This is a genomic window from Sphingobacterium psychroaquaticum (assembly GCF_004421025.1).
GTDB lineage: Bacteria > Bacteroidota > Bacteroidia > Sphingobacteriales > Sphingobacteriaceae > Sphingobacterium > Sphingobacterium psychroaquaticum.
Genome location: NZ_CP038029.1, coordinates 1268771 through 1384113 on the forward strand (window position 1 = coordinate 1268771; position 115343 = coordinate 1384113).

A 115343-nucleotide genomic window follows, 5' to 3' on the forward strand; every position below is an offset into this window, starting at 1 on the left:
TCAATCAATTCCGTATACGTCCGGCCGAAGGAGATGAAGAGTTTTCAGAAGAAAATAGATTGAGCAGGGAGTTCTTTTATATGCCATACGACGATGAACAGGAACCCTATCGCGTTTTACGGACAGGTTTTTACGGACGAGACCATAAACCTTACCATTTGGAGATTCGTACCTCAACGGTCGAAGAAGATGATCTGATCTATGATCTGACAACCGCGCTCATGGTATTGTATGCTGTGCTTGTTCTTAGTTTATACCTTATCAATACATTCGTTCTGGGGCGAGCGTGGCGTCCGTTCAAGATTATTCTGGATAACTTGAATCACTACCGTTTTGGGACCAAAGATAAATTACGTCCTATTGATACGAATGTGCTCGAGTTTAATCAGCTCCATACCGAGCTCGATCGCATGTGGCGACGCAATGAAGAACTATTCGACGAGCAGAAACGATTTATTGAAAACGCCGCACACGAATTGCAAACCCCGCTCGCGATCACTATTAATAAATTGGATTTATTGATGGAGGATGAAACGCTGAATGAAAGCCAGTTGACGCAGATTGCCGAGTCAAAATCGTCTCTATTACGTTTGGTCAATCTCAATAAATCGCTATTGATGCTGTCTCGCATTGAGAATAAGCAATATAAAAACGTGGAACGCGTGAGTTTTAATGACATCAGTCGAGAGTTGGTGGATGAATTTCAAGATTTACTCGATTTTAAGCATATCGAACTTTTGTTGCACGAAGAGTCTACGTTCGAAATAGAAATGGACCGATATTTAGCCACTGTTTTAATTTCAAATCTATTGCGTAACGCAATTAAGTATACGCCTGAGGGCGGACAAATAAATGTGTTCCACGTACAGGATAGATTTTCTGTAACTAATACAGCGATAGGACCAGCACTGGATCCTGATATTGTATTTAATCGCTTTCATAAGGGCGAACAGGATAAAGGGTCGACAGGGCTAGGGCTGGCCATCGTAAAATCTATTGTGGATAGCTATCCTATTCTTTCTGTGGGATATACATACGCCAATGAAAAACACATGTTTTTTATTAAAAAATAATTTTTTCCCAACTTTTTCCTAATTCGGGTGTCATATTTGTTGTATAAGTTAAAACAACAGGTTTAGTATATTATGAAAAAGTTATCTCAAATTCTTACAGCTGTACTGATAGTCTTTACAGTTGCTGTCGCAAGTGCACATAGTTACGATCGTGGGAAAGTTATTCCTTTTTCGCAACTACCTGCAAAAGCCCAAACGTTTTTCAAAGCTCATTTTTCGCAGACGGATATTTCCAGTGTCATGCTTTTTACGGAATATGTAGTGAAGAAGGAATACAGTATTTATCTAAAAGATGGAAGTAAGGTGGAATTTGATGGGAATGGTGAGTGGGATGCGGTTAAGATGAAAGGAAAGTCTGTGCCCAACAAGATTATTCCGGCAAATATCGTACAGCATGTCCATAAAAGCTTTCCTAATACCTATATCAAGGAAATTAAAAAATCTCGAAATAAGTATGAGCTTGAAATATCCAATGGATTGGAACTCGAGTTTAACTTGAAAGGCGAGTTCCTGCGTATTGATGACTAAGGTATAAGAGAGGAGGGACTGTTATACGCAGCTTGTCGAAGTGCGGTGAAATTGTTTTTAAACGGTACGTCATCCTGCCTGCGGAAGAATCTCGCCACTGATTAACGGGAACAAGATGATCCTAACATGTTAGATAGCCATACAGAGTCTTGGTAAACAAAAGAAGAAACAAAACAAATTATATAATAAGATGAGAAAAGCAATTTTAGGACTTTCTGCGCTATTGATTGGTGCTGTGGTTTTCATGTCATGTGATGACGATGAGGTTATCTCCGAAGCAGATTTACCGGCATTATCGAAAACTTTTCTATCCACACATTTTAGTGGTGTAAATGTTAATCGCATCGAGAAAGAACGTGATAATTATTCCGTACACCTGGCGAACAGAATTGAAGTCGATTTTAATAAAGAAGGAGAATGGATAGAAGTGGATGGTGAAGATGGAGTAGTGATTCCAACGGGGTTTATCCTACCTAAGATCGTAGCCTATGTAGACGATCAATACAAGGATAACGATTTTAATGGAATTGAAAAAAAGCCCCACGGTTTTGACGTCGATCTCGTACGTGGTGATATTGATCTTGTTTTTGATAAAGACGGCAATTTCCTGCGTATTGATCCATAACAAATTTATAAAGAAGGGCGGCAGTAAGAGCCGCCCTTTTAGTTGGAGTATTGGCTTGTAGTTTGTCGTGTACTGTAGGGGCTGGCCTTGTCTCTACTTACAGAAAAAATACTTATCTTTCCGGTAAACAATCTAAACCATGCAAAGAAATCAATTTATTAAATCGCTTGCGTTAGCAAGTTTAGCAGCTCCTCTTGCAAGTGCTTGCACAAGCCAAAATGAAACAAGTAAACATGAATCAGAAGGACTGCATCCTGCTGGAACCATTGTTCACGCTGTATATTTTTGGTTAAAGGAAGATCTAACGGATGATGACAAAAAAGATTTCCTTAATTTTTTTGAAGCCCTCCGTAAGGTTCCTGGCATTCGTAGTTTTCAATACGGCAAGCCTGCGTCCACAACGCCTCGGCCCGTGGTCGACAACTCCTTTAGCTACAACCTGGTAGTCACCTTTAAAAGCATGGACGATATCAACACCTACGAGAAACATCCCGACCATTTGGCCGCTGCCGATAAATACAGCAAGTATTGGAGTAAAGTTCTTGTGATGGATACCGTCCTAGAGGCGTAGTCTATTTCATTTCTATTATTTCGCTGGCCACCTGTCCATTCCACAGATATTTGGTGCGTTTTTTCTTGATCTTGTATTCCAGTTCTTCGGCATCGATATCGATCACTTCACCTTCTTCGATGTCTTTAATGATTAATGTTGGATCGAGATTATGTTCGGAAGGGAATAGCAGCTTTTCATTATAGTAGAAAACACCGGCATCGCTTACGCTGCTCTTTCCAGGCAGTCGCACAAAGTCGCTTCCCGTCCAGCCTATATAATAATATTCGGTGGAGATGCCACAGGCTTCACCGTGGAATCCTACGCGGTGAATGGCCCGAATTCCTTCTAATCCCATGTTGCCGAATACTTTTGCATCGGTATAGGTCTGCCCACCCATAGTTACCAGGTAGGAGGTCTTAGCAATCAAATTAGTGTTTTTGTCTAATAGTTTAACCTCGCAGAGATTCACTGTCGATTCATCATTGGAGCGGTTCGTGTATTTATTGAAACCATACAACCAGATATTCCCTTCGTTATCCTTGTTGATATTGAAAGCAAGCAAACCTAACCAAATAAAACCTTCCTTTTTGCTGGAACCAACGAGGTATTCTATTTTATGCCAAGGGGCGTAAAAATCCTTGATCATCATAGTGTTGTATCCTTCACTGCGAATGATTACCGGTGCCCCCACTTGTAAGGAATCAATTACCTTACCATAGAGTCCCGGATTGTCGCGGATGTAGGCAACATCCGCAAAGACATATGCCATATCTCCTTTGTTTTTGTTCCAAAGGTTAAACTCTTCATTCACTGCATACGCGGCAGGTTCATCCTGTTGAGCATGTCCCGACAGGGAACATACACATATTAATATAGCTATAAGGCTTCTTATCATGAGAGCGAAATAACAGAAAAATGGATAAAAAGAAAAGTTTTACTTTGAAAATGGCTGAAAACAGGGAGTTTTCGAGGAGACGAATTTCTCTAGAGGTATGCGGCTACCGCCCGGTAGTTAGCGGTAGCCAATCATGAAATAAGGTCTATAGCAGACGACTTATGCGTGTACTCTTTTAATAGCCGCTCTGTACTGCGCGAAATCGTTTTTCGTTTTTCGCATCCAGGTGAGAAGCTACGGCCCATATCGCTGCCGGCAACCATCCGATCAAGGTGATCTGCAAAATCAAGCAGATAAATCCTAACAAAAATCGACCGCGCAAGAAAAAGGAAAACCAAGGGAAAAGTACCGCTATAAGTATCATGTTCGTTTTGTTTTAATGTTTTTGTATAAAAAATTACTTGTGTCCAATAACCTTAATACCCGACTCATTATCTTTCACCTCACGCTCCACCGCAATCTTAATGAAAGAAGTTAATGTAAGAATCACTGCGACTATAATAGCAACCGGGAAGATGATACCAATAACGATCGCAAATAGTAACGGTAAACTAATGTATTCCTTACCACTTTTAGCGGTGATTCTTACTGTTGATTGTTGGATTGCATCGAATGCTTTCTGAAAGCCATTTGTTAAATTTTCGCTGTCCATGTTGAATGTTTTCTTTGTGCTCATGATGTTTAATTTTTAGTGTTTTAAATGTTTGTTTCTGTTTGTATACTCCAAAGATAGGGTGAATGCTGACGCTGGCCTACGTGCATTAGGCGAGCTCAAGCAACAATTCGGTGAATACGGTAGTTTTTTCGGTGAATGTAGTCGGAAATTATCCAGTTAACTACAAAAGATGATACGGAGCTGCTTCGAGACAGCTGAAGAGCAACCGGAAAGGCGGATAAACATTTCCACAAGGTACTGCTGTACATAAGTTAGCGTACTAGCAAGCATGAAGACCACTAGAAAACGGATTCCCCAGTTTTCAATAGGAAGTATCAAGAGCAATAGGATATGCCACAGGTATATCCATATGGTGGATGAACCAATAAAGGTGATAAGCCTGTTGTTGAATGGAGCAAGCCAAGGTCTCAGATGAAATAAAAAGAGACAAATGGCTACGGCATAATACATGTAGAAAAGCCGTGGTGGATATTTAAATGATCCGATATTGAAAGCTACGTTTTCGTACAGGTAGAAGTACAACCCGCCCAGTGCAGTGAGCGCTATGGTGACAGTGAATAATATTGTTTTGGCGCTCTTTGTAAGGGATGTATACGTACTTCCTAGTAGGAAAAAAACTAAAAATCCTGCCGTATAGAGCAATATCTCGTTGAATTGCTTTCCGATACCATCCCCCAAGTAGGGTTGGACTAGGAGATAAACGACTTCATAGCTGATATAGTAGTATAAGATAGAAATCGGTTTCTTAAAATAGACCATGCTTAATGGCCCTAAGATTGCCATCATCAGGAAAACACGGATAATCCATACATAACCGAAGCCTTCTAACAGCAGGTAGCTGGAGCGCATAACATCTGGAAACAGGGTGTAGTTGATTGGAAAAACGGATGGGAAGCAATATTGAATAAGATAAAATAACGACAAGAAGATCCAAACAGGAACAACCAATCGAACAAAACGCTTCCCTAAATAGTCTAAAAGCGATGTAAAGCTCTGAATCTGATTTGCTCGACCAGCATAGAGATAACCCGATATGAAAACCATTAATGGTACATCGAAATTACGAATTTGAAAAAGCCAGTTGGGAGGTACCACATGGGCTAAGACAATGCAAAGGAGACCAATGCTCCGGAGAACATCAATCGAGCCATCACGTGTCTTTTTTCCGTTGTCCATTGTTTTGCGGATGCAAACATAGTTAAAAATGTTTAACTTAAATTGATTCTGTGGAGGTTGACGCTTCATCTAGCTTTTGTTATATTGCGCTATCTTCCTTAACGACTGTGTATAACATATAGACGAGGGACAAAATAACCAGATAAGACCAATGGAAATAAAAGAACATATAATACAGGGCGTTCGAATTGCAGAATTACACAGTGATAATATGTTGCTAGGCAGTGTCGAAGAAGCTGTAGACCTGCTTGGAAATATGTATTACAATCAAGCGGATGCTATGGTTCTTTACGCGGAACATATCGCTGATGCTTTCTTTGATCTAAAGACAAAGGTAGCCGGTGAGATATTGCAAAAATTTTCTAATTACAGGATGAAACTCGCTATTGTAGGGGATTTTAAACAGGTCTCTTCAAAGAGTCTACAAGACTTTATTCGAGAGAGTAATAAAGGTCGGTTGATCTATTTCGCGGAAACGCTCGAAGAAGCATTAGCGCAGCTCGTGCGGTAACATACGCTGTTGAATTTAAAATACAGCTGAAAGAAAAGGAACCAATTGTTAGTATGATTTTGAATGATGTTTTTTAAGAGCGTATACCTATATGTGATTTTACACATACAGTCTTTTGTGTGGAGAACCGCAGTTGTCACCTGCCTTTGTTGCTATGTAATATCTCCGGTCATAGCACAGGATTCTGCGATGGAAGGTGATACTTCAACGCAAGTATCGATTTTCAAACCAGGGCGATTTGTACATAGTTTAGGCGCTGAGTTTCGGTATAGTAGGGTGATTCCGAATTTACCTTTCTTTGATGGTGATAATGCTATGAGTAAACCCATTCGTAACGCTTTTACAGGTCATCTTAAATACGCCGTAAGGCTACCGGAGGGATCCCTTGGGCGGCAGGTGTATGGGGATAGTTATCAGGGGATCGGCGTGGCACGTTTTCATTTCGGGAATAAAGAAGAATTAGGGAACCCCGTTGCGGTTTATCTCTTTCAAGGGGCACCCATTGCAAAATTGGCTCCACGTTTGTCCTTGGGGTACGAATGGAATTTTGGATTGTCTACCGGATGGAAGCCTTACGATCAGTATGAAAATCCTTATAATATTGTTATTGGTTCCCGTTTAAATGCTTATATCAACGTGGGCCTTTTGCTCAATTGGAAGGCAAGTCGGTCTGTCGAAATACAAGCCGGAGCAGATATCTCTCACTTCTCAAACGGCAACACTGCATTCCCGAACGCAGGGCTCAACATGTTTGGTACTAAGGTGGGGATGGTATATCATGTGAATAATAGTGATGAACAGTTGCGAAAGCAAAGACAGTCCTTGTTAGCCTTGCGCCCATTTCCTAAACACATCAGTTATGATATGGTCTTTTTCGGTGCGTGGCGGCGCAAAGGAGTTGATTTTTTTGGACAGCCTGTTGCTTCTCCGCATGCTTATCCAGTTGTGGGTGCATATTTTGCGCCGATGTATAACTTCGGTTATCGATTCCGTGCCGGTGTTTCTATCGATGGGATATATGATGGTAGTGCCAATGTGTATACAGAAGATTATATTGTGGGAACGGAACAAGAGTTTTTTAAACCTGCGCTTAACCGCCAGATGGCGATAGGCTTCTCTGGGCGCGCTGAATATGTCATGCCGCTATTTTCGATTGGGGTCGGAATTGGTGCAAACGCTATACATAAAGGAGGCGATCTTACGGGAACATACCAGACTTTTGCACTGAAGATTGGGGTTACCAAAAGCTCGTTTCTACATATCGGATATAATCTAAAGGATTTTCATGAACCAAATTTTTTGATGATCGGACTAGGGTTCCGGTTTAACAATCAACGTCCTTCTTTGTTACATTAAGACCTTCGTGTTCCTATCCATTATTAACAAGCTTAGCGTACTATTTAGGGCGTTACCATGAAAATAAAAGCTGTGAAAGTAGTTTTTTGCCATTTTTTGCTTTGCTGATATTTTCTTTTATATTTGATTTGTTACCTTGATGACCGATAAGCACTAATTACATGTCCCCCGATACCGCAACCTTGCCCTTTGATTCCGAAGAGAAGTATCTTCTATCGCTTTTGAAAGAGGGGGACTATGCTGCATTTGAATCGATTTATCACAACTATAGTCTTCGAATTTTAGGTCGCATAATTCGATTGGTACGATCCAAACATATTGCCGAAGAGGTGCTGCAAGAACTATTTTTAAAAGTTTGGGAAAAACGTGAACAGATTGATCTTAACCGATCATTTCGTTCTTTTCTTTTTTCTATTGCGCAGAATATTGTATATGACCATTTCCGTAGGGTTTCGTTGGATGATAAATTTAGATCCATGTTTATCCAAAATTATCATGAAGACTACGCGCATATTGAAGAGGAACTCGTTTTTAAGCAAAGTCAAGAACAATTGATGCAGGCTATCGCTAAACTCCCTCCCCAATGTCAACGTGTATTCATTCTTTTTAAACTAGAAGGAAAAAGCTATGCCGAGATAGCAGAGATGCTGCGAATTTCTAAATCCACTATAAATAACCATATTACAAAGGCGAATGGTCTTCTTAAGGAAGAATTACCCTTTTATCAATCTCACCTCGTTATCGTAAGTTTATTGTTGTTTAAGTTTTTTTAATTTTTTTTTCGTTTGGAGTAGGTAGTATTTAGCTATTGTCCGTAATAGCTTATAAAACCTGAAAAAATTTTGATGCCAAGCGAACTTATAAACAATATTTTTAAGCAATACCTTAATGGCTCCGCTACCCAAGAAGATTTAGCCGTATTAGTCAAGCTATTTCAAGAAGAAGACGGAAGTTTATTAAAAGCATGTATTCTCGAAGAGCTGCAACAGGATGTTGCGGAGGCCTCCAGTCCGTATCAAGATATTTCGAATCGAGTACTCCATAAATTGTCGGAAATTCGTCATAAAGAATTGCTGAGGAAATATGCGAATGAAACCATCACCGAAAAAGAGCTTAAAGAGCTTCAGAGTCGCATGGGACAGAAGTCTCCCTCAGGCGTAAATGGTACCATACAACCGCCACCTAAACCATATCATCTTACGTTCAAAAAGTGGATCGCTATAGCCGCTTCATTGCTCCTGTTTGGAGGGCTAGCTACCATCTGTTATAAGTTCTATAAACAAGATTCTCAGGAAGTTTACGGTTATGTCGATGATGTGAAATTACCAAATCATAGTCAAGCGGTTATCACCTTTGACGATGGTAAGTCTTATGTGTTGCTTCAAACCGATGAAAAAGTACTTGCCGCACGCGGTATACATATTATGCGGACAGCCAAGGGGGAATACTTATTTAAGATATCGGATGTTAATGCGATGCGACCTACATACCAGACTTTTCATTCCCCCAAAGGAACATTGTCACGACTTATGCTTCCCGACGGGACAATGGTCTGGCTAAATTCAGATGCTAAATTACGCTATCCCTTACATTTCGCTAAAAATAAGCGGGCAGTAGAGCTGGATGGTGAAGCCTATTTTGAGGTCACACATAATGCCCATCATCCTTTTACCGTTTCGATGAAAAATACCCATATCAACGTTTTGGGGACCGCATTTAATGTAGCAGCCAATTTAAGGAAAAACGCAATCTTAACAACACTAGTCGAGGGATCGGTCGAAGTGGAAACCTCCCAGCAGAGAACACGCATTACGCCGGGTATGCAGGCGGTATCCGATCAGACTACAGGCGAAATTAACGCGCGATTGGTAAATACAAACGATGTATTGGCCTGGAAGGATGGATATTTCCGATTTAGAGAAGACGATATATATGCGGTAATGGAAAAAATAAAGAGCTGGTACGATATTGAGGAATATCAAGTTGAAGCACATTCCACGGATCGGTTTACGGGGCTTGTTCTGCGGACACATAAGTTGTCGGATCTGCTCGATCAGTTGGAAAAAATATCTGTTTACAAATTTAAAATTAAAGATAGGAGGGTATATGTTATGAGATAGTCAGGAAAGATAAAAGCAAATCGGAAGTGCTCGCAACACTCCCGATCAAATTGTTTAGTGATACAATTTAAGCTGATGTTAACAAAATAAACTTTGATCAACCAAACAACTACAAATGTATAAATTCTATTTTTATTATCGTGCGACCGTACGAAAGACCCTAAATCAATGCTTCGTGGTAATGAAGATATTAACGTTTTTTTTAGTCGCTACGCTGGTACAAGCGCATGCGGCTTCCTATGGGCAACATGTTTCGCTGAATTTCAAAAATGCACCGCTAGCCGATGTCTTGGATGATATTCAAAAACAAACGGGATATGAACTCCTATATAACAGTCGGGTTATTGGAGAAAGCAAAAAGACTGTTTCCATAAATGTGAAAAAAGTACACTTTATTCAGGCGCTTAAAACAATCCTAGCAGACCGTAGGCTCGATTTTGAGGTGAATAAGAACGCTGTCCTGATCAGGGAAATTAATGGTGTATCCAAAAACCAACATCAACCTTCCGGAAGTTCTAGTACGGCTAAGCGGGAACAGCAACGTACCATTACGGGGAAGGTCGTAGATGCCAATAATAACCCGATCTCTGGAGTCACGGTCCTGGTTAAAGGAACCACAGTGGGAACCTCCACAGATAACGAAGGTTCTTTTTCGCTGAATGTTCCGCAGAACGGGAGCACGCTTGTCTTTTCGGTAGTCGGGCATAAAGAACAAGAGGTATTAATCGGTGACCAACGCGTATTAAATGTTGTCCTCGAATCGAATATCGATAACCTCGATGAGGTCGTCGTGGTGGGCTATTCTTCTCAAAAAATGAGGTATCTATCGAGTTCGATCAGTAATATCTCGGCAGAAAAATTAAAAGATGTGACCGCGAATGATCTGTCGACTATGCTTCAGGGTAAAGCACCAGGTGTTGTTGTCTCTACGGCGTCTGGAGATCCCTCTAGTGAGCCCCGAGTTTTGATTCGTGGAGCTGGAACAATCTCGGCTAGTACCGCGCCGCTAGTCGTGGTTGATGGCAATATTGGCGGTTCTTATAATCCGGCTGATATTGAGTCTGTGTCCATCTTGAAAGATGTAGCTGCTACAGGGCTTTATGGTTCTAGAGCGGCCAATGGCGTTATTATTGTCAACACCAAGATGGGAAGACCGGGGAAGACCAAAGTAGAGTTCAATAATTCCTTTGGTTTTGCAAACCCAACGACCGGAAATTTCAGGATGATGAATTCGCAGGAACTCTACGACTTTCAAAAAACGTTCTACAATAGAGATCCTTCCGTTGTGGATAACAATACCAATTGGTGGGATCTTGCCTTTGGTACCGGATATGTAAACAACCACAACCTATCTGTTTCGGGGGGTTCCGAAAAGGTACAGTATTATACTTCTGGTGTGTTTTATCGCGAAGAGGGTACCCTAAAAGGAACAGGACATACCGGGTACAATTTTCGAAATAATTTAATAGCGAATATCACAGATCGACTCAAAGCCTCTGTTTTCATTAACGGTAAGGTGAATAAGAATACCGTAGAAAACAGTAATACCATGTATGATGCATACATCAACCTTCCATTTGATCCAGCTTTTGATGCGAATGGGGAACCTATCGACGCACGATTTCATCCGAACTGGCTCGGCCGCGAAAAGGAAAACTTTCTACATTCATTGCTGTACAACTACAACAGAAACAATAATTGGCAGGTTAGTGGTGATTTGAACTTGGATTATAAACTGAGTAGTAAGGTATTGTTATCTAGTTACAACCGTACGCAGCTGCAGAATGGTAAATCGGCTAGATATTTCGATCGACGGACGAAGCAGGGAGGGGCAAACATCGGAGAACTTTATAATGATGCCAATAACTCGAGCCGATTTTTAACGTCTAATCGAATCCGATATGCGGAAGATTTTGGTCGCAATAGCTTGGTGTTACTCGGTGTCGCGGAGGTCGAAACAACCATCTCCGAATCGTCTGAAGTGTCGGGGAAAGGTTTGCCTGCGGGTAGAGATGTAATGTCTGTTGCGACGGATATCCTGCAAAGCCCAAAAGGAGCTAGGGAGCAGGTCGGCTTTCGCAAGTATTTGGCGCAAGCGGATTATAGTTTTGATAACCGATATTTCTTAATAGGATCCTTTGTTAATGAATTCTCGTCTAAATTTGGACGTAATAATTCAACGGCTAATTTCTACCAGTTGGGCGCTTCATGGATCTTGACTAATGAAGGTTTCCTTAAAGAAAGCCAGGCACTTTCCTTTGCTAAATTGAGAGCCAGTTACGGTACCGTAGGAAATGCGGATGGGATTTCAAATTTTGCATCCTTAGGCCTGTATAGTATCACCCAGGAAGCGAGCTACACCGGGCTGCCTGGTGCGGCACCCTACCAAAAGGGAAATCCGAATTTAAGTTGGGAGAAAATAAAATCAGCCAATATTGGTGCCGATGTAACCTTATGGAATAAGGTGGCCATTAGCGTGGATGTTTACGAGAAGAAAGCGAGCGAACTATTGTATAGAAAGCCTTTGGCGGCGACGACAGGATATAGCTATGTCTGGGTAAATGCCGGGTCGGTGCGCAACCGAGGAATAGAGTTCAATATCACATCGCAAAATATTACCAAGGAGAACTTCTCGTGGGAAACAGGTTTTAATATGGCATTTAACAGAAACAAGGTGCTAGAATTAAGTGACGGATCGGCTGTTTTCAACGCCGGAGCCAGACAACCGATCGCGGTTGGTTATGATATGGATGCTTTTAGTTTTCCAATCTGGGTCGGTGTAGATCCGGCCAACGGTGATCCATTGTGGGAAAAAGTGACGGTGGATGCGGAAGGCAATAAAACGATTACAACGACCAATAAATACAGTGAAGCGGCTTCTTCTACGTCACGCCAATTTACGGGAACTTCGGCCGCGCCTAAGTTTACAGGAGGGTTAAGCAATACGCTTAAATATAAAGACTTCTCGTTGTCCGCATTTTTCAATTTTGTATATGGTAATGAGGTGTATAACGAGACGCGCGTTTCTTTTGACAACGACGGTTTGTATGAAGCATTCAACTCAATGGTCTTGAAGGAAGGATGGACACGCTGGGAGAAAGCGGGAGATATTGCCACCCATCCGAAACCTATCGTAGGTGGAAATAAGGAATCGAATCAGTCTTCGTCACGATATCTGGAGGATGGAAGTTACATCCGCTTGCGCAATCTCCGTTTAGGATACAATTTACCACAACATCTATTGACCCGAATGGGAATTGCAAGGGTCCATCTCTTTGTGAGCGCCGATAATCTGTGGACGGCGACAAAATTCTCCGGACCGGACCCGGAGGTTTCTTTGAGTCAGGTGGATCAAGTTTCTGGTGTTTCGAACTTTAAATACCCTATTAGCAAAAAGATCCTTTTCGGTTTAAATCTAACCCTTTAATACAACAGTAGATATGAAATTATCATCTTTATATACCTTATTAACATCTGTTGCGTTTGTTTTAATACAGGTTTCTTGTCAGAAGTATTATGAACCTACAGAGTTTATTGACGAAGAATCAGCATTAAAGAATGAAGCGGATGTGGGTACGGCTACCATAGGTACCTATGCCGTACTCAAGAATGCTGCGTATGTTCGTAGCGGACATTTCTTGATGGAATACCCCGGTGATGCCGTGAGTCAGGGGCAATCTTCAGGCGATGACTTAACGCGTGCCTATCGCTACAACCATATCAATACTTCGGATCACTGTACGAACTTTTGGTCGCAAGCCTATAAAGTGATAGCCGCCGCCAATAAGATTATCGAATTTGTGCCAGATAATGCTGCGCAAGGGCTTCTTCAGTTGAAAGGCGAAAATCTATACCTGCGGGCGATGATGCACTTTAACCTTGTCCGTATTTTTGGTCGTCCATATCCGCAAAATGGAGGAAGCAACCCCGGTATTCCTATTCTAAAAGAAGGACTGACCGATGAGGAGGCCACCTCATTGTTGCGCAGTTCTGTTAAGGATGTTTACTCCTTTATTATCGCAGATTTACTCAAAGCGGCCGACTTGATGACAACGGAGAAAAGTAATGCTTTTGCTTCCAAAGAGGTAGCCTATGCCTTGCTGGCACGGGTGTATTTGTATCAGGAAGATAATGATAATGCGATTAAGTATGCCAATTTAGTGATTAATTCAAATCGGTATTCCTTGTTGCAAGGCAGTGAATATACGGGGTATTTCAGGACGCTCCCCGAGAGCAACCGAGAGACCATCTTCTGTATTCGCCATACAAAAGTAGAAGATCGAAATATGTCGTCCATAGGGTCGATGTATTTCAGTGGAGACCTTTCCGGAAACCCGATGGGGCAAGGTGTTAGTGGATGGGCTGAAATTTATGCGTCAAAAAAATACTATGATTTTATCAAACAAAATCCGCAGGACCTTCGAAGTAATTTCTTAACGCCTTATCTCGTAGATGGTACGTTGCAGTATAATCAAAAACTGACACCCGTTACGCCGATGTACTATGTGAACAAATATTCGCTTCAGGAAGGGCAAATCAATCTCAGTTCGCCCGTTTATTTAAGGCTGGGGGAGATATACTTAATTCGTGCGGAAGCTGAAGCGAAAAAAGGAAATACAGCGGATGCCCTGGCAGATGTGAATACTTTGAGGGCACGAGCTGGTTTAGTAGGTGAAGCGCTGTATACCCCAAGTAAATTGCAAGAGTTGAACAAATCGGCCTTAGACATCGTTTTGGAGGAGCGTTTCTTGGAATTAGCTTTTGAAGGCCATAGAGCGTACGATTTGTATCGTAATAATCGCGCGATGGAACGGGATTATCCCGGCACGCATTCCTTGAATAACACGCCGACGACAAACCTACATCAAAAAGTAAATCCTACTGATAATCGGGTTGTATTCTATATTCCACAAGCAGAAATTAACAGAAATCCTAAACTAACACAAAACCCTTAATATGAGCCTTTCAAGAAGAAATTTTATAAAAAATGCCGGATTAACTACGCTTGCGGGCGTGATCGCAAGTAACCATGCTTTTGCATCGGATGCTTTATGGATAAATAATACAAATACTTTGAAAGTAGGCTTGATCGGCTGTGGTGGACGCGGTTCTGCTGCGGCCGTGGAAGCGATAAATGCGGATCCTAATGTTGTTCTTTATGCAATGGCGGATGCCTTTGAGGATCATATGGAGCAATCTTACGCTTCCTTAAAAGAGAAGTTGGGGGCGAAGATGCAAGTCACCAGGGAGCATCGTTTCGTCGGACTGGATGCTTATCAGAAGCTTATCGATTTAGATGTTGATGTGGTCTTGCTCGCTGCTCCACCAGCGTTTCGACCGGCGCATCTGGAGGCTGCGGTAAAGGCGGGCAAGCATATCTTCTGCGAAAAACCATTCGCAGTGGATGGTCCCGGACTAAGGCGAGTAATAGCCGCTTCAAAAGAGGCAAAAAGTAAAAACTTAGCCTTGGTAGCTGGTTTTTGCTGGCGCTATCACGTACCGAAAAGAGAAGCCTTTGGTCGGGTGTTAAATGGTCAGATTGGCGAGGTACTGAATGCGAGTTGTAGTTATAATACAGGGGAACTCTGGTATAAAGAGAGACAGCCTGGGTGGACTGATTTTGAGTATCAATTGAGAAATTGGTTGTATTATAATTGGCTTTCCGGAGATCATATTATCGAACAAGCGATCCATAGTATCGATATGATGCAATGGGCAATGGGGGATCAATTGCCGCTACGAGTAACGGGATCTGGGGGGCGCCAGAAACGCGTAGACAAAAAATTTGGGAATGTATATGATCATTTTTCCGTAGTTTACGAGTATCAAAACGGGGTAAAAGGTTATTTCTCTTCCCGGCAGCAGAATAACACGGCGCCATCTTACGACGTGGAGCTGATCGGTGATGCAGGTCGGTGTATTGTCGACTGTCGTACCGGAGGCCATGATATTGTTGGCAAGAACCCGTGGAAGTATGCGGATGAAACTAAATTTACGGATGAGAATGCCTATAAGAAAACAAATGCGCGCAGCATGTATCAGCAGGAGCACGATGAGCTTTTTGCATCGATCAGAAGTAACAAGCCAAAGAATGATGGCGAGTGGATGGTTAAATCTAATTTAGTCGCATTGGCAGGACGCATGGCGGCCTATAGTGGACAGACCGTATCTTTGGAGGCCGCTCTTGCTTCGAACCAGGTTTTGTTTCCAGGAGCGGTGTCTTGGGATACGAAATATGATTTACCGATTGCTATACCAGGAATTGACGTAACGATTTAGAAACAATGAATAGAAAAACATTTATACGGACAGCATCTATAATGGCTGGCGCAGCCGCGGCCTCTCCCTTAATGGGGCAGGTGGGAAGTACGCCTGTTTTGGCGGGTGCAGCTCGACTAAAAAAAGGAATAGGCTTTGATATGATCAAAGAAGATCTGTCGTTGCTGGATAAGTTTAAACTGGTGAAAGATTTGGGATATGATGGTATTGAATTTAATAGTCCGGTTTCCATCTCCGTTCAGGAGCTCCTGAAAGCTAAGGCGGCTACAGGTATCGCTATTCCGAGTTTGGTCAATAAAGACCACTGGTCGAAGCCACTCTCTGATCCCGATCCTTCGGTTCGACAATTTACGATCGACTCCGTCGGGAAATCTTTGCAGGAAGTGAAGGGGCTAGGTGGCGATACCGTGTTGGTCGTACCTGGTGTCGTCAATGAAAAGGTATCGTATGGTGTGGCGTACAAGAATGCGCTGGATTCAGTCCGGAAACTTATTCCGCATGTCGAAAAAACGGGCATGAAGGTAGGACTTGAAAATGTATGGAATAACTTTATTTTAAGTCCGGTGGAAGCCAAGAATTTTATCGATGAGATTGACCATCCTTTGATTGGCTGGTATTTTGATGTCGGAAATATCCTTCGCTACGGATGGCCTGAACATTGGATTGAGGTGTTAGGCGACCGTATAGTAAAGTTACATGCCAAAGAGTTTAGTCGGAAGATCATGAACGATGAAGGCTTGCGGAAAGGGTTTGGAGTCGAGTTGCTTAAGGGTGATATCGACTGGCGGACGGTGATGAAGACGGTGCGGCAGGTCGGGTACAAGGGAGGCTGGCTAACGGTTGAACTCGGTGCCGGAGATCGCACATACCTCCAGAATATTTCGAAGCAGATGGATGAAATCCTAAGCTTTTAATCTCATCCCCACAGTAGTTTTGGTACTGTGGGGATTTTTTATTCCAACAACGGTTTTCAAACCGCGGTATTCTCCCATTCTCCTCTTCCCCAAAAGTGTAAACGACCAACCACGATTAATCATCATCTAGCAACTAGAACTACAAGCCAGTAGAGTTGCACATTGGTAAAGTTACACGCTGGCGCGAGCCTGCCTGCGGTAGACAGGCCTTTGACTCGTGTCCTCTTGCATTGTAATTATAAATCCAAATTGTATAGTTTATAGATCTCTCCTCGTACCTCGTTCGAGATGACGAAGAGGTACGAGTACTCTATTATTCCCCTTCACTTCTAACCCTCTCAACCTCTTAACTTTCCAATTCTCTAACTCGTGGACTTTTTCTACTAACTACCATTCTCAAGAAATTAGCCACAAAATTTAACTACACCGAGCCCTTCGGGGTTTGTGGCTCTATAATCTACTCTCTTGGACGCAAGATCTTGCGTCCCTACAACGAACTACCAACCACGAACCACGAACTACGAACTACCAACCACCTAAAATCCTCAGAAAATATTCGTATATTTAACAAAAAGCGGATGAGATTCAGCACTTTCGCTGAACGCCTATCTTTAATTATGATACCAATATATCGGTTGCAGATTCGTAGCAACGGATGTGTTGTGTGCTTTTAAATCTCCAATTATATGATACAGTCTCCAGGTCTTCTCTTTCGAGAAGCAATCAAAAATGAAAAGCCTTTGCAGGTTGTAGGGGCAATAAATGCCAACCATGCGCTCTTGGCACAGCAGGCGGGTTTTAAAGCAATTTACCTCTCTGGCGGTGGTGTTGCGGCTGGATCCTTAGGCGTTCCCGATCTCGGGATCACGGGTCTTCAAGACGTATTGATCGATGTAGAGCGGATAACGAATATTTGCCCATTACCTTTATTGGTCGATATTGATACCGGATTTGGTCCTTCGGCCTTTAATGTTGCCCGAACGATCCAGTCTCTGATCAAGGCAGGGGCCGCTGCCGTACATATGGAAGACCAGGTCGGTGCAAAACGCTGCGGGCATCGCCCCGGAAAAGAACTGGTATCCAGCGCGGAAATGGTCGATCGTATAAAAGCCGCCGTTGATGCGCGGACTGATGCTCATTTCGTTATCGGTGCCCGTACCGATGCGATTGCAACGGAAGGGATCGACCGTGCTGTGGAACGTGCTGTGGCCTATAAAGAAGCCGGTGCCGATTTTATTTTCTCCGAAGCGGTTACCAAGTTGGAAGATTATCAGTGGTTTAGTGCAGCCACAGGTCTACCGGTGCTCGCTAATATCACAGAATTTGGACAGACGCCACTTTTTACCGTGGAGGAACTTGAAAAAGCAGACGTCTCTATTGTATTATATCCACTATCGGCTTTCCGTGCAGCAAATAAAGCTGCGGCCAATGTGTATAGCCATATCCGGAAGGACGGTAGCCAAGCCGCTGTCATCGATACCATGCAGACCCGGGAGGAATTGTACCAAAGTATCGACTATTATCAATACGAAAACCGATTAGATCAATTATTCAATACCAACAAGCATGATGAAGGAAACGAATGAAGGAGGTTTTAAACCTAAGAAAAGCGTAGCACTTTCCGGTGTTGCGGCAGGGAATACGGCGCTCAGCACCGTTGGAAAAACAGGAAATGATCTGCACTACCGTGGATACGATATTTTGGAACTGGCCGAAAAGGCTTCCTTTGAGGAAGTCGCCTACCTATTGATATACGGAAGCTTACCCACACAGGCGCAACTTAGCAGTTACCAAAACCAGCTTTTAAGCCAACGCGGATTACCTATTGCCATTCAGCATGTGCTCAAACAACTGCCCACGACCGCCCATGCCATGGATGTGTTGCGGACCTATGTTTCCGTGTTTGGTAGTCTACAGCCTGAAAAAGAAAGTCACCCGCTTGCCGGGGCACGCGATATCGCTAACCGCCTGATGTCCTCTATGGGATCGGCGCTCCTCTATTGGCACCACTTTAGTCAAAATGGACGCGAGATTGCCGTGGAAACCGATGACAGTACACTTGGCGCACATTTTCTGCATTTGTTGCACGGCACGCCACCGCCACCATCTTGGGTTCGGGCGATGCAGGTTTCCTTAAATCTATACGCCGAGCATGAGTTCAATGCATCCACCTTTACCGCACGTGTTATCGCCGGTACAGGGTCGGATATATACTCTTGTGTTGCCGGCGCAATAGGAGCCCTACGTGGGCCTAAACATGGAGGAGCCAATGAGGTTGCTTTTGAAATACAAAGTCGTTATGCCAATGCCGATGAGGCAGAAGCGGATATCCGGCAACGTCTCGCCAATAAAGAAGTCATCATAGGCTTTGGGCACCCCGTTTATACGATTGCAGATCCGCGGAATCAAGTCATCAAAGGCATTGCACGGCAGTTATCGGAGGAAGCCGGGGATATGACCTTGTACGATATTGCGGAGCGCTTAGAAACGGTTATGTGGGAGGAGAAACGTATGTTCCCGAACCTGGACTGGTATTCGGCAGTTGCCTATCACCGGATGGGGATTCCCACGGAAATGTTTACGCCGCTCTTTGTACTTTCCCGCATCACGGGATGGTCGGCACATGTCTTTGAACAACGGCAAGATGGTAAGATTATTCGCCCGAGTGCCAACTATATCGGTCCGGAGAATAGACCGTATGTCCCTGTGGGAGAACGCTAGAGAATTGGATTTTTAATTATTTAAGCTTATAAAAAATGTCTTCACATATTTTAAACGAAAGACCACAGCCCGATCAGGTGCTGACCGATATTGTAGATTACGTGTTAAATTATAAAGTAGAAAGCAAGACGGCACTACGAACTGCATTTTACTGTTTTTTGGATACCCTGGGTTGTGGATTTGAAGCACTCACCTATCCAGCATGTACCAAGCTGTTAGGGCCTATTGTTCCTGGTACGGTTGTTCCCAATGGGGCAAAAGTTCCCGGAACGAATTATCAGTTAGATCCTGTACAGGGGGCTTTTAATATCGGAGCGATTATCCGGTGGCTTGATTTTAATGACACTTGGCTGGCCGCAGAATGGGGACACCCATCAGATAACCTGGGCGGAATTTTAGCGACAGCCGATTGGTTGAGCCGAAGCCGTGTTGCTGCAGGTGGCGAGCCTATTAAGGCGTTAACAGTGTTGGAAGCGATGGTGCTTGCCCATGAAATTCAAGGCGTCTTGGCGCTCGAAAACTCGTTCAATAAAGTAGGATTAGACCACGTTATTCTGGTGAAAGTAGCTTCGACTGCCGTTGTCGGGAAGCTGATCGGATTGGACCGTGAGCAGCTGATCAATGCGGTGTCTTTAGCTTTTGTAGATGGACAAGCGTTACGTACATACCGACATGCACCCAATACGGGAAGTCGGAAGTCATGGGCCGCGGGGGATGCTACCTCACGTGCAGTACGTTTGGCGTTGATCGCCCAGACAGGAGAGATGGGCTATCCATCGGTACTTAGCGCACCAGTATGGGGATTCTACGATGTGTCTTTTAAAGGGCAAGCCTTTAAGTTCCAACGCCCATATGGATCCTATGTGATGGAGAATATCTTGTTTAAGATTTCTTTTCCGGCAGAGTTTCATGCGCAAACCGCGGTGGAAGCAGCGATGACCTTACACCACCAGTTGGCGCAAATCGGTAAAACGAGCGATGATATTGCGAAAGTAAGCATCCGCACGCACGAAGCAGCGATTCGAATTATAGATAAAAAAGGGCCGTTGCACAATCCCGCTGATCGCGATCATTGCATTCAGTACATGGTGGCTGTACCTTTGATTCTAGGCCGCTTAACGGCTGCCGATTATGAGGATGAAGTAGCCGCAGATGTGCGGATCGATGCACTGCGCGATAAGATAACCTGCTATGAAAATGCGCAGTTTACGACAGATTACCACGACCCCGAGAAGCGCGCTATTGCCAATGCCCTAACTGTGGAACTGAAAGATGGAACGGTGCTGCAAGAAGTCGTGGTGGAGTACCCGATAGGTCACCCACGTCGCCGCGATGAAGGTATTCCTAAACTCATAGAAAAATATAAGCTCAATGTATCGCGTATATTCGACGATGCACAGCAGAAAAAAATTCTTGAGACAACACTGGATTACGATACGTTTGTCGCAGCCGATATTAACCATCTGGTAGATATCATGGTTCGATAAAGCTTTGCGCATAGAAGTGTCGAATAAGGCAAGAAGGACACGAGCCTAAGGTCTGCCTACTGCGGGCAGGCTCGCGCCAGCGAATAGTTTCCGTAATGCTGGCGCGAGCCTTCAAACCTCCATTGGCAAAAGCAATGAACCTTCGCCAATATGCCTCCCTGCTGGCGCGAGTTTTCAACTTGTGTCCTTACCTTTAACTTGTCGTCGTCTTGATAACCCCTATCTTTTTATAAAGGTCTTTTCCTCCTACAGATTATCATGCACAGAAGAAACGAAAGACATAACCAAAGCAACAACCTCGTCTAATTCGCTTCAAACCCCGAATAAAAGGAGCGGTCCCGATCCATACGCACAATCAGCGAGGTTGGGATTTCCCATTGCTCACCATGTGCGCGGAAAGCGGTACATTCCCGCAGAAATCTACGAAGTCCTACCTGATCGATATGCCCGAATACTCCCCCCGTATGCGCCGGATATCCGATTCCAAGAACTGAACCGATATCGCCATCGATAGCCCGATTTAATATACCTTCATCCAAACAACGATAGCTGTCCAGAGCCACCACATGAAGTAGTCTTTGACGGATCACTTCGCGTGCAGGCATAGATTCCGCTGGTTTTATGCGAGGATCCTGCCATATCGTTTTCTTTCCGGTATTTGGATTATAATCATAAAAACCTTTTCCGCTTTTCCGACCTGCCCGACCTGCCTCGATCAGCGCGTGCAAGTAGTCATAGCAGCGTTGCTGCGAAGAGTGGAGCACCGGTAGCTGATCATATACATGCGTCATCAGGGGTAAGGATATTTCATCGAGCACCGCTAGTGGGCTTGCCCCGAACCCAGCCGCATATGCTTCTTCCTCAATCCAGGCGGCGGGAATCCCCTCCAGTACCATGGTAATTGCCTCCAATAGATAATGAAAGAAGATTCGTGACGTGAAGAAAGCAGGGCCGTCGTTTACCACGATCGGAATCTTACCGAGTAAGTGTATGATCTTTAATGTTTTTTGTAACGTTTTTTCATCCGTCTTTTCGCCCCGGATTACTTCTACCAAAGCCATGCGGTCCACAGGAGAAAAGAAATGCATTCCGATAAAGGACTCCGGATCTGGAGACACAGCCGCTAGTTCGGTAATCGGTAAAGAAGTTGTGTTGGAGGCATAGACTCCATTTTGTTGTAAGTAAGGCAAGCTCTCCCTCGTGACCTTCGCCTTTAGCTCCTTATCTTCAAATACCGCCTCAATAATCAGATCAGAACCCGCAAGATCTTCGATCTCTTCACTAGGAAGAATGCGAGATAGCAATTGTTCCCGTTTATCCGCCGATAAGCGACCTTGCTCGACCAATTTTCCACTTATTTGCTCGGCATGCCCCTTGCCCCGTATGGCCTGCGCTATATCCACATCCTTCAAGACCACTTCTAATCCGGCACGTGCCGCTTCAAAAGCAATACCTGAGCCCATCATACCTGCACCTAAAACACCTATTTTTTGCGGATTATACGCGAGCGAATTATCTGTTTCGTTCGGCTTTTTTGCTGCGCGCACCCCATAATATTGGGTGCGAAGCATCGGAACAACGATAGGAGATTGCCAGGCCTTGAGATAATGTTGTGCCTCTAATTGTAAAGCAGTTGAAATGGGGAGCAATTGCGTTTGACGAATGATATCCAAACATAAATTGATGCCCGTATTTAATCCGCGCGTTTTTTTTGTTACCGCTGCGGCAGCCGTTTCTAGTGCCTGTTCATCAAAATGCGTCGGCTGTCGGCCGGCTAAACTTTTGGCCCCTTGATTTATAATTTCCGTAGCCCGTAACGCGGCAGCATCTGGAGATGCTGCGATGGCATCAACCAAGCCGATTTCTAAAGCAGCACCCTCGCCAATGGCACGTCCTTGCGTTAGCAGTGGAATCGCTTTATCACTGCCGATGATTGTCGACGTAAACACGGTCGTCCCAAAGCCAGGGAATAAGCCATAGTTTGCTTCCGGAAAAGAAAGAGACGTTCCCTTCAGGGCAATGCGATGAGTCGCCCAAAGCATAGCAGCCAATGCCGTCCCCGAACAGGAGCCTTTCAGCAACCCGATCACGGGCTTCCCTTGACGCTTGATTGCTAGGGCACGTTCCAATAGTCCGGCCAATCGCCCTTCAAAATCTGTTGTACCTGTTACCTCCGTGAAAAGTGTCCGGTAATCGGACTCATTGCTTAAAAAGGGACTGTGGTACAGGATACCGCTACAATCGACCTCTTTCAGCGTGCTTTCGAGTTGATGCACGAGTGATTCCAAGGTGAGGAGGATATCCCCTTCGGTAGACTGTGTTGCCGCTGGCCGGGGGGCAATGGTTACCAATCCCGTCCCATTACGAATTGTATCGAAGTGTTGTTCCTGCTTGTCTCTAAAATTTTCCATACCCTTACACTTGGCTTTTTGTTTTATTCTGCTCCTTATAATTAATTTGGTCAATCGCAGTCTTAGCTATTATTTCGAGCATAATCTCCGATGTTCCGCCGATAATCGTACCTACGCGGACATCGCGGTAAAGGCGTGCAATCTTATAATCTTCGGTAAACCCATAACCGCCAAACAGTTGCAAGCACTGGCCCACAACTTTAACAGCAAGCTCACTCGCTTGTAATTTCGCAATCGAGCATTCCTGTACCGCATATTCCCCACGCTCCTGCAGGTCACAACAATGCTGGATAAAAGCTTTCGTCGTCGCTAATTCCGCTACCATCTGCGCAATTTTATGGCGTAATACCTGAAAGCTTTGTAGTTTCTTGCCAAAAGCCTCCCGCGTTCCCATATAATCTAAGGTATACTCCAGGGCCGATTCGGCTGTCGTTAGGCTGTGGATTGCTGCAGTGAGGCGCTCCAGCTGAAGTCCCCCCATGAGGTAACTAAAGCCTTCATTTTCCAAGCCTATTAGATTGTCTACAGGAACCGCAACATTATCGAAAGCGAGTTCTGCCGTATCCGAAGCGTGCCAACCCATTTTATCGATCTTGTTAGCGCTCACCCCAGGTGTATTCCGGTCGATAAGTAGCAGGCTGATGCCCCGTGCTCTCTGCGTAGGATCGGTCTTTACCGCTGTGATAAAGAAATCGCCGTAATACCCATTGGTAATAAAGGTTTTGGAACCGTTGACGATATAATGATCTCCTTGCCGAATGGCTGTGGTCTGGATTTGTTGTACATCCGAACCCGTACCTGGTTCCGTAATGGCGACCGCGCTGACCAGATCTCCATCAATTACTCCCCGGAGGTATCTTTGTTTCAGGGATTCTGAACCATGCTTGAGCAGATAGGGGGCTGACATGTATTGAATAACGAGCGCTGCGATAGAGAATCCACCCGAATAGCAGTAGGAAATCTCCTCACAGAAAATCATGGAGTAGTAGAAATCCAGATTTAAACCACCATATTCTTCCGGGTAGTTGAGCCCCATAAAGCCCATATCGCCCATCTTTTTCCAAATGGATCGGTCTATTTTGCCCTCTTTCTCCCATTGATCAATATAGGGGAGGATTTCCTTACGAATAAAGGTGCGAAGCGTTTCTCGAAATGTTTGGTGCTCTGCCGTCAATTGTGTTGCCTGCATATGCATTATAGTTTTATTGGTTATTGCTTTTTCCGCTTATGAACCGGTTCGATTTTCCGGTCGGATTTAGCCCAAAATAGGTAAAAATCACTTGTTTTCCTTGTAAAAATCAGAATATTTTTTCTTCATTTTTCGGTTTGATGAAATTTCTTTTATGTTTAGTGTCAAAAGAATTTATTAGTTTTATCGAAACTAACTGATTGACGACTTTTAATCCCGGTGAAAACGTTACAGAAATATAAGGAACTTCCAGACGAGGTACTTGTCGAGCATTTGCGCATGGACGATAAGCGCGCTTTTACGGCACTGTACGAGCGGTATTGGGAGCGTCTTTTTCATGTGGCCGCACAGACGTTGGATAGTGCCGAGGAAGCAGAGGAGTGCGTGCAAGATATATTTTATAGTTTATGGTCCCGTCGGGAAGCTTTACAGCTAAAACATAGTATACACACCTACCTCAGTGTTGCAGTTAAATATAAGGTAATCGATCGGCTCAATAAGAAGCATAAAAATAAACAGATGCTTGCCGAGGCGATCCAGTTTATGGTAACCGATGCACCTTGTGCGGAAAGCTATTTGTTAGAAAAGGAGCTTTTGGTTAAACTGGAACGAACCATCGCCCTGCTGCCAGAAAAGTGTCGTATCGTATACCAACTGAGTAGAGAAAAAGGAAGATCCCATAAACAAATTGCCGAAGAGCTCCAGATTTCCGAGAAAACAGTCAATAACCACTTAGTACGTGCGCTGCGCGATATAAAAGACAGTATTACTTCGGTGATTCCGATGCTTTAATTTTTATTCTCCTACAGATTCTTTCAACTTTTTTTAAAAAAAATCACAACAGACTAGGTATACCCTATCGGTCTTGAGACTATAGTGTATATACCTAATCTTATGATGGACGCAAACCAAGAAAAAGCATACCTAGCAGAGCTGGCACACAAGATCAAAAAAGGAACCATTACTCCCGAAGAGATGGCCTATTTTGATGCGTGGTATGAACAGCAGCGCCAAGGCGTGCTGCATATCGACTCGACCTTTGCCAAAAACCGTACGGTGCTCAAAAAGCGTATGCTGAAAGGTATTGAAAAACAGATTGCCAAAGAGCAACCACGTACACCAATACAGCGTCTTTGGAAACCAATAGCTGCGGTTGCCGCTTTAATTTTAGCCACACTACTTTTTACCCATATTTTTCAACAGTTCCGTCAGCGTCAAGAGGCCGCTGATATCGCCGCAATACAGCCGGGAAGCAATAGTGCAACACTGACGCTGGCCGACGGAACACAGATCAACCTATCCGAAAGTGCCGATGGTACCGTTGCGCAAGCAAATGGTGTGCGGATATTAAAAACGGCGGACGGACAACTAATCTATGAGGCCGATGGTGCTGCAACAGGAAGTCGGAATGAGTATCATACCGTGGAGGCACCGGTCGGAGGCAAGTGGCTGGTTATTCTGCCGGATAAATCTAAAGCATGGTTAAATGCATCATCCCGCATAAGCTACCCAACGGCATTCAGTGGCGGGCAGCGAGAGGTTAAAATTGAAGGAGAGGTCTTTTTTGACGTGACTCCCGACAAGCATGCGCCATTTATTGTCCAAAGCAAGGGGCAACAGATTCGAGTACTAGGCACTCAGTTCAACGTAGAGGCTTACCCCGAAGAGCGCGATGTAAAGACAACCCTGATCGAGGGATCGGTCGCTATCCAGGCAGGCAAAAAGCCAATGTTGCTTGTCCCGGGCGAGCAAGCGGTCGTAAATGAACAGGGCATCACTAAATCTGTAGTCGATACCGAAGCAGCGATCGCATGGAAGGACGGTTACTTTAAATTCAATGAAAATATCGAAAGTATACTCACCAAAATTGCACGGTGGTATGATGTGGATATTGTCTATACCGCGAAGCCTGATGTGCAGAGTACATTCTCTGGAAAAATATCACGTAGTCGCGATATCGGAAGTCTCCTGAAGATGCTGGAGTATGATTCTAATTTACATTTCAAAATTGAAGGAAGGAGGATTATCGTTTCAAAATAAGAATCAAACACGTGGAAACCGAATAAAAGGACTAAAGGTACAACCAATTTCTTTAGCCCTTACATCGGAAAACGTTCGCTATAGCCGTAAAAAAACAACTATAACAGCCTTATAAACAAAGTTATGAATACACATTTACTTTCTCTGTGGTTTAAACAAGGAAAACAACGCTTATTCTCACGAATTAGCCTCCCCAAGATGAAGTTAACGATTGTCCTGTTAGCCTTGGCCATCGTACAAGCGCACGCTAGTTCGTACGCACAAAAGATTACCCTAAACCGAACCAATACTTCGCTGGTGGAGATCATCAATGAAATCCGCCAGCAAAGTGGTTATGATTTTTTATACAGCAATGTATTGCTGCGTGATATCAAACCGATTTCCGTTAAAATCAACAATGCAACGATCGAGGAAGCGCTTACTATTTGTTTGAAGGGACAGCCGATCTCGTTTAAGATCGAAGAAAAGGCTGTACTTCTCAAAAAGAAAGAGGCTCCCGCGCCAAAGAAAACCAAAACACTAGAACCCATCATCGAAATTTTCCAGCAGCAGATCAGAGGAACTGTTATGGACGATGAACGTAAGCCATTGGAGAGTGTGACGGTTACCAATTTGATTTCCAAAAAGACGACAAGCACCGATGCGAAAGGAAACTATAGTTTAGAAGGAAATCCTGGAGACCAGATTCGTTTTTCGCTGATTGGGTATGCGCCCAAAGTATTAACACTTGCACCTGGACAGACGCAGTTGAGCGCCACGTTGAGTATTGCCGCTATGGAAATCGATGAGACTGTTGTTACGGCGCTCGGTATCCGTCGCGAAGAACGGGCACTAGGGTATGCCGTGTCGGAAGTGAGTGGAGAGGGACTTAAGAAAGCGCGTGAAACGAATGTGATCAACTCACTCGCCGGTAAAGTCCCGGGATTGATCATCAACAGTACGGCGGGTGGACCGGCCGGTTCGGCGCGGGTTATTATCCGCGGAAATACAACGGTTACCGGAAACAACCAACCGCTTTACGTGGTAGATGGGGTGCCTATCGATAACTCCAATTATGGAAGCACAGGGTCTGGACAATTTGCGGAGGGTTATGATATGGGGGATGCTATATCGGCGATTAATCCAGATGATATCGATAAAATATCGGTGCTAAAAGGACCTTCTGCTTCGGCGCTTTATGGTACCCGTGCCGCCAATGGGGTTATCCTCATCACCACAAAGAAGGGAACCAGAAACCAAGCGCTGGGCATTGAGTTTAATAGTACTTCTTCCTTTGAAACACAGCTAACAACCTATGATGGATATCAGCATTTATACGGCCAAGGAACAAAACAAAATATACCAAATTCCGTGGTGCAAGCTCGTACTACCTTGTTCCAAAATTTTGGAGCACGTTTGGATCCCGATGTGTTGGTCGACTCCTACGACGGTGTAAAGCGTCCATATGCTTACATCAAGGATAATATCGGCGGTTTTTTTCGTACAGGATCGACCTTTAGTAATAATTTGTCTTTTACAAATGGCAATGAAAATTCTTCATTCCGCTTTTCAGCGGCTGATCTTCGGGTGAATGATATTATTCCTTCGAGCGGACTTCGTCGCAATACATTTACCTTGAATGGTACCTCCAAATTTGGTTCTAAACTAACATTGGAAGCGCGTGCTATGTATTTAAATGAGCATGTTAAAAATCGCCCTGCATTGGCCGATAGCCCGAGTAACATCGGAAACTCCTTTATCGGTTTGGCAAGTAATGTGGATCAGTCGCTTTTTGCAAACACATTTAAAAATCCAGATGGATCCTACATTGAATGGGGCGGAGGCGCATATCGTTTAAACCCTTATTGGGTGCTTAATGAGATGTATAATAAAAGTGATAAAGACCGTCTAATGGGGTCGGCTCAACTTAATTATAATGCGACCTCTTGGTTGAATCTCCAGGGACGCGCTTCTACGGATATTACCTTTCTTGATTTTGAGCGATTTAATCCCCGGACGACCCCTGGTTTTGTAACAGGAGCGCTAGAGCAGATGGATCGTAAATTTGTGACCACCGAAGCGGATGTGTTGGTCACGGCACAAAAGAAGCTGACGCCTGATTTACACCTAACAGCACGTCTGGGCGGGAGTATTTCACGCGTAAATAACAAAGGTCAGCAAATGCTTTTCACGAGTATGACCGCGAGAGATGCCGTTACACCGACGAGCTTTACCGATAAAAGTATTGTGCCAAGTAGCTATGTGAGACACCTCAACTCGATGTACGGACTCCTCTCGTTAGGTTATAAATCTTTCTTGTATGTGGATGCCAGTATCCGTCGTGATGCATCTTCCACACTTCCGGTAGAAAACAATAGCTATGTGTACCCGTCTGTTTCCTCCAGCTTTGTGTTTAGCGATGCTTTTAAAATTGATAAGCGTATCCTTTCATTTGGTAAGCTTAGAGCATCGGCCGCAGAGGTTGGGGGAGATACGGAGGCTTACCTCTTGGATCTATATTATTCCATCAACCCACTTTCTTTTAAAGGGCAGGCTTTTGGGAGTGTTAATACGCAGAATCTGCCACCTAAAAATTTGCTCCCTACACGGACTCGCTCTTTTGAGGTTGGTACGGAGCTGAAGTTTTTGAATAACCGTATAGGGTTGGATGTAACGTATTATACCCAAAAATCAAGAGACCAGATTAATGCGGTACCTATCGCATTTTCTTCGGGATTTGATCGGGAGTTAATCAATGCCGGTGTTGTATCCAATAGAGGTGTGGAGATTATGTTGAATAGTTCGCCCATTCAAAAGGAAAACTTTCAATGGGACCTCAGTGTCAACTTTGCACGAAATAAGAATGTGGTTGAATCCCTTTCTGATCGGGTTCCATTCTTAACCTTGTCGGATGCCCGCTGGATGAGTGTGGCCGTGGTCGCTAAGCCAGATGCACCTTATGGATCGATTTTGGCATTCGATGAACAGCGTGATCCACAAGGTAACTTGATCTTGGACCCTATTACGCTGTTGCCTTTGCAATCCACGGAGCGTCAGTTGGTCGGGAAAGGGATTTTTGATTGGACAGGTGGTATAAACAGTTCGGTTCGTTATAAAGACTTTAGTCTTGGGTTTATTATTGATGTCAAATATGGCGCTGATATGTTTTCTATGACAAACCTCTTCGCCGCTAGCCGCGGTAGTTTGGAAACTACCTTGGAAGGACGTGATGAATGGATTAAATCAGAAGAAGATCGTCAAGCTGCCCATATGACGAGTGACGATTGGGCGAAGGCCGGTATGGTTCGTGGACTCGTCCCTAAAGGGGTAATCCGCACGATTGACGGAAATGGTAATGAAGTGTTTACCGAGAATGCACGAGCGGTAGATCCATCGGTATACTGGGCACAGATTGTTCAGGACGGTGGTGTGGCTCGCCCATATATATACGACGCATCGTATGTGAAAATGCGTGAGATTACTTTCGGCTATAGTATCCCAAGTACGCTGACCAAGCGCTGGGGCATTCAGGGGATGCAGGTCAGTGTCGTGAGTAGAAACCCGTTTATTTTGTTTAAGGATGTACCGAATATCGATCCAGATTCCAATTATAATAACGGTAACGGACAAGGTCTGGAGTATGGTTCTTTGCCAACACGTAAGAGCTGGGGGGTAAATTTAAATTTCAGGTTTTAGGTCTATGTATTGCGTCCGCACTTCTGCTTTTTCTGCATGAAATATCGGCGCTTAAATGTTATGAAAATGAAAGCAAAATCAATTATAACTGTTTTTATAGCGTGCTGTTTAACAACAGTATCCTGCAATAAATTTGGTGATACCAATATTGATCCGACACGCTCCAGTGATCTGGATCCATCCTTACAGTTGACTAATACGCAACTGCGCTTTTCCGGTGACTTGGAGTCAAATGAGAAAGTTCACCTTTGTCTTACCATGCCCATTGTTCAACATGTGGGGGGAATCTGGGCGAACCGTTGGGGACAGATGTATATCTATAATCGGCAGTATCTGTCGTCGTTATGGGATTTCGCCTACCGTAGTGGTGTGGTGAACATGGTTTCCGCGGTAGAAAGAACGGCCAATGATCCGGAACAAAGCAACCTGAATGCGGTATGCCGTATTATGAAGGTGTATGAGTTTGCGAGACTTACCGATATGTATGGTGATATTCCGTACTCGGAGGCAGGAAAGGCGTATATCGACCGGGTGACGCGTCCTAAATTTGATCGCCAAGAGGATATCTATAACGATTTCTTTACGGAGTTGAAGGCAGCAGCGGAGCAGTTAGATCCATCTAAAGATCAGGTGCGTGGTGATCTCTTCTATAAAGGAGATATCGAATCCTGGAAAAAATTTGCCAACTCTTTGCGTTTGCGCTATGCGATGCGCTTGGTGAAGATCAATCCCGAGAAAGCACGTCAAGAAGCTGCTGCTGCATTTGAGGCGGGTGTTTTTACAAGCAATGCAGACATCTGTTTGTTGCATCATGAAGATATCCAAAATACCTATGCCGATATGCGCGGAAATGGACTCTCCGCGGCCATCGGACAGTCGGAAGTATTGCCGCGCGTGAGCCGTACTTTAGTAGAGCAGCTCCAAAGTACAAACGACCCGCGCATGCCGCACTTCTTACGCTACTACATCGATATCATCAACCGCCCATTTGATCGTATTGATATTACCGAACAGGTAAAAGCTCAGATTGGATACTATGGCGTGAAGCCAACCGACTATATTTGGGATGATTGGTTAAACCCGATGAAGATTCAACTCCCGAATGGCAAAACGATTGAAATCGTAAACAACGACCAAAAAGTACAGTTAGCTAATTTCTTGATCCGTAATAATGCACCATTCCTGCATATGACCTATGCGGAGGTGTCATTTTTATTGGCGGAAGCAAGCGTACGTTGGGGAGGTAATTGGGGTGGGACCGCAGCCACACATTATGCCAACGGAATGCGGGCTTCCATCAAACACCTAAGTCTGTATCCAGGCGGACCGAATATTGAGGATCAGCAGATCAACACCTTCATTCAGGGCAATAGTCTGATCCCGGGGCGTGAAATAGAATTGATCAATAAGCAGTTGTGGATTACTTTTTTAATGAACGGTACAGAAGCGTTTGCAAACTGGCGCAGAACTGGGTTTCCAGCATTGACGCCTGGACTTACGGGAGAGTCTACGACAAATCAGATTCCGCGTCGTTTGGAATACCCGATCAATGAAACTGAACAGAATCGGGCGAATGTTGCTCCGGCAATTGAAGCGCTTGGACCAGGAGGAGATACATGGACAAATCGTGTTTGGTGGGATAAGCCATAAACCTAAAAGAAAGAAAAAATGAAAAGATATATCTTGCTTTTGATCAGTTGTTTGCATTTGCTTACGGCCTGTGGCAAAGAGCATACAACCACAGAGAACCCGCCGCGTAAGGCCTTTGTTGTTGGGTATTTATTCGCCAACACCGGATTGCTTGAAGCAGCGAAGAAATTAGATTTTACGAAAATTACACACCTTAATATTGCGTTTATCAATCCAGATGCAACAGGCACATTTCCGACTGTTCTAGGGTTGAGCGAGACCGTCAAGTTAGCGCATCAGCATGATGTCAAGGTATTTGCTTCTTTTGCTGGTGGAAGTCCGCCCGAACACCTTAAGGATTTATTGAAGCCGGCGAAGCAAAAAGCTTTGATTGTGAATTTCGGAAAATTAGTGGATACCTATAGTTTGGATGGTATTGATGTGGATTTGGAAGGAGACTTTATCGATGAGAACTATGAATCCTTTGTGGTGGGACTATCGGACCTCTTGCGGGCAAAGAAAAAGCTAATGACCGCAGCTGTAGCAACATGGACCTCGAACCGGATAACTGATAAGGCGTTGGCGCGTTATGATTTAGTGCATATCATGTCTTACGATTATACCGGACCATGGAATAAATCGAATGCAGGCCCACACGCGACCTATGCGCATATGGTAAAAGATTTTACGCATTGGCGCGATGTACGTCAGGTGGCACCTGAGAAATTAGTTATCGGACTACCATTTTATGGGTATGGCTTTGGTCCCAGTATCGCGGATGATATCACCTATAAAGCTTTGGTTGCGCAATATCCTGAGGCGGTTCATACCGATGAAATTGTAATTCCGCAGCAGGGTACTTTTTATTACAATGGAGCGGCAACCATAGCAAGCAAAGCGATCTACGCAAGGGAACAAGGGGCAGGTGGTGTAATGGTCTGGCATCTTCTGGGCGATGCGGATGCACCACATGCGTTGCTCCAGATTATTCAAGATAACCTATACCCCACGAACAAGTAGATGAGGACGATGGATTTTAAAATAAAAAAAATGAAAAAAATTGTAGCAACTGTGGCCTTGGTGATCTGTTTATTTCAGCTCGGCTGTTCCGATAAAGATAATACGTTTGAGGGTAATTTTTACCCCCGGATATTTGATAACGCCAATACTTTTACTTCCCCTAATCGAATATTGAAAGAAGGGGAGACGGTACATTTTGGAAAACTGGTGTTTTCGCCATCTCCAAGCAAAGGGATGGATATCAGTTGGAAAGTCAATGGGCAACATGTGTCGAGCGACACCTCCTTTACTTTTACCCCGCCAAATGGTGGGGGCGAGTTTAAGGTGACGTTGGAAGCATCGTTTCAAGGGAATACATCCACCCGTATCGTTAATGTGCTCGTTAGCCCTGGGAATTATACGCCGAAACCGTTCGATCAGGTCGCTTTATCTTATCTGACAGATAAGGGAAATGCTTCTTTTGTTGACTGGAACCAAGTAACGCATGTCGCCTTTAACGGTGCACGCGTCTTGCCTGAAGGTGGCGTTGATTTTTCGAAAGGTGACCTCAATCAGATCATGGATGAATTGGTCGCTCGCTCGCATATCAAAGGTATTCCAACTCTTTTGAGTGTGTCGGGACGCCTCTCAGGCGTGGATGGATGGGCATTATACAATAACAATGATTTCGGTAGTGTAATTTCCGATCCTGTTTTGATGCCAAAGTTGGTCAGCACGTTGGCAGCTTATGTCAATAGCAAAAATATAGATGGAATCGATATTTTAATGACCGACCTAAGTAATGATGATGCGGCTATTTCTGGTCGCAATGCAGCAGCCGTAGGGCCATTTATCAATGCTTTAAAGGCTGCGTTAAAACCTGGGTCTCTGGTGACAGCAACAGTAACGACCAATTATCTACACTGGAACTATACGGATCTTTCTAAAGCCGATTGGATACACGTTCGGAGTTATGACGACGGAGCACATGTTGGGCCTGGGGCACCTTTGGGACAGTCTTCATCGCTCGCTTTCCTAAAGACTGCGGCGGCAACATGGGTTAATAAGGGGTATGCGAAGAATAAGTTGGTACTTGGCATTCCGGCTTATGGTATTCGTTATGACGCATTGGATGCCAATGGAAACAACTTGGGATGGGGATCTTATTCGAGTGTTAGTTTTGCAGATATCTTGAGCGAGAGTAAGGACCCCGATGCGTATAAAAAAGAATATATAGCGAATATCGGAAAAGGGGTGTACTATAATGGCACAACCATCGTCAAAGAAAAGGCCGATTACATCAAAGCAGAAGGCTTTAAGGGGGCATACCTGTGGGCAGGCGATTACGATGTAAAGGATAGTCGCTCTTTGATGGCAACAATTAAAGCGAACCTCAAGTAAATAAATAAAATGGCGACAACTACAGTAAACCGGTTTCTAGCGATAGATGTGCTTCGAGCAACAACGATGTTCTTCATGATTTTTGTCAACGATATTTGGACCCTCTCCAATATTCCGAGTTGGATTGGGCATGTTGCAGCGGATGTGGATGGAATGGGGTTTTCGGATATAATCTTTCCGCTATTTCTGTATATTGTTGGGTTGTCTATTCCATACGCGATCGCGAATAAAATAGCTAAGGGAGCGTCTACATATGCTGTGTTAATGCATATTGCAACACGCACCATCGCGCTCTTGGTGATGGGGGTATTTCTGGTCAATGCAGAAAACTATAACGAAGGGGCGTACCTCCATAAATCGTGGTGGGTTTGTTTGTTGATCCTTAGTTTTTTTCTCCTATGGCGCGTCTATCCCAAGAATATGAAGCATATCTTCTGGTACCGTATTGCTGGCGTGGTCCTGTTACTTGGTTTAGCATTTATTTTTGAAAGAAACGACGGTGCACGTGGTATACCTGCAATGGGTGTCTACTGGTGGGGAATTTTAGGTCTTATTGGCTGGGGGTACCTCTGCGCGGGATTGGTTTATCTGTTTTTCTACCGTCATACTTGGGTATTGGTGGTATCGACATTACTTTTCTTCGGCTTTACAGTTGCTGGAGAATATGATTTTTGGGCGCAGTTTGGTGCACTGCGCCCGTATCTGTGGTTGGCCGAAAATAGCACGATGGCTGCCTTCTGTATGCTAGGTGTTCTTTCCACTGTTGCTTATAATAAGTTGAAGGATAAACCGCTTGCGTTCTATGCTGGCGGAACAGCGGTAGCTGTCGTGCTTTTGGTCGCAGGCATGTTAACGCGACCCATATGGGGGATCTCTAAGATTCACGCTACACCTTCCTGGCTGATGCTGTGTGGAGGGATAGGGATACTGTTGTTTCTTGTTACGGTTTATCTCACCAAAGGAAAGACTCACATAGGCTGGTATAACTCGATTCGCGCGGCGGCTTCCAGTACGCTTACCTGCTATCTGGTGCCGTATGTGTTCTATGCGCTGCTGGCCCCAGTGTATACACAGCTTCCAGCCTTTATGACGACAGGAGTGGTCGGAATCGTAAAGTCGTTATTGTTTGCGTGGCTCATCATACAAATAACCGCTCAGATGGAAAAGCGATCATGGAAATTGAAAATTTGATTTTAGTTGATAGATTGTAGTTTTTAGTTCGTAGAACCACAGGGGGTGTGGGGAGTTTGTGGTTTTTAGATTTTAGTTTGTCGAGGTCTAAGTACTATTCAAGATTAGTTTACCTATATAGTTGATAGATATCTCCTGTCGTCGATATGACGAGGAGGGCAAGACACTACCAACCACCAACTACCCACCACCAACTACGAACTAATTGAAAAGAATTTCTTTCGTTGAATGGCTCTTTTTTCTTTACCTTTAACCTGTATCGGTGTTGGCTACTGTGCTATTGTTTTGCACGAAGTCAAGTCGACTCCCTATTATAAACGAAAGAAATTAAGATGTCAAAAAAGGTTTTTATTGTTGCGGCACAGCGTACCGCTATCGGAAGTTTTGGAGGGGCACTTTCCAGCTTATCTGCTACAGAATTAGGTGGTCAGTGTGTTTCAGCGACGCTAGGTAGTGTCGGACTATCAGGAAATGAGGTGGACGAGTTGCTGATGGGCTGTGTGTTGCAAGCAAATTTAGGGCAAGCACCAGCGCGACAAGTATCGAAGTTTGCCGGGTTACCGGATAGTGTGATAGCCACGACCATCAATAAAGTATGCGCGAGTGGGATGAAAGCTGTGGCGCAGGGTGTTCAGGCGATTCGCCTCGGAGATGCCGAGGTCGTTGTTGCGGGGGGAATGGAAAGCATGAGCCAAGTACCTTACTATGTTACTTCCGCACGCTGGGGAGCGAAGTACGGTCACCAACCCTTGTTGGACGGTCTTCAAAAGGACGGATTGAGCGACGCCTATAGCCAAGATGCGATGGGCGCTTTTGGTGAACTGTGTGCGGATAAGTATGGAATAGACAGAGCCGCCCAAGATGCGTATGCTATTCGTTCCTATAAACGTAGTGCAAAGGCATGGGCAGATAGTAAGTTTTCCAATGAGGTCGTTCCGACTACGGTCGTGACGCGCAAAGGAGAACAGGTCGTCGCGCACGATGAGGAGTATACACTGGTTAATTTCGATAAGATAGCAAATTTGAAATCTTCGTTTAAAAAGGAAGGAACGATTACAGCAGCAAATGCTTCCACACTTAGCGACGGAGCGGCAGCGTTGATCCTGATGGGCGAAGAAAAAATGAATAGCCTCGGGCTAAAACCCCTTGCAGAGGTAGTGGCTTATGCCGATGCCGAGCAGGCGCCAGAATGGTTCACGACAACACCTAGTTTGGCGACAGAAAAGGTACTGGCAAAAGCTAGTCTTTCTATAAATGATATCGATTTTTTTGAATTCAACGAAGCATTTTCTGTGGTAGCGCTAGCGAATGCTAAAATCTTAAATATCCCCGAAGAAAAAGTAAATGTATATGGCGGTGCGGTATCTTTGGGGCATCCATTGGGGTGTTCGGGTGCCCGTATCGTAGTCACATTAGCGAGTATTCTCCAGCAAGAAGGCGGTACCTATGGCTTGGCAGCCATCTGTAATGGTGGAGGTGGTGCTTCAGCGATGATCCTAAGAAAGGCGTAAAAGACATAATATTATGGGGTTTTCTGTAAAGGAAGTCCCTACAAGAGACATCGGGCGAAAGCCAGGTGTCTCTTTTTTATTTCTATTTTTTCAAAGAAATAACTTCATGGTATAGGCGCTCATCCGCGCGATTGAACGCCATAAGCTTCCCTTTATTTTTTCTGATTTATTTCCTTTTGGAGTGGTCATATATACTGAAACCGAACAAGCTATAGTCAGCAATCTCCCCCTGATCAAATAAAACCGTCGTTTGCTTTGTCGAATTATCGATTTTTTTTTAGGAACCACAGTGTTTTCGTTGGTGGTAGGCACCACGTCTTCGTGCTGATTAATACATATCCCTTCTATATGGACCCAGTCACTACTTTTGTAGGGTCTGGGCTCCAAATTTATTAATACCGCAAGGAGTTTAATGGCCTTCTCAGCTGGCTGCTGTGTTTCTCCAATGATAAAATTTCGGAGTGGTCTGAATTTATCTGAATTAAAACGCATGATCACCCTTTCCAGGTCATCATCATGATGAGAATCATTAAAAAATAAATGAAATACCCGAATATCATCCTGCGATAAACCACGGGCATAGGTACGCAAACACCACTTCTTTAGCTCACCTGTCGAAGGCCATTCTCGACTAAAATCAAGCTTGTTGTTACTCTTTAAATCTAGGTATGCAGTACGTGCTGCTTCTTGGAATCGCTCAAACATTACCACAAAATTAAACCATCGCTATGGGTCGAAATTACGGGAAACCGTAAATCAAAATCACTTTAGCCATACCCTCATTTATATCATGTTTGGAATTTCATTGGAAATGTTGGAAAGAATATGGAATAAAAGGAATGATTGGAAATTGTTGATAGTAAGCATTTTATCTGATTTATGTTTGTTTCCGAAATCAGTTGATAAGAACAACGCGGATCTCCTAGGTGAGAGACGAGGATGATTTCAAAAGAGAATATATCGCGGTAGTCATTAGCCGGTTTGGGAAGCAGCTCCTGCCTCCCGCGATTGAAGCTCCCACTTCCCAAAAAATTCAGAAGGCCTTCTGAAAACGAATGTAGTAATCCCGTGCAAGGGGCACGCGGACCTACCTAGTTTTTGACTTTCAATTTTTTGAAATATGTGGTATTTTATTCTAGCTCTTCTTTTTGGTCAACCGGCACAGTCAAACACGAGCAGTGCAAAAGGTCCAATAGAAACTCCGACGGCTCCTCAGGATGGTGATGGAGGAGATAGTGGAGCCGTAGTTCCGCCGAAAAAACCGTAATATCAAAGATAAGGAGAAAAGGTAGCTAAAGGGCTATCTTTTCCTTTTTTGGAATCAGGTGTAAAGTCAATGTACTCTTTTTTTACTATTTTCGAGTAAAATTAACCTGGTTTGAATTATTGCTATCTTTTTGTCTTACTTTTTCTTTTTTTCGCCTGCTCGAATAAAAAGGAAACACCCTATGTGAAGACATTAAGCAATCCTTTCTTTGATCAAGCGTATATCTATTTGGAAGATGGGAAATCGGATAGCGCTTTTCTCTTTTTTGAGAAAGCAAAACAACTTTTTTTGGAACAAAAGGATAGTCTAGGGGTTGGTAACTGCTTGGTCAATATGGCTATCGTTCAACAAGAGCGAAATGATTATTTTGGGGCACAAGAGACAGCCTTAAGTGCGCTCAATTACCTGAAGGCACAAGATACGTCCCATCGTGTTTATCTCAGTTCAAATTATAATAATTTGGGGCGAGCGACTCGAGAGCTAAAGGAATATCCAAAGGCTATTCAATTCTTTAAACAGGCTATTCGCTTTGCGGACGATTCTGCTCATATTCGTATTTACACCAATAATATTGGACTGGTATACCACGATATGGAAGATTTTCCTTCCGCTATTGCTGCGTTTAAAGAGGCCTTAAAGGGCGAGGAAGTAGGTACCAATGCATATGCGCGCGTTTTGACGAATCTTTCGAAGGCCATGTGGCTTGATGATCCCGGATATAATGCGAGTAATGATTTACGAAGAGCCTTGACGATGCGAATAGAAAACAAAGACTTTTGGGGACAAAATTCAAGCTATGCTACGCTATCTGATTACTACAGTCAGACGAGGCCTGATTCCGCAAGCTACTACGCACAACTTCAGTATAATACGGCTAAGAAAAACAAGAGTGCTGACGATCAGGTGAAAGCGCTTCAGCGATTAATTCGGTTACAATCAGTCGATTCGACTAAGGTTCACTTTGAGACCTATCACAGACTTAGTGATAGCATGCAACAGGTTCGTGCGGCAGCAAAAAACCAATTTGCCCTTATTCGCTACGAAGTAGAAAAAAATATCACAGATAACCTGAGATTAGAGAAGGAAAATGCCGAGAAGGCGACGCGACTAATCCGTCAGCGTATAGTCAGTATGGGATTTGGTGTATTATTGGTACTCGTGGTGACCGGTGGAATCCTATATTACAAAAAGCGTAAGGAACGCCTAAAACAGGATGCACTAAATAATATTAAAGCCAATCAGCTTAAAACGTCGCGAAAAGTACATGATGTCGTCGCTAACGGGATTTATCGGGTAATGACGGAGATTGAGCATAAAGAAGAGCTCGATCGTGAGCGTATATTGGATAAGCTGGAAGATATGTACCATAAATCAAGAGACATATCATACGAAGCAGAGGGTGAAGATCTTAGTCAAAAACCATTTAACGAGCAGGTGACAGATTTACTTAAATCATTTGCATCAGGTAGTCACCGCGTCTTGATTGCAGGAAATGAGTCGACAGTTTGGCAAGCTGTGGCCTCCAATGTAAAAGAGGAGATCCGCCACGTGTTACAGGAGTTGATGGTCAATATGAAGAAACATAGCGAAGCGAATAGTGTAGTGGTACGTTTCCAAAGGACAGATGATTGCTTAAAGATCCATTACCAAGATACTGGTATAGGGTTACCAGACGATGTGGTCTATGGAAATGGGTTGACCAGTACGGGAAACCGTATTAAAAATATGCGGGGCGCTATTACTTTTGCTAGTGAAGGGGGAAAGGGACTCCGTGTAGAGGTTGCGATTCCGCTTCGTTAAAATGATTATAGATGTTCAAAAAAGTTCTCATTGCCGAAGATCACGAGATCGCAAATATCTCGGTTCAAAAGACTCTCCTAGAGTTAGGGATTCAAAATACGAAATATGTATATTACTGCGACCATGCCTATACTTGGCTTAAAAATGCACTTCGTGATGGAGAACCCTACGACTTATTGATTACGGATTTGATTTTTGAAGATGACAATACGCCGCAACAGTTGACCGGTGGTATCGAGCTGATTCGTGCGGTAAAAGAATTACAACCCGATCTTAAGGTTATTGTGCTGTCATCAGAAAGTAGGTCAGAAGTCGTGGATAGCTTGTTTAACAAGAAGTTGGTCAATGGATATGTCCGCAAGGCGCGGCGCGACGCACAACATTTAAGAGAGGCTTTGGATGCAGTTTATAGCCTGAAATCTTACCAATCTCCTGAGGTAAAAGAGTCAATCAATGAGAAAAACTCTCATGAGTTTACAAATCTGGATCTTAATATTATTGCCCTCCTTGCCCAAGGTATACAGCAAAAAAATATTCCGAGTTATCTCCAGCAGCGCGATATTAAACCTTCTGGTTTGAGCAGCGTAGAAAAACGACTCAACCTCATGCGTGAGGTGATGGAGTTTTCTAAAAACGAACAGCTGATTGCCTATTGCAAAGATGTAGGGCTGATCTAAATCAGCCTTTATATCCCCTAATCTCGATCCCGCAAGGCCTCTGCAATGTCGCGCAAAGCCTGGTTCTGCTCCTTACGAACTGCAATAATTCGACTAATCCAACCATCGATAATGCGGTACGTAACATAGATAATCAAAGCGATAACGGCCAAATACGCGAGGTAGATAAATGATGCCCAAAAAAACATAAGCGTGTTATTAAGTAAGTTTAAAAATCGGGTTATTTTATTTCAATTAAAGATAAAGAAAAACGAGGATACCCCATAGAAAGTTAGTAACTCATTATTTATCAAACGGTTTTATTTTTTGTATCTTACGGTCTAAAGGGAGGAAATTCTATGACTCGTTATACTACAATACCAGAAATAGATCGTGTGTATGCGCTGCAACAGCGCAGCAAGGCATTATTTAAACAAACGACTGCCAATGAGCGGATCGCAAAATTGAAAGCGCTTTCCGCCGTGATCGGCGAGCACGATTTTGCTATTAAAGAAGCCATCTACAAAGATTTTCGTAAAAGCCATACCGAGACCGAGGTGACCGAGATCATGGCGATTCAGATGGCGATTAAAGAAACCATCACCAAGCTGCCGAAGTGGATGCGCGATAAACCGGTTAAACGAGTATGGAAACTTTTCAATGTGAAACCTTATTTACACTACGAGCCGAAAGGAAACACCCTAATTATTACACCGTGGAACTATCCGTTTAACTTACCGATGGCGCACCTGATCAGCAGTGTGGCGGCAGGGAATACCGCTATAGTCAAACTGACCGAGCATACCCCACATATCAATCAGGTACTTCGTAAAATTATCGGTGCCGTATTTCCAGAAACGCAGGTATTCGTTGTGGAAGGTGAAGTCCCTGAAACGTCACATCTACTGGGCTTACGTTTCGATCATATCCACTTTACCGGATCGCCGGCGGTGGGGAAGATTGTTATGAAAGCCGCATCAGAGCATCTCGCTGATATTACGTTGGAGCTTGGCGGGAAGTCGCCCGCTATTATCGATAAAAATGTAAACCTTCAACAGGTCGTTCGGAACCTGATCTGGGGGAAATTTGTCAACGCGGGGCAAACCTGTATTGCACCCGATTATGCCCTAGTTGACGTCGCATTGAAGGACGATATCGAACGCGTCTTTCAGGAGGAGTTAAAGCATGCTTTTGGGGAAGACCCACAGCAGTCAACCGATTTCGCCCGTATTATTAATGCGGCACACTTCGAGCGGTTGACGGATGCTTTACGTCAGGCGCAGGTGTCTGGAGCTCGACTGATTGCTGGCGGACGGAGTGATGCGGCAGAAAATTATATCGAGCCGACGGTGCTCACGGACATTGCAGCAAGCGATAACCTGATGCAGGACGAGATATTTGGTCCCATTTTTCCACTAGTTTATTACCACGATATAGGCGATGCCTTGCAGCTTATCGAAGAAAAAGAAAAACCATTGGCCTTGTATATTTTTAGTAAAAGCGATGGCTTTATTGATTACGTTTTGGCCCATACAACAGCTGGAGGAACCTGTATCAACGATACGCTGATTCATTTGATGCATCCAGGCCTACCATTCGGGGGGGTGAATAATTCCGGTATTGGGCAGTCGCTCGGTAAATTTGGTTTTAAGGCCTTCTCCCACGAACGCGCTGTAGCCGATGTTACCATACAGCCCATGTCCAAACTTTTTTGGTTTCCATACGGTGAGAAAACCCAAAAAATTCTACGCTTTGTACGGAAACTGATGGGATAGTGACACCAAGGAAACATATCGTGACTCAAAATAAAAAAAACCTGAAGCAGGGCGCTCCAGGTTTTTACTACTAACCAATTATTAACTTAAATTATGAATTACCTATATAACGGTAGTTTGGGTTCAAATATTACATGTGGTAACACTTTTTTTAAATATTTCTTTCGTCCCCGAAAGGGTAAACCTTACAACACGATTATCTGAGATTTACTTTTTAAAAATAAACCATCATATCATAAGGTAAAGTCTGATTATGTATATTTACGGAATATTCGTAATTCTAACTAAACAGATGAAAAAAGAAAATTTCAGCAAAATTTTATTAACCGTTTTCCTCCTGCTTTTTCAGCTATCATTTAGCACAGCACAAGAGAAAGTTAAGGTTGTTTTACTAGGGACATACCATTTCAATAATCCGGGAAATGATATGGTTAAGCAAAAAGATAGAAATATCCTATCCCAGAAAAATCAAGAAGATTTAGATCATGTAACAAGTCTGATTAGTGCATCTGCATATAAGCCCGATCAGATTTTTGTCGAAAGTTACTTCAGTCAAAAGAATCAGCTAAACGCGCATTATCAATTGTACTTGAACAACAAATACAACCTGTTCACGGATACGGTAAAAAATGCACGGATGAAAAGATATTACAGCGAAGGTGAGACTTTTCAACTGGGGTTTCGATTGGCTAAGAAGGTAAAACACAAAGAATTGTATCCTATCGATAGTCTATTAGAAATGAGATTTGATATTCTACTAAAGGAAGTAAACGCCAATCCGGAACTAAAAAAGGAATTTGAACAAATAAACAAGAGTTTATCAGACAACTGTTTAGATGGAGACAATCTGAGCGACGTTTTTTTGTGCTTAAATGAAAAAGCGAAACTCGATAATAACCTGGGTTTTTATATCACTTTTGCGAACAAAATGATGCGAGGCAAAGAATATTTCGGGGCAAATCTTGTGACCGATTGGTACAAGCGGAATCTCATTATGTATGCCAATATTCAAAATCAATTAAAACCAGATACGAAGACCATCTTTGTTCTTGTTGGCACAGGGCACGCTGCTATATTCAGAACATTTTTTGAGATGGATAAAAAGTTTGAACTGGTTGATTTAACAGAAATATTTAATTAAAAGGCGAAGCCAAAAGAGATAAAAAGAGCGCGTACAACACAAATGTACGCGCTCTTTTTTTCACGCTTTGTCATTGTGTACAGGAGTTCGATACACATCATACGTAGGCCATTCCATCGTATAAAAAGACACGGAAATCTACGGGAATTATTTACTATCCATAAAAATAAACGTTAAGCCATTATTTTTAGAGGTGAACTGCAATAGGCCGTGTTCAAGCCTACCTCCAACACGATACCTAGTCGCGTCAAAGATACTACTGTTGTAGTTTCTGGATAAAATTTCCTCTTTGTAGCCGTTATCGGTGCCCAACTGTACCGTTAGACTGTCACCTTGCACATCAACCACTTTAATCCAGGCATACCCTGTCCGGATAGAGCCGTCTTCTGGCGTAATACCATAGCCGCCGAAATACAGGTCATTAGCTTGTGGGTTATGTGCTGCTTTATGCATCAGTACCTCCTTTTTATTGCTGTTAGCCGTACTGCGGTATTCGTTGTAGGAAAGGCCTAGGGCAGGAATAATGAATAGCGCGATCAATACCCAACCGTAGAGCAAGATCTGGGTCGATGTCGGTTTTTTGTTAACCTCCAGTTTTTGTTTCGTCAGAATCGCTTTCATCTCGGGTGTCCAGCGAGAGGACGGGATTTGATGGGTGTCTTCCCCGTGCCAAGTTCCACTCAGCCGATTGGTAACCCGATATATTACCCCACTATCTACCGCTTGTTGGTAGATCACAACGGTCATAAGCTCTTGTTTTCCTGTGAAAGGATGATGTAAAAAATGTTCGCTTTGGGCCAGCGGTTTATACGTTCTACGTACGGTGATTGTCATGCGCTTTCTTGTGTCTAAGTATGAATTTTAGTAAGCGCGAAGGTATGAGGAATGGCAGGAGTATCCAGCCCGTAAAAGCCAAGAAATAAGTCGGATAAGACTTATTTACTCTTCAAGATAGGCGCGTACAATAGGGATGTCGGCCGCTGCCCAATCGAATTGGAGGAGTTCCTCCGGTTCCGCCCAGCGAACCTGTGCATGTTCTGCTACCACTAAGGTGCCGCCGACCAACCGGCAACGAAAAGGGTACAGCAGGAGTGAAAATTCAGGGTAATGATGCTCCACCGGTGTCATAGGTTCACCTACCACAACCCGCAGTCCGAGTTCCTCTTCCACTTCCCGCATTAAGCAGGTTTCATAGCTTTCACCGGTTTCCACCTTTCCACCCGGAAATTCCCACTTCAACGGTAGCTTCATTTGAGCAGAGCGTTGACAGATCAAGATCTTTCCTTCGTGTTCGATAAGGGCACAGGTAACATGGAGCATAGGATAAAGATAACAAAAGTATACCCCTTTGTAATTTTTTTTATATGTTTGGAAAGAATTCCCTACAACAGGTGTCGATCGTTCGATACTTGCTTTCAAAAGCGTTAAGCTACAGTAAGGGAACGTAAACACTAAATTATACAATAGTAATAACCTTCATGCGGCGGCTTAAAAAAGCAGCTTGTTAGATAACCTCTTAATTCAGTAGCATATAGCTAAAATGCATAGCGATGAATAGGCAACCAACAGACAATCAGTACGAGCGAGAGCTTGTGTATCGATTGAAACAAGGGGATCATGATGCCTTTGAACAGATCTACCATATCTACAAAGATCGGCTGATCGGTAATTTGCTGCGTATCCTAAAATCGCGTGAGCTCGTGGAGGAGCAGGTACAAGATCTGTTCTTGAATATCTGGAAAGGACGTGATCAAATCGACTGCGAAAAACCGTTCAAAGCCTACCTCTTCGCTATTGCAGTCAATATGGCGAAGAATGTCATTCGTCGTGCGTATTACGATAAGCGGATGCGTGCCGCTTTGCAGCCTATTGAGCAGCGCATTTATATGCACGTCGAAGAGCATATCTGCTCGGCGGAGAACAAACAAATACTGAATAGCCTACTCGATAAATTACCCCCACAACGACGTACCGTATTTACGCTGTGTAAGTTAGAAGGGAAATCATATAAAGAAGTAAGCGAGCTGTTGCATATTTCGGAGAACACCGTAAACGACCATATTCGAAAAGCCAACCTTACATTACGGCAGCTTCATAATAGTGCTGATAGCATCGGATTCCTATTCGCCATCTATCTCGGTAATCAAATTTTTTAAAATTATTATGCTGATATAGAGGTTTTTGTGTTTTTTTTATTTCTGGAGCCGCTGCTTTTTTTCCTTCGTGTGTATAAGCCTAGAAAAAAGCAGTGGAAGATAAAGCGCACATTAACAATTTATTCAAAAAATATCTCGATGGGTCGGTGAGTGAAGCCGAGCTGGACGAGTTACTTCGCTATTTCCATCTGACGGATCATAGCGAAGTGTTGCACGAGCTTATCTTACAGGAGCTGGATCAGGAACCCGATGCGGATGCAACGGTCGTGGCTGCCATGGGCGATCAAATTGCAAAGAAGCTGTTTCAGCAGACAAAACCATCAAACAACTTCCAATTTAAGCGCTGGCTGGCCTATGCCGCTGCAGCACTCCTCTTTGGAGCGATCGGTTTTGGTACATATCGGTACTTGAATACAGAAGGAACGACTAGCTCGCCGCAGGTCGTTCATGAGAATATTATACAACCCGGTGGTAACCGCGCCACGATTACGCTGGACAATGGACAAGTCGTCGTGTTGCGCGAAGATCAAGAAGGGATCGTAAATAAGGGCGATGCCTTGTTTTATGCGGATGGTTCACCAGTCGAAGGGCTAGGGGGGGTACAACAGGTACGGCTAACGACACCACGGGCTGGACAATATACCGTGACATTACACGATGGTACCAAGGTATGGCTTAATGCCGCATCCGAGTTGATCTATCCCTTACATTTCGATAGCCGTGAACGCCATGTTCAGGTCGATGGAGAGGCTTACTTTGAAGTCGCGCACAATCCATTGCAACCCTTCGTTGTGAAAACCCAAAAGCAACAGATCCGTGTATTGGGCACCCGTTTCAATGTGCATGCCTACACCGATGAAGCGATGCAGCATACCACCTTGGAACAAGGTGCTGTAGAGATTCAAAGTCCGAATAATCCAACCAGTTTGCGACTTAAACCAGGACAACAAGCCTTCACGACGGGGACCGAAGCGTTAGCCCTGCGCACGGTCGATCCCCAAGAGTATATATCTTGGAAAGATGGGATCATTATGCTCAACAGCTACGACCTGCCTGAGATCTTGCGGCAGTTGGAGCGTTGGTATGATGTGGAGTTCAGTGATCTTCCTGCTGGTATCACATCCGATCGCGTGTTCGGCATGATTCAGCGTGATGTGCCGCTCAATGATGTACTACAAACCCTTAAGGACAATTATAATACAATTCAGTTCAAAATAAACGGAAGGAGGATTATGGTATCAAAACGTTAACAAAACAAAATGATAACCATTGTCTAGCATAAAAAAACCGGAGGTGCTGCGAACACGCCCGGTCGATGCTAGGTAATGCAAGAAGAGTTGTGTAACCACTTAATTTATAAACCTAACACTACAAAAGTATGAATAATATTGTTTATGCCATACCTATGCGCATGAGGAATTTACGTGTGCATTGGTTCGGCGGCCGACCAAATATAATGTGGCTAATTATGAAATTAACGTTTTTCCTCACGTTGGTGTTTACCTTTCAGCTAAGTGCAAATAGCTTAGCCCAAAAAGTAAACCTAGATCTCCGCGATGCTTCTTTCAAGAACATCATGGTGCAGATCCAACAACAAACCAATTACTCCTTCGTCGCAAAAGAAGATTTGCTGCGTAAGGCGCGACCTGTTTCGATTAAGCTCAAAGGAAAGGCTATCGTGGATGCTTTGCCTTTGCTTTTTGCGGGACAACCTTTTACCTATCAGGTGAACGGGAAGGTCATCACGCTACGTGAGATCAACGCCACTACAGCGGGGAGCAACGCGGCGTTGCGCGAAGAAGCAAAACAGCAGCAGCAGGTACGCGGGCGGGTAACCAACGCCAAAGGGGAGCAGCTGCCGGGCATCAGTATTGTCCTAAAGGGGACTGCGGTAGGTACCAGTACCGATCAGGATGGACGATACGCGCTTGAAGTACCGACCGAGAACAGCACCTTGGTGTTTAGTGCCCTCGGTTATTTATCTCAAGAAGTACCGACCCAAGGAAAAGCCGACATCTCCATTGTACTGCAAGAGCAGTTACGCGATTTGGAGGAAGTGGTCGTCGTGGGATACGGTACCCAATTGAAAAGAGATCTTACCGGAGCCGTTTCTAAAGTAGATGGCGACGCGATCAAAAATATGCCGATCCGCAATGCCGTAGAAGGGCTTCAGGGACAATCCGCAGGGGTGCAGGTAACCTCTACCGGAGGAAGTCCAGGGACACCTCCAGCGGTACGTATTCGCGGGATCGGAACAGTCAATGACAACAACCCGCTCTACGTGGTGGATGGATTGCCTCAAACCGATATCGGTTGGTTGAACCCCAACGATATTACGAGCATGGAAGTGCTGAAGGATGCTTCGGCAACAGCAATCTATGGTTCACGTGCGGCCAATGGGGTGATTATGGTCACTACCGCAAAAGGTGCACAGCGGAGCAATGAGCTAAGCAATCTAATCTCTTTCGATAGCTACGTAGGCTTCCAGAATCCCATAAAAACCTATGATATGATGAATGCCAAGGAGTTTATGGAATATAAAAATTTGGCGAATGTAAACGCCGGTTTGGATCCGTACTTCTCGGAGCAGAATAAAGCCGAAGTATTGAAATTCTTAAAAACCAACACGGGCTCCGAGGAAGGTACCAATTGGTGGAAAGAAATCAACAACAAAGATGCAGTAGTACAGAGCTATGATTTTGCGGTGTCCGGAGGGATCAAAGATTTGGCCTATAGAACGAGCTTCAACTATATGGATCAAGAGGGGATTATCAATGGTTCCGACTACGACCGTATGTCATGGCGTACCAACTTCAACCATAACCTACGCGAATGGATGACATTGTCCGGTAATTTCGGGTTGATCAGTGAAGGGCGTGGGAATGTGCTAGAAGGAAGCCCGGGTTTCAATACCGCATTTATTGCTTTCGTGGCCGATCCTATTTCACAGGTATATCGCCGCGATCTACAAGATATTCCTGGATTCCTGAAAGATGGATTCTTCCTGGATAAAATAGATCCTAACAATCCATGGTCTATGTATGGTCCTATCCTGATGACGAATAAGGAAAACCCCGTAGCACAGACCGATATCTATAAAAATAACCGTTGGAAAGGAATTGCAATCAAAGCTGGCGGTGCGTTGGATATCAAGATCATGCCGTGGTTAAAATACCGGAGTAGCTTGGGTCTCGATCTGGGACGAAGCGTATCCAACTATTTCCAACCTAAATATTACCTGAACGGAAATCAGTTTAACAATGATGCGACCGTCGGTGCATCCAACTCATTGACCAACTACTACGTTTGGGAAAATACATTGACTTTTGAAAAACAGATTCTGGACCATAAGTTCTCGTTGATGGCAGGAACCTCCGCCGAACAGTGGAAAGGTGAGTCTTCAGGTGCTTCGCGCCAGGGCTTAGTTTCAAATGATCCAAGCCAGTGGATTATCGATGCAGGATCGATCAACCCGCAAGCATCGGGTACGAAATGGGAAAATGCCCTGAACTCGTACTTTGGACGTGCTTTTTATTCCTACAAAAATAGATACATGGTGACAGCCAACTTACGTCACGATGGTTCTTCAAATTTTGGGAATGGCAAAAAATGGGGAACATTCCCTTCTGTTTCTGCCGGTTGGAACTTCGTTGAAGAGCCTTTTATGGCATCAATGCCATGGCTGGATGCTGGTAAACTACGCTTAAGCTGGGGGATGATCGGTAACCAAAATATCAGCCGTGGAGCATACCTAACCACCTATTCAGGCAATATGGGATATTACCTCTTTGGGCCGCGCAATCCGCAGTTGATCGGTGGTAGTAATTACATTGGTAATGCCGGTATACAGTGGGAGCAGACCGAGCAACTGGATGTGGGTCTGGAACTTGCTTTCTTGAAAAATAAGCTTCATTTCAATTTCGATTACTACAAAAAGACAACCGATGGAATGTTGCTTAATGTGCCATTGCCAGCATACCTGGGCTTCCCAAATAGTCCGTGGTCCAACGCCGGTGGTGTACAAAACTCCGGTTTAGAGTTTGATATCGCCTATAAAGATAAAGTCGGTGAATTTGGTTATACCATTGCGGCAAATGCGTCTACCGTGAAAAACAAAGTCCTAAGCTTAGGCGGCGGCGAGCCGATCACGGGTGGCGGTTGGATATCATATACCACCACCATGACCGAAGAAGGTAAGCCTATCGGTTACTATTACGGTTTCAAGACCGATGGTATCTTCCAGAGCCAAGCAGAGGTCGACGGTTACGTCCAAGAGGGCGCGCGTCCGGGAGATCTACGTTTTGTAGATATCAACAAAGACGGGAAGATCAATAACCTGGATCGGACGGATATTGGAGATCCATTTCCAGACCTGACCTATGGTTTCCGTTTAGGGGCCGATTACAAAGGGTTTGACCTTCAGATTTTGGGTCAGGGAACCTTGGGTAATGATATCATGAATATTGCGAAGATCGATATGAAATCGGGTGTGGGATGGTACAATGCACCAAAAGATCTGATGGCTGAAGCATGGTCTCCAACGAACCCGACGAACAGCCAGTTTAAGATCAGTGCAGCGAATCAGAACAACCTACAGATTTCGGATTGGTTGGTCGAGGATGGTTCGTACCTGCGTATCAAGAGTGTGCAGCTGGGCTATACCTTGCCCGACGCTTGGTTGCAAAAGGCACGTATACAGCGGTTACGCGTATGGGCAGGGGCATACAACCTGTTTACGTTTACCAAGTACACGGGGCTTGATCCGGAAATTGGTAGTGGATCGCCGCTCAGCATGGGCGTCGACCAAGGGTACTATCCGGTCGCAAAATCATACATGTTTGGTGTTAACTTAAGCTTTTAAGTAATGAAAAGAAGAATTCTAAAAGCCTGCGTGCTATCGGCTTTATTAATACCGATGGGATGTAAAAAGGACTATCTAAATAGGGATCCATACGGGATCTTGAATCAAAGTGAATTTTTTAAGACCGATGGGGCCGGCATGAAACTCCTGACAAGCTGTTACCAGCCCATGATGGATGGCTGGGGCTTTACGGTCAATAAAGTAGCGATCGGCGATGAGGTGGTCGATAATGCTGGAGCCGGTGGGTCCGATCCGGGGGATCGCCCGCAGACGACCGAAGTGGGGCGCGGTCGTCCCTTGGCTTCCAACGCCTTGTTGTTTGAAACCTGGGCCAATCGCTTTAAAGGAATCGGTAACTGTAATATTGCATTAGAAGGATTTGTGAAGGAAGGGGCCAACCTCATCCAGGACGGCAAGCCGGTATCAGCAGAAACGGTAAAACGTTATATCGCTGAGGTTAAGTTCTTACGTGCCTGGTATTATTTCGATCTGCTGGTCGTTTTCAAGGAAGTGCCTTTGGTTATCCAGGTGGAAGATCCATCCACGCGAAAAGCAAAAGCATCGTTGGCTGAACTCCGGGCGCAAGTATATAAAGACTTGGATGAGGCTATTGCGGAAAGCAACTTACCACGTAGTTCTGCTTTGACAAGTGCCGAAACAGGGCGCGTCACGAAAGATGCTGCCTTAGCCTTGAAGGCTAGAGCCGCGTTGTTTTTAGGCGGATTGATGGAGCAAGGGGTGCTCACGGGAGATGCAAAAGCCGAATATACCTTGGCTAAGGATGCGGCAGGGGATGTGGTTAAAAACGGGGGCTTAAACCTGTTGCCAGATTTCCAGGATCTGTTTCGTGGCGATTACCAGGTAGGCCCATTCTCGAAGGAATGTATTCTGGGCGTGATGCGCAAATTTGATCCGGCTTATGGTTTGGGAGGAGATGCTTTCGCGATCATGAATGTGGGGCGTAACAATGTTGGCGGATGGGGAGGTAACACCCCGACGCGCGATTTGGCCGCTTCGTTCGATCCAGCCGATCCACGTAAGATGTTCACCATCATCAGTCATAACGATATTTTTAAAACATCCACTGGTGGTCAGGAAGTGCATAACTACCGGGGCTATTTCAATGATTTCGATCTGCAACATAGCCGTAAAGCATTTGTACCACAGCAGTATCGCCAAAACAACGACCTGCAACGCAGCAACTGGCAACCGTATTGGATCCGCTATGCGGAAGTGTTGCTGGTCTATGCAGAAGCGATCGTGCGGTCGGGCGGAAGTGCGGCGGAAGCATTGCCTTATGTCAATGAAGTGCGCAAGCGTGCCTACGTGACGACCTCCATCGTCGATGGTCCAGCAATCTTTAGAGCATTTGGCGAAGGGCTGAAGGCTGTTTCGGAGAGTGAATTCAACACAACCTATGCGATTAAAGCATCCGATAATGTGCTGGAAGCGATCAAGGCGGAGCGTCGCCACGAGTTGGCTTTGGAAGGATTTAGACTTTATGATTTGGTGCGTTGGGGAACCTATGCAACGACCATGAAAGCCTTTTTCCAGAAATACGGCTTTGCCGATAAAGGACGAGATGCAAGCGATAAGAGCTGGCCTTTCCCGATTCCACAGATTGAAATTGACCGCTCCAACGGGGTATTAGTACAAAATGATAACTATTAACAATGGACAGAAGAAACTTTATTAAGAATAGCGCTACCGTTGCCGGTTTTACGATTGTATCGAGCAACGTATTGGGAAAAACATTAGGGCATGTGGCTCCCAGTGATAAATTGAATATAGCAGGCATCGGTGTCGGCGGCATGGGCCGTCGTAACCTGGCCAATATGAATACCGAGAATATTGTGGCTTTGTGTGATGTGGATTGGAAATATGCCAAAAAAACATTTAACGATTACCCGAAAGCCAAACAGTTTAAAGATTGGCGGGAGATGTTCGATCAGATGGGCAACTCGATTGATGCCGTGATGGTGGCGACACCAGACCATACACACGCTTTGGTGTCGGCACATGCCATGACATTGGGTAAGCACTGTTACACTCAAAAGCCCTTGACTCACTCGGTTTATGAGTCTCGTTTATTGACCAACCTGGCTAAAAAACATAAGGTAGCCACCCAGATGGGTAACCAAGGGAACTCTTTCGACTGGTGCCGCCAGATTGCGGAATGGATCCAGTCGGATGCTATTGGTGAGGTTTACGAAGTACATTGCTGGACCGATAGACCAATTTGGCCACAAGGGTTGATGAAGCCTAAAGATGCGATGCCGGTGCCTGATACATTGGCTTGGGATCTATTCTTAGGCCCAGCCGAGAATCGTCCGTACAACAGCGTTTACACACCATGGAACTGGCGTGGATGGTGGGATTTTGGAACAGGTGCCTTAGGGGATATGGCCTGCCATATTATGGATCCGATCTATTGGGCACTTGACCTTAAATACCCGACCAAAGTGAACGGTAGCTCTACTTTGAGCAACCTGTATTCACCTCCACACGCGCAGATGGTACAGTACACGTTCCCGGCTCGTCCGAAGAAAGGGAAAGTCAATATGCCGGAAGTGAAAGTACATTGGTATGATGGTGGCTTGGTGCCGGAGCGACCACAAGAGCTTGCACCGGGACAGATGATGGGCGATGAGAATGGCGGAATTATTTTCGTGGGTAAGAAAGGTAAGATCATGACGGGATGTTACGGGATGAATGCTACCTTGCTGCCTGTTACGGAGATGAACCATTTTGCGCAACCTAAGCCGTGGATCCCACGGGTGAAGGGTGGAAATGGGGATATCTGGAACACCAATGCGCATGAGCAGGATTGGATCCGTGCCGCCAAGGAGTCCCCAAGCAGCCGCAAAGAGGCGAGTTCTAACTTTGGGTTCTCGGGGCCATTCAATGAGATGGTGGTGATGGGCGTCTTGGCGGTGCGCCTACAAGCATTGCACCGCGACCTGCTGTGGGATGGGGAACGCATGGAGTTTACCAATATCAGTGCAGCAGATAAGCTGAAGATTGTTTCGGTGGATGAGTTCAGCGTAGTCGATGGTGACCCTCGGTTCAATAGACAATATGTGGAGCTGAATGCTAAAGATGCAGCCAGCGAGTGGATTAAGCACCGCTACCACAATGGTTTTAGTTTACCGGATATGCCTAAATTCTAATCGCATGAAACGAACAAACAGAAGAGCGTTTATACAACAACTGGGTATGGTAGGTGTCGGCACAGCCGCACTTACCCTGCCAACAATACCGGCCTTTGCGCAACAGACGTATAAGAAAATTGGGATTATCGGTCTGGATACCTCCCACAGTGAGATGTTTACCAAGGATATCAATGAGGGGAGCCTCAAAGACCGTGGTTATCGCGTGGTAGCGGCTTACCCGCACGGGAGTAAGGATATCCCGTCGGCCTTGGGCATGAAGCAAGGTATTATAGATGCCGTGCAAAAAATGGGCGTACAAATTGTAGATTCCATTGAGCAGCTGCTCAAGCAGGTGGATTACATCTTGTTGGAGTCGAACGACGGACGTGTGCATTTAGAGCAAGCAACGAAAGTTATCAAAGCGAAGAAACCGTTGTTTATCGATAAACCGATGGCTGAAAACTTGGATAAGGTGAAAGCGATCTTCGACTTGGCAAAGAAAAACAATGTGCCGGTGTTCTCGTCTTCGTCCCTCCGTTATGATAAGCTGGTACGCGAGGTGAAGGGCGGTAAGATTGGTAAGGTGATGGGGGCTGATGTGTATACACCCGCAGAAATCGAACCGAACCATATCGATCAAGCGTGGTACATGATCCACGGTATCGAAATGCTCTTTACGGTGATGGGGACGGGGTGTAAGGAGGTGTTCCGCGCATTCAGTCCTGACCAGGAGCAAATGGTAGGTATCTGGTCCGACGGCCGTATTGGAACGGTACGCGGTATCCGAAAAGGGGCGTCTAATATTGCGGGTATCGCTTTTGGGGAGACGGGCATATCCCAACTTGGGCCGTTTGCAGGCTATGGTCCGCTAGTGGCTGAGATATTGACTTTCTTTGATACCGGTAAAGTGCCGGTACCACCCGAGGAGACAATCGAGATATTTAAGTTTATGGAGGCCGGTCAACGGAGTAAGGCTACGGGCGGGAAAGTACAGTTGAGTGAAATAGGTTAAGGTTAGGTTATGGCCTCTATGCCGGCCGGGCATCTTCCTTTTGAAGCCAAAAGTAAGCAAAACCTTGTCGCTAGGAATATTTGCAGGGAATGGTCCATGCAAAGGCAAGTTTCTACAGAAGCAAATATTCCTCAGGCGACATTCTCGAAGATGGGAAGGGCGGTGCAAAATAATACTGGAAACATGGATTTGGCCCTAGTCGGGATGACGGTATAGTCTACACAGCAGTTCGTCATTGCGAGGAGCGTAGCGACGTGGCAATCTTATTTAGGATATGGTCCATAGGTTTTATGCGAAGGCCTCTATGCCGGCCGGGCATCTTCCTTTTTTTCTAAAAAAGGAAGCAAAAAATCGTCGCTAGGAATATTTGCAGGAAATGGTCCGTGCAAGGGCAAGTTTCTACAGAAGCAAAATATTCCTCAGGCGACATTTGCGAAGATGGGAGGGGCGGTGCAAAATAATACTGGAACCATGGATTTGGCCCTAGTCGGGATGACGGTATAGTTTACACAGCAGTTCGTCATTGTGAGGAGCGCAGCGACGTGGCAATCTATGTTATAAATAAGGATGGGCAACCCCTGCGGTCGCCCATCTTTTAATTCATATTACGTTTAAAATTAAAAACAAATAATGCTTACAGATAATCAGTATGATGCTATTGTGATTGGCTCCGGGATTTCGGGCGGTTGGGCTGCCAAGGAGTTCTGTGAACAGGGGTTCAAGACTTTGGTCTTGGAACGTGGGCGGGATGTAAAGCATCTGAAGGATTATCCGACAGCGTACCTCGATCCGTGGCAATTTCCGCACCGTAACCAACTGCCCAAGTCGGTTGCCGAGGAGAACCCAATAGCCGCACGTTGCTATGCCTTTCGGGAGGACGCGTTGCATTTTTTTACCAAGGATAAAGAGCAGCCCTATATTCAAGAAAAGCCGTTTGACTGGATCCGTGGCTATCAGGTGGGCGGAAAGTCTCTCACGTGGGCACGGCAGGTACAGCGTTGGTCTGATTTTGATTTCGAAGGACCGGCACGTGATGGCTTTGCTGTCGACTGGCCCATTCGTTACCGGGATATTGCGCCTTGGTACAGCCATGTGGAGCGTTTTATCGGGGTGTCGGGCAAGAAAGAAGGCAATGCGTTTATGCCAGACGGAGAGTTTTTACCTCCTTTTGAGCTAAATGCCGTCGAGCAGATGATTCAGCAAGAGGTGGCACGAAACTACACCGATAGGCAGGTCCTGCATGGTCGCTGTGCACATGTGACGAAGCCGCAAGCGGTTCATATTGCACAAGGGCGCACGTCATGTCAGGCTCGGTCGCTCTGTAGCCGCGGATGTCCGTTTGGTGGATACTTTAGCTCCAATGCGTCCACCTTGCCGTGGGCGGCGAAGACGGGAAATCTGACGCTCCGCCCCGGGTCTATCGTGGAATCTATCCTTTACGACGAAGGTAAAGGTCAGGCAATTGGTGTCCGTATAATCGATCAACAGACGCATGAACGCCAAGAGTTTTACGCTGCGGTTATCTTCGTCAATGCTTCCGCCTTGGCGACCAATCAGATCTTGCTCAATTCTAAATCCAAACGCTTTCCTAACGGATTAGGTAACGATAGCGGACTGCTGGGTAAGTATATCGCTTTTCACAACTATATGGGGCGCCTTTCTGGCGAGGTTGAAGGGTTTGAAGATAGTTACTATTATGGACGCAGGCCTACGCAACCGCTGATTCCCAATTTCCGGAATGTGGCAAAACAAGAGGCCGATTTCTTACGGGGGTATGCTTTGTTCTTTTCTGCCTATCGCACGCGTGGGCAGCAGGAGGGGGACGGACTGGGAGCGGCTTTCAAAGACGCACTACTGGTGCCGGGCCGCTGGCAGGTGTCCATGATGATGCAAGGAGAAACTATTCCTGTTGCAGAGAACCACGTCCGACTGAGCGAGACGGAGGTTGATCCATACGGTATGCCGCAACTGGTTACTTCGGTGGGGTACCAAGAAAATGATTTCAAAAGCATGGAAGATTTCTTGACGCAGGGAACCGCTATTTTGGAGAAGGCTGGGGTTAAAAATATCAAGCAGCATCGTAACCAGCAGAATCCGGGTCTGGATATCCATGAAATGGGCGGTGCTCGTATGGGGCATGATCCAAAGACATCGATTCTCAATGCGCACAATCAGATGCATGGATGTCCAAATGTTTATGTCACCGATGGTGCATGCATGACCTCCACTGGCACACAAAATCCATCCATAACCTATATGGCTTTAACTGCACGTGCCGTGCATCATGCCGTGAAGTTGTTTTTAGTTGGTAGAGAGTAGTTGGTGGTTTGTAGAGAGTAGTTGGTGGTTTGTAGAGTTTAGTTCGTAGTTGATATAGGAAAGTTAGTGGTTTGTAGAGTTTAGTTCGTAGTTGATATAGGAAAGTTAGTAGTGGTTTGTAGGGAGTAGGAAAGTAGTTCGTAGATACGTCATTGCGAACCTGAGGTACGAAGGTGCGGCAATCTTCTAACCTAGGTTGATTGTATCTCGGAATGATTTACAAACTATGACTGGCGAGGGCGATCACAAGGGTAGCCCCTACAGTAGAAAGAAAATCATGCGTAGGGGCTGGGCTTGCCCCCGCCCATTGTTGTTTAAAAGGTAAACCATATTGTGGAGGGATCTAGGGACTAGATAAGTAACAAACTTTTTTCCAAGATGATCCTAAATTAAATGAGACTCATTTTGAAAAATAAAATTAATATCGTAATATTGCGATGTTAATTGTGCAGCATGGGAACAACAAAGACAGAAATATACACGGAAGAGCAAAATAGATTAGCCTCCTTGCTGAAGGTATTGGCGCATCCGGCTCGTATTGCCATCCTCCAATATATTATCGACCAAAAGGCTTGTATCTGTAATGATCTTGTCGATGAACTTGGCTTGGCGCAGGCTACCATATCACAGCATCTTAAAGAATTAAAGAACAGCGGAATCATCCAGGGTTCAGTCGAAGGTAAATCGGTATGCTACTGTATCGATGAAAAGGTATGGAAACAATTCCAATTGCATTTTAATGGTTTTTTCAATCAAGATGTGAAAATAGATAGGTGCTGTTAAGCTTTTTTTTATCTATACGTATCGGTATATTACGATGATAGTATCTTCTATATGTACAAGAACTAATAAACAAATTCAATAATCGCTGCTTCGGCAGAATAAAAAAAGAACAAGATGACACTGACAGAAATCAAAGAAATCCTACCTACATTATCGAATGTAGCTTTTCAATTAGAGGACGGAACTTTTGTTCCCGAACACTTCCACGTTACGGAAGTCGGACAGATTACGAAACACTTTATCGACTGCGGTGGTGTTATTCGGAGGGAACAGGTGGTGAACTTCCAGCTATGGAATGCGGACGACTACGAGCACCGTTTAAAACCAGGGAAGCTGTTGCATATCATTAATCTATCCGAAGAAAAATTAGGGATGGTCGATGGTGAGATCGAAGTGGAATACCAAAGTACGACGATTGGCAAGTACGACCTGGCATTCAATGGATCAAATTTTGTCTTAAAAAACAAGACCACCGCATGTCTAGCGGAAGATGCGTGCGGTATCCCGGGCGCAAAAACAAAAGTAACGTTATCCCAGCTGCCAATCAGTAACGCTTCTTCGTGCACCCCAGGTTCAGGCTGTTGTTAATTTAGTTTAGTACCATGATGTATCCAGCCTTATCCCATACGATAGCGCACGTGCTGCAGGGGCACGAGGTAGGTCCGGAGCGCCGTGAACAGTTGCAGCCTCTTATTGATTATATCCAGGAGAAAGTCGGTCGCGCACAAGCGGTCGACCTCAACTTTATCTGTATGCACAACTCCCGCCGGAGCCACTTGGCGCAGGTATGGGCCGAAACGGCAGCAATATACTTTGGTGTTCCACGTGTGACCTGCTACTCGGGCGGTACCGAGGCTACGGCGCTGTTTCCTAAAATCCTCGATACACTCATCGCGCAGGGCTTTACAGCCAGTACTCTTGCTGAAGTTGCAAACCCAATTTATGGCATGAAGTGTCAGGATAATGCTCGGCCTATTATCGGGTTCTCGAAAGTATACGACAGCCCTTTTAATCCAGCAACCAACTTTGCGGCCGTGCTTACATGCACGCAGGCGGATGAAGGATGCCCTTTTATTGCGGGAGCCGAGAAGCGGATTTCTCTTCCTTTTGAAGATCCGAAGCAGTCGGATGGTACCGCTGAACAAAGCGCAGTCTATGCGGCACGCAGCCTTGAGATTGCTGCTGCCATGTTTTATGTTTTCTCAAAAATTAAACGATCATGATGCAGCCCCGACTAAAATTTTTGGACCGTTACCTCACCCTTTGGATTTTTATGGCGATGGCTTTTGGCGTGGGATTGGGTTTTTTCTTTCCGGAGATTGCCCAGCGGATGGATACCGTTTCGGTGGGCACCACAAATATTCCGTTGGCGATCGGATTGATCCTGATGATGTATCCACCCCTCGCTAAAGTCGACTATTCCTTGCTCCCGCACGCTTTTCGTGATAAGAAGGTCATCAGTATCTCTTTGCTCCTCAATTGGGTGGTCGGCCCCATCCTGATGTTTGCATTGGCCATTCTCTTTTTGCGCGATGAGCCCGATTATATGGTTGGCTTAATCCTGATCGGCTTGGCGCGATGTATTGCGATGGTCATTGTGTGGAATGACCTGGCTAAGGGAAACCGAGAATATGCCGCCCTGCTGATCGCATTAAACAGTATTTTCCAGGTCTTTACGTACAGCTTTTTTGTATGGCTGTTTATCAATGTGTTGCCGCGGACATTGGGTATAGCCGATTTTCAGGTGGAGGTCTCCATGCGTGATGTAACTGAAAGTGTACTTATCTATCTCGGAATTCCTTTTCTAGCGGGTTTCTTGAGCCGATTTATTCTGACCATAACCAAAGGGATTGCGTGGTACAACCATACGTTTATTCCACGTATTTCACCTATTACACTGTATGCCCTGCTCTTCACGATCGTGTTGATGTTCAGTTTGAAAGGCGACCGTATTGTCGCACTTCCTATGGATGTGGTCCGCGTAGCGATACCCTTGGTTATCTACTTTGTACTGATGTTCGTCTTGAGCTTCTTTATCAACAGATCGTTAGGCGTGCCATACGATAAGAATGCTGCGATCGCTTTTACTGCCACAGGCAATAACTTTGAATTGGCCATAGCTGTCTCCATTGCAGTGTTCGGTATTCACTCCCCACAAGCATTTGTCGGCGTTATCGGTCCACTGGTTGAAGTTCCAGTGCTGATCCTGTTAGTCCGTGCTAGCTTGTGGATGCGAGGGAAATAGTTGGTGGTTTGTAGTTCTAAATAATCGCCTTTATACGTGCATATTCCTTATCGGTAAGCTTTACACTTTGTGTGATCACGGGTAGTAAATCTTCGCGGCGGTCGGTTTGCAACAGCAGGTCGAAGAGCCCCAAAAAGGTACGTGTGAGCTCCGGTTTCATGCCGACAAAAACTTTTGGATCTGCTGTATAAATTTCCTTGATCAATGCAATCAACACGCCTTTGCGTTGCTGGTCGGCCGGTGCGGGACTGTAGTAGGGCAGGAGCAGCTTATCTTCTAACTCCTGGATCTTACCCTGCACGGCCTGCTCTAGCACATATTTCTTTTGCTTGCGATCCAAAAGATCACGTAGCTCAGCTTGTAGTCGCTTGAAGAGAACCTGTTGCTCTTTGTGGCTGAATAAGGTATTGTCATCCGCTAAGAACAGCTCTTCTTCCGAATTATCGAAGAAATTGGATTGGATGTACACACTGTGGTGAAAATCAATCGCATTGTTGTTAAAGCTGGTCAGGAGCTTGCTGACTTCTTTCTTCTCCGAATCTAGGAAATAGTAGTAATAGCGGTCACCAATACTTTCCTTCCATCGGATATATTGGATATTAAATTGAGCGGTACTCTGTTCATCTGGCGTGTAAAGTGTTACGGTCGTCTGGTCGCTCTCCGCAATCAGCTGGCTGTAGTCCAACAGTTCCCCATTGATACGGATTTCAAAGCCACGATCGCGGTTCAAGAACAAGAACCAACCAAATTCTTGCGCCAAGAAATGAATAAACTCAGGCGAGTGGAGGTAGTCGTCCTTTAAGCCGAATATTCCTTGTAGGACAGCCGTAGTGCCAGGAACAGCCGTTTTGCTTTCTTCTGGTGCGGATACCTCGTAGTTTTCCTTTTGTCCACGGTCGATCTCGATCTTGTACGTGTAGTTTTTGCCGTCTTCGCTGTACGTGGTGTACCAGCTGGCATGGGTCGCAAACAGCGAAAAGGAAAAACGACCTTTCCCTTTTTTACCACGGGTATAGGAGCTACGCTTTACGGCGTGGCGTTTGGTCGAATCCAAGAAGTTTCCGAAGGCCAGTGTCAGCTCCTCATGCGGCATCCCTTCACCATTGTCGGCAATCTCAAGCTTATGGATATAACCCAATTCATTGCTGTCGTAGTCTATCGCGATTTTGCTGGCGCGGGCATCAAAGCCGTTCCATATATATTCGGCAATAGCCTGTGCCGGGTCTTTTGGTAGTCCTGCCGACTCGATACTTGCATTGGTAAGCTTGGTGTTGTTTCTCATGATGGATGATCCTTTGGCTGTTTAATCAGCACAAATTAACAAAAGCAATGGGAAACTAAAAATTTCTTCACCAAGGGGATTTAAATCTATGCTCCTGGTTTTACCTTGAACCGTTTTTTCCAAACAACCAGTACAAGATAACACCGAGTCCATTAAGCACCAGAAGAACGATTATCCATACAATGCGTAGGTTGCCTGTGAGGTTCGGGTTCGTGATGGCGTGATAGAATGTGTAGATGTAAATGAGGGATAGAAGCAGAATGACAATAAGTTCCAATCCGCCCACGTTGAGGAATAGCATGTTCATATAATTGATTATTTAGTGTTGTGTAACGTAAAAGTAAACTATTATAAGAAAATAACAAAGGCTCTTATTTGTACTGTTTTCTGGTTTCTAAAAACAGTTCAATCTGGTTAATGACTTTGGGTAGACTTTTTCCTAAGAAGTGAAAAATAGTATTGATATGTAGATGGCGAAGCACCACGAACCCCGAAGAAGATTCCTCGTAAGGAAAGCAGATGATGCTTTAAAAGAAATGGAGCTGTATCCCGTATACAGCTCCATTTTTCTTTTAATACCCTTTATTTTGGGAAAGTTTGATATTGCGCAGCAGTTCCGTGCTATTGAACGGGAGGAACAACCGTGTAGCATCTTGACCTTTACTTTGCAGATATGGAATCGCTTTCCCAAAACGCTTCATATCTTGCCAGCGTCGGCCTTCGCCCACAAGTTCTCGACGGCGTTCCGCTTCGATCTCCGCCAAGAATGCCGTGGTATTGGCAAATGCAGTCGCCAGCTTCTGGCTGCTGCCGCGCGCCTTGCGGAGCTCGTTATAGCGGGTCACGACAACCTGTCCTTGACGGGCAGCGGCTTCCGCAGAAATAAGGTAAGCCTCACTGATACGTGCTATAGGATACACAATAAACGCATTGGAGGACGGCTGCAACGTATCGGTCGAGAATTTCAACAGGTAAGTCACCGCTTCCCCAATCGTGTTGTTATGCCTCTTTAGGAGTAAAGAAGCCCGGATGTCGCTTGGTTCGTAGGACTGCGCCAATGTCGGGTCTACCCAAGTTAACCCGATGCCAGCACCGCGGAAAGGAGGAGGGGGCGAATACATGGTATAGAGTCCACCGCGCTCGTATCCGGTAATGGGCTCGGAAAGTCGCCACAGCATTTCTGAGCTTTTGCTGGCATAGCGAAAGTTATCGCCAAAGTCGCCCTCGCTCAGCTTGTTTTTTCCACTTTTGATCACCTCTTCCGATAGGTCATAAGCTTCCTTGTTTTTTCCCAAGTGTAAGTACGTACGAGCAAGCAGCAGCTGGGCCGCCGGTTTGCTCACATTGTCGGCGCTCTTAAAATCACCCAACAGTGGAATGGCATCCGTTAAGTCTTTGGTGATATGTGCGTAAACTTCCTCCTCGGTGTTCTTATCACGGCGGATGACACTGATATCGGTCTCCAGGTCCAAGGTCAGGATAACGCCACCGTAGGCTTCTGCCAAGCGGTAATAGTTGTACGCACGGATGGTCAATGCTTCGCCCAAGATGCTGTTGTAGTCCGTCAGCCCTTTGGTACGGATATAGTTGATAATAAAGTTGGCATTACCAATCGCGGTATAGGCACTGTTGTATAATCGGCCGTTGCCAAAGCCATCCTGCACATTCGGGTTACAGTCGTCATAGGAACGTGGATTAAATTGTGCAGGCGAAGATCCTTGGATCGAAGTGATATCATCGCTATAGATATCCCACACCGGATACGGTTGGTAATAGATGCCCAACGGGCGATAGGCACCGCGCAGCAACAAGGGTAAGTCGCCTGGTTGTACCTTCTCCAATGGAATAGAGGTATCGGGCACCGGTTTATCCAAGGACTTGTCGCAGCTTAGCAGGCAGGCCACAAGCAAAAGAGAAGCGATGCTGTACTGTATTTTATATATGATTTTCATGATGCTCATTGGAATAGATTAAAAAGTGATATCGAAACCTAGGGAATAGACGCGCGGCATAGGCGCGATAGCCTGCTGCCATCCGCTGCCCATCGCTTGTTCGGGGTCGTTGGAATTCAGGTTTTTATCCTTTATGATAAAGAGATTCTGTCCCGCTACATACACACGGCACGATCCGATCCCTGCGTTTTTCAACTTTGTCGATGTCAGATCGTAAGCTAGGGTTAAGTTTTTCAAGCGTACATAGGACGCATTATATAGATATAGGGTTGATACACGCGTATTCCAGTCGGTCGTCATCCCGGCTCCATGTGGTCCCACCACAGCTCTTGGATAACGGCTGTCGGAACCCGGTGCAGTCCAACGGTCGAGCACCCACTCTGGTTTATTGACCATGACGCCCGTATAGTCGTCAAAGCCATATTGACGGGCTTCCTGCTCGCTGAAGTTATAGATTTTACTGCCCGCCGAGAATACAAATAAGCTGGATAGCGATAGTTTCTTGTAGGAGAGGCTCCCATGGAAGCCACCCGATATTTTCGGTTGCGCGGTCGAGATGTAGACCATATCCTCTTGGTTGATCAGACCATCCTGGTTAACATCCTCATAAATAGCATCCCCCGTTTGTTGATCGATACCGATCGCATTATACAGTTGCAGCAGCCCCACCGGTCTGCCGACCTGAATAAAGCCCATCGGTCCGCCCGCAGCATAGCCGCCATAAGCGATTCTGTTATCGCGCAGCTCGGTTACCTTATTGCGGTTGATGTTCAGGTCGGTACCCACGCGCCACTTCCACGGTCCCTGCTGTGCCGACGAGTTGCCGACCGATAGCGATAGGTCGAGACCACGGTTGCGCATACCGCCCAAGTTGGCGCGTTGCGACATAAAGCCCCCGCTGGACATCGGTATCTGGATGCTCGTAATGAGATCGTCGGTTTGTTTCACATAAAACTCGGCCGTCAGCTGGATCCGATCTTTCCAGAAGGTACCGTCCAACCCAATATCATACTGCTTGGTGCGTTCCCATTGCAGGTCTGGATTACCCAACGTGGTATTCAACTGGAGGGCCGGTTGGTTGAGGTAGGTTTGGATACCGGCTAAGCTGGATACATCGAAAAGACCCAATGGGCGGATGTTTCCGGTAATACCATAGCTTCCCCGTACTTTCAAGAAGTCGATCCACGGTTGCGACTGTACAAAAGATTCTTTGCTCAAGATATACCCGGCAGAGACGGCAGGAAACCACGCGTAGCGGAAGTTTTTCAGTTTACTCGAACCGTCACGGCGTAGGGATGCACTCAGCAGGTAACGACCATTCCAACTCAAGTTGGTGCGCAGGAAGTAAGACGAAGAATTTTCCTGGTAATCGCGATTGAGGTAGGTGTAGTTGTTGTTAAAGCGAGAGGCATTTCCCGGTGCCCATAGGCTCTCACTCACCGGGAAACCTTCCAGAACAGATCCTCGCGTGCCGTAGCTGTTGTCCATAAATTCTTGCCCCAACACCACATCGCCCTGCAGAAGGTCGTAGTTTACGTTGTAGGTCAGTAAGTTGTTGAAGGTATAGCGTATCCCTTTGTTCTGTACGGATTTGTAATGTCCGGCGCTAAATTGACCTTCGTAAGAAAACGGGGTGAAAAACTCCACGTCTTCGATCTGGCTTTGCGAGGCTGCAAGGCTTGTACGGAAGGAAAGATTTTCGGTAAGCTTCGCTTTGGCGGAGAAGTTACCGACATAGTTCCAGGTGGACGCTTTGGGGCGATAGCCATCCCGAGAGGCAAAAGGGTGGGGCTGTGCACCAAACCAGTAGCCATAGCTCCCGTCGCTGTTCGTCTTGATCTCTAGGGGCGTATCCGGGCGCGCTTGGAGGGCGCCGTACATATCGCTGTATATATTGTTGGATACGGAGTTGGAGATCTGGATGTTTGCTTGCAGGTCGAGCCACGGGTACAGCTGTTGAATTAAGGATAGCTTGCCACTGTTACGCCCAAAACGACCTTTCCCGATGGAATTGTCCTCTCCAAATTTACCAAAGGAAACGTAGTAACCACTTTTGGCGGTTCCACCGCTAATGCTGGCTTGTAGGTTGTAGGTGCCGGCATGGTTGGGCGCCAGCTGCTCGATCCAGTTCGTATCGCCATCGCCCATTTGGAGGCTGTTGATCTGTCCGTTCAATTGTCCTTTTTCGGTGTTCAGGTTGGCAATCTGTCCCGGCGTGAGGTTGCCTGCAAGAAGTTGGCGCTCGATATCGCTGATTCGGTATTGTCGGGCTTCATTGAACATCGATTGATATCCACCGCTGTTCAGGGGACGGTATCCAAATTCGGTCTTCGTAACCCCGTAATAACTGTTGAGGGCGATGGTAGGTTTGCTGTTTAGCTGCCCTTGTTTGGTCGTGATCAGGATTACACCTTGTGCACCACGAGCACCATAAATGGCAGAAGAGGCCGCATCTTTCAATACCTCAACCGAAGCGATATCTTGCGGGTTGAGGTTTGCCAAACTGTAGTTGGCATTGGTGGATGTCGGCGACATCGGTGTGCCGATCGCATCGATCACCAAACCGTCGACCACAATAAGTGGATTGGCACCCGTACCTCCAATTGCCCCCTGCGTGGTTTGTACGCCGCGAACCACAAAGTTCGGAATAGAACCCGGGCTGGAGCTGGTATTTTGTACCTGGAGACCGGCGATTCTTCCTTGGAGTGCCGAAATAGGGTTGCTTACCATATTCTCTTCCGCCTTTAACTCCGAGACACGACCTACCGAACCGGTCAACAAGCTCCGTTTGCGCGTTCCGTATCCGATGATAACGGTTTCGTCCATCAAGGTGACGAATTGCTGAAGGACATAGCGGTTGTTGCCTGCCGTGCTGGCGGAAACCTCGCGCAGCTGGAAACCGACCATGCTGATCAGTAGGGTGACGGTGCTCCTGTCGGAGGTAACCGTGAAGCGTCCCTGCGAATCGGTCCGCGTGATTAGTTCGGTTCCTTTGACCCGGATCGTGGCGCCCACCAAGGGAGCCCCCACGCTATCGGTAACACTACCCGTGATGCTATGTTGCACCTTTTCGATGGAGGGACGCTGTGGTAATTTTGTTAAAATAATCTCCTTGCCTTCCAAGACGAAGGTGATGCCCTGTGGCTCCAGTACTTGGGTGAGGGCAGCCGGTAACGCCTCGTTCTTGAGGTTGACCCGGAAAGGGGATGTGTTTTCGAGCAACGCCGAATTATACACGACGCGGTAGCCTGTCTGTTTTTGGACAGCCGTGAAAAACTGCTTGTAGTTGATGCGGTCTTTCTGTAGACTGACCTGCTGGCCAATGCTATGGGCACTGACTTGGCAGAGGAACACAGTGAGAAGTAAAGTGATTGTTTTCACGATCCTAAGAAAAATTAGTGTGCGCAAATTTTTATACATTTGTTAGGTGTTTTGATCTATAGTGCGACAACGATGTTTGGTAGACACAGTCGCCTATAAACCGGTAATACATTATGAATTAGGTTAATCAGAACATGTTGCCGGAGGTGTTGGTCGCACTTCCGGTTTTATGTTTTTCTTGGTTGGTACTATTTCGTCACGATGACCCTCCTTCCTTTGGTTATAAACGTAACATCGCCCGTCAGTTCTAAGCGGCGCAATACATCCGATAGGTTTTTATATTTTGATACCGAACCGCCAAAACGTATGTTGGGGTCAACATTCTTGAACTCGACATCGATATCGTACCACCGTTCGATTTTTTTCATGATGGTAACCAAGCTTTCGTCATTGAAGTAGATCAACCCATTTTTCCAGTCGAGCGCAGCGGCAGTATCGATGGCTGCAATATGGATGTCGCTGTTATGGATGCGGGCTTCCTGTCCGGGTAGCAACGGGTGGATAGCCCCTCCTTGTGGTAAACGCACTTGGACACGTCCATGAATGAGGGTGGTCTTGGCTTGCTTCTCGTCTTCATAGCTTTTTACATTGAACGCTGTTCCGGTGACTTCGATCTGATGTGATTTTGTCTTTACGATAAAGGGAATCTTTTTCCCGTTCTGGCGGCTGGCACGCACTTCGAAGAAGGCTTCACCATGGAGCTCAACGGTTCTTTCGTTGGCACTGAATTGGTTGGGATACCGCAGGGTGCTCGATGCATTCAGGGTCACCCGGGAGCCATCACTAAGTATAATGGTGTAGTTACCGCCTTTGGGGGTATGCAGGGCGTTGAGGGCTTGCTGGTTTATGGCCGTTTGGGGACTCCAAACAACGGTGCCATCGCCATACGATACCTTATCGCCCACATGAATTGTGTTTTGCGTGTCGTTGAGGTCGATCGCTTGGCCGTCGGCGGTTTGCAGGTAGGCTTTGTTGCCGCCCGGTGTGATAAGGGTGGATGCCGTTGCCGGCGACGGAGCGGATGCCGAAGGTGTTTGGGATTCTTGACGCATGAACACGAGGAAGGCAATACCCGTGCAGACAATCAGTAGCGCAGCGATGCGAAGCCAAGGAGATTGTAGCCAGCGAACGGGGGAAGCTGTGGTCACTTTTTTTGCCGTCTCTAATGCGATATGCTGCGCTAGATTTCGCTCAATCTTGGCCAGATGCTGGGCCATACGCGCTTCATCAGGAAGAAAATGTTCGTCTTCCTGTTCGATCAACATAAAGCTTTCTACCAACCACCGTTCGTGATCGGTCGCCGTACCGTTGTGGTACTTGCGTATTAGTGCTGCAGCATCATATTTCTGTTTCATACGATCAATAACTTGGCCTTCTACGTAACATGTAGGTTCAGCAGGTGATTATCCCAGAAAAAAAAATAAAAAAAATTAAAAAAGGAAGAGAAACCAGTAAAGCTTACCCAATTGTTTGCGTAGCTGCTGGTTGGCATTGTTGATTTGGTTCTGTACTGTTTTTTTGGATATCTGCAGTTGATCGGCAATCTCATCGGCGTTAAGATGGTCCTTGTAGTGCATTAAAAATACGATACGCATCTTTTGCGGCAGCTTGTCGATTTGATCATTTACGATCTGCATCACTTCGCGCTCGGCAATCGCATTGTCGGTTTGCCAGTGCGATTGATCCAGGAATGTCTGAAAGCGGTCGATGTAATCTTGTCGCACCTTTTGGCGGTCTATCCAATCGAAAAAGCGATAACGGATAGCGCTGAACAGGTAGGACTCCAGGGTGGAGTGCAGTGCTGTTGTTTCTCTCTTTTCCCACAGCCGTAGCATGATATCTTGCACCAAGTCGGCAGCAAGGTCTTCATTTTTGACCAGGTTGCAAGCAAAAAGATAGAGCGGTTCCCGGTAGCGATTATAGATCGCCATGAAGGCGGCCTTATCGGAGGTCTTCAGTAATTCGAAAAGTTGCTGGTCCGTATTGGAATCGTCTTGCTGCATGGGTAATCACGTGTCATGGGACATGATGGTACCTACAAATAAACAATAACATTATAAGATTACCATGCTTTTTTTGTAAAAAACCTTGTTTTTTTCGCGTCCGCTCCAAAATGATAATATCTTAAGCATTTTGGATAAAATGTTAAAGACCTCAAATAACCAACTCTTATAATTTAGTGATCAAGAAGGAATGACCAATTATAATACCGTAAGATGTCTCGAATGTCATCCTGTTACAGTATTAAACATATATCAAATAAATAAGCGAAATGAAAAAAAACAATCTACTCTTGATTCTCGTCACTGTTTTTATAATCGGCTGTAGTACAACCAAGCCCGAGGGTAATCGACAGGCTGTAACACATCCAGAAGCCGCATGGGGCTGGCACCTGGGAGCGCAGGCCTATACCTTTAATCGATTCACGTTTACGGAAGCATTGGAGAAGATAGATAGCGCTGGACTTCGTTATGTAGAGGCGTATCCACAGCAGGTTATAGGGGGCGGCATCGAAGAAAAAATGGATTATAATATGTCCGAGGACAGTAAAAAATACATCAAGCAAATGCTGAAGAAAAAAAATATAGTTTTGCAAGCCTATGGTGTGATCAAGACTAAGGAGGACAGCGATTGGGAAAAAGTGTTTGCCTTTGCTAAAAGTATGGGGGTCAAAACGATAACCTGTGAACCGGAAGCGCGTTTGTTGGATCATATTTCGGCCCTATGTGATCGCTATGATATACGGGCGGCGATCCATAATCATCCTGACCCTTCCTACTACTGGAGTCCAGAGATTGTTTTGGCCAGTATAAATGGACGGAGCAAACGGATGGGGGCTGCGGCCGATATTGGGCATTGGGTCCGTTCGGGATTAGATCCAGTCGCTTGTTTGAAAAAGCTGGAAGGCAGGATTTATCACCTACATTTTAAGGATTTAAATGAGAAAGGGAATAAGAAAGCGCATGATGTGCATTGGGGAACGGGGGTTAACAATGTTCCCGGTGTAATTGCGGAGTTAAAAAGACAGCATTTCAAAGGAATGATTGCTGCAGAATACGAGTACAATTGGGATAATAACATGGCGGATGTTAAGAAAAGTGTGGAGAATTTCAGATCGATCGTCAAAGGAAATTAAATGCGTCGTGTGCTTTAGAAAAATAATTTAGGTTAATCTCGTAAAAATATCTTTATTTGACGTTTCATTGCAAGACTAATTATACCCATGCCTAACGCTTTTGCTCCTATATCTTTGGAAGAACTTTATCTTTTGGTGCAAAGAGATGATCGAAGAGCTTTTGATGTCCTGTATGATCAAACGTGGAAAGATCTGTACACCAAAACCTGTGCACGTTTAGGGGATGAAAGCATGAGCCTTGATATTTTACAAGAGGTCTACATTGATATATGGAATAAAAGAAACATACGGGAGATCAGAAACGTACAAGCGTATCTGCATAACGCCATAAAGTATAAGGTAATAGACTTCTTTAGGGCGAACAAATATACCTTTGAGGTGATTGAAGATTTTGTAGAAATCATCGCAGGAAGTGAGTATGCGGATTCTTCATTTGCAGCAAACGAGTTACAGGCTATTATTGCCTGTTGGCTTGAACAGTTGCCCCATAAGAGGAAAGAGATATTTAAATTGAAATTAGAACAGGGTTTATCAACTGCTGAAATTAGTGAGATCCTTCATATCTCCCCTAAAACCGTTCAAAATCAACTGCTACACGCTAAAACGGAACTCAGAGGTCTCTTAAAAAAAATATTTACTCTTTTTTTGGGAGTTTAATACCTTTTCTTCGACATATAGATAGACACGTATAAACCTAATGTCTATTTTATGTCGAAGAATTCATCGTTAAAGAAAAAACTGCATGCTATTTTTTCCCGTTATATGCGTGGAAAGGCGACAGATTCCGAACAGGAGTTTGTAGATAAGTTCTATCATAATCTAAGCCATTATGAAAGTAAGGTCGATATAGATCCGGAGATGGGGCAGGTGCTCAAAAAGCAAATCAATAACCAACTGGATACTTCATCGACGTATAGCCCTCCTCGCTTTACTGTCTTTATCCGAACGGTAGCCGCTGTTTTTATCGCGATGCTCGTTTGTGGTGGTATCTATTTTTTAGGGGATCGTGATGACGCTGTTGTCCTGGTAAAAAAACAGGGGGAAGCATCTGCTGGTGTAACCGCACTGCATATTGTGAAAGATGGAGCTTCCTACAACTTGGCGGATGCACTTCCGGAGGGAATCTCGGTCGAACAAAGAGACGAACAAAAAGTCGTTGTCATTAATGCAGCAACGCTAACCGTAACCAATAAGCCCCTTCATCTTAAAAACCCGAACCGTGAGGCCTTGGCTATTCAATTATCTGATGGTACCCAATTGTGGCTAAACCAGTCTGCCGAGGTGGTGGTCGACCCTGATTTTGGTCAGGGGGATCGCATAGTGCAGGCAGAAGGAGAAGTTTATTTTAAGGTTAAATCCCTACGGAGGAATGGCAAAGCCGTTCCTTTTATGGTGCATACAACCTTGCAGCAAATACAGGTTTTAGGAACTTCTTTCTTGGTCGATGCGAAGCTAAATGACAAGCAGGAGGTTGTTTTACTCGAGGGTAAGGTGAAACTCCAGCATCAAAAATTTGCCAGCTCCACGGTACTCCAGCCGGGGCAAAGAGCGGCTGTTTCTAAAGGTGATTCCCATATTTCGGTTTCCGCGGCATCCCAATTGCATAAAATTGAAGCTTGGCGGAACGGACTTTTCTCTTTTGAAGAAGAGGGATTGGCGGATGTGATGGCGGAGCTAGCGCAATGGTACGGGGTATCCATTATTGTTTCCCCAGCGGTGCAAAGCCAAAAATACTCGGGGATTATTACCCGCTACAAAGATATTAACGAAGTATTTAGGCTCATTGAGTTGACCAATAATATAAGACTTGTTGAAAAAGGAGGAAAGACGTATGTAATGCCAGTTGATAAACCATAAACTTTTAAATAGATAGGGATGCTACGAACATCCCTATCCGATCGGTTAGGAATAACCCATTTAAATTCTTACCAATTTAAACACTACAAATGTATAAAACACGAATTAATTCTCCCACTAAAGGGAAGGAAAGAACACGCCTAAGAAAGCTCTTTCTCACCGGTATTTTTACACTATTTATTTCTATCGCCACGGTAGATGCCCAGCAAGCTATTCAAATGGAATTTCAAAATAAAAGCATCAAAGATGTTTTTAAGGAATTGCACCAGTCGGCAGGCATAAAATTCATGTACTCATCGACAGATTTTAATGCGAACAAGCTTGTTACCGCTAAATTTGAACGTGCTACTTTAGACCAAGTTCTTACCAAGGTGCTGAGCGGATTGCCGGTCAATTATGTGATCCAAGACAACACGGTGATTATCAAGAAAAAGGCAGCGAATCAGTCGGGTAAACCGGCTCGCACGCTAAAAGGAATCGTGACGGATGAAAAGGGAGCCGCCTTACCGAATGTAACGATTAGAACCTCTGCATCGGGTACCAGCATTGTTTCGGATGCACAAGGGAATTTTAATATCGGTGTGGGGGAGGACAGTTATCTGACTTTTAATATGTTGGGCTACGAGCCACAGCGCTTGGAAATCGATACGCGTGATTCCTATTCGGTGCGGATGATCCCTTCCTACCAGAAATTGGAAGAGGTTGTGGTCAATGTGGGGTATGGCACGGTGCACAAAAGCGATCTGACAGGCGCTGTTAGTCAAGTGAAGATGGAAGAGCTTAATCAAGCTCCGGTAGCGACTTTAGATCAGGCGTTAGCAGGACGGGTGGCTGGTGTGCAGGTTAATAGCTATGACGCACAGCCCGGAAGTTCCTCCGAAATTACCATCCGCGGTGGTAATTCATTGACACAGAGCAATGCCCCGCTGTATGTGGTGGATGGCTTTCCCATGGAAGATTTTTCGTTATCGTCTTTGAATCCTGCCGATGTTGAATCCATCAATATTCTAAAGGATGCTTCGGCTTCGGCCATTTATGGCTCGCGGGGTGCCAACGGTGTTATTATTATTGAAACGAAAAAAGGGAAGCTCGGCACGCCCGAGATTACCTATCAAGGTTATTACGGGATACAGTCTCCTATCCGACGGATGGAGATGATGAGCCCCTATACCTTTGTCAAATACCAATTGGAGTTAAGTCCAGAAGGAGCGAAAAGTTTATACCTGGATAAAGCGGGCATGACCGTAGAAGACTATAGATCTGCACCTGCAATTGATTGGCAGTCGCTCCTTTTTCGAGATGCGCCTATGCTCAACAACATGCTATCGGTACGCGGCGCAAGTACGCATACGAAATATGCCTTTTCGGCTTCTCACCTCAAGCAGGATGGTGTAATCTTGAACTCCGGTTTTGATCGGATGCAGTTTCGGGCCAATATGGAACAAAACATAAGCAGTAAAATAAAAACAAGCCTCCAGATTAATTACGCGAAGGATAAAAACTACGGGACATTGGCCTCCGAGATGAAATCCAGTAGTAACGCCTATGCTTCCTACTTAATATATCGGATGCTGGGATACAGACCGGTTGCCAATGACGTCGATCTGGTGAATGAGTTGATCGATCCTGAGGATGAGTTTGCTATTTTTCTGATGAACCCATTGATCTCCACAAAAAATGAAATAAGGGAGGAAAACAAGTCTGACCTTTTTGTCAGTGCTGCGCTGGATTACAATATTACTAAAGACTTGAATTTTAATGTGCGGGGAGGATATACACAGCGCTTTACGAAAAGTCAGGCCCTATACAATTCGCAAACCTATAAAGGGTTTACATCCAATTGGAATCCCAATGGGGCGAATGGCAGCTATGGCGATATAGAGTTGAACAGCTGGGTTAACGAAAACCGATTGACGTATAAAAAGAGGCTCAACCCACAGCATTATTTTGATGTAACGGGCGCTTTTACGCTGCAAGGGACCTCCCTAGAGAATTATGGATTTGAGACGGATCGAATCACGAATGAACATTTGGGGCTCCGGGCGCTGGATTATGGTATCCCAAAAAATGTAAAATCAATTCTCAGCTCCAATACCTTAGCTTCTTTTTTGGCGCGCGTTAATTACAATTACAAATCTAAATATCTTTTAACCGGTTCTATTCGGGCCGATGGGTCTTCGAAGTTTTCCAAAGCTAATCGTTGGGGCGTTTTCCCGTCTGCAGCGTTTGCCTGGCAGTTGGGTAAGGAAGACTTCCTGAAGGCTGTTTCTTGGATCAACGATGCTAAGTTGCGCGTAAGCTATGGGGTGACCGGTAACAATAGGATCAATGACTTTGTACGTTTCCAGACATTGGATATTACGGATTATTATTCTTTTGGAAATCAGCTGCCTTATTATGCTGCGGTTCTAAGTGGGATGGGCAATGCGGACTTAAGATGGGAAAGTACGGCGCAGTGGGATATTGGCTACGATATGACGCTGCTGAAAAATAGGATAGATCTTAATATAGACGTGTATCAAAAGAATACGACGGACCTCCTGCTCAATGCCAATATACCCTTGGCGACCGGTTTTGGCAATGTATACAAGAATGTCGGCGAAGTACGGAATAGGGGCGTGGAAGTTGCGATACGGTCAACCAACATTCGCAACAAGAACTTTTCGTGGGAAACGGCGTTCAATATAAGCTTCAATGAAAATACAATTATGAAGCTTTCTGATGGGCAATCTAATATTCTTTCTTGGGTCAACTTTACGGGAGACTATAACGGATCATTCTCTTATATCGGTAAGGTCGGTGGGCCGGCCTCCACGATCTATGGATATGTGTGGGACGGGAATTATCAAGTAGAGGATTTTGATAGAGTGGGATCCACCTATGTCCTGAAAGCGGGCGTTCCCAATAATGGAAATGCAAGCGTACAACCGGGGGATATCAAATATGTCGATTACAACAGAGATGGTACCGTCAATGAGAAAGATATGGTGGAGATCGGTCGTGCTCTGCCCAGACATATCGGCGGGCTTCAGAATAATTTTACCTACAAAGGAATCAGCCTGGGCGTATTGTTTCAGTGGAACTATGGAAATGACATTATTAACGCGAATAGGCTAGCTTTTGAAGGGAATATGGGAAATAGAATAGGGCTGAACCAGTTTGCTTCCTATGAAGATCGCTGGACACCGGAGAATCCGACAGATGAGAATTTCCGGGTGGGTGGTTTTGGTCCTAAGGGGCGGTATTCTACCAAGATTATCGAAGATGGTTCTTACCTACGGCTGAAGACAGTGCAGCTGTCTTATACTTTTCCTAAGCGCCTTAGAGGCAAGTTAAAAGGTTTGGAAGTGTATACCGCCGGGCAGAACCTGATCACTTGGACGAAATATAGTGGGTATGATCCCCAGGTCTCGGTTCGCCATTCCAACCTTACCCCGGGATTTGACTACTCGTCGTATCCGAGAAGTCTGACCGTCACAGCCGGAGTTAAAGCTAGTTTTTAAACGATTAAAACAAGGAACATGTTAAAGAAGATATTAGTACGCGGGCCCATTGTTGCCGCTTTGGTTATCCTGCAAAGTTTGAGCGCTTGCAATAACTTTCTCGAGGTAAAACCGGATAAATATGTAGTTTCTACGGAGAGTTATTATAAGACCGAAGAGCAGTTGGATATTGCGCTACGTGGGGTCTATGCTGTTTTGGCCGAAACATTTGTCTACGGCAACTCCCTATTGGGACGTATGGGGCTGGAAGCAGACGAAGGGTTTATGCATTTTCCGACCGACAATGGTACGATTGGCTATTATGTTGTCAATACCACCGACGATAAGCTGCTCAACCACTGGCGGGCATTGTATAGAGGGGTGAGTAGAGCCAATAGTCTCTTGAAGAATATGGATCAGGCGGGGCCACAGGTGAGTGAAGAAAAACGGAAAGAGATAAAGGGGCAGGCTCTTTTCTTGCGGGGGTATTACTATTTCCTCTTGGTAAGCCGATTTGGAGGTGTTCCTATGCCGTTGGATCCACCGGTATCCAGCGAAAATGAAGTTTTGCAACTGAAGAGAACGAATATTAAAGAAGTATATGTCCAGGTGTTATCCGATATGGAGCAAGCGGAAACGATGGTGAAGGATATAAACACCGTGGAGTCGGCCGGTCGGGTGAGCAAATCTGCCGTATGGGCTGTTTTAGCGCGGGTGAATTTGTATATGGCTGGTTATCCATTAGCAGAAAAGGAACGGTATGCAACGGCTGCCCAATGGGCAAAAAAAGTTATTGACTTAGGGTTTCACCGCTTGAATCCTTCGTATGAAGAGGTCTTTGTCAATTATGCACAAGACAAATACGACAGTAAGGAGAGCATTTGGGAGGTGGAGTTCTGGGGCAACGGTACGGGTGTTTATAATGTTACGGGAGGCAGTGTAGGCATCAACAACGGCATCGCCTACTCGGCTACAGGAACCTTGGGCTTTGGGTTTTCACAAGGGATGGTTCGGCCACATCCGTGGCTGTACAGGCTCTATGATGCCGACGACAAGCGACGTGATTGGGCTATTGCCCCGTATCGCTATGGTACGGCAGGCAAAGAGTCATTTCCACCGACCAGCTTGCTGATCGAACGGTTCTGCGGTAAATTCAGAAGAGAAAATGAACTGGTTCTACCGAAGACCAATACGCAGACGCCACAGAACTTTCCGTTGGTGCGGTATGCCGATGTCTTGTTGATGGCAGCAGAAGGGATTAATGAATCCGAAAATTCGGCCACCCATGCACTGCCTTACCTGAACAAAGTGCGGCGGCGTGCCAAAGGTATTGATGTGGAGGGCGGCAATGTTTCGGTGGATCTGACTGGGCTTTCCTCGGAACAGTTGCGCAGCGAGATCAAAAACGAAAGAGCACGGGAGTTGTGTTTTGAAGCCCTCCGTAAGAATGACCTGATCCGTTGGGGGGATTTCTATGAAAAGATGAAGAACCGCCTCTCCGAGGTTCCCACCGGAACCAATACGCTGTATACCTCGATGTACAATTATTATAATAATGCCAGAGAGCGCGATGTAATCTGGCCTATACCATCCTATGAAATGGGGGTTAACCCAAAGCTGGAGCAAAATCCCGGCTGGTAAATGCAGTTAAAATATGAAATATATAATATCGTTCATGATGAATACATATAGATACGTCCTTCTTTTTTTAGCCGTTCTGATGGGGGGCTCCTGTAGCAAGGAATTAAAGACGTTAGCGCCTGATTTTGATGTACAGGTGCTACAGTCTACCGCCAAGGTAGGCCAACCCATACAGTTTGATTTTGTTGGCGATGCCAATATCATTACTTTTTACTCGGGCGAATTTGGTAACGATTACCATTACGCAGATAAGGATAGCATTATAGCACTGGAAAAACTAAACCTTAGTTTTCAGAACCAGGTGCGCGGACAGGGCGGTACCGCCCCATTCTGTCAGGCCGACCAATTTCATGTATTGATCAGTAGTGATCTCGATCTTACTGGGGTGGCGGCGGAAGATCAGTTGGACAAAATAAAACAGGCCAAATGGGTCGATCTGACTACGAAGTATGCATGGAGCCCCTTGAATTGTAGCAGTACCAACCCCTATATTGCTGCCGGCGTACACAATATTGCGGAGCATATCACAAAGAATAAACGTAATTACATTGCCTTTCGGTATACCAACCGTCCCAATACAATGGAGAATGGAAAGTCGGCCATCTGGCGGTTTCAAGCATTGACCCTTAGCGCGGTTACACCTTTGGGAACGACCGTGTTGATGACGCAGGCCAATGCGGGTTGGAAACCGGTGTATGAAGGAGGCATTGCAGCATGGATGGCCAACGCATTCGACTTGTCCGCGAGTTCCTCCGCAGTTACGATGCGGGGGCCACTTACCACCACGGGGACTTATGAGATGTGGTGCGTGAGTAATCCATTTGTGATTACGGATACCAACCTCGGGCATAATCCTGGCGTAGCGGTCAAAGCGTATATCGATAAGCCAATTCGGTCCTATAGTTACATATACAAGAAGCCGGGTACTTATGAGGTCGTCTTTATAGCAACGAATGCCAATAAAGATGGTCGGAGCGAGATACTTCGTAAAGTACAGGTTACTGTTGAACCCTAATGTACGTTATGAAGAAAGCTCTAATTTATGCGCTGTGTCTGGTCGTTTTGATGCTGACCGACACATACGCACAACAGCAGGTAGCGCCACTGCGTTATCCGCAGGATACGGTTACAGATTTTGGATTCGGTTTGGATATCAAGCCCGTTGTATTAGGAAATGGGGATCTCTTGGTGCATATCGCTTTATTGGGCAATGGTTTCTATCGGAGCAAGTTTTTAGGAAGGGCCGAGGATGGATCCTTAATGTATGGACGGCCTGAGCGTGTGGATGAACTCAGTACAGCATATAGTTTGGCGCGGTCTATTGTTATCCAGAACAAGGTGTACTATTTCTTTATGGATATCGCTAAGAAGCAATGGTGGCAGGTGGAATTTGAAAATGAGGACAATTTGAACGTTAAAACGGCGAACCCGATCCTTATAGGTAGCGAGCCGTTGATAGGAGGTGATTTTACTATTGTAAGTAACCGTGAGGGTACATTTTTAGTGAAGTACTCGTATGTCAATGAAGATAAATCATACTGGCCCGGGAAAAGTAATCCCTGGGTATATCCGCCCAATCCATCGATAGGATTTGGGAAAGGCTTCGATGAAAAAGGAGCTTGGTTGGGGGATAAGAATAAGGCGCAGCTGAGCTATGCCGAGGCGATCCAACTTAAGAAATGGCATTTTGGAACCTATAAAAAGGTTCAACTGAACGGCGAACCTTTTACATTGGAGTTTTATCAGAGCCCTTCTAAAATCTATGAAGCCGAACTTTCTTCTGGCAAAGAGCAGCAATTGTTGCTGACTTGGGGGATTGATCGCATGAGTCTGTATGATACCGGTATTATTGATGGGGTATTGCATCTTTTCGAAAAAAAATTGCCCAAAGGGATTCCACCCATTACGCAGGAAATTTATAGTGGAGCCTATGCGACGTCTACTCGACCGCTCTATCCCGATCATAAAGGGCGGTATGGATTTATTCTGGGAGGCAATCCAGGCATACTGGTCGAGTATTACTACCACGCGGGTAAAAAGGAATGGGACATCCGTCCCGTGAAGATGAAGGGCGGTGACCTGCATATACAGACATTGGCTGCCGTGCAATGGGTGGATTGGGATGGAGATGGCGTAGCCGATATTATTGGAGGAGATTCCTCCGGCTTTATCTGGTTTTTCCGTAACAGTGGGACGGCCTCTTCACCCCTATGGGAACCGGCGGTAAAGTTGGAAGCGGACCATCGCATTATTCAACATCAAGCGGGAGAACAGGGGTCGATACAAGGACCTAATGAGCGTCGATGGGGATATGTACAACCTTTGGTCGTGGATTGGGATGGAGATGGCTTGTTGGATATAGTCTGTAATGATGTGACGGGCCAGTACCAATGGTATCAAAATATCGGTAGCGCCCGGGAGCCTAAGCTTGCGCCAATACAAGCCTTACGATATGGGGATCACTCTTTTAAAGGGGCATGGCGTAGTAAACCAGTAACGATCCCGTCTATGTATCTGCCTGCAAAAGAAAAATTAATGCCATTAATAGCGATTAATAGCCAAGGTCTATTGTGCCGCTACGGGCGTACGGGTGGGGATGTTGGCCGTTTGGTGGACGAAGAAATTTTGAGGTGGCAAGATGATGTTCCGATTAAGATCGTCGGTGAGGCTGGGCACGAGGGGCGGGCGACGTTGTCGATCTGCGATATTGATCAAGACGGTAATTGGGATATCTTATTTGGACAGGGGATACATCTCTCTCAGTCCAGAGCGGTGGCCGAAGCAAAGCCTTACGCGACAGCGTACGTGATGCGTAACGTGGGAACCAATGAGCGTCCCGTGTTTGATCGGCCGAAGGCACTGTGCCATGATGGCGATCGCGCCATAAACATGGACCGGCACGGCTGTTGGGTTAGTCCGATCGTGACCCAAGATGGCGCCTTAGAAGAGCTATTGGTAGGGGGCGAAGACGGACGGTTTTATCTGTTTAAAAATATTAAGGTATGTCCATAGGGACACCTTGACACGGATTTATATAATATTTAAAACGTATGAAGATCAAACTTTTTTTTAGCACTTTTCTGTTCGCCTTTCTTCTCCAATCCTGCGAGAGTTTGATGGTGGAGCGCGAGCAGCTCATGATGAAAGCGGATAGCCTAGAGGCTGATTCGTTATGGATTAGCGAAGTGAAATACCAAGCTGCCGAAACGGGAACTTTTCTGGGGAGCCCCAGTCTCCTGCGGTTAGCGAATGGCGATATTTTAGCGTCGCATGATTACAATGGACCGACCTCGAATACCACGGGTGTATACCGGTCTACCGATAATGGTCATAGCTGGACGCACATCACGGACATTGTGGGGTTATTTTGGGCCAATCTTTTTGAACAGGGGGGCAATATCTATTTTTTAGGGACCAATGCGGGGACAGGCGTTACTGCGCGTACCATTGTCCTTTGTCGGTCTACCGATTTGGGCGCGACATGGAGCGCACCGGTAACGTTGTTCGATACAGATATTCCCGGTCAGCCTGTACGCTACCACGGTGCACCAACACCTGTTGTTAAGCATAATGGTCGTTTGTATCGTGCATTTGAAGGACTGGATACCCGTTATAACTGGACGCGTGGATATCGCGCGTTTGTGATTTCGGCCGCCGAGAATGCGGATCTTATGACACCCGCAAACTGGAAGATGAGTACCAAGGTGACCTACAATGAAGGATGGGATCCGCCAGGGTCGGAAGAAACGACAGGCTGGATCGAAGGAAATGCCGTGGTCGATCCGAATGGTGACCTCGTCAATATCATTCGGGTCAACTCCGTACCTTTCATTGACAAGGCAGCTATCATACGGATTAATAGTACGGGCGATACGGCGACATTCACGCCGGATGACTTTATTACCTTTCCTGGTGGGCTACATAAGTTCGTGATACGCAAAGATATCACGACAGGGGTATACTTGGCTATGGTTAATAACAATACCAACGCCAGCTATCCACAGCAGCGCAATATTCTGTCGCTCTATATGTCGACCAATCTTCGGCAATGGCATCATGTTAAGACATTAATGGAAGACGACCAAGGGCTCTCATTTTCGGTGTCTGTTGCCAAGACTGGCTTTCAGTACCCCGATTGGCAGTTTGATGGCGATGATCTTATTTATTTGGTTCGTACTTCGTATGCCGGTGCATATAATTATCATAACGCCAACCGGATTACGTTCGGAAGGTTGAAAAATTTTAGGTCTTTCATCACTGCGCCTACCGATACCGCTCGATTTGGTCCGACCGAAATCGTGCCGGCTAGTTCATTGGGAAGCGTCGGGTATGTTCGCTCCGGGAATTACCCGACACAGGAGGTGTATACCACCGTCAGAGCGGGCGATGGCAACGTGTGGCTCCGCCAGAATCTGGGGGCAGATTGGATCGCTAGAAGTATCGCCGATGCCCAGAGTTTCGGAAACCTTTATCAGTGGGGGAGGCATACGGATGGGCATCAGCTGCGCACTTCAGTTCTAGCGACACCCCCAACTCCGAATAATCCCTCCGGACTTACATTGCTGCACCATGCTCCTTTTTATGGCGGAAGTACTGTCTGGTGGAATACGGGTACATCGACCGATCAGTGGACTGCTTCCACATCGGCTGGAATCGCTTCGAATAAGGGATGTGATCCCTGTCGACAGCTCGGGGCACAGTGGAGACTTCCGACGGCTATAGAATGGCAGCAGCTGATTGTATCGGAGCAGATCAGTAATTCAGCTACCGCATGGGCTTCCAGCTTGAAGATGCCCAAAGCCGGATATCGTTTAGGGAGCAATGGAACCTTATATTATTCCAATGGTCGTTACTGGAGTAGCACCCCGCACGCCACGGTGGTAGGGGCGGCCGTGGCCATCCATTTTACCGATACGGATATCAATACATCGCTTGCACTTTCTCGTTCGGGAGGCTTAAGCATCCGGTGTATTCGTAAACCGTAATAAAGAATCCCCGACACACCATCTCCCCGGTCGTGTGTCGGGGATTCTATCTAAATACAGCCGTTCTCCTAACGATGCTGCTATATGTCAAGATGTTAGAGTATTTTGATAATATTTTGTAGAAAAATACGTGATGTTTTAGGCATATTTGCGTACCAATAATAAACAAAGAGCTGGATACCGAGGGATACATACTGTAAATCTCAGGTAGCACATTGTTTATTAGATAGACCTTATACTTTTGGAACTTAATGTAACGGATATAGAACTTGTGAGACTATTGAGGAATGGTGACCACGATGCTTTGGAGCGTATCTATAAGCGGTATCACCACGTCCTTTATAGCCATGCCTACCGTAGACTGCCGGATCGGGAAGAGGTGCGGGATATCTTGCATGAAATATTCATTAGTCTTTGGCAAAATAGAGATACCTTTTTCATCACTTCGAGTCTCTCTGCCTATCTCTACGCTGCGGTGCGAAGTAGGGTGCTCAATGTGGTCCGTAACCAAAAGGTACGGGACAGCTATGCCCAATCCCTACAGGCTTTTATGGATGAGGGAGTGGAAGTCACAGAAACAAAGTTTCGGGAAAAGGAATTGATTCGCCTGGTAGAGCAGGAGGTACGTGCACTACCGACACAGATGCGTATTATTTTTGAGATGAGTAGGTTTCAGGAACGCTCACACAAAGAGGTTGCCGAGGAACTCAATATCAGCCCGCAGACTGTTCGCACGCAAGTTCGGAATGCACTCCGCATACTCCGCGTAAAATTAGGAGACAATATATTCACCTTGTTTTTCTAACACCTTACATTTTTTTATTTTTTTTCGCACCCATCTACCCCCTCCCCATAAGGTTGCGTGTCTTATCAATAAACGGGGAAACTAACCAATCATCAATGTACAGCCATCCTCGTATGATATCGGGTATTAAATGAGGTAGCATTTACTTTAAAACATTTTATATTAATGAAAAATGCAAAAGAAATTTTGGATAGATACAATGCTGGAACGGCGACAGCGGAAGAGATAGCTATTGTGGAGAGTTGGTATCTCAAGTACAAAACACCACCCTCGGATCTCCTTGTTTCGGATTTACTGGAGGAAGAAGAAATGGGCTTACAACGCTTACGAGCGGCCACCGCCAAGAAAAGACATATCCGCCTCTGGAAACCGATCGCTGCGGCAGCCATTTTGCTGCTTGGCGTAGGTTGGTGGGCGCTCCATAAATTTGATAGGGAACCTGCAGCGGCAACGGAGATGCTGGCGGGGGGCGAGTCGGCTATCTTGACATTGGCCGACGGAAAAAAGATCGCTTTATCGACCGAAAATATCGGGAAGTTGTTACAGGACGAATCCGTTCAGATTCAACAATCTGCGGAAGGGGAGTTAGTATACACGCTATCAGAAAAGGAGCAGGCACATAGTCCATCCAGCTTTAATACAATTGAAACACCGAAAGGCGTGCAATATAAAATCGTTTTGCCCGATAGAAGTGTGGTATACCTGAGTGCATTGTCGCGGTTGCGCTACCCCGTTGGTTTTTCAAAAGAGGAACGAAAAGTGGAGCTAACGGGACAGGCTCATTTTGAGGTGTCGACCATAGGTGCTGAGGGGCACAAGACACCGTTTGTGGTGCAGGCGGGGCAACAGGTTATTGAGGTGCTGGGAACGCAGTTTAATGTCTGCGCTTATGCGGGCGATGGGTTTATAGAGACAGCCCTACTTGAAGGGAAGGTGAAAGTTTCCGTAAAAGGAAGCAGAAAAGAGGTATTTCTAAAACCGGGACAGTTGGCGCGACAAGACATCGGTACCCAAAAACTAACGGTAGAGGAAGTCGACGTAAATGACTTACAGGCCTGGAAAGAAGGATATTTTATATTCAACAACGAGAATATAAAGGATATCATGCGCAAATTATCGAGATGGTATGGGTTTGAAGTTGAGTTCGTAGGCCCTATGAATGATATTTCCTTTCAAGGAAATTACCAACGTACTCGGGATGTGAGATATCTACTCAAGACGTTAGAACTTTCTAATAACGTTCATTTTGAATTTATTGAATCGAAGAATGAAAGGAGGGTTGTGGTAACGAGAAAGTAGCGGTGCAGATCGCTAAAAAAGAAGAGCAGGAGTGTTCGCACCACTTCTGCTCTCTTATCGACATGAGGCCGATAAAAAGATTAATTAACATAGTATCAAAACGTTAAAAAACTTCATTCAAATGTATAAAAAAATAACTGTATGGCAATATGGTATACCGCATTGCTTTTTAAAAATACTTATCATTATGAAGCTTAGCCTTTTTCTTTTGCTGGTTACGTTCTTTCAGGTCAGCGCGCTGACCTATGGACAGAAGGTAAGTGTACGGGTTACGAAGGTGCCATTGAAAACAGTTTTATATGAACTGTCTAAACAAACAAACTACAATTTCATCGCTGATGCGGATTTATCTGCTAAAGTGGGGCCTATTTCGATGAATGTAAAAAACATGGAGTGGAACCATGTTGTCGAAAAGTGCTTTACGGGAATACCGCTAAAAATAGTGTTGAACAAGGAGGATAAGATGGTCTTTATCCAAGCAGCACCGGTAGCTAAAGCAGCCTATAACGACAAGGAAAAATCTACGCAACAGCTTACCGTGGCAGGAAGGGTTAGTACGCCTGAGGGCATCGCTATGCCGGGGGTAAGCGTGGCTACGACAAATGCCACGAAGAAAGCTTTTACCGATAAACAAGGTAATTATAGCATCGCCGTCAGCCCGACGGATACCCTGGTGTATTCCTTTATCGGCTATGTGAGACAGATTCAGGTGGTACAGGGACGAACCAAGATTGATGTATCCCTGAAGATGGCGGAGGAAAAGATTGAAGATGTGGTCGTCATCGGTTACGGCGAGGTCAAAAAGGCGGATATCACGGGGGCAATCGGATCGGTGGATGTCAAAGCTATGCAGAAGGCGCCTGTCGCTACTTTCGATCAGGCATTGGCGGGGCGTGTAGCTGGGGTGCAGGTGTCTGGAAATGATGGACAGCCGGGATCTGTTAACAACATTGTGATTCGGGGTGCCAATTCCTTGACGCAGGATAACTCCCCGCTGTATGTGGTAGATGGTTTCCCTATTGAGGCCTTCAACGAAAGCCCGGTTAGCCCATCTGATATTGAGTCGATCCAAGTGCTGAAAGATGCTTCGGCAACTTCTATTTATGGATCTAGAGGGGCTAATGGGGTAATTATCATTACCACCAAGCAGGGCACAAAATCGACTCCGGTTATTGCCGTCAATTCGTACTACGGGATTCAAGCGGTCAATAAAAAACTGGACGTGTTGTCTCCCTACGAATTTGTGAAATACCAACAGGAACTCAACCCCACGACGACGGAACGTTTGTACCTGGATGGAAGAACATTGGAGGATTATAAGAACCTGCCTGGGGTTGATATGCAAGGGGCATTATTTCGGAGAGCTCCTATGTGGAATAATGATATTTCTTTTCGAGGTGGTAGTCAGAATACCCAGTATTCTGTTTTTGCCAATATCCTGAAATCAGACGGGGTGATCCTTAATTCGGGATTTAATCGGGCACAGGGTAAGTTTACCTTGAGCCAGCAGCTCAAAAAGAATATAAAGGCATATGTCAATGCTAGTTATACAAAGACCACAACATCGGGATCGATTGTATCGGATCCTACGGGGGGTATACCGAGCTTGAGTTTAATCTATAGCGCATTGGGTTATAGACCGATTTCTGGTTTTGACGATGTGGATTTGATGGATGAGTTCTTTGACCCAGCTGTCATTACGGAAACGCCGACAGATTACCGCGTGAACCCGATTATATCTGTGCAGAATGAGTTAAATGAACGTATTCTGGGAAGTACCATTATTAATGGATATCTGGATTTTAAACTGACGGAGCACTTACTCCTTAAATTGAGGGGAGGGATAGTTTCTAATAATCTTAATACGAGCACATTGTATAACTCGAAGACACAGATTGGATCACCGAATTATCCGACATCTAAGGGGACAACGGGAAGTGTGTTTGAGCGGAAGATGGATAATTGGCTTAATGAGAATACATTGACCTACAACAGGAAGATTGGAAAGCACAGGTTTGATGCGCTTGCTGGCTTTACCTTGCAGGAGAACCGATTAGGCTACTCCGGGTACACGGCAAGTTTCATACAAAACGAAGAGTTGGGGATCGATGGTATTGATTTAAGTACATCTATCGTGCCGGAGACCTATCACAAGGAGTGGAGCTTAGCCTCCTTTTTGGGAAGGGTAAATTATGATTATGCAAGCAAATACCTGTTTACTGCCAGCTTTAGATCGGATGGTTCGTCGAAATTTAAAGGAGCCAATAAGTGGGGATATTTTCCTTCGGGGGCTTTCTCATGGAAGATGAACAAGGAAGCCTTTATGCAAAATATGAAGGCGATATCGGAATCGAAGCTACGTGTCAGTTACGGTACAACAGGAAATAATCGGGTGGATGAATATGCAACCTATTCTGGTATAACCTTTCCGTATGGAAGTTATTATTCGTTTAACAATGGTTCCCCAGATAAAGGTGCGTCCTTGCTTACGAGTGCTGGTGTAGCTGATTTGCGCTGGGAAACGACAGCCCAGTTTAATGTAGGTTACGATTTGGGCTTATACCAAGATAGGGTGCGTTTTACATTTGATTATTATGATAAAAGAACGAACGACCTGTTGTTGAATGCCAACCTACCGTATACAACGGGCTATCTGGTGGCGTTTCAGAATATAGGTAGTGTAAGGAATCGAGGATTGGAATTCAGCTTGGAGACCACCAATATCAAGGGGAAGAATTTCAGATGGAGTAGCGCATTCAATATTAGTTTTAACCGCAATAAAATCCTAAAACTTCAACCCGGACAAAGCTATAGGCTGCAAACGGTGAGTTTTGTAGGGGATTTTGCGAATGTTGCCCCTTATATTGCGAAAGTAGGTCAGCCTATGGGGATGCTCTATGGTGCCAGTTTCGACCGCTTGTACCAATACGAAGACTTTAATCAGTTGGCAAATGGCACCTATGTACTGCGGCCTGAAGTTCCCGACAATGGGCGTGCGCGCAATACCATACAGCCTGGAGATATGAAGTTTAACGACCTGAACAACGATGGAACAATCAATACAGATGATTATACGGTCATCGGAAATGGTAATCCGCTCCATATCGGTGGTTTTGCGAATGATTTCTCGTACAAGAACTTCGATTTAAGTGTATTTCTACAATGGTCGTATGGTAATGATATCTTAAATGGCAACAAGCTGTATTTTGAACAGAATACCTATAATCTGTACAATTTCAATTTGTACTCCACGGTAGAGAATAGATGGACGCCGGAGAATCAAAATACAACCATCCCACGGGTGGGTGGGCTACCGCCTCGTATATACCACTCGAACATTGTGGAGGATGGTTCCTTCCTGCGGTTAAAGACGGTGTCTTTGGGCTATACATTCTCCGATACGTTTTTGAAATCTCGTAAAATAAGAAGCGCAAGAATTTACCTTTCAGGACAGAACCTATTGACGTTTACCAAATATAGTGGATCTGACCCTGAAGTATCTGTACGGAATTCGGCACTGACGCCAGGCTTTGACTGGTCTGCATATCCAAGGGCTAGAACCATGACAATGGGAATCGATGTGTCATTTTAAAGGTGTAAAACATGAAAAAGATAATCATATTTTTAGCAATACTAGCGTGTTCAGGTTGTAAGGATTTTTTGGAAAAAGTACCAACAGACTTTACCAGCCCTGAAAGTTATTTTAATACGGAAAAGGATCTAGAAACAGCATTGGTAGGTGTCTATGATATTTTGGGACACGAGTATGTGTATGGCAAGTGGTACCAATTTCAGATTTCGGTGGGTACCGATGAGAGTTACATGACGGGGGTACAACCTGCGGGCTCGTTGAACACCTATCAGCATGAGCCATCCAATATATACCTCACAAATTTATGGCGCTACATCTATAGCGGTATAGAACGCGCCAACCAGCTGATTGCACATATCGATAAGCCTAAGATGGATGAAGGGAAGAGAAAGCAGATCCTGGGCGAGGTGCTTTTCCTTCGGTCGTATTACTATTTTATTCTGGTAACACATTTTGGTGATGTACCCCTGAAATTGGAACCGACTTCTTCCATTAACAACACGGATATCAAACGTTCCGATATGCGAATCGTATACGAACAGATCGTCACTGATATGAAGCGTGCCGAAACATATTTAGAAGGACAAACGGCGGCAAAGGTGGGATTCGGTGGCCGGGTAACGCTGTCGGCAGTGCGCGGTATACTGGCGCGCGTTTACCTCCATATGGCAGGTTTCCCGCTTCGAGATACCGATAAATATAAGGAGGTAATCGCCTATACACAGAAGGTGATCAATTCGGGTGAACATGAACTGAATCCAAGCTTTGAACAGATCTTTATTAATTATGCGCAGGATAAGTATGATGTGAAGGAGTCGATCTGGGAGGTTGAATTCTGGGGCAATAGAACGGGGAATGCCTTTATGGAAACGGGACAGATAGGCACGATAAGTGGTCCTTTTGCGAACGATGTGACGATCGGTAAGAGCACAGGATCTGTTAAGACAACAGGTTTGCTATTTAAAGCGTATGAAGAAGAAACAGGTAGCGCTGGTACGTTAAAATACTCGCCAGACTTAAGGCGGGACTGGACCTGTGTGCAATATACGTTTGGCACGGCGGTAAGCAACCCGGACTGGAACAAAACAGCGAGTGTAGGTATATACAATATGGATTTAGGGAAATGGCGACGTGAATTCGAGACGCTAACGCCTAAGCATAGCACATTTACGCCGCAGAACTTTCCATTATTGCGGTACTCGGATATTTTGTTGATGTATGCGGAAGCTGAAAATGAGGTGAATGGGGTGACGGAGGAGGCGAAAGTGGCCATTAACTTGGTGCGAAAAAGAGCGTATGGAAAACTATTGAATGGATCTGTTTTAAAACGGATAGCGGTGACAAATGGTGGTAGTGGTTATGTTACGGCAACACCTCCCAAAGTGATTATCTCAGGTGGCGGTGGTGCGAATGCGGAGGCTATTGCTATTGTCGCATCTGGCCGGGTAACGGAGGTTATTATTACCCGGGCAGGGAAGGGCTTTACGGCGGTGCCAACGATTTCTTTCGCAGCCGCGAGTGGATCGGGAGCTGTGGCGCAGGCTACACTTGTTAATCCGGCCCTGGTGAATGCCGACTTATCGGCACAGCATACGGCTTCCAAAGATGCCTTCCGATCGGCTATTCAAAAAGAGCGTATGCGGGAGTTTGCTGGTGAAAATTTACGTAGGCAGGATTTGATCCGCTGGGGTAAATTGATGGAATTTTTACAGGTGGCGGCCAAGGATATCGTGGACTTTGCGCCTGCAAATAGAAAATATACCGCACAGGCTGGCGACAATGTGGCCGATAGGGATGTGCTACTCCCAATTCCGGCGTATGAGATGAATCTAAATAAACTGTTAACACAGAACCCAGGCTGGTAAATCTGATAAACCATGAGAAATAAAATAATATATGTTGTATGGCTTTGTTGTGGTCTGAGTGCTTGCAACAAACTGGAGATAAAACCGGTAGACTTTAACGTATCCTTGGATAAGAACACCTATAAAGTAGGGGATACGGTACGATTTAATTTTAGTGGCGAGCCGGATTACCTCCTGTTTTACTCGGGAGAGAAGGGGGCAAAGTATGAATTCAGGGATCGGGTAGTTACAGCGACGGGAAATCCATTATTGAGTTTTACATCGTTGAAAACGGGTGCGGCAGCTGCCAAATTGCAGGTGTTGATATCAACGGACTTTAGTGGGGGCTATGATAAAAATACCGTCAGTATGGCTAAATGGGATGACCTTTCTTCGTTAGCGGTGTTTTCTACGGGAGCCGATAATACGGCATCAGGTCCTATTACCTTACAGAAATACATGGAAACCAAGCGGCCGGTGTACCTAGCTTTTAGAAGCTACAAACCCAATGACGGTAGTACCCAAAGCTACAACCATACGATAAGGACGTTAAGCATCAAGCTGGAATCCTCGGAGGGGAATACCTATGAAGTTAACCCAGGTGTCAACCTGCAGGGATGGAAGAATGTGGAATTTTCGACAGACAATATACCTTGGATTGTTAATAGCTCGAACCAATTGGTACTTAACAATAGTACGCCTGTCGGTGAAAATGAGGAATGGGCCATCTCGGGTGCCATACATTTGGATCGCGTGGTGCCCGATAGACCAAAGAGCTTAAAGAGTATAACCATGGTTATGCCAAAGCAATTGGAGCATGTGTTTAAGGAAAAGGGGACGTTTAAGGTAGCTTTTGTGGCTTTCAACCAGTCGATAGACCAGAAGGAAGAGGTTGTTAAAGAATTGAACATCATCATTGATTAAAAGAATAAGGATTTAGATCATGAATAAAATATTGACCTTGTGTCTGTTGTTTTTTGTATTCCAGGTGCACGCCCAATACCTGGAATCGGGTGCGCCTTTACCTGGTGTCGTGGTAGCACATGTGCCTAAGAGTTCGGGCAGTTACCTCGGAACACCGAGTGTCGTGATACTCGCGAATGGAGATTATCTCGCTTCGTTTGATTTTTTTGGTCCGCAATGTTCTTCCGATAAGGTACATGTGTACCGATCGGCGGATAAGGGGAAGACCTGGCATTTTTTGACGGAGCTGGCGGATACTTTTTGGGGCGGATTATTTGTTGTGGATACGGATGTGTATGTACTGGGCGTACGTGGATCAGACCGCAATCTATCGATCAGAAAGTCTACTGATTCGGGTAAAAGTTGGTCGCCACATGCTATTTTAAGAGCAGGTCGCTTTCATGGTTCTTCTACCCCGGTAGTTTTTCATAACGGTAAAATTTATAAAGGCTACGATCATCTTGGGGTCGAAGATAAAAGTAAAGCCTGGATGTCGGAAAATAAGTCGTTCATTATGTGGGCGGACGAAAATGCAGACCTGTTGAAACCTGACAGCTGGAACTACAGTGAAGAAATAGCTAAACCTAAACAAATAGATGGTACCGGTTGGCTGGAAACGAATGCTGTACTGGGGTTAGATGGGTCGATACGAGGTATTACGCGCATCGCGAACGAATCGGGCTATATCGCTGGTCACTATGCTGTAGATGATAAAGGCGCTATTGTAAACGGTTCGGTGAAGGCGATTCCATTCTTAGGCGGAGCCACGAAGTTTAATGTGATGTGGGATCCCAAAACTAAAAAATATTGGTCCTTAACGAATTACCCGTCGGAAATGGTACGAAAGCCAAAGATGCGTGCAGGAGGAATGCGTAGCGTGCTCGCTTTGGTTTCTTCGCCCGATCTAGAGAATTGGACGGTCGATAAAATTGTGATGGCCAGTACGGATGTTAAATACCATGGTTTTCAATATGTGGATTGGCAGTTTGATGGCAAGGATATCATTCTCATGAATCGGGTCGGTTTTTCGGATGAATTTGGCGAAGCAGATAATGCACATAATTCGAACTACATTATTTTTCAACGGATCCGGAATTATAAGAAGAGTAAGACCACAAAGGAGTTATTACGGTTTGTCAATAAATAGAAAGAACATGCGAAAATATATGATATTGCTCGTTCTTTTGACGAGCGCATTAACAGGTTTTTCAAAAATTGAGCTTGGTACCCAGTTTTCGGATAACATGGTCTTGCAGCAGTCTGCCAAGATCAAAATAGCGGGTAAAACATCAACCGTTGGAAAAGTGACAGTCACCACAGGCTGGGGGAAAACCTATAAAGCGACCGCTGATAAGCAGGGGAAATTTACGGTTACAATCGAGACCCCAAAGGCGGGTGGCCCCTACGATATTAATCTGGATGACGGCGAACAAACGGTTTTAAAAAATATACTTATTGGCGAAGTTTGGTTGGCTGTAGGTCAGTCGAATATGGTGATGCCTGTCAAAGGGTTTGATGCAAAGCAGCTTGTTGTGAATCGACAGGAGATGGAGCAACATGCCTCGAAGCTACCCCCCATTCGTTTTCTTACCTTAGAATCGCCTCCTTCGGAAGAGGTTAGCGATCTGGTTTTAGGAAAGTGGGTTGCCGCCGATGCGCAGTCGGTAGCAAATTTCAGCGCCGTAGCCTACGAATTTGCCCGTACGTTACAGGAGGAATTAAAGGTGCCTGTGGGGATTATCGTTGCGGCAAATTCGGGGACAAGGATTGAGTCTTGGATGAGTAAAGGTAGCCTGGAGTCGATAGCGGATAAGTTCCTGGATTTGGATAGACCTTTTCAGAAAAATAGTGCTGCAGCCATGTACAATGCAATGATCGCCCCATTGCTAGGGTATCAAATCAAAGGTTTTTTATGGTATCAAGGCGAGGCGAATAGAATGTCGCCAGGTGCTTACCTGAAACAGTTTCCTGCGATGCTCGATGACTGGCGGAAATCTTGGGGCGGCAAAGACCTGCCTTTTTATACGGTAGAGATCGCTCCGTTTCCGTATCCCACGGACAAAGACAAGGCTTATATAGCGGCTTTTTTTAGGGAAAATCAAAGAAAGCTGTCCCGTACGCTGGCGCAGGTAGGAATTGTATCGACAGTGGATGTCGGTTCTTCCACTACGGTACATCCACCGGATAAAACGAAGGTGGGCACGCGCTTGGCCTTGTTGGCTTTAGGGCAGACCTATGGTTTTAAGGAACGCTATCAGGAATCGGTCTACAAAGGATACAGTACCGATGGGGATAAAATATCGATTACTTTTTCGGGTAATAATAGGTTACAGCTGCTCGGCGATACGCTTCAGGATATGGAGATTGCTGGGGAAGATCAGGTCTTTCATCCCGCGAACGCAACGTTGCAGGGGGATAGATTACTGGTATGGTCTGCTGCTGTTGCGCATCCTAAATCAGTACGATATTGTTTCAAGGCATACAGCGTGGGAAACCTCTTCACGGAACATGGGTTGCCAGTTCCACCTTTCCGAACGGATAATTGGAGTATCATTCAGAAAAAAACACCTTAACCTCAATAAACGATTTACACATGAAAAACTCAAGCAGAATATTCAAGGCTTTGCTCTACGCTGTTCTATTGCTTACAGCGGGTACAGGTTGTAACAAAATGCTAATCGAGCGTTCGGCGTTCATGGCGGTTCAGAATTTTAGTAATGTGCCCGGAACGGTGGTGGTCCATAGTCCCAAATCTTCGGGTGTCTATAGAGGGACGCCAAGTATTGCGAAATTACCGAATGGTGATATTATTACGTCAAATGATGTCTTTGGAACGGGTATTTCCAATCGCACCGATATCTTTCGTTCGACGGATAACGGGGCTTCGTGGGACAGTATATCCTCCGTGAATGGCGCCGTATGGTCGGGGTTGTTTTACCATCAGAATAAACTGTATTTACTCGGTGCTAATACCAGTGGAGGCGCTAATCTGGTCATCCGGGGTTCGGACGACGGTGGGGTCACCTGGTCGAGCCCAACGATTATTGTATCTGGCGCGTGCCACGGTTCATCGACCCCCGTCTTATTTGCAAATGGACGCATTTATAAGGCGTATGAATTTCACGATACGGACTTGAATGGCAAGTGGATGTCGGGTAATAAAGCGTATATCGTATCGGCTCCTATGGGCGCAGATCTATTGAACTCAGCGAGTTGGACGCAGTCGGCAAAGTTGGAAAAACCCGCTTGGCTGGATGGTACAGGCTGGCTAGAAGGGAATGCGGTGATCGGGCTTGATGGAAAGATTAAATGTATTACTCGGTTGGCATCGATGGATGGCGCACATGCAGGCTATTATTCGCTGTCATCAAATACCCAGATTGAAGCGGGTTCGGCAAAAAAGATCCCATTTTTTGGGGGCGCATCAAAATTCAATATCAGGTATGATTCGCTTTCGCAAAAATATTGGTCACTGGCTAATTATGTTCCAAAGGAGTTTAAAGCAGGCAATAGATCGGCGGGAGGAATCAGGAATGTCCTGGCTTTGACCTGCTCGGACGACTTAGAATCATGGCAAGTTAAAGCAATCGTATTGGCGGATGATGATGTAGAGAACGTAGGCTTTCAATATGTGGATTGGATCTTTGACGGCAATGATATCTTATTTGTATCGCGTACCTCATACGAGGATGGCTTTGGTGGAGCGGATAACTTTCACAATGCTAATTTCATGACGTTTCATCGGATTTCAGGGTATGCATCGGCAACGACACCCATGAACTGGGCGCATCTATTGCCTGACAATGGTTGGGATGGTGGCGTAAAGGAATTTGATGCCTCGGGTGCGCTTGGGAGCAACGCTGCTAACCCTATTTTAATAGGTGAACCGGGCGAAATAGCGTACCTCGCGGAGCAGGTTTATCAAGGGAATTCGTTTGCCGGTAAGTATTTTAAACTGACCGCAGACATCGATTTGAACGGATATAATTTTATGCCGATCGGTTGGTATATCACGACGACGAACAACCGCCCTTTTAGTGGTCATTTTGATGGTGGAGGTTTTAAGGTGAAGCAGCTTATCATCAATCGGAATGATAATTCCCAAACCTCTAATGGCTTGTTTGGCTATGTAAAAGACGGCACGATAAAGCGGTTAGGGATAGACAGCACCAGTCAAATATTTGTCGGTGGTGCTTCTGCCGGATTGGTTGCCCAAGGAAACAACGTAACCCTAAGTGACAGCTACAATAAGGCGGCCATATTTGGAACATCTCAGGTGGGGGGACTATTGGGCTATGGTGTGGGAACTAACGTGATAACGAATTGCTACAACACGGGAAGCTTGATGCTCAGCACCACCACCAGTACAAATAAGTACATCGGCGGACTATCGGGCTATTTTAAGTTTGGAAGTATCAGTAGTAGCTATAATGTAGGAAGCGTATCTTCTACACTCACGGGGTTGACAACTATGGGAGGTATCGCTGGAGTAAGTGGCCCAACGGTAACACATGCTTTCTTTCTGTTAGGTAGTGTGGGCGTGAATAATGGTGTGGGTACAGGGCTTGCTGCCAGCAGTTTGAAAAGTGCGACGACTATAAGCACGCTAAATAACGGTGGAAGCAGTTGGAAGGCCGATGCTTTACTACATAACCATGGTTTTCCGGTCTTGTCTTGGCAGCCTTAATAGGAATTGGTATGAAAGCAAATGTGATACGGTTATTGGTTTTAGGTTTCGTGATGATGCATGTATCTGCGCAGGTCTTTAGCCAAGACTTTAACCGGTTCAACTGGGTATCTGTCGGGGAGGATGCGACCTTGAGATTGCAAGGGAAACTGGATGATGCATCGCTTAGAGCTAGTTTATATCGGTTGCCGGCTTCCGTTAAAGATGTGGTGCGAAAGGAAGTATGGAATCTATCAAGAAATCCAGCCGGTGTTTACCTCGACTTTTATACGGAGGCAGATACGGTGGCTTTTGCCTACCGATGTGAACAAAATATAAATTTGAAGCACATGAGTGCAATCGGTATTTCAGGTATAGATGTATATGCTAAATTGAAGGACAATCGCTGGGTTTGGGTAAAAACGAAGTATATCACTTTGAATAACGACGATGTGAAGGTGGTGATGGAGGGACTTGATGTCAAAGACCTGGCGTACTATCGCCTCTATTTTCCGCTGTACAATACGGTGGCAGATTTTAAGATCGGACTGAATAGGCCGGTCGATTTGATCTCGCTGGAGCATAAGGGTAAGCCCATCGTGGTTTATGGTACCTCTATCGCACAGGGCGCATCGGCCTCGAGGGCGGGAATGTCTTGGGCGGCTTTGTTGGGCCGGCAGGTGGAGATGCCGGTGGTTAATTTGGGCTTTTCTGCAAACGGTAGATTGGAGAAAGAGGTTGTAGATGTAATCGCGAAGCAGGAAGCCTCGCTTTATATCATCGATTGCCTTCCAAATCTGGTTGCTTTTACGGATGAAGAGGTACGGCAAAGATTGTTGTATGCTTGGCAGACGTTACGGAAGTCTCATCCGCAAACTCCGATAATATTTGCAGAGCATGCAGATGCGACGATAAATCTGTTGAATACAGATTCGCAAAGGGCGTACGAGCGCGTGAATCGGAATCTAAATAGATTTATAGCGGAAAATATAACAGGTAAGGATGCCCATGTCCATCTGGTCACCGCGCGGTCTATCGGTCTAGATATCGACGATACAGCAGATGGTATACATCCCTCGGATCGAGGAATGAAGAAATATACCGATGCCTATGATCAGGTGATACGGAAATTAAGAATACATATAATCAACTAGACGCGAACGCACTACTGGTAAAAAGGTAGTGCGTTTTTTTATATGGATCAATTGGCCAGTAGATAATCTTTTTTAAAGGAACTGGGGGTACTCGCCTTAAATCGTTTAAAGTGACGGTAAAAATTAGAGGTGTTCTCAAACCCACTTTCTTCAGCAATTGCACCAGCTTTCATGTTGGTATTGATGAGCAATCGACAAGCGTGATTGATGCGGATTTCGGTGAGAAAATCGTAATAGGATTTCTGTGTCAGATTTTTAAAAAAACGACAGAACGATGTGACGCTGAGGTTACTGAGTTCGGCCATTTTTTCCAAGGTGATGTTCTTTTCGAAATTATTAAACGTATACGTGAAAATTTTATTGGCCCGGTCGCCATCAAAGTTATGGGACGCCGACAGCGCATAGTCGGGTGAGATCACTTCATAATCGCTATTGTTACTCAGTAAATCGAATATTTTTAGTAAGTACACGATTTTGTTGATGCCGGTGGACTCGGTCATCTTATTCATCAATTTAACAATTTTACGCTTAGATTCTCCTTGAATGATTAATCCCTGGCGTGCCAGCGTCAATAGCTTTTGCACTTTTATAGTTTCTGGGAGATTCAAAAAATTATGCCCCAAGGATTCTGGGTGAAAATGTAAAACTAAGGCTTCGACATAGTACTCACTATCGGATTTCAGGTTGCACTTCCAGGTATGTGGAATATTGCTCCCCAGTAAGATAAGCTCATCTTTTTCAAAATTGGATATGTTTTCCCCGATAAACCGGATGCCCTCGCCTTTGATGAGATAATGCAGCTCTATTTCGGGGTGGTAATGCCAGATCGTACCGAAATGTGGCAATACATCATGTCGGATTTTAAACGTGTGATCACTGGTCTTTGGAACTTGATGAAATTTGGCTTTCATAATTGGTATACCTTGTTTTCTTACTAAAGTTCTGAAAATGATATGACATAATCAACTTTATGATAACATGTTAGAATAGTTAGCTAAATTCTTAAACAATTTCCCATCAATCTTCGCTGATATTTGCAATACCGATTATAAAATAGTTGACTATGACAGCAAAAAATAATAAACAAGCAATCCTTGTATGTAGTGGAGATCTTAGACCAGCAGCAAACCTGAATTGCTGGCCAATGCAACAAAAAATGGAAGAAATGCTCCAGTCTGCTTTTCAGCAGTTGGGGTGGGAAGTGAAACGGGCGCATGGGTATAATGCCGAAAAAGGACATGGATTTATAGACTACCAACATGAGGGAATTAAAGTCTTCCGGAATATCGATAGAAGTGCACCCTTGATCGTGGCAGAAAGTGTATGGCAATACAGTCATCATGTGTTGGCGGGGTTGATCGCTCACCAAGGTCCGATATTGGTGGTCGCAAACTGGGATGGCACCTATCCGGGGTTAGTTGGCGCCTTGAACCTGACGGGCTCGTTGACCAAAGCCGAGGTAGACTATAGCTTTTTGTGGAGTAAGGATTTTACCGATGAATTTTTCATGGAGAAATTAGCAGAATGGACGGAAAAGGGGACGATTACCCATGACTATTCACACGTTCGCCCGTTTGAGATCGGGGCCCTCGCTTCGGAAGACCGGGTTCTAGCAGAAAATTTCGCGCAAAAGATTGTGCAGGATCGAATTGTAATGGGGGTGTTTGATGAAGGTTGTATGGGGATGTTTAATGCCATTGTGCCTGACGCCCTGATCCATAAGTTGGGTATCTTCAAAGAGCGCTTAAGCCAATCGACCTTATATGCTAAAATGTTGACGGTGTCGGATACCGACGCGGAGGGTGTTTTGGAATGGATGCAGGGCAAAGGTATGCAGTTTGATTGGGGGCAAGATGGAGAAACGGAATTGACGCGGGAACAGACGATCGAACAGTGTAAAATGTATGTGGCGGCATTGCGCTTAGCGGATGAGTTTGGCTGTGATACGATCGGTATCCAATACCAGCAGGGGTTAAAAGAGCTGGTTCCAGCGAGTGACTTGGTGGAAGGACTTTTAAATAATACGGTGAGACCTCCCGTTTATAATGAAAAAGGGCAGGAGTTGTATCCGGGAAAGGCGCTGCCACATTTTAATGAAGTGGATGAGTGCGCGGGTATCGATGGGTATGTCACCTACCACCTGTGGAATGCGCTGGGATTGGATGGCGATAATACGCTTCATGATCTGCGCTATGGCGAAGAGTATATGATTAACGGTGTACCTGAATTCGTGTGGGTGTTTTTGATCTCAGGAGCTGCTCCGGCATCACATTTTATCGGTGGGTACCAAGGGGCGGATAGTTTAAGACAACCTGCTATGTTTTTCAAAAAGGGTGGCGGTACACTGCGCGGCATCAGCCGTCCGGGGAATATCGTATGGAGTAGGGTATACATTGAAAATAATGAATTATTCTGCGATATCGGTACCGGTAGAGTTGTTGAGCTGCCTGCTGAAGAAACGAACCGAAGATGGAACCTGACGGATAAGCAATGGCCGATTATGCACGGCGTGTTGGATGGCGTAAGCCGGGACCAGATGATGGCCAAACACAAAGCGAATCATATTCAAGTGGTGTATGTTGACGGTGATTTTGACGTAAAACGTGCCGCTGCAATCAAGGCTGCAGCTATACAGTCGTTGGGCATTAAGGTTAACTATTGTGGGATACACTAAACAAGACGCCATGCAAGAGAAACTGGTAATAGGGATGGATTTTGGGACGGATTCTGTGCGAGGTCTATTGGTCAACGCCATGACCGGGGACGTACGGTCTACAGCGGTCTCGTATTTTAAGCGCTGGAAGCAAGGCTTGTATTGTGAACCACAGAAAGATCAGTATAGACAACATCCGTTGGATTATATGGAGTCTATTGACGAGGTATTCCATGCATTACTTACAGGGCTATCACCAGAAACAATTAAACAGATAAAAGCGATTGGTACCAATACAACAGGCTCTACGCCGGTAGCTGTCGATGAACAAGGGCAACCCTTGTCTTTGCGGGAAGGATTTTCAGAAAATCCCAATGCGATGTTTATCCTTTGGAAAGATCATACCGCGATTAAAGATGCGGATGAAATTAATGCGCTCGCAAAAAAATGGACGATTGACTATACACGCTTTAGCGGAGGTATCTATTCGTCTGAATGGTTTTGGTCTAAGATTTTACATGTCAATCGTGTGGACCCTGCATTGGCTAACCAGGCATTTACATGGGTCGAGCAATCGGATTGGATACCTACTTATTTATCGGGTACGACGAAGGTTTCTGCTATAAAACGTAATCGGTGTGCGGCCGGACATAAGGCGATGTGGAATGAATCGCATGGTGGTTTGCCGTCGTCGGAGTTTCTCTGCTCTTTGGACCCTTCTTTTTATCACCTCGTTCATCGCTTTTACACGGAGACGTATACGTCGGAACAAGAATTTGGAACGATCGCCAAGGTTTTTGTGGACCGGTATGGATTTGATGAAAATACGTTGATCACTGTGGGGGCTATCGATGCGCATCATGGTGCTGTGGGGGCTGGAAGTGAAGCATATACTTTAATTAAAGTGATCGGCACGTCCACTTGTGATATGTTGGTCGTCCCGAAGCAGGATAACCCGCCTTTGGTCGAGGGGATATGTGGACAGGTGGATGGATCGATCGACCCCGGGATGATTGGCTTTGAGGCGGGACAATCTGCCTTTGGTGATATCTATAACTGGTTCAAGAAGATGATGCTTAAGCCCGTTTTTGAAGTCCAAGGGCTGGATCTTTCGGACAGACAGCGTGAAGTGCTGGAAAATAATTTCTTTGCTTATATAACGCGGGAAGCGGAAGCGATCCCCTTGACTGCGGAGGATATGTTATTTACCGATTATCATAATGGAAGGCGGACGCCGGATGCAGATTTTACCAAAGTGGCGGCCGCTTCTGGTTTTACACTGGCTACCGGTGCGGGGCATATTTTTAAAGCACTGGTCGAAGGGACCGCATTTGGGTCAAAGGCGATTATTGATCGGTTCCGTTCCTATAATATTCCGATAAAAGCGGTTATTGCTACCGGAGGAATTCCCAATAAGGCTCCCTATGTGGTGCAGGTGCTGGCCGATGTGCTCGCTTGCGATGTACAGGTCGTAGATAGTGACCAGACCTGCGCATTAGGTGCTGTGATTTGTGCCGCGGTATCAGCAGGTGTCTATCCAAATATAGATGATGCTAAATTAAAACTTGCAGCAAAGGTTTCAAAAACATACCATTGTAATCCGGAACGTGCGGCTATTTATGAAAAATTGTATCAGGCATATAAAAAACTAACACAACTTGAATTATGAAGAATCTACCCATACTTGATATTGTAATAATCTTGGTCTACCTCGTCGCTATGGTGCTGGTCGGTGTTTATTTCTCCCGAAAAAATAAATCGGCGGATGAATTTACCCGAGCTGCGGGACGTATACCGGGGTGGGCAATTGGAATATCGATCTATGCCACATTTTTAAGTTCCAATACTTTTTTGGGGGTACCGGGGAAGGCCTTTGGAGGCAATTGGAATGCTTTTGCTTTTAGCCTCTCCATGCCGTTTGCAGCCTGGTTAGCGACCAAATATTTTGTTCCATTCTATAGAAGTACCGGGGAAGTGTCTGCGTATACGAATCTGGAAAAACGATTCGGTACTTGGGCGCGGACCTATGCGGTGGTTTGTTTTCTGCTGACGCAGCTCGCCCGTATCGGTTCGATTTTCTTTGGAATCTCTTTAACGCTCCAGGCCTTAACAGGTTACAGTATGGTGGTTATTATGGTGGTAACGGGGATCTGTATCGTTATATACACGGTAATGGGGGGCATTGAGGCCGTTATTTGGACCGAAGTGGTGCAAGGGATATTAAAAACTATTGGCGCGCTTATCATTATTTATCTCGTGGTAAAGGAGGTGCCGGGTGGTTTTAAGGATATTATTGATGTGGGGATTGCCGAGAATAAATTTAGTCTGGGTACGATGGATTTTGATTTTGTCAATTCGTCATTCTGGGTTGTTCTTTTGTATGGCTTCTTTATTAACCTGAACAACTTTGGTATGGACCAAAACTATGTACAGCGATACCACACCGCTTCGAGCCCTAAAGAGGCTAATAAATCCGTTTGGCTTTGTGTTTGGATTTATGTACCGGTGTCTTTATTGTTTTTTATAATCGGGACCTGTCTTTATACGTACTACCTCCAGAATCCTGCGCTGTTGGATTCGATTAAATTACAGGCGGCATCGGAACAGTTGGGGCTCGCTATTCAAAATCCACAGGTAGCAGAATTAGCGGCCACTTTGAAACCATCGGATTATGGTGATAAAATAATGCCTCATTTTATGGTGTACATGATTCCTACAGGATTGCTGGGGCTGATTGTTTCGGCCATATTATCGGCGGCGATGAGCACCATAAGCTCCGGGATGAATGCCTCTGCAACGGTCTTTACAGAAGATATTTATAAAAGATACTTCAATAAGGAGTCTTCGGATAAGAACAGTTTGAAAATACTCTATATCGCTACGGTCATCGTCGGTGTAATCGGTATGATCTGTGGTATCGCCATGATTGGTATCAAGAGCTTACTGGATGTATGGTGGACATTGTCCGGAATATTTGCGGGCGGAATGCTGGGGCTCTTTCTACTGGGACTGATCAGTAAAAAAGCAACGAATAGCGATGCCATTATTGGCACAATTGTGGGGATCTGCGTTATCCTTTGGATGACATTCTCTTATCTGATCCCTGAAAATATGGCCTATCTACGTAATCCATTGCATGCCAATATGATTATCGTGGTCGGTACATTGACTATATTTTTAATAGGAAATATAAGCCGAAAACTAAGAAGAAAATAAACTAAAAAACATATAAAATACTATGATTAGGAATAATAAAGAATTTATTCCCGTGATGCTTATGCCCTTTTGTGAGGATAAGACTATAGACTACGGGGCGCTGGAATATCTTATCGAATTCTATTTAGAAGCGGGTGCAAAGGGCTTGTTTGCGAATTGCCTATCGAGCGAAATGTTCGAGCTTTCTAAGCAGGAGATGGTGGAGTCGGTATCCTTTATTGTACAAAAGGTGAACGGCAGAGTGCCAATCGTAGCGACAGGTACTTTCCCTGGGGCGATAGAACAACAGGCTGCATTTGTAAAGGAAATTTATGCGACAGGAATCCAGGCAGTAATTGTGATCACCAGTCTGCTGGCCAGCGAGCACGATAGTGAAGAAGTCTTCAGGTCGAATGTGAAGCAATTATTGGCTTTAACAGATGATGTTCCTTTAGGATTTTATGAATGTCCTGTGCCTTACAAACGGGTCATCGATCCGACGTTTCTCGGCGAACTGGTGTATACGGGGCGCATTACCTATCATAAGGATACTTCCCTAAATCTAGCAAACGTTCAGAAAAAAAATGAAGTAACGGCGGACGTCGCTGATTTTGGTTTGTATGATGCATACATGGCGCATGCCGTTGCTACATTGAAGGCCGGATCAAGAGGGCTGTCCTGTATTCAAGGAAATTATTTTCCGGAGTTGGTTGTGTGGTTGTGCAATAACTTTAACGACGATGTACAGCAAGATAAGGTGGACGAGGTACAGCAGTTTTTTATCGACAATATGGATGTTATGCATTATGCCTATCCTGCGTCCGCAAAATACTACCTCCAAGGTACATACAGTTGGATGGGAACCACATGCAGACGAACTGATATTGAACCGTTAGATGAAGAAACAAAAATTAAACTTAATGAACTAAAAGATAGATATGATACATTAAAAATGAAAATTTTCCAATAGAATGATAAACCACTTATAAAAGTATAGTTATGATAAACAAACTTAAAATTTTGATTCTGTTTGTGCTCGCCCTGGTAGCTTACCAGGGGAAAGCACAGCAACAGATTACCGGACTGGTCAAAGACCAAGCTACCGGTAGTGTTGTTATCGGCGCTACAATAGTAGGCGATAAAGGAGGGAAGACTAATTCGGATGGGCAAGGACGATTTAGTATTTCCTCGGGTAATACGACAATCGATGTAAGTTACGTCGGTTATCAATCGCAACGCATCCGTTTGGATGGTCGCACGCATTACGATGTGCTTCTTGTTGCACAGGAAAGTGCACTGGAGGAGGTTGTGGTAATTGGTTATGGTACTTCTAAAAAATCAGACATAACGGGGAGTGTTAGCAGTCTGAATGAGAAGGACTTTAATAAAGGTGCAAATATTTCACCGGAGCAGTTGATCGCAGGTAAGGTATCGGGGGTGCAGGTGGTGCAAAGCAGTGGGGAGCCGGGAGGTGGTATTTCGGTGAATGTGCGTGGCGTCGGATCGGTGAACGCGGGTAATTCGCCTTTGTATGTTGTGGATGGATTTCCCATCGATAATTCTGCAACAGTAGGGGGAACGGGAGCGAATTTCACAGGGATGAAATCGGCTAGAAATCCACTGAATGCCATAAACCCGGATGATATTGCGTCCATTGAGGTGTTGAAAGATGCTTCTGCTACGGCGATTTATGGTTCTAGGGGCGCAAATGGAGTAGTGCTTATCACCACGAAAAAAGGAAAGTCTGGCGGTTTGAACGTAAATTATGATGCGTATTACGGTGTGCAAAATGTACAGCGTGACATTAAGATACTGTCAACCCGACAGTACAAAGATGTGATCAATGGCTTAATTGATGCCGGAGAGGGAACGGCCAGCCAGCGTATTGGTGATATCACGGAGGGAACAGATTGGCTAGCTCATATGTATTCCAAAAATGCACCGATACAGAACCATAATCTTTCATTTTCAGGGGGCAATGAAAATACAAAGTACCATACGTCGCTTAACTATTTTGGGCAGGATGGCTTATTGATTAATTCGGACAATAAGCGGTACAGTGCACGTGTAAATCTTGAACATACGGCAGGTAACTTTAAATTGGGGACCAATATTACGAGTTCCTATATCAAAGATAATTATGTCGCCAATGGTATGGATTTGAATGAGCGAGCAGGTATTATCTATGCGGCTATTGCCTATGATCCAACCTTACCGATTTATAATGCCGATGGAACCTATAAACTATCTCCGGATATGAATATAGATAATCCCTTAGCAATCGCGAATGGGAAAACATCGCAATCAAATCTGTATCGCACGCTGGGCACGATCTACGGTGAAATGAAATTTCTCGAGGATTTTACGGCGAAGCTAAATGTTGGAGCCGATATTTCGAATCAACGCCGCGATACCTACGTAGATCGGCAAACGATCGAAGGACGCGCGAATGGGGGGGTCGCTAGTATTTTACAGGGAACAAGCACCAGCTATCTCGGTGAGTTTACACTCGGGTATAAGAAGAGATTGGATATGCATGACTTGAATTTTTTGGTGGGTATTACCGGCCAACAGTTTAATGATGTCTCTTCTTCTTCTCAAGGTAGTGGCTTCTCTTCGGATGCTACAGGAACCAATAATATGGGGCTTGCGGATCCGACCAAATTTATTGTCACCAGTGGCCGCACACGAAACAGCCTTTTGTCTTACCTCGGGCGTGCCAACTATAATTTATACGATAAGTATTTGTTTACGGCATCGCTGCGTATTGATGGTTCATCTCGATTTGGAGCGAACAATCGCTATGGCGTGTTCCCCTCTTTTGCCTTTGGATGGAAGCTGGAGGAAGAGGAATTTATCAAGCAGTTGGACTTCTTTAATACCCTGAAACTGAGAACCAGCTGGGGAAGAACCGGTAATCAAGAAATTGGAAACTACCAATCCATGTCTACTTATGGTGGAGGGCAGAAAGCGGTGATCGGAAACGCACAGGTTAGTACTACGACGCCTAGCCGTATTGCGAACCCCAATCTGAAATGGGAAACCTCAGAACAGTTGAATTTTGGTTTGGATTATGGGTTCCTGAAAAATAGAATATCCGGTAGCATCGATGTGTTTTATAAAGATACAAAGGATATGTTGCTAAATCTGGCGGTACCGCGCACGACTGGTTTCTCCACGATGATGACCAACGTGGGAGCGGTACGAAATTCGGGTATTGAGTTTTTGATGAATACCCGAAACATAGAAGGTGCGTTTAGTTGGGAAACGACTTGGAATTTTGCGTGGTTAAAAAATCTAGTGAAAGACCTAGGGACGAATACAATTATTTACAATGGTTCTGCGGGAGGAACGTCGAATGTATCCATTATCAAGGTGGGACAGCCGATGTATTCTTTTTACGGCTATGAGATCGATGGTATATGGCAGAAAAATGATGATTTTTCGGTAACTAAAGATCCGGTGGTAGCGGGTGATTTCAAATATAGAGACATCAACGGTGATATGATTGTGAACGCCGATGATCGCGTGGTAATCGGAAACTCTTTTCCAAAGTATACGGCATCGCTAACGAATAATTTTGACTATAAGGGCTTCAATTTAAATATCTTCATCGATGGGGTGTTTGGTGTTAATATGCTGAATAATAATTTGGTGGATACGTATTTTCCAGCAAACTTAAAACGAAACAGACTAGCAGACCCAATGCTTAACCGATGGACTGCGGACAACCCTTCGACGGTATATCCTTCTTTTGTAAACCCGTTAAAACAAGGTAAGAAAGAGGTTAATTCGTATACGGTTGAAGATGCAAGTTATGTTCGGTTGAATACGGTGAAGTTGGGGTATACGATTCCGCTTCAAAATACGAAATATGTAAAAGGGATCAACCTGTATGTAGTCGGTCAGAATCTCGCTATTATCACCGATTATACGGGCTATGATCCTTCGATTAATCCAAATGGAAGCGGAGCTAGAATCGATTGGAATGCTTATCCAACGGCGCGTACATTTATGTTTGGTATAAATTTAAACTTATAGTTATGAAGATTTTAAATAAATCCCTATTATATCTTGCTCTGTTGGGCGGAGCATGTAGTGTTCAATCGTGCAATGATTTTTTGAAGGAAGAAGTATATTCTCAATTATCTCCTACGAATTACCTAAAGACTAAAGAAGGGTTGACTTCTGTCCTCTATGAAGGCTATGCTAAAGCTGCCAATATGAATAGTAATAATTCGATATACGTGTTAGGGCCACAGGAGTTCGCGACGGATGTATTATATCAAAGTGGCGATAATGTGGAAGCTACGATCCGAAATTTCAGAGACTTCAACTGGGATCCTACTATGGATTTTTTGATCCAGAATTGGGATTCGCCGTATCAGTGCGTTCGGAATGCTAATATCGTTTTGGAAAATATCGCGGCTTCTAATCTTTCTGATGAGGAGCGGAAATTATATGCGGCTGAAGCTCGTTTCTTGAGAGCGATCTCTTATTACAAGTTGTATTTCTTCTTTGGCCCAGTTCCCTTACGTACTTCAACGGACGAAGCTTTAAGTTTACCTCGGGCGACGGACGAGGTGATGACAAGTTTTATTGAAAGCGAATTGAAGGTTGCGGTTGCGGATCTACCTAATCCTGGTGCAGAAAAAGAAAAATATAGGGCGCATAAGGCCGCTGCTCAAGGTTATTTGGTCAAGTTTTACCTTAATACGAAGCAATGGCAAAAGGCTGCGGATACATCCGCTGAATTTATCAAGAATTTCAACTTTACCTTATTTGGGGAGTATAAAGATTTGTTTAAGGTAGAAAACGAAAACAATAAGGAGTATATTTGGGTGAGGCCTGCTATTGCTTCGTCTGATCGAGCTACAGCCAATAGCTGGAGTAATGTTTCCTTCCCGGAGAATTTTAAATCGGCACCCCAAATCGGACTTACGTTTAAGTCGAGCTGGCTGAATTGGCCAAATGAGTTTAGGATTTATGATGAATTCTATAATTCCTTTGAGGCAAACGATAAGCGAAAGAACTTGATGATTACGAGTTATATCAATAATGCGGATCAGACGGTAAACTTGTTGGGAACAGACAATGTGCGATCGTTCAAGTACTGGCCGGATCAAAATCATGTCGGTGCGGCGCATGGTAACGATATTCCGGAAATCAGATTATCTGATATTTATCTTTCGTATGCGGAGGCGCTCAATGAGCTACAGTATCCGAACCAAGTGGCCTTTGATTACCTGAATTTGGTCCGTAAGCGGGCTGGATTATCTGATCTAACGAGTGTTGTGGTGACCAGTAAGGATATGTTCAGGGATCGAATTTTGGCGGAACGCGGGCATGAGTTTTATAACGAAGGGCATCGCCGGATGGATATGATCCGGATGGGTAAGTTTATCTCAGATGCGGTGCGAAGAGGAAAGAATGCGAGCGCGCACCATGTGGTGTATCCTATACCGCAGGTCGTTATTGATTCTGATGCTCAGATTAAACAAAATACAGGTTTTTAGGAGCTTGATATTAGAAAATTATAAAACTAGTTATATTATGAAAAGATATTTTTTTATGTGCATCGTCCTTTTACTGGCTTTTAAAGACGGTTTTTCACAACAATTCTCTCACGTGCCGGGTACGGTAGTGCATTATCAGCCTGCGAGCACGCAAAAGTATATAGGTTCTCCCAGCTTGGTGATATTGCCGAATGGTGATTATGTGGCGTCTCACGATTTTTTTGGTCCACAGAGTTCCGAATGGCAACAGGCGGTAACGACAGTTTATAGGTCGAAGAATAAGGGACGCAGCTGGAAGAAGGTGAGTGAAATCAATGGTGCTTTCTGGAGTTCTTTGTTTGTGCATAACGGGGCGCTGTATCTCTTGGGGCCAGATAGGCATCACGGTACCGTGCTTATCCGTAAATCTCTTGACGGCGGAAAGTCTTGGAGCAAGCCAACCAATAAAGAGAATGGGGTCATATTGACCGGCGAATTTCACTGTGCTCCGATGCCTGTCATTGAACACAATGGCCGGCTGTGGCGACCGATGGAGACGGCGCATGGCCCTGTGTTAAAATGGGGAGAGCGTTACGGTGCTATGGTGATGTCGGCAGCTGTGGATGCAGACTTGATGAATGCGAAATCATGGCAGACGAGTACCACCTTGTTTTTTGATAAAAGTTATCTTAATGGAAATTTTACAGGTTGGCTTGAGGGAAATTTTGTCGTAGGTCCAGATAAGCAGCTATGGAATATGCTTCGTGTGGATGATAAGACGACGTTAGATGAGAAAGCTGCTATGGTGAAAATTTCTGGTGACGGTAAGGAGCTGAGCTTTGATCCGGTTAACGGGTTTATCCCATTTGATGGTGGAAGTAAGAAGTTTGTTATTAAGCATGATGCGGAAAGCGGGTACTACTATACATTGACCAACTCAATTCCTGAGCGTTATAGACATGTTGATCCAAAACGCACGAACCCGGCGAGCTATAGAAATGTGTTGATGCTTCGTAAATCGAAGGATTTGAAAAATTGGGAGGATGTACAGGTGATTTTAGAGCATAAGGATGTGGTGAACCATGGGTTTCAATATGTCGATTGGTTATTTGAGGGGAACGATATGATTGTTTTATGTAGAACAGCGTATAATGATGGTCAGGTTGATGCGAAAAATAACCACGATGCCAATTTCTTAACGTTCCATCGGATAGAAGGATTTAGAAAACTGTAGATTCACTAATTCATTTCAGAAATGAACCTTTTATCACGATGTTTATTAGTTAGTTTTTTACCTTTTTGTTTTACAAGTTGTATGAATGAAGTTCAGGTTGTCGCTTTGACCCAATCGGCGGGAGGTCACACGATTCACCATAATAGTATTTTTTCTCCTGATGATGAATGGATTGTTTTTGATGGTCGTAATGATGATACCAAAATCGGTGAAACATCAACCATAGGCATGGTTCATGTGAAGACGGGTGAGGAGAGAATGTTGTATAAAACGAATAATCAAACAGTCTATGGGCCTGGTGTAGGTGCGGCCTCGTTTAGTCCGAAAGAAAATACGGTGTTATTTATTCACGGGTTGTATGATGCTGACGCGGTGAAACCTTATGATATGACCAGGCGTTTTGGCTTGGCCATTCATACAGATAAGCCCATGCACGGCATACATATGGATGCCCGGGATGTGGTAAGTCCGTATGAGCCTGGATCGTTGCGTGGTGGTACACATTCGCACTGTTGGAGTAACGATGGACAGTTGATCAGTTTTACCTACAATGATGAGTTTGTAGACCCTGATTTGCGTGTTGTTGGCGTGATGATTCCGGCGGACAAGGAGATTGTTGTTCCCGTTTCTAACGGGAATAATAATGGCACCTATTATTCGGCGATTGTGAGTGATGTGGTGCGAGAACCAAAGTGGGGGTCGGATGAAATCTCGAAGGCATTTGATGAATGCTGGTTAGGAGGCAGTGGGCAGTCTACGATAGCTTTTCAGGGAAATACAAGAAATGAAAAAGGAGAGACCATAACAGAGATTTATACCGTAGGTATCGATCCTGAAATGATTCGAAAGGATGCGGCTGCGGTAGGTCGCGAAGGAGAGCGGCCACGTGTGCCTAATGGGGTTCGACAACATCGGTTGTCACGGACGGTCAAAGGGCTCTCAGATTTGAGGCACTGGTTACGTGCTTCTCCGGATGGAAGTTTTGTGTATGCATTGGCAAAGGATGATAAAGGACAAAATCAATTGGTACAATGTGAGGTGTCTACTGGGGAGTTGACGTATATATCACGTTTTGATTTTTCCATTTCCTCTCCAATCAATATCAGTTATCAAGGCGATAAAATTACTTTTGTAGCGAATAATAACGTATATGTGTTTTCGCTGAAGTCGAAGAAACTCGAGAAGTTAACGTCTAATTCCGTTACGGATTTGAAGATCGTTGGTGTTCCGGTTTTTTCCAGGAAAGACGATAAGATTGCCTTTAATCAATTTGTATCAGAAAAAGAGTCTGAATATATCCAGATTAAGCTGATTAATCTTGTTGATTAAACAAAAAAAGAAGGTGTCCTAAAAGGCACCTTCTTTTTTTGTATGTATAAGGATTTTACTATCTTTTTATTTCGTCTTACCCTTCCAAGCCTGTTAACCGCTCCAAGTGGTGGTATCCGATGCCGAAGAACGATTTGTTGGTACGGATCTTTTCGCGGATCTCTTGCTGACGTTCCGGTGTTATGGTCTTTTTAACGCCTACAACGAGGACATTCTTTGGTGTATGTGCATCGGATACAAACTGGAAAACCTTGGTTTGATACCCGTGATATTCGAGGATTAAGGCCCGCAAGCCATCGGTCACCATCTCTGCCTGACGCTCCAAGAAGATGCCATGCTGCAAGAGAAAGTCGAGCTCATTTTGTTTTTTGGAGGCTTCCATCTCCCGACGGATCTGTTTATGGCAACACGGCGCCACAACAATCAGCTCGGCTCCATGTTGTATCCCTTTGAAAATGGCATCGTCGGTAGCGGTATCGCAGGCATGCAGCGCAATCAAGACATCAATAGCGCCTACAGGCTGGTAGTCTTCTATCGTGCCTTGCACAAACGAAAGTTTGGTAAAGCTCGAGTCGGCCGCAATCTGGTTACAGAGCGTCACTAAATCGTCTCGGTATTCTACCCCGATGACCGAAGCCTCTTTGTTCAGTTCATGGCGAAGGTAATCGTATAGCGCAAACGTAAGGTATCCTTTGCCCGCCCCCATATCGACAACCTGTAAGGGGCGCTCACTCGGAAGCTCCTTGAGCATGCTGCTTAACAGTTCAATATAATGGTTGATCTGCTTCCACTTGTCTTGTGCATTCTTGAATACATTTCCTTCCGCATCTGTCAGCCGCAACGCTTGTAGGTAGGTCTTGCCGGTGGCTTGAAGCTTGCGGCTCTTTTCCTTATCGTGGCTGTGGCTTTCTGCTTTCAGCTGGGTTGGTTTTTCCCGTTTGGTAAACCAATCTCCTTTATTACTGAACTGTGCGCTGAGGTTTTCCTCCGTGGTGAAGAGTGTGGCTGCCCGGAAGCCCGAGGCATCAAGCTGGCTTTCCACTGCCGCTATACCTTCAGCTATGCTGTAGTTCTTGGTGATATCGCGCGTCTTGTAGCGATAGGTAAACGATAGTTTTAATTCTCGTTTGATCAAAACTGCTTTGACATAAATATTCTTCAGCTCGTACTCGGAACCTTTGTAATTACCCAACGATAGTTTTACGAAGGTCTTTGCCTGCAAGCTTTGTTGCACTTGTGCTATAAACGTAGAAAAATGATCCATATCCCAAAAATTGATGGGCAAAGATACGGTTTTTGGTGGACTAGGTAAATCTGCTTTCCGTCCTTTTGTGTTTGCTTCCAAGCTTATTATGGTCTCTGTTGGGTAGATAAGATAATAGCTTTGCAGCCTTAAAGCTATGTACACTAAGATGTTCATGGTTTATTGATCTGTGGTTCCGCTGTCTGAACAGAAGTTTGCATACGGCGACAGTGAATGCGACACAGAAAGATCGGTCGAGAAAACAATAAATTCAATATAAGATGAAAGGTAATTTGAGATATGTTGCTGTGAGCTTACTGCTGCTATTGGGCACTAAGTCTTATGGGCAACAGAGCATACAATTAACACAGTATGTCTTTAATGCGATCAGTGTGAATCCAGCCTATGCGGGGTATAAAGAGGAGTGGTTTGGGCAAATGGCGCTACGCAGCCAGTGGACAGGTTGGGAAGGTGCTCCGAAAACAGGAACGATCTCTATCGATGGGGTGGTGGATCCTATAGATCAGCGGCATGGTGTGGGGTTGCAGGTGGCTGTAGATCGCCTAGGAGCCCAGTCGGCGACTTCTATTTTTGGAAACTATGCGCTTCGCTTACAATTGGATGAGGATAACACCGAGCGTATTGCTTTGGGTGTTGGTGTGGGGTTAACCCAGTATGGGTTGGACGGTAATAAGCTACGGGCCGAGGATACGGAGGATGTGGTTATTCCAGCAGGTAAAATCAGTAACTGGAAACCAGATATCCGACTGGGTATTTATTACTACAACGCGAAGTGGTATGCTGGCGTTGCTGTGCAGGATCTATTTGCTTCGTCGACCGATAACAAAGAATTCCGATTCAATGAGAATTCCCTAGCGAGCTTGTATCGTAATGTAAGTGCTTATTTTATTACAGGTGCGCTGTTTGAGTTAGAAGAAGGTGTATTTCTGCGCCCGAGCTTGTTAGTGAAGGATGATTTTAAAGGACCGACATCGCTGGACCTAAATGCCATGTTTGTTTTTAATGATAAGTTTTGGATTGGAGGAGGTTACCGCACACGTGCTCGTGTTTTCAAGCGTACCTATTTTGATAAATCTGCGGAGAAGTTATCTTCTGTGAATGCGATAACAGCTTTGGCGCAGTTTTATGCGACGGATAAGATTCGGATCGGGTATTCGTATGATATGATGCTGGGTAAGATGAAAGGTTTGCAAAGCGGCACGCACGAAGTGACCCTTGGTGTAACATTGGGACAGTCGTTCAAGCGTATTTCAAACCCACGTTATTTTTAGTGCTGTCCGATAAGGCGGTGAATCTCTCTTAAAAATATATACTCTTTATCGATGATGAATACGAAAATAAGTCACTTAGTCACTTGTATGCTGCTGATCGCTTTTTCAGGAATACAGCTGCACGCGCAGGAACAGCCTAACCTTAGAAAACGAGCCACACAGTTTTTTAACAAATATGAATACGCCCATGCGGTAGAACTTTACGAACGGTTGGTGGATGTAAAGAAGCCCAGTTTTTCGGATATGGAAAAACTGGCGGAATGCTATTATAAGCTACAGGCTTATGACCTGGCGGAAAACTGGTATACCCGGGTGTTAGAAGACAAGAAATTGAAGCAGGTAAACCTGTGGAATTATGCCGATGTATTGAAGCAGAACGGGAAGTATAAAGAAGCTAAGCAACAGTATACGCGATATGCGAACAAATTTGGTTCTTCCGCGCGAACGACCTTAGCCATGGAGGGTGCCGATTCAGCTATGCGTTGGATGGCTAAGCCAACGGCGCATGTGGTGCGCAATGAGCGATACATCAATACGGGATTGTCTGAGTTTGCCTTGTTCCCGATAAAAGGTGGAGCTTTGTATGTCGGAGAGCCTCAGGTTGGAGACGTTAAACGAGATGCCACTACGGGACAATCTTTTATGCGGATTTTTAGAGCAGATCGGACAACATCTGATGGGAAGTTAACGAATGCGGCACAACTTACGGAGGACTTTAATCAGTCGGAATACCACGTGGGGCCGGTGGTCTGCAATGCTGCAGAGGATGTTTTTTACCTGACCCGAACATATTCCGGCGAGAAGACCGAGCGAAACCGTTCAAATGGATACCGTTTCCATAAACACAATCTGGAGCTTAAAATCTATAAAAAGATTGCAGGGAGTTGGGTGGAAATGAATTTTCCATATAACAATGTGAAGGCTTATTCGCTAGGGCATGCCGCATTAACGGCGGACGGAGAGACACTGTATTACGCGTCGGATATGCCGGGCGGATATGGAGGAGTGGATATATGGTACAGTGTGCTGGGGGCTGATGGTGTTTGGGGGAAACCGCAGAATGCAGGATCCATGATTAATTCGGCCGGTGATGAAGTTTTTCCAACCGTACATGGCGACTATCTCTATTATTCGAGTAATGGATTTGTGGGGATGGGCGGACTGGATATTTTTCGCGCAAAAGGGCAGCGTTCCAGTTTTTCAGAACGTGAAAACATGCGTTTTCCAGTAAATTCGGCGTCCGATGATTTCGCCTTCGCACTGGTGAAAGATACGCAACGTGAAACGGCAGGATACCTTTCTTCGAATCGGAAGTCGGGTGCTGGAGCGGACGATATATATGCCTTTGAACAGCATAGTGCGGAAGTGAAAATGAAGCATGAAGGGTGGGTGTATAGTAAAAAGGATAACAGTGCGGTGACCAGTGCTTCGGTGACTTTGTTTGACGAAAATGGACAGATGATTGGACGGACGCAAACGGATCCAAAGGGAGCTTTTTCGTTTAGATTAGAAGAAAATAAAACATACAGTATCGTGGCGGAAGGAATGGGCTTTCATATGGATTCGCTTTTTATTAAAAAGACTATACCAGAGCAAGATACGGTCCTTCGGACGGTGTTGCACTTACAGCCTATAAGCCGGGTGGGCGAGAAATTCGTGCTGGAGAATATTTTTTACGATTTTAATGATTTCACGATTCGGGCTGATGCTGCGATCGTGCTGAACCAGCTGGCACGCACGATGCGTGATAACCCGTCATTGGTGATTGAATTATCGAGTCATACGGATAGCCGCGGAGCTGAACTTTACAACTTGAAACTTTCTGAACGCCGCGCACATGCTGCGGTCGATTACCTGGTTAGTCGAGGGATCGCCCGAGATCGTTTGATTGGCAAGGGATATGGAGAGAGCCGCCTGGTGAATCGCTGTGCCGATGGTGTTGTATGTTCTGATGATGAACATCAAGAGAACCGACGGACGGAGGTTGAAATACTCGCATTCTAAAATGAGTCTACGAGCTGAAAAGATATTTTATTGCAGAAAAATATCTTTTCAGCTATAGGTAAATAATACTTTTTTTTTCTTAATTTTCTTTTGTTCAATTTATTGGTGTTAAGGATCATGGGACGTTTAATGGTTGGGCATGCTAATGCATACGTAATATGATTAAATTAAACCATACATATACTTTTGGCCCGGAGTGGCAATATGAGTTTGTTAAAGGTCCAGGATGGGAACTGGTCGATGACAAGATGATTATTATTCCGCCAGAGGTAGGGGAAGGGGGTAGCTATTTTACGCCAGTTATGCCGGGCCTTTCAGTATTGGTTTTAGATATGACCCTGAAAGAGCAGCTTTTCATCAACAGAAGAGAGGTCGAAGACGATGATATGTATATTGCTTATTTCGACCTGAGCAAAGATGCCCCCACCTATGTGGTCGCTGGAGTAACCAATAAGATGGGCTTTAGTGCCCGCTTAAACATGGCGCTTATCAATGGGAGCCAGGGGAGTGAGGTCGTTACGCCAATCGATGCCGATGTATACACCATTCGTTTGATGATTTCGAAAGAGCTCCTGATATCACTCGCCAAGGAAAGTGGTGATTCCGAAATCAGTAACTGGATTTTGCAGGCCTCTGGGCAGGCCGTTTATTACTACGGACATATCGATAGCAAGAGTGTCTTGTTGATCAATGAACTCAAGCGCAAGAGCATGTATGATATTGCATTTGATG

85 protein-coding genes (2 of these 85 running past the window's edge) are annotated in these 115343 nt (G+C 45.1%); 67 read left to right on the top strand and 18 right to left on the bottom strand.

The window, feature by feature from the left end; all coding sequences use genetic code 11:
* The 4 genes from E2P86_RS05290 to E2P86_RS05305 form a co-directional block, all read left to right on the top strand.
* A protein-coding gene (locus E2P86_RS05290) for a sensor histidine kinase (RefSeq protein ID WP_134431285.1) crosses the window boundary here: on the top strand, nt 1-1073 show its 3' portion. The gene continues 205 nt to the left of window position 1, outside the view; only the last 1073 of its 1278 coding nucleotides appear in the window; its start codon lies off the left edge, out of view; its stop codon occupies nt 1071-1073.
* A gap of 72 nt (nt 1074-1145) precedes the next feature.
* Nucleotides 1146-1601: a PepSY-like domain-containing protein gene (locus E2P86_RS05295; RefSeq protein ID WP_085473849.1), complete on the top strand. Its 456-nt coding sequence runs from the start codon at nt 1146-1148 to the stop codon at nt 1599-1601.
* A gap of 190 nt (nt 1602-1791) precedes the next feature.
* Nucleotides 1792-2226, top strand: coding sequence for a PepSY-like domain-containing protein (locus E2P86_RS05300; protein WP_134431288.1), 435 nt, complete (start codon nt 1792-1794; stop codon nt 2224-2226).
* A gap of 139 nt (nt 2227-2365) precedes the next feature.
* Nucleotides 2366-2797 (top strand): Dabb family protein, encoded by a 432-nt coding sequence (locus E2P86_RS05305; protein WP_134431290.1) that lies wholly within the window; start codon nt 2366-2368, stop codon nt 2795-2797.
* A gap of 1 nt (nt 2798) precedes the next feature.
* Here E2P86_RS05305 and E2P86_RS05310 read toward each other — a convergent pair whose 3' ends face one another.
* The 4 genes from E2P86_RS05310 to E2P86_RS05325 all read right to left on the bottom strand — a co-directional run bounded on the left by E2P86_RS05310 (nt 2799) and on the right by E2P86_RS05325 (nt 5526).
* Complete coding sequence (locus E2P86_RS05310) at nt 2799-3674, bottom strand: hypothetical protein (protein ID WP_134431293.1); 876 nt, start codon at nt 3672-3674, stop codon at nt 2799-2801.
* 175 nt (nt 3675-3849) lie between these two features.
* Entirely contained in the window at nt 3850-4038 is a 189-nt protein-coding gene (locus E2P86_RS05315; RefSeq protein WP_134431296.1) for a YqaE/Pmp3 family membrane protein, read from the bottom strand.
* A 33-nt stretch (nt 4039-4071) separates the two neighbouring features.
* Nucleotides 4072-4350, bottom strand: coding sequence for a hypothetical protein (locus E2P86_RS05320; RefSeq protein ID WP_134431299.1), 279 nt, complete (start codon nt 4348-4350; stop codon nt 4072-4074).
* Nucleotides 4351-4506: 156 nt separating this feature from the next.
* Entirely contained in the window at nt 4507-5526 is a 1020-nt protein-coding gene (locus E2P86_RS05325; protein ID WP_166785145.1) for an acyltransferase family protein, read from the bottom strand.
* 151 nt (nt 5527-5677) lie between these two features.
* Here E2P86_RS05325 and E2P86_RS05330 point away from each other — a divergent pair, with 151 nt between their 5' ends.
* The 11 genes from E2P86_RS05330 (at nt 5678) to E2P86_RS05380 (ending at nt 20914) form a co-directional block, all read left to right on the top strand.
* Complete coding sequence (locus E2P86_RS05330) at nt 5678-6037, top strand: DUF4180 domain-containing protein (protein WP_134431305.1); 360 nt, start codon at nt 5678-5680, stop codon at nt 6035-6037.
* A 117-nt stretch (nt 6038-6154) separates the two neighbouring features.
* The gene (locus tag E2P86_RS05335) at nt 6155-7393 is read left to right on the top strand and encodes an acyloxyacyl hydrolase (protein ID WP_159451862.1); all 1239 of its coding nucleotides are present in this window, start codon (nt 6155-6157) and stop codon (nt 7391-7393) included.
* Between the two features lie 161 nt (nt 7394-7554).
* Nucleotides 7555-8166 carry an RNA polymerase sigma factor gene (locus E2P86_RS05340; protein ID WP_085473857.1) on the top strand — a complete coding sequence of 204 codons (612 nt, stop codon included), beginning with the start codon at nt 7555-7557 and terminating at the stop codon, nt 8164-8166.
* 72 nt (nt 8167-8238) lie between these two features.
* Nucleotides 8239-9513, top strand: a complete 1275-nt coding sequence (locus E2P86_RS05345) for a FecR family protein (protein WP_134431311.1) — start codon at nt 8239-8241, stop codon at nt 9511-9513.
* A gap of 181 nt (nt 9514-9694) precedes the next feature.
* The gene (locus E2P86_RS05350; protein ID WP_166785146.1) at nt 9695-12940 is read left to right on the top strand and encodes a SusC/RagA family TonB-linked outer membrane protein; all 3246 of its coding nucleotides are present in this window, start codon (nt 9695-9697) and stop codon (nt 12938-12940) included.
* A 13-nt stretch (nt 12941-12953) separates the two neighbouring features.
* Nucleotides 12954-14468, top strand: coding sequence for a RagB/SusD family nutrient uptake outer membrane protein (locus tag E2P86_RS05355; RefSeq protein WP_134431317.1), 1515 nt, complete (start codon nt 12954-12956; stop codon nt 14466-14468).
* Nucleotide 14469: 1 nt separating this feature from the next.
* Nucleotides 14470-15792 carry a Gfo/Idh/MocA family protein gene (locus E2P86_RS05360; protein ID WP_134431319.1) on the top strand — a complete coding sequence of 441 codons (1323 nt, stop codon included), beginning with the start codon at nt 14470-14472 and terminating at the stop codon, nt 15790-15792.
* Between the two features lie 5 nt (nt 15793-15797).
* Nucleotides 15798-16706 carry a sugar phosphate isomerase/epimerase family protein gene (locus E2P86_RS05365; protein WP_134431322.1) on the top strand — a complete coding sequence of 303 codons (909 nt, stop codon included), beginning with the start codon at nt 15798-15800 and terminating at the stop codon, nt 16704-16706.
* Between the two features lie 686 nt (nt 16707-17392).
* Entirely contained in the window at nt 17393-18292 is a 900-nt protein-coding gene (gene prpB, locus E2P86_RS05370) for a methylisocitrate lyase (RefSeq protein ID WP_134431325.1), read from the top strand.
* Entirely contained in the window at nt 18273-19427 is a 1155-nt protein-coding gene (gene prpC / locus E2P86_RS05375) for a bifunctional 2-methylcitrate synthase/citrate synthase (protein WP_134431328.1), read from the top strand. Before prpB ends, prpC begins: the two co-directional genes overlap by 20 nt.
* Before the next feature lie 35 nt (nt 19428-19462).
* Nucleotides 19463-20914 carry a bifunctional 2-methylcitrate dehydratase/aconitate hydratase gene (locus E2P86_RS05380; protein WP_134431331.1) on the top strand — a complete coding sequence of 484 codons (1452 nt, stop codon included), beginning with the start codon at nt 19463-19465 and terminating at the stop codon, nt 20912-20914.
* Between the two features lie 302 nt (nt 20915-21216).
* On the opposite strand, the gene E2P86_RS05385 is transcribed toward E2P86_RS05380, so the two are convergent.
* Entirely contained in the window at nt 21217-23325 is a 2109-nt protein-coding gene (locus E2P86_RS05385) for a 3-hydroxyacyl-CoA dehydrogenase NAD-binding domain-containing protein (protein ID WP_134431334.1), read from the bottom strand.
* 4 nt (nt 23326-23329) lie between these two features.
* Nucleotides 23330-24514, bottom strand: a complete 1185-nt coding sequence (locus E2P86_RS05390; protein ID WP_134431337.1) for an acyl-CoA dehydrogenase family protein — start codon at nt 24512-24514, stop codon at nt 23330-23332.
* Between the two features lie 219 nt (nt 24515-24733).
* On the opposite strand from E2P86_RS05390, the gene E2P86_RS05395 reads away from it, so the two are divergent.
* The 8 genes from E2P86_RS05395 to E2P86_RS05430 all read left to right on the top strand — a co-directional run bounded on the left by E2P86_RS05395 (nt 24734) and on the right by E2P86_RS05430 (nt 36960).
* Complete coding sequence (locus E2P86_RS05395) at nt 24734-25306, top strand: RNA polymerase sigma-70 factor (RefSeq protein ID WP_085473867.1); 573 nt, start codon at nt 24734-24736, stop codon at nt 25304-25306.
* A 102-nt stretch (nt 25307-25408) separates the two neighbouring features.
* Nucleotides 25409-26554 carry a FecR family protein gene (locus E2P86_RS05400; protein ID WP_134431340.1) on the top strand — a complete coding sequence of 382 codons (1146 nt, stop codon included), beginning with the start codon at nt 25409-25411 and terminating at the stop codon, nt 26552-26554.
* A gap of 198 nt (nt 26555-26752) precedes the next feature.
* The gene (locus E2P86_RS05405; RefSeq protein WP_166785147.1) at nt 26753-30229 is read left to right on the top strand and encodes a SusC/RagA family TonB-linked outer membrane protein; all 3477 of its coding nucleotides are present in this window, start codon (nt 26753-26755) and stop codon (nt 30227-30229) included.
* Between the two features lie 66 nt (nt 30230-30295).
* On the top strand, nt 30296-31879 hold the full coding sequence (locus E2P86_RS05410; protein ID WP_166785148.1) for a SusD/RagB family nutrient-binding outer membrane lipoprotein: 1584 nt from the start codon (nt 30296-30298) through the stop codon (nt 31877-31879).
* An 18-nt stretch (nt 31880-31897) separates the two neighbouring features.
* Nucleotides 31898-32878, top strand: a complete 981-nt coding sequence (locus tag E2P86_RS05415) for a glycosyl hydrolase family 18 protein (protein ID WP_134431348.1) — start codon at nt 31898-31900, stop codon at nt 32876-32878.
* 30 nt (nt 32879-32908) lie between these two features.
* Nucleotides 32909-34258, top strand: a complete 1350-nt coding sequence (locus E2P86_RS05420; RefSeq protein WP_166785149.1) for a glycoside hydrolase family 18 protein — start codon at nt 32909-32911, stop codon at nt 34256-34258.
* Between the two features lie 9 nt (nt 34259-34267).
* Nucleotides 34268-35449, top strand: a complete 1182-nt coding sequence (locus tag E2P86_RS05425) for a DUF5009 domain-containing protein (RefSeq protein WP_134431354.1) — start codon at nt 34268-34270, stop codon at nt 35447-35449.
* 332 nt (nt 35450-35781) lie between these two features.
* A complete protein-coding gene (locus E2P86_RS05430; protein WP_134431357.1) occupies nt 35782-36960 on the top strand; it encodes a thiolase family protein in 1179 nt (392 codons plus the stop codon).
* Between the two features lie 90 nt (nt 36961-37050).
* Here the strand turns inward: E2P86_RS05430 and E2P86_RS05435 are convergent, their stop codons facing one another.
* The gene (locus tag E2P86_RS05435) at nt 37051-37665 is read right to left on the bottom strand and encodes a hypothetical protein (RefSeq protein ID WP_134431359.1); all 615 of its coding nucleotides are present in this window, start codon (nt 37663-37665) and stop codon (nt 37051-37053) included.
* A gap of 415 nt (nt 37666-38080) precedes the next feature.
* Here E2P86_RS05435 and E2P86_RS18115 point away from each other — a divergent pair, with 415 nt between their 5' ends.
* From E2P86_RS18115 to E2P86_RS05445, 3 genes are all read left to right on the top strand, one after another.
* Nucleotides 38081-38227, top strand: a complete 147-nt coding sequence (locus E2P86_RS18115) for a hypothetical protein (protein ID WP_166785150.1) — start codon at nt 38081-38083, stop codon at nt 38225-38227.
* A gap of 183 nt (nt 38228-38410) precedes the next feature.
* On the top strand, nt 38411-40027 hold the full coding sequence (locus E2P86_RS05440; protein WP_134431362.1) for an ATP-binding protein: 1617 nt from the start codon (nt 38411-38413) through the stop codon (nt 40025-40027).
* A gap of 11 nt (nt 40028-40038) precedes the next feature.
* Nucleotides 40039-40704: a response regulator gene (locus tag E2P86_RS05445; protein ID WP_085473877.1), complete on the top strand. Its 666-nt coding sequence runs from the start codon at nt 40039-40041 to the stop codon at nt 40702-40704.
* Nucleotides 40705-40721: 17 nt separating this feature from the next.
* Here E2P86_RS05445 and E2P86_RS18120 read toward each other — a convergent pair whose 3' ends face one another.
* Entirely contained in the window at nt 40722-40892 is a 171-nt protein-coding gene (locus tag E2P86_RS18120) for a hypothetical protein (RefSeq protein WP_166785151.1), read from the bottom strand.
* Nucleotides 40893-41042: 150 nt separating this feature from the next.
* Between E2P86_RS18120 and E2P86_RS05450 the strand changes: the two genes are divergently transcribed.
* Both E2P86_RS05450 and E2P86_RS05455 read left to right on the top strand, forming a co-directional pair.
* Entirely contained in the window at nt 41043-42458 is a 1416-nt protein-coding gene (locus E2P86_RS05450) for an aldehyde dehydrogenase family protein (RefSeq protein ID WP_134431365.1), read from the top strand.
* 292 nt (nt 42459-42750) lie between these two features.
* A complete protein-coding gene (locus E2P86_RS05455) occupies nt 42751-43599 on the top strand; it encodes a DUF5694 domain-containing protein (protein WP_134431368.1) in 849 nt (282 codons plus the stop codon).
* 147 nt (nt 43600-43746) lie between these two features.
* Here the strand turns inward: E2P86_RS05455 and E2P86_RS05460 are convergent, their stop codons facing one another.
* Together E2P86_RS05460 and E2P86_RS05465 are read right to left on the bottom strand one after the other, a co-directional pair.
* Nucleotides 43747-44433: a hypothetical protein gene (locus tag E2P86_RS05460; RefSeq protein ID WP_085473879.1), complete on the bottom strand. Its 687-nt coding sequence runs from the start codon at nt 44431-44433 to the stop codon at nt 43747-43749.
* Between the two features lie 105 nt (nt 44434-44538).
* Entirely contained in the window at nt 44539-44919 is a 381-nt protein-coding gene (locus E2P86_RS05465; RefSeq protein ID WP_085473950.1) for a (deoxy)nucleoside triphosphate pyrophosphohydrolase, read from the bottom strand.
* Between the two features lie 230 nt (nt 44920-45149).
* Here E2P86_RS05465 and E2P86_RS05470 point away from each other — a divergent pair, with 230 nt between their 5' ends.
* The 11 genes from E2P86_RS05470 (at nt 45150) to arsB (ending at nt 60127) form a co-directional block, all read left to right on the top strand.
* The gene (locus E2P86_RS05470; protein ID WP_134431372.1) at nt 45150-45755 is read left to right on the top strand and encodes an RNA polymerase sigma factor; all 606 of its coding nucleotides are present in this window, start codon (nt 45150-45152) and stop codon (nt 45753-45755) included.
* A gap of 92 nt (nt 45756-45847) precedes the next feature.
* A complete protein-coding gene (locus E2P86_RS05475) occupies nt 45848-47005 on the top strand; it encodes a FecR family protein (RefSeq protein WP_134431375.1) in 1158 nt (385 codons plus the stop codon).
* 218 nt (nt 47006-47223) lie between these two features.
* Complete coding sequence (locus tag E2P86_RS05480; protein ID WP_240775575.1) at nt 47224-50616, top strand: TonB-dependent receptor; 3393 nt, start codon at nt 47224-47226, stop codon at nt 50614-50616.
* 3 nt (nt 50617-50619) lie between these two features.
* A complete protein-coding gene (locus E2P86_RS05485) occupies nt 50620-52287 on the top strand; it encodes a RagB/SusD family nutrient uptake outer membrane protein (RefSeq protein WP_134431378.1) in 1668 nt (555 codons plus the stop codon).
* 2 nt (nt 52288-52289) lie between these two features.
* Entirely contained in the window at nt 52290-53786 is a 1497-nt protein-coding gene (locus E2P86_RS05490) for a Gfo/Idh/MocA family protein (protein ID WP_085473883.1), read from the top strand.
* Nucleotides 53787-53790: 4 nt separating this feature from the next.
* Nucleotides 53791-54780 carry a Gfo/Idh/MocA family protein gene (locus E2P86_RS05495; RefSeq protein ID WP_085473884.1) on the top strand — a complete coding sequence of 330 codons (990 nt, stop codon included), beginning with the start codon at nt 53791-53793 and terminating at the stop codon, nt 54778-54780.
* Between the two features lie 630 nt (nt 54781-55410).
* Nucleotides 55411-57099, top strand: a complete 1689-nt coding sequence (locus E2P86_RS05500) for a GMC oxidoreductase (RefSeq protein WP_134431381.1) — start codon at nt 55411-55413, stop codon at nt 57097-57099.
* 453 nt (nt 57100-57552) lie between these two features.
* Nucleotides 57553-57882 (top strand): ArsR/SmtB family transcription factor, encoded by a 330-nt coding sequence (locus tag E2P86_RS05505; RefSeq protein WP_134431384.1) that lies wholly within the window; start codon nt 57553-57555, stop codon nt 57880-57882.
* Nucleotides 57883-57996: 114 nt separating this feature from the next.
* The gene (locus E2P86_RS05510) at nt 57997-58470 is read left to right on the top strand and encodes a DUF6428 family protein (RefSeq protein WP_134431386.1); all 474 of its coding nucleotides are present in this window, start codon (nt 57997-57999) and stop codon (nt 58468-58470) included.
* Between the two features lie 14 nt (nt 58471-58484).
* Nucleotides 58485-59105: an arsenate-mycothiol transferase ArsC gene (locus E2P86_RS05515; RefSeq protein WP_240775576.1), complete on the top strand. Its 621-nt coding sequence runs from the start codon at nt 58485-58487 to the stop codon at nt 59103-59105.
* Complete coding sequence (arsB, locus tag E2P86_RS05520) at nt 59105-60127, top strand: ACR3 family arsenite efflux transporter (RefSeq protein ID WP_134433993.1); 1023 nt, start codon at nt 59105-59107, stop codon at nt 60125-60127. Before E2P86_RS05515 ends, arsB begins: the two co-directional genes overlap by 1 nt.
* Nucleotides 60128-60143: 16 nt before the next feature.
* Here arsB and E2P86_RS05525 read toward each other — a convergent pair whose 3' ends face one another.
* From E2P86_RS05525 to E2P86_RS05550, 6 genes are all read right to left on the bottom strand, one after another.
* Complete coding sequence (locus E2P86_RS05525) at nt 60144-61409, bottom strand: ATP-binding protein (protein ID WP_134431389.1); 1266 nt, start codon at nt 61407-61409, stop codon at nt 60144-60146.
* Between the two features lie 100 nt (nt 61410-61509).
* On the bottom strand, nt 61510-61716 hold the full coding sequence (locus E2P86_RS05530) for a PLDc N-terminal domain-containing protein (protein ID WP_085473890.1): 207 nt from the start codon (nt 61714-61716) through the stop codon (nt 61510-61512).
* Between the two features lie 265 nt (nt 61717-61981).
* Nucleotides 61982-63361, bottom strand: a complete 1380-nt coding sequence (locus tag E2P86_RS05535; protein ID WP_166785152.1) for a RagB/SusD family nutrient uptake outer membrane protein — start codon at nt 63359-63361, stop codon at nt 61982-61984.
* Between the two features lie 18 nt (nt 63362-63379).
* Nucleotides 63380-66742, bottom strand: coding sequence for a SusC/RagA family TonB-linked outer membrane protein (locus E2P86_RS05540; RefSeq protein WP_166785153.1), 3363 nt, complete (start codon nt 66740-66742; stop codon nt 63380-63382).
* A 188-nt stretch (nt 66743-66930) separates the two neighbouring features.
* Complete coding sequence (locus E2P86_RS05545; RefSeq protein WP_134431398.1) at nt 66931-68097, bottom strand: FecR family protein; 1167 nt, start codon at nt 68095-68097, stop codon at nt 66931-66933.
* A gap of 75 nt (nt 68098-68172) precedes the next feature.
* The gene (locus E2P86_RS05550; RefSeq protein ID WP_085473895.1) at nt 68173-68745 is read right to left on the bottom strand and encodes an RNA polymerase sigma factor; all 573 of its coding nucleotides are present in this window, start codon (nt 68743-68745) and stop codon (nt 68173-68175) included.
* A 269-nt stretch (nt 68746-69014) separates the two neighbouring features.
* Here E2P86_RS05550 and E2P86_RS05555 point away from each other — a divergent pair, with 269 nt between their 5' ends.
* The 17 genes from E2P86_RS05555 (at nt 69015) to E2P86_RS05635 (ending at nt 96166) form a co-directional block, all read left to right on the top strand.
* Nucleotides 69015-69878, top strand: a complete 864-nt coding sequence (locus tag E2P86_RS05555) for a sugar phosphate isomerase/epimerase family protein (RefSeq protein ID WP_134431401.1) — start codon at nt 69015-69017, stop codon at nt 69876-69878.
* A gap of 87 nt (nt 69879-69965) precedes the next feature.
* Nucleotides 69966-70535 (top strand): RNA polymerase sigma factor, encoded by a 570-nt coding sequence (locus tag E2P86_RS05560; protein WP_134431404.1) that lies wholly within the window; start codon nt 69966-69968, stop codon nt 70533-70535.
* A gap of 51 nt (nt 70536-70586) precedes the next feature.
* Nucleotides 70587-71735 carry a FecR family protein gene (locus tag E2P86_RS05565; RefSeq protein WP_134431407.1) on the top strand — a complete coding sequence of 383 codons (1149 nt, stop codon included), beginning with the start codon at nt 70587-70589 and terminating at the stop codon, nt 71733-71735.
* 89 nt (nt 71736-71824) lie between these two features.
* Nucleotides 71825-75238, top strand: coding sequence for a TonB-dependent receptor (locus E2P86_RS05570; RefSeq protein ID WP_134431409.1), 3414 nt, complete (start codon nt 71825-71827; stop codon nt 75236-75238).
* Nucleotides 75239-75256: 18 nt separating this feature from the next.
* Nucleotides 75257-76858: a RagB/SusD family nutrient uptake outer membrane protein gene (locus E2P86_RS05575; RefSeq protein WP_134431412.1), complete on the top strand. Its 1602-nt coding sequence runs from the start codon at nt 75257-75259 to the stop codon at nt 76856-76858.
* A gap of 13 nt (nt 76859-76871) precedes the next feature.
* Nucleotides 76872-77873 carry a DUF5017 domain-containing protein gene (locus E2P86_RS05580; RefSeq protein WP_134431415.1) on the top strand — a complete coding sequence of 334 codons (1002 nt, stop codon included), beginning with the start codon at nt 76872-76874 and terminating at the stop codon, nt 77871-77873.
* Nucleotides 77874-77881: 8 nt separating this feature from the next.
* Complete coding sequence (locus tag E2P86_RS05585) at nt 77882-79870, top strand: FG-GAP repeat domain-containing protein (RefSeq protein ID WP_166785154.1); 1989 nt, start codon at nt 77882-77884, stop codon at nt 79868-79870.
* Between the two features lie 38 nt (nt 79871-79908).
* Entirely contained in the window at nt 79909-81843 is a 1935-nt protein-coding gene (locus E2P86_RS05590; protein ID WP_134431421.1) for an exo-alpha-sialidase, read from the top strand.
* A gap of 241 nt (nt 81844-82084) precedes the next feature.
* Nucleotides 82085-82648: an RNA polymerase sigma factor gene (locus E2P86_RS05595; protein WP_240775577.1), complete on the top strand. Its 564-nt coding sequence runs from the start codon at nt 82085-82087 to the stop codon at nt 82646-82648.
* Nucleotides 82649-82813: 165 nt separating this feature from the next.
* The gene (locus E2P86_RS05600; RefSeq protein WP_134431427.1) at nt 82814-83947 is read left to right on the top strand and encodes a FecR family protein; all 1134 of its coding nucleotides are present in this window, start codon (nt 82814-82816) and stop codon (nt 83945-83947) included.
* A gap of 187 nt (nt 83948-84134) precedes the next feature.
* Nucleotides 84135-87539: a SusC/RagA family TonB-linked outer membrane protein gene (locus tag E2P86_RS05605; RefSeq protein ID WP_240775578.1), complete on the top strand. Its 3405-nt coding sequence runs from the start codon at nt 84135-84137 to the stop codon at nt 87537-87539.
* An 11-nt stretch (nt 87540-87550) separates the two neighbouring features.
* Nucleotides 87551-89404, top strand: coding sequence for a RagB/SusD family nutrient uptake outer membrane protein (locus E2P86_RS05610; protein ID WP_134431430.1), 1854 nt, complete (start codon nt 87551-87553; stop codon nt 89402-89404).
* A 12-nt stretch (nt 89405-89416) separates the two neighbouring features.
* Nucleotides 89417-90307, top strand: a complete 891-nt coding sequence (locus E2P86_RS05615; RefSeq protein ID WP_134431433.1) for a DUF5017 domain-containing protein — start codon at nt 89417-89419, stop codon at nt 90305-90307.
* 19 nt (nt 90308-90326) lie between these two features.
* Nucleotides 90327-91493, top strand: coding sequence for a sialidase family protein (locus tag E2P86_RS05620; RefSeq protein WP_134431436.1), 1167 nt, complete (start codon nt 90327-90329; stop codon nt 91491-91493).
* 7 nt (nt 91494-91500) lie between these two features.
* Nucleotides 91501-92919, top strand: coding sequence for a sialate O-acetylesterase (locus E2P86_RS05625; RefSeq protein ID WP_166785155.1), 1419 nt, complete (start codon nt 91501-91503; stop codon nt 92917-92919).
* 20 nt (nt 92920-92939) lie between these two features.
* On the top strand, nt 92940-95033 hold the full coding sequence (locus E2P86_RS05630) for a sialidase family protein (protein ID WP_134431442.1): 2094 nt from the start codon (nt 92940-92942) through the stop codon (nt 95031-95033).
* 11 nt (nt 95034-95044) lie between these two features.
* Nucleotides 95045-96166: an SGNH/GDSL hydrolase family protein gene (locus E2P86_RS05635; protein WP_134431445.1), complete on the top strand. Its 1122-nt coding sequence runs from the start codon at nt 95045-95047 to the stop codon at nt 96164-96166.
* A gap of 47 nt (nt 96167-96213) precedes the next feature.
* On the opposite strand, the gene E2P86_RS05640 is transcribed toward E2P86_RS05635, so the two are convergent.
* Entirely contained in the window at nt 96214-97077 is an 864-nt protein-coding gene (locus E2P86_RS05640) for an AraC family transcriptional regulator (protein ID WP_085473910.1), read from the bottom strand.
* Nucleotides 97078-97229: 152 nt separating this feature from the next.
* On the opposite strand from E2P86_RS05640, the gene E2P86_RS05645 reads away from it, so the two are divergent.
* The 8 genes from E2P86_RS05645 to E2P86_RS05680 all read left to right on the top strand — a co-directional run bounded on the left by E2P86_RS05645 (nt 97230) and on the right by E2P86_RS05680 (nt 110072).
* Nucleotides 97230-98840: a fucose isomerase gene (locus E2P86_RS05645; RefSeq protein WP_085473911.1), complete on the top strand. Its 1611-nt coding sequence runs from the start codon at nt 97230-97232 to the stop codon at nt 98838-98840.
* A gap of 10 nt (nt 98841-98850) precedes the next feature.
* Nucleotides 98851-100488, top strand: a complete 1638-nt coding sequence (locus E2P86_RS05650; protein ID WP_134431447.1) for a ribulokinase — start codon at nt 98851-98853, stop codon at nt 100486-100488.
* Entirely contained in the window at nt 100485-102035 is a 1551-nt protein-coding gene (locus E2P86_RS05655; RefSeq protein WP_134431450.1) for a sodium:solute symporter, read from the top strand. The genes E2P86_RS05650 and E2P86_RS05655 overlap by 4 nt, the downstream gene beginning before the upstream one ends.
* 22 nt (nt 102036-102057) lie before the next feature.
* Complete coding sequence (locus E2P86_RS05660; protein WP_134431453.1) at nt 102058-102984, top strand: dihydrodipicolinate synthase family protein; 927 nt, start codon at nt 102058-102060, stop codon at nt 102982-102984.
* A 29-nt stretch (nt 102985-103013) separates the two neighbouring features.
* Complete coding sequence (locus tag E2P86_RS05665) at nt 103014-106055, top strand: SusC/RagA family TonB-linked outer membrane protein (RefSeq protein ID WP_134431456.1); 3042 nt, start codon at nt 103014-103016, stop codon at nt 106053-106055.
* Nucleotides 106056-106057: 2 nt separating this feature from the next.
* Nucleotides 106058-107530 (top strand): RagB/SusD family nutrient uptake outer membrane protein, encoded by a 1473-nt coding sequence (locus E2P86_RS05670; protein ID WP_085473916.1) that lies wholly within the window; start codon nt 106058-106060, stop codon nt 107528-107530.
* Between the two features lie 37 nt (nt 107531-107567).
* Nucleotides 107568-108743, top strand: a complete 1176-nt coding sequence (locus E2P86_RS05675; protein ID WP_206367994.1) for a sialidase family protein — start codon at nt 107568-107570, stop codon at nt 108741-108743.
* 81 nt (nt 108744-108824) lie between these two features.
* Complete coding sequence (locus E2P86_RS05680) at nt 108825-110072, top strand: DUF3748 domain-containing protein (RefSeq protein ID WP_134431459.1); 1248 nt, start codon at nt 108825-108827, stop codon at nt 110070-110072.
* A 76-nt stretch (nt 110073-110148) separates the two neighbouring features.
* On the opposite strand, the gene E2P86_RS05685 is transcribed toward E2P86_RS05680, so the two are convergent.
* Nucleotides 110149-111492 carry a class I SAM-dependent methyltransferase gene (locus E2P86_RS05685; protein WP_240775579.1) on the bottom strand — a complete coding sequence of 448 codons (1344 nt, stop codon included), beginning with the start codon at nt 111490-111492 and terminating at the stop codon, nt 110149-110151.
* A gap of 104 nt (nt 111493-111596) precedes the next feature.
* Here E2P86_RS05685 and E2P86_RS05690 point away from each other — a divergent pair, with 104 nt between their 5' ends.
* From E2P86_RS05690 to E2P86_RS05700, 3 genes are all read left to right on the top strand, one after another.
* Entirely contained in the window at nt 111597-112607 is a 1011-nt protein-coding gene (locus tag E2P86_RS05690) for a PorP/SprF family type IX secretion system membrane protein (RefSeq protein ID WP_134431462.1), read from the top strand.
* A 51-nt stretch (nt 112608-112658) separates the two neighbouring features.
* On the top strand, nt 112659-114611 hold the full coding sequence (locus tag E2P86_RS05695; RefSeq protein ID WP_134431466.1) for an OmpA family protein: 1953 nt from the start codon (nt 112659-112661) through the stop codon (nt 114609-114611).
* Between the two features lie 158 nt (nt 114612-114769).
* On the top strand, nt 114770-115343 hold the 5' portion of the coding sequence (locus tag E2P86_RS05700) for a helix-turn-helix domain-containing protein (RefSeq protein ID WP_085473920.1). Its footprint extends 422 nt past the window's final position; the window shows 574 of its 996 coding nt (coding positions 1-574); its start codon is at nt 114770-114772; its stop codon lies beyond the right edge, outside the window.

Excerpts from the sequence above, each read along its gene's own strand:
- E2P86_RS05295 (WP_085473849.1), top strand. The coding sequence starts at position 1,146 with ATGAAAAAGTTATCTCAAATTCTTACAGCTGTACTGATAGTCTTTACA.
- E2P86_RS05300 (WP_134431288.1), top strand. The coding sequence starts at position 1,792 with ATGAGAAAAGCAATTTTAGGACTTTCTGCGCTATTGATTGGTGCTGTG.
- E2P86_RS05305 (WP_134431290.1), top strand. The coding sequence starts at position 2,366 with ATGCAAAGAAATCAATTTATTAAATCGCTTGCGTTAGCAAGTTTAGCA.
- E2P86_RS05310 (WP_134431293.1), bottom strand. The coding sequence starts at position 3,674 with ATGATAAGAAGCCTTATAGCTATATTAATATGTGTATGTTCCCTGTCG.
- E2P86_RS05315 (WP_134431296.1), bottom strand. The coding sequence starts at position 4,038 with ATGATACTTATAGCGGTACTTTTCCCTTGGTTTTCCTTTTTCTTGCGC.
- E2P86_RS05320 (WP_134431299.1), bottom strand. The coding sequence starts at position 4,350 with ATGAGCACAAAGAAAACATTCAACATGGACAGCGAAAATTTAACAAAT.
- E2P86_RS05325 (WP_166785145.1), bottom strand. The coding sequence starts at position 5,526 with ATGGACAACGGAAAAAAGACACGTGATGGCTCGATTGATGTTCTCCGG.
- E2P86_RS05330 (WP_134431305.1), top strand. The coding sequence starts at position 5,678 with ATGGAAATAAAAGAACATATAATACAGGGCGTTCGAATTGCAGAATTA.
- E2P86_RS05340 (WP_085473857.1), top strand. The coding sequence starts at position 7,555 with ATGTCCCCCGATACCGCAACCTTGCCCTTTGATTCCGAAGAGAAGTAT.
- E2P86_RS05345 (WP_134431311.1), top strand. The coding sequence starts at position 8,239 with ATGCCAAGCGAACTTATAAACAATATTTTTAAGCAATACCTTAATGGC.
- E2P86_RS05350 (WP_166785146.1), top strand. The coding sequence starts at position 9,695 with ATGAAGATATTAACGTTTTTTTTAGTCGCTACGCTGGTACAAGCGCAT.
- E2P86_RS05355 (WP_134431317.1), top strand. The coding sequence starts at position 12,954 with ATGAAATTATCATCTTTATATACCTTATTAACATCTGTTGCGTTTGTT.
- E2P86_RS05360 (WP_134431319.1), top strand. The coding sequence starts at position 14,470 with ATGAGCCTTTCAAGAAGAAATTTTATAAAAAATGCCGGATTAACTACG.
- E2P86_RS05365 (WP_134431322.1), top strand. The coding sequence starts at position 15,798 with ATGAATAGAAAAACATTTATACGGACAGCATCTATAATGGCTGGCGCA.
- prpB (WP_134431325.1), top strand. The coding sequence starts at position 17,393 with ATGATACAGTCTCCAGGTCTTCTCTTTCGAGAAGCAATCAAAAATGAA.
- prpC (WP_134431328.1), top strand. The coding sequence starts at position 18,273 with ATGATGAAGGAAACGAATGAAGGAGGTTTTAAACCTAAGAAAAGCGTA.
- E2P86_RS05380 (WP_134431331.1), top strand. The coding sequence starts at position 19,463 with ATGTCTTCACATATTTTAAACGAAAGACCACAGCCCGATCAGGTGCTG.
- E2P86_RS05385 (WP_134431334.1), bottom strand. The coding sequence starts at position 23,325 with ATGGAAAATTTTAGAGACAAGCAGGAACAACACTTCGATACAATTCGT.
- E2P86_RS05390 (WP_134431337.1), bottom strand. The coding sequence starts at position 24,514 with ATGCAGGCAACACAATTGACGGCAGAGCACCAAACATTTCGAGAAACG.
- E2P86_RS05400 (WP_134431340.1), top strand. The coding sequence starts at position 25,409 with ATGATGGACGCAAACCAAGAAAAAGCATACCTAGCAGAGCTGGCACAC.
- E2P86_RS05405 (WP_166785147.1), top strand. The coding sequence starts at position 26,753 with ATGAAGTTAACGATTGTCCTGTTAGCCTTGGCCATCGTACAAGCGCAC.
- E2P86_RS05410 (WP_166785148.1), top strand. The coding sequence starts at position 30,296 with ATGAAAGCAAAATCAATTATAACTGTTTTTATAGCGTGCTGTTTAACA.
- E2P86_RS05415 (WP_134431348.1), top strand. The coding sequence starts at position 31,898 with ATGAAAAGATATATCTTGCTTTTGATCAGTTGTTTGCATTTGCTTACG.
- E2P86_RS05420 (WP_166785149.1), top strand. The coding sequence starts at position 32,909 with ATGAAAAAAATTGTAGCAACTGTGGCCTTGGTGATCTGTTTATTTCAG.
- E2P86_RS05425 (WP_134431354.1), top strand. The coding sequence starts at position 34,268 with ATGGCGACAACTACAGTAAACCGGTTTCTAGCGATAGATGTGCTTCGA.
- E2P86_RS05430 (WP_134431357.1), top strand. The coding sequence starts at position 35,782 with ATGTCAAAAAAGGTTTTTATTGTTGCGGCACAGCGTACCGCTATCGGA.
- E2P86_RS05435 (WP_134431359.1), bottom strand. The coding sequence starts at position 37,665 with ATGTTTGAGCGATTCCAAGAAGCAGCACGTACTGCATACCTAGATTTA.
- E2P86_RS18115 (WP_166785150.1), top strand. The coding sequence starts at position 38,081 with ATGTGGTATTTTATTCTAGCTCTTCTTTTTGGTCAACCGGCACAGTCA.
- E2P86_RS05445 (WP_085473877.1), top strand. The coding sequence starts at position 40,039 with ATGTTCAAAAAAGTTCTCATTGCCGAAGATCACGAGATCGCAAATATC.
- E2P86_RS18120 (WP_166785151.1), bottom strand. The coding sequence starts at position 40,892 with ATGTTTTTTTGGGCATCATTTATCTACCTCGCGTATTTGGCCGTTATC.
- E2P86_RS05450 (WP_134431365.1), top strand. The coding sequence starts at position 41,043 with ATGACTCGTTATACTACAATACCAGAAATAGATCGTGTGTATGCGCTG.
- E2P86_RS05455 (WP_134431368.1), top strand. The coding sequence starts at position 42,751 with ATGAAAAAAGAAAATTTCAGCAAAATTTTATTAACCGTTTTCCTCCTG.
- E2P86_RS05460 (WP_085473879.1), bottom strand. The coding sequence starts at position 44,433 with ATGACAATCACCGTACGTAGAACGTATAAACCGCTGGCCCAAAGCGAA.
- E2P86_RS05465 (WP_085473950.1), bottom strand. The coding sequence starts at position 44,919 with ATGCTCCATGTTACCTGTGCCCTTATCGAACACGAAGGAAAGATCTTG.
- E2P86_RS05470 (WP_134431372.1), top strand. The coding sequence starts at position 45,150 with ATGAATAGGCAACCAACAGACAATCAGTACGAGCGAGAGCTTGTGTAT.
- E2P86_RS05480 (WP_240775575.1), top strand. The coding sequence starts at position 47,224 with ATGAAATTAACGTTTTTCCTCACGTTGGTGTTTACCTTTCAGCTAAGT.
- E2P86_RS05485 (WP_134431378.1), top strand. The coding sequence starts at position 50,620 with ATGAAAAGAAGAATTCTAAAAGCCTGCGTGCTATCGGCTTTATTAATA.
- E2P86_RS05490 (WP_085473883.1), top strand. The coding sequence starts at position 52,290 with ATGGACAGAAGAAACTTTATTAAGAATAGCGCTACCGTTGCCGGTTTT.
- E2P86_RS05495 (WP_085473884.1), top strand. The coding sequence starts at position 53,791 with ATGAAACGAACAAACAGAAGAGCGTTTATACAACAACTGGGTATGGTA.
- E2P86_RS05500 (WP_134431381.1), top strand. The coding sequence starts at position 55,411 with ATGCTTACAGATAATCAGTATGATGCTATTGTGATTGGCTCCGGGATT.
- E2P86_RS05505 (WP_134431384.1), top strand. The coding sequence starts at position 57,553 with ATGGGAACAACAAAGACAGAAATATACACGGAAGAGCAAAATAGATTA.
- E2P86_RS05510 (WP_134431386.1), top strand. The coding sequence starts at position 57,997 with ATGACACTGACAGAAATCAAAGAAATCCTACCTACATTATCGAATGTA.
- E2P86_RS05515 (WP_240775576.1), top strand. The coding sequence starts at position 58,485 with ATGATGTATCCAGCCTTATCCCATACGATAGCGCACGTGCTGCAGGGG.
- arsB (WP_134433993.1), top strand. The coding sequence starts at position 59,105 with ATGCAGCCCCGACTAAAATTTTTGGACCGTTACCTCACCCTTTGGATT.
- E2P86_RS05525 (WP_134431389.1), bottom strand. The coding sequence starts at position 61,409 with ATGAGAAACAACACCAAGCTTACCAATGCAAGTATCGAGTCGGCAGGA.
- E2P86_RS05530 (WP_085473890.1), bottom strand. The coding sequence starts at position 61,716 with ATGAACATGCTATTCCTCAACGTGGGCGGATTGGAACTTATTGTCATT.
- E2P86_RS05535 (WP_166785152.1), bottom strand. The coding sequence starts at position 63,361 with ATGAAAATCATATATAAAATACAGTACAGCATCGCTTCTCTTTTGCTT.
- E2P86_RS05545 (WP_134431398.1), bottom strand. The coding sequence starts at position 68,097 with ATGAAACAGAAATATGATGCTGCAGCACTAATACGCAAGTACCACAAC.
- E2P86_RS05550 (WP_085473895.1), bottom strand. The coding sequence starts at position 68,745 with ATGCAGCAAGACGATTCCAATACGGACCAGCAACTTTTCGAATTACTG.
- E2P86_RS05555 (WP_134431401.1), top strand. The coding sequence starts at position 69,015 with ATGAAAAAAAACAATCTACTCTTGATTCTCGTCACTGTTTTTATAATC.
- E2P86_RS05560 (WP_134431404.1), top strand. The coding sequence starts at position 69,966 with ATGCCTAACGCTTTTGCTCCTATATCTTTGGAAGAACTTTATCTTTTG.
- E2P86_RS05565 (WP_134431407.1), top strand. The coding sequence starts at position 70,587 with ATGTCGAAGAATTCATCGTTAAAGAAAAAACTGCATGCTATTTTTTCC.
- E2P86_RS05570 (WP_134431409.1), top strand. The coding sequence starts at position 71,825 with ATGTATAAAACACGAATTAATTCTCCCACTAAAGGGAAGGAAAGAACA.
- E2P86_RS05575 (WP_134431412.1), top strand. The coding sequence starts at position 75,257 with ATGTTAAAGAAGATATTAGTACGCGGGCCCATTGTTGCCGCTTTGGTT.
- E2P86_RS05580 (WP_134431415.1), top strand. The coding sequence starts at position 76,872 with ATGAAATATATAATATCGTTCATGATGAATACATATAGATACGTCCTT.
- E2P86_RS05585 (WP_166785154.1), top strand. The coding sequence starts at position 77,882 with ATGAAGAAAGCTCTAATTTATGCGCTGTGTCTGGTCGTTTTGATGCTG.
- E2P86_RS05590 (WP_134431421.1), top strand. The coding sequence starts at position 79,909 with ATGAAGATCAAACTTTTTTTTAGCACTTTTCTGTTCGCCTTTCTTCTC.
- E2P86_RS05600 (WP_134431427.1), top strand. The coding sequence starts at position 82,814 with ATGAAAAATGCAAAAGAAATTTTGGATAGATACAATGCTGGAACGGCG.
- E2P86_RS05605 (WP_240775578.1), top strand. The coding sequence starts at position 84,135 with ATGAAGCTTAGCCTTTTTCTTTTGCTGGTTACGTTCTTTCAGGTCAGC.
- E2P86_RS05610 (WP_134431430.1), top strand. The coding sequence starts at position 87,551 with ATGAAAAAGATAATCATATTTTTAGCAATACTAGCGTGTTCAGGTTGT.
- E2P86_RS05615 (WP_134431433.1), top strand. The coding sequence starts at position 89,417 with ATGAGAAATAAAATAATATATGTTGTATGGCTTTGTTGTGGTCTGAGT.
- E2P86_RS05620 (WP_134431436.1), top strand. The coding sequence starts at position 90,327 with ATGAATAAAATATTGACCTTGTGTCTGTTGTTTTTTGTATTCCAGGTG.
- E2P86_RS05625 (WP_166785155.1), top strand. The coding sequence starts at position 91,501 with ATGCGAAAATATATGATATTGCTCGTTCTTTTGACGAGCGCATTAACA.
- E2P86_RS05630 (WP_134431442.1), top strand. The coding sequence starts at position 92,940 with ATGAAAAACTCAAGCAGAATATTCAAGGCTTTGCTCTACGCTGTTCTA.
- E2P86_RS05635 (WP_134431445.1), top strand. The coding sequence starts at position 95,045 with ATGAAAGCAAATGTGATACGGTTATTGGTTTTAGGTTTCGTGATGATG.
- E2P86_RS05640 (WP_085473910.1), bottom strand. The coding sequence starts at position 97,077 with ATGAAAGCCAAATTTCATCAAGTTCCAAAGACCAGTGATCACACGTTT.
- E2P86_RS05645 (WP_085473911.1), top strand. The coding sequence starts at position 97,230 with ATGACAGCAAAAAATAATAAACAAGCAATCCTTGTATGTAGTGGAGAT.
- E2P86_RS05650 (WP_134431447.1), top strand. The coding sequence starts at position 98,851 with ATGCAAGAGAAACTGGTAATAGGGATGGATTTTGGGACGGATTCTGTG.
- E2P86_RS05655 (WP_134431450.1), top strand. The coding sequence starts at position 100,485 with ATGAAGAATCTACCCATACTTGATATTGTAATAATCTTGGTCTACCTC.
- E2P86_RS05660 (WP_134431453.1), top strand. The coding sequence starts at position 102,058 with ATGATTAGGAATAATAAAGAATTTATTCCCGTGATGCTTATGCCCTTT.
- E2P86_RS05665 (WP_134431456.1), top strand. The coding sequence starts at position 103,014 with ATGATAAACAAACTTAAAATTTTGATTCTGTTTGTGCTCGCCCTGGTA.
- E2P86_RS05670 (WP_085473916.1), top strand. The coding sequence starts at position 106,058 with ATGAAGATTTTAAATAAATCCCTATTATATCTTGCTCTGTTGGGCGGA.
- E2P86_RS05675 (WP_206367994.1), top strand. The coding sequence starts at position 107,568 with ATGAAAAGATATTTTTTTATGTGCATCGTCCTTTTACTGGCTTTTAAA.
- E2P86_RS05680 (WP_134431459.1), top strand. The coding sequence starts at position 108,825 with ATGAATGAAGTTCAGGTTGTCGCTTTGACCCAATCGGCGGGAGGTCAC.
- E2P86_RS05685 (WP_240775579.1), bottom strand. The coding sequence starts at position 111,492 with ATGAACATCTTAGTGTACATAGCTTTAAGGCTGCAAAGCTATTATCTT.
- E2P86_RS05690 (WP_134431462.1), top strand. The coding sequence starts at position 111,597 with ATGAAAGGTAATTTGAGATATGTTGCTGTGAGCTTACTGCTGCTATTG.
- E2P86_RS05695 (WP_134431466.1), top strand. The coding sequence starts at position 112,659 with ATGATGAATACGAAAATAAGTCACTTAGTCACTTGTATGCTGCTGATC.